The following is a 115,343-nucleotide window of genomic DNA, read 5'->3' on the forward strand; positions in this document are numbered from 1 at the left end:
CTGGTGCTGGGCTGCACCCACTACGAGCTCGTGGCCGACACCATCCGCGACGCGGTGGCCGCCGTCCAGGCGGAGGGCGCCGCGCCGGTCGAGCAGTACGGCTCGGCCGACGCCGTCGCCGCGCAGGCGCTGCGCCGCGCCGGCGTCGAGCCGGACCCGCGCGCCGCGGCCACCGGGCGCCTGACCGTGCTGCTCGGCGGGCGCGAGGCGGAGCTGCAGCCCGCGGCGCTCGCCTACCCCGAGGGCCGTACGCTCGTCCCGATCGGCGCCGCGCACGCGTAGGCCCTGCCCACGCCCAGGAGCGGCGCCCCGTAAGGGGCGCGGGGAACTGCGCGACAAGCCACGACGCGCCCGCGGACGGGGTGCCGTCCTTCGCCCGGCCTCTGCGTTCCCGTTTCGGGTCTGGCGGATCATGCCAGCCCCGTAAGGGGCGCGGGGAACTGCGCGACAAGCCACGACGTGCCTGCGGACGGGGTGTCGTCCATCGTCCGGCCCCTGCGCTCCGGTTTCGGGTCTGGCGGATCATGCCAGCCCCGTAAGGGGCGCGGGGAACTGCGCGACAAGCCACGACGTGCCCGCAGACGAAATGCCGTGCACGTCGGCCGCAGGCCACCGGTTGCCGATCGCGCCCACGCGGCAGCGGCAGCCGCAGCCGCAGATCGAACGCTGCCCCGCGCCCTTACGGCGCGCGCCGCATCCCGGCCGCGCGCACTCCTGCCGGCGGGTGCGAAGGTGAGTAGGCTGCCCGGTATGAGGGACCACTCCCAGGGGAGCGAGGGCCCGCAGGGCCCCGAGGACGGTGGGCGGGCGGAGGCGCCGCCGGCGCCGGCGCCGGCGGTGTGGACCGGCCGGGCGACCAACCGCGTCCAGTGGCTGCTGGCCGCCGCAGGGGCCGCCTGTCTGGCGCTCGGCATCGACCTCGCGGTCGACAGCGCCTGGACGTCCGGGCCCGCGCCCCTGGTGATGGCGGTTGTCGGCTGCGTCGCGGCCGGGCTGCTGATGCTCTACGGCACGATCGCCTTCGTCCATGTGGCCGTGCGGGTCGACAAGGACAACGTCGAGATCCGCTGCGGCCACATCGGCGTACCCCGCACGCGCATCCCGCTCACCCACGTGGTGGACGCCGACTTCGACCCTCGCGTCACCCCGCGGCAGTGGGGCGGCTGGGGTTACCGCTGGCGGCCGGGCAAGGGTACGGGAGTGGTCGTGCGGCGCGGCGAGGGCTTCGTGGTCCGGCTCGGCGACGGCCGTACGTACACGGTCACCGTGGACGACGCCGAGGCGGCCGTCCGGGTGATCCGCGCCCGCCTGCGGCTGCTGCGCGGTCGCTCGGCCGCGGCCTGATCCGCCTGCGCGGTCCTGCCGCGGACCATAGGCTGCGACCGTGCCGGTACCCGAGTACATCCGCGACCTGAGGACGGCCGTCGGCGGCCGTCTGCTGTGGCTGCCCGGAGTGAGCGCCATCGTCCTGAACGACGAGGGGCACGTGCTGCTCGGGCGCCGGGCCGACCTCGGCATGTGGTCGATCATCGGCGGCATCCCCGACCCGGGCGAGCAGCCGGCGGCGGCCGTCGTGCGGGAGGTGTACGAGGAGACCGCCGTGCACTGCGTCCCGGAGAAGGTCCTGCTCGTCGAGGCCCTGCACAAGGTGGTCTACCCCAACGGGGACATCTGCCAGTTCATGGACATCTGCTTCCGCTGCCGCGCGGTGGGCGGCCGGGCGCGGGTCAACGACGACGAGTCGCTGGAGGTCGGCTGGTTCGAGGCGGACGCGCTGCCCGACCTCGAACCGTTCGCGGTCGCGCGCATCAAGCAGGCCACCGAGGACGGGCCGACCTGGTTCGAGGGTCTGGGCGAGCCGTAGGTGAAGTGACGAGCCGTCAAGGAAAGACGACTGTTCGTCAAAGTCGCCCTGTCCGGGTGCAGTCGAAAGAGGTCGACTTCAAGGAGCTTGTGCTGACGTGCTGTTGGGCCGTCGGCGGCTCCGGCGGTCCGGGGCGGAGTGCAGGATCGTTCCGGCAGTCGTGGTCGCGGCGCGTCGCGGCGGATCCGCCCTCGTACTGACGGGGCCCCAAAAGTCCTTTCGCCAGTACGGCCGTTCCAGCGCTCGAAGAAACAGCCGGTCGCAATTCGGTGCCGTTCTTTCGATACCGAGGGTGCCGTCAGGCCTCTCACCGGCACTGTTGGGAAAGAGATTGCTTTGCTAAAGTGTCCTCTGCTCCTTCTTCCGAGAGCAGCCGGGGGTCAGTGAGGATGCACCGCAAAAGCATATGATCGACCGCCCTCTCCCAGTCAGCGAGTGCGGCCGTTCCTGCGAACGGACAAGCGGGTCGACGACGTGGACGCCGGAGCGAACTGACGCTCAGTCAGGGCTCTGATCAGGAAGAACCCTGAGGCCGCCCCGGATTCCCTCCCCGCCGCTTGGCGCACCGTCACACCCCCGGTCGCTTGGCGCGCCCTTGGATCAGGGCGTTCCCGCCTGCCCGGGCTGGATTCAGGAACGCTCATGAGAAAGTTTCGGGCGACGCGCGAGTTCCCTCTCGCATTGCGATTGCTATTGCTCAATCAGTTTGGGATCGACATTGGCTTCTATCTCCTGATGCCGTTTCTCGCGGCCTATCTGGAGCAGGGCCTGGGAATGTCGGCCGCCCTCGTCGGACTGGTCCTCGGGGCACGGACCCTCAGTCAGCAGGGTCTGTTCGTCCTCGGTGGATCGGCGGCGGACCGGCTCGGTCCCCGAGTAGTGATCATCGCCGGCTGCGCACTGCGGACCGTGGGCTTCGCCCTCTTCGCCTTCGGCAGCTCCCTGGGGCTGCTGATGTGCGCATCGGCCCTGACCGGCCTGGCCGCGGCGCTGTTCTACCCGGCCGTGCGCACCTACGTCGCGCTGGAGTCGGGGGACGGCAAGGCCGAGGCGTTCGCTCGCCTGAACGTCTACGCCACCATCGGTTCCCTGAGCGGGCTCCTGCTGGGCAGCGTGCTCTTCCTCGCCGACTTCCGGATGTGCGCGGTGGCCGTCGCGGCGGTCTTCGGCCTCCTGACCGTCGCCCAGGCCATGGTGCTGCCCACCCGCGGTGTCGCTCCCGTCCCCTCCGCCTCGGTGCTCGCCGACTGGCGCGAGGCGATGGCCAACCGCAGGTTCCTGCTCTTCTGCCTCGCCACCACCGGCATGTTCACCATGGAGAACCAGCTCTACCTCCTGCTGCCGGACGGCGCCCTGCGGGCGTCGGGCTGGAAGGCCGGGGGAGGGGTGCTCCTGGCGGCGGGCGCGCTCGCCAACATGGTCTTCCAGCTGCGCATCACCCGCGCACTGGAACGCAACGGCGGCGGCACCCGCTGGGTGAGCTCGGGCCTGGTCGTCATGGGCACGAGCTTCCTGCCCCCGCTGCTGGTCTGCTGCACCGAGCCGCCCGTGGGCACGACCGCGGCCGCCGCCCGGCTGGGCGTGATGGTGCTGAGCTCGGTCATGCTGTTCTTCGGCATCATGGTCGCCCACCCGACCGTGCTGGAGATGATCCCCGGCTTCGGCCGCGAGAGCCTGACCGGCACCTACTTCGGCCTCTTCTACGTCTTCTCCGGCATCGCCGCCACCGGCGGCAACGCCGTGGTGGGGCGGGCCATGGACATCGCCGAACAGGCCGGCTGGCCCTGGCTGCCGTGGGTGTGCTGCCTGTCCTTCGGACTCGCCTCCGCCGGCGCCGTGGCCATGCTCTACCGCGCCCGGATGCTGCCCGGGGCGGCGGTGGCCCCGGGGGAGCCGGCGGTCGCCGGCAACCCCGTGGTGACCGGGACGGCCGTCCTGCCCGGGGTGTCCGGCGGCGAGGAGCAACCGGCCGGCGGCAGCGCCCTGGTCAAGCGCGCCAGGGGTCCGGTCGTCCCCCGCGAACCGAGGGTCCCCCCGGCCCCGCCGGCCACCAACGGCTCACCGGTTGCCCGGGATGCGGCGCCGCCCGTGGGCGGCGGTCTCGGCCGGCAGGACCCGCCCCGGCTGCCGGGGCCCCTCGTCCCCGACGAGGAGCCCGCCGACCGGCCTCCGCGCTGACCGGCCTCCGCGCCGACCGGCCTCCGCGCCGACCGGCCGGGGGCCCGCGCGGCCCGCCCCGAAGCTGGCGTGAATGCTCCCTTGCCCGTGCCGTGGACCGCTCATAGATTCGAAGATCAGGAGGCATGTTTTCCCGGGACGGCGAGGGTGCCGCGCGCCGGGCACGTCCCCGGGGAGGCGTCGTTGACGGGCCCTGCCGAGGGGCACCCGGATCCGCCGGTCACGAGCGGGTCCCCGGTGCCGCGCACACCGGTCGTCGGCCTGGAGCTGTCCGTCCGCGGCCGCCCCGCCACCCTCTGGCTGAAGCTGGAGGCGTACGGCCCGTACGGCTCCGTCAAGGGGCGCACCGCCCTGGCCCTGTGGCAGGACGTGGCCTCCCGGGTGCATCCCGACGTCGGGATCATCGAGTCCACCTCCGGCAACCTCGGCCTCGCCCTCGCCGGTGTCGCCGCGGCCCACCGCGTCCCCTTCACCGCCGTCATGGACCCGCGCAGCAGTACCGCGCTCGTGGACGCCGTGGCCGCCCTCGGCGGCCGGGTGCTCACCGTCGACCGCCCCGACGGGGCCGGCGGATACCTCCTCAACCGGCTCGCCCGCCTCCACGAGCAGCTCGCCGCCGAACCCCGCCTGGTGTGGCCCGACCAGTACGCCAACCCCGCCAGCCCCGCCGCCCACACCCGCGAGACCGCACCCGAACTGCGCGCCCAGACGGGCGAGGAGACCACCAGCGTCCTGATCGCCGTCTCCACCGGCGGCACCCTCGCCGGCTTCCGTGCCTACCTCCACGCCGCCCGCCCCGCCTGGGAACTCGTCGGCGTCGACGTCACCGGCTCGGCCGCCCTCGGCGGCACCGCCGGCCCCCGCCTGCTCTCCGGCATCGGCGCCAGCCGCCGCTCCCTCTTCCTGCCGCACGGCCACACGCCGTCCGTCCGGGTCACACCCCAGGAGGCCGTCAGCGCCTGCCTGTGGCTCGCCGAGACCACCGGTGTGGCCGTCGGCGGCAGTTCCGGCGCCCTCGTCGCCGCCGCCCTGCACCTGCTGCGCACCACGGACCGGCGCCGGGCCGCCTGCCTGTGCCCCGACGGCGCCGACCGCTATCTGGAGAGCATCTACCGCCCCTCCTGGCGCCGCCGCCAGGGCCTGGCCCGCGCCGACGTCGGCCGGGGCGTCGAGGTGCGCGCCGTCGCCCACCTGCCGGCCGGCCCCGCATCGGCGCACCCCCGCGCCCGCGAACCGTCCGAGCCACGGAAGGAGCCGCCGTGACCGCCACCGGCCCCGGCCGCGACTGGTACGAGCGGGCCGGGGTGCGCAGCGACCCGCGCCGCGTCCTGGCCGGCGAACTCGACGAGGGACGTCTCTTCTTCCCGCCCGACCTCGTCCCCTGCCTCGCCCACCCCACCGTCGCCGCTCTGCCCCCCGAACGGCACACCGCACTGCTCGCCCGCCACCTCTACCACTACCTCGGCTTCACCGCCCAGTTCGAGACGAGGGTGGTCAACCGGGCCACGGACGCCATCGCCGGCGGCCGCAGCGGGCTGGACCTGCCGACCCCCACCCGGCTGGACGCCTACCGCATCTACGTCGACGAGGGCTACCACTCCCTGTACAGCCTCGATGTCGTCGACCAGATCTCCCGCGCCAGCGGCATCGCCCCCGCGCCGTACGACTTCGCCCCCTTCCTGCGCCGGCTCGACGACGCCGGCGCCCGCGCCCTGCCCGGCGAGGAGCGGCTCGCCCAGCTGCTGCAGGTGGTGGTCTTCGAAACCCTCATCACCGCCATCCTGTGCGACGTCCCCAAGGACGAGCGGGTGCTGACGCTGGTGCGCGACGTCGTGCGCGACCACGCCCGCGACGAGGGATGGCACCACGCCTTCTTCTCCCGCTTCTTCCGCGACCTGTGGGCCGGCCAGGACGTCGCCCGCCGCGGCCGCATCGCACGCTGCCTGCCGCAGCTGATCCGCTCCAGCCTGCTGCCGGACCTGCGCCCCGTGCGGGCGTCGCTGACCGCCGCCGGGCTGACGCCGCGGCAGGCCGAGGAGGTCGTCCACGACACCTACCCGGCCCACAAGGTCGACCGGGACGTCCGCACCGCCGCCCGGCACGCCGTCCGGCTCTTCACCGAGACCGGGGTGCTCGACGCCGACGGCGGCCGCGCGGCCTTCGCCGAGGCCCGCCTGGTCGACCCCTGACCGCCCCCCACCACCCGGTCCGCCCCCAGCCCGTCCAGCGCCCGCACCGCCCCCGCCGGCGGCGCGGGCCCGACCGCGCGAGAGGTCCAGGTCCCCATGGCCGAGCCCACCGTCCCCCCGCCGTACGCCCCCGCGCCCGAGCGCGGGCTGTTCTCGCTCGCCGAGCTGCCGGCACCGGTCCTGACCGGCCTGACCACCCGGTCGGTCGCACTCTTCCACGACGCCCGCGCCCACGACCGGCCGCTGGCGGACCGGGTGGCGGGGGTGCTCTTCACCAGGACCTCCACCCGCACCCGTACCGCCTTCACCGTCGCGACCGTCCGCCTCGGCGGCACCCCGATCGCCTACGGCCCCGACGACCTGCAGCTGAACACCGGCGAATCGGTGGCCGACACCGGCCGCGTGCTCGGTTCCATGCTCGACGTCCTCGTCGCCCGCACCGCCGGCCCCCTCCAGGAGCTGCGGCTGCTCTCCCGCCGGGGCCGCATCCCCGTCGTCAACGCCATGGCGGCCGAGGAACACCCCAGCCAGGGCGTGTGCGACCTGGCCACCCTCGCCCTGACCTTCGGCGACCTCACCGGCATATGCGTGGTGTACGTCGGCGAGGGCAACAACACCGCCGCCGCCCTGGCCCACGCCCTGGCCACCGTTCCCGGTGCCGACCTCACCCTCGTCACCCCGCCCGGCTACGGCCTGGACGCCGACACCCTGCGCACCGCCGCCCGGCGGGCGCGTGCCGCGGGTGCCGCCGTCCGGCAGATCCACGACCTCGCCGGGGCGCCCGGCGAGGCGGACGTGCTGTACACGACCCGCTGGCGGACCACCGGCACCACCAAGCCCGACCCCGACTGGCGGGAGGCCTTCCGGCCCTTCCACGTCGACGAGGCCCTCCTCGACCGCTGGCCGCGCGCCTTCTTCATGCACGACCTGCCCGCCCACCGCGGCGAGGAGGTCGCCGGCCGGGTCCTGGACGGACCCCGCTCCCTGGCCTGGACCCAGGCGGCCATGAAACTCTCCAGCGCGATGGCGATCCTGGAATGGACGGCCGTCGGCACCGCCACCGCCGAGGACTGACAGAGCGCCGCCCACCCGCCGCACCGCCACCGACCGACAGGGGATCGCCGTGCCGCACGTCACCCGCGTGAACAGCCACGTCCACCTGACCGGGGCGGACCTCACGCCGCCCGCATCGCCCCACATCTTTTTCGAGCCCGCCGACACCGAGACCGGCGTGTGGGTCGCCCACGACCTGATCGGCGACGGCTGCTCCGTGCTCGACCTCGGCTGCGGCAGCGGCGCCGCGGCCGCCGCCATCGCCCGCGCCGGCGCCGCCCGCGTCCACGGCGTCGACGCCTCGCCGGACTCCGTCGCCTGGGCCCGTGAGCACTACGCCCCGCACGACGCCGGGCCGGTCACCGTCGGCCACGGCGACTTCGCCGAACTGTCCACCAAGGACCTCCTCGCCACCGCGCCCGCCCCGCTGCCCCACCCGCTCGTCGTCACCAGCAACCCGCCGTACGTCCCGCTCACCGCCGCGGCCGGCGCCCGCCGGCGCTCCATCGGCGGCGGCGAGGACGGGCTGCGATGGGCGCCCGCCGTCATCGCCCACGGCCGGGCGCTCGGCAGCGACCTGGGCCTGACCATCGGCAGCTACTCCACGCCGCGCAAGGCCGTGCACCTGCTGGAGGAGGCCGGCTACCGGGTGCACGCGGTCACCCTGTGCCCACTGCCGCTCGGCGAGTTCACCCTGACCCACATGGAGCAGGTGCTCGCGCTGGAGGAGGCCGGGGAGGCCGTGCTGTGGCGCTCGGGACGGGCCGTGCCCGCGTACTTCATCGTGGGCCTGGCCTGCCGCAGGGCCGCGGCGCCGGGCGACGGCCGGCTGACCGGCGACGGGCTGCTGCACCTGCTGCGCACGGCCGCCCGCTCCCGCACCGGGCACCTGGAGACGCTGGACGAGGCCGGGCCCGCGGGCTGGGCCGGTCTCGTCCGCGTCCTGGACCTGCCACCCGCACCCGTGCGCCGGCACTGGTGAGACCGGCGGACGACCGGCACACCGCCCCGCGACCGGACCCGGGAACCGGGGGAGGGGGCCGGGGAAGAGGAGCCGGCTCCCCACAGGTCACGGGGCGGGAGCCGCTCGGTTTCCTTCCGCTCCCGGTGAGAAATCATCCGAGACGGAATTCAGCTTAGTGACGGCGCGGCGACCCGCTACCCGGGCCGGGCGACGCACGCCGGTTCGAGTGACGCGGCCGGCACCGTCCTGCCGACGCTGTCTTGCGCCGCCGTCCGCCGCGCCGCAGAGTCGAGGCATGCCCATCGCAACGGTGAACCCCGCGACCGGCGAGACCCTCAAGACCTTCCCGGAGCTGGGGCCGGAGGAGACCGAGCGGCGCCTGGCCGCCGCGGCCGCGGCCTTCCGCAGCCACCGCACCACCGGCTTCGCCGAACGCGCCCGGCTGCTGGGCGAGGCCGCCGACCTGCTCGACGACGACCGCGACGACATCGCCCGCACCATGACCACCGAAATGGGCAAACCGCTGGAGGCGGCGCGCGCCGAGGCCGCCAAGTGCGCCAAGGCAATGCGCTGGTACGCCCGCAACGCCGAGGCCCTGCTCGCCGACGAGGTGGCCCCGCCGGCGGAGGCCAAGGACGCGGGGGCCGCCCACGCCCGCGTCCACTACCGGCCGCTGGGCGTGATCCTCGCCGTCATGCCGTGGAACTTCCCGCTCTGGCAGGTCGTGCGCTTCGCCGCCCCCGCCCTGATGGCCGGCAACGTCGGGCTCCTCAAGCACGCCTCCAACGTGCCGCAGACCGCCCTCTACCTGGAGGATCTCTTCCTGCGCGCCGGATTCCCCGAGGGCTGCTTCCAGACCCTGCTCATCGGCTCCGGCGCCGTCGAGGCCGTCCTGCGCGACGAGCGGGTGGCCGCCGCCACCCTCACCGGCAGCGAACCGGCCGGCCGCGCCGTCGCGGCGGTCGCCGGCGACGAGATCAAGAAGACCGTCCTGGAACTCGGCGGCAGCGACCCGTACGTGGTCATGCCCTCCGCCGACCTCGCCCGCGCCGTACGCACCGCCGTCACGGCCCGTGTGCAGAACAACGGCCAGTCCTGCATCGCCGCCAAGCGCTTCATCGTCCACACCGACGTCTACGACGCCTTCGCCGAACGCTTCACCGCCCTCATGGAGGGCCTCACCGTGGGCGACCCCATGGCGGACACCACCGACGTCGGGCCCCTGGCCACCGAACGCGGCCGCGCCGACCTGGAGGAACTCGTCGACGACGCCCTGCACCGGGGCGCCACCGCCCTGTGCGGCGGCCGCCGCCCGGCCGGTCTGGAGCACGGCTGGTACTACGAGCCGACCGTCCTCGCCGGCATCACCCCCGCCATGCGCATCCATCGCGAGGAGACGTTCGGCCCCGTCGCCGGCCTCTACCGCATCGACGACCTCGACCAGGCCGTGGCCCTGGCCAACGACAGCCCCTTCGGGCTCAGTTCCAACGTCTGGACGCGCGACGAGGCCGAACAGCAGCGCTTCGTACGTGACATGGAGGCGGGCGGCGTCTACTTCAACGGCATGACCGCCTCCCATCCCGCCCTGCCCTTCGGCGGCGTCAAGCGCTCCGGCTACGGCCGGGAGCTGTCGGGCCACGGCATCCGCGAGTTCTGCAACGCCACGACCGTCTGGTACGGGGCCGACTAGGCCGTGTCCGGCGGATCTTCGCCACGCGCCACCACGGCTCCCCGTAGGGACGCGGGACAAAGATCCGCCGGACACGGCCTGGGCGCTCCTGCCGGCGCCCCTCCCCGCGCCCCTACGGGGCGCCCCCGTCAGCGCCCCCAGCGCAGCGCCGGGGTGGCGACGGGGGCGTCGTACAGCCGCAGCAGCTCGTCGTCCGCCTGGCACAGCGTCACCGAGGCGCCGGCCATGTCCAGCGACGTCACGTAGTTGCCCACCAGCGTCCGCGCGACCACCACCCCGCGTTCGCGCAGCACCCGGTGCACCTCCGCCGCGAACCCGTACAGCTCCAGCAGGGGAGTGCCCCCCGCTCCGTTCACCAGCACCAGCACCGGACCGGCCGGCCGCAGGTCGTCCAGTACCGCCTGCACCGCCACGTCGGCGATCTCCCCCGACGTCATCATCGCCCGCCGCTCCCGGCCGGGCTCCCCGTGAATGCCCACCCCCAGTTCCAGCTCACCGGCCGGCAGGTCGAACGTCGGCCCGCCCTTCGCCGGCGTCGTGCACGCCGCGAGCGCCACACCGAAGCTGCGCGAGCCCTCGTTCACGCGCCGGGCGATGGCCTCCACCCGCTCCAGCGGCGCACCCTCCTCGGCGGCCGCCCCGGCGATCTTCTCCACGAACAGTGTGGCCCCCGTACCGCGGCGCCCCGCCGTGTACAGACTGTCGGTCACGGCGACGTCGTCGTTGACCAGCACACTGGCGATCTGGATGCCCTCGTCCTCGGCGAGCTCGGCGGCCATGTTGAAGTTGAGCACGTCGCCCGTGTAGTTCTTCACGACGAACAGCACGCCCTTGCCGCTGTCCACCGCGGCCGCGGCCCGCACCATCTGGTCGGGCACCGGTGAGGTGAACACTTCCCCGGGACACGCCGCGTCCAGCATCCCCGGCCCCACGAACCCCGCATGCAACGGCTCGTGCCCCGACCCCCCACCCGACACCAGCCCCACCTTCCCCGCCACGGGCGCATCCCGCCGGACCACCACCCGCCGCTCCGGATCCACCAGCAACTCCGGATGCACGGCCGCCATCCCGCGCAACGCATCGGCCACGACGGTCTCGGGTACGTTGATGAGCATTTTCATTCGGGGCTCCTCGGATGTTGGGCAGATAGGCCGCTGACCTGTGTTTTCGCAGGTCAGCAGTGGTATGAGCGATAGTTGACCATGGCGGACTCCGGCGGCCTGTGGCGACCTCTGGCGGGTCTGATGCTGACCGAATGCTGACTTTGCTGACCGTCCGTCAGGTCTCCTGAACCGCGTGGCCGGACCAGGGAACAGTACCGAGACGGGGGGTGGATGCGGGAGCACCGGTAGATCACGCTCGCTGACCGCGTTGGCGCCCCGGGCGCATGGGCTGACGGGCTGCAGAGGGGCGTCTGACGCGCGTCGGCTGGCAGGAGAATGAGAATCATCTGTCAAGCGGGTTTGACGATGACGGTGAGGTCGTGCGCGTGCAGTCGGTTCGCCGACCTAATGCCTTCCCCAGTGATGAGGGGGATGACCTGAACTCCCTTCAACGGCTGGAGGGCGACTGTAGGCTCCAGCCATGCTGATCACTGAATACCGGGGCGAAACTGCGAACTTGAAGGTGCTCGTGCGGGAGATCGAGGCCGATCCGCACCTCGCCGGAAAGTGCTCGCTCGCCCTCACGCCCCTCCGCCAGGACAGGCGTGATTCCTTGCGTCACGCACAGTGGGCGGAGCTCGCTGTCTCTGTCGCCGCCGGGCTGGCTACGAACGCGCTGTACGACGCCCTCAAGGCCTTGGTCGAGCGGGCGCGTGACCGCGGACCTGTGGACGAGGTGGGCCCTCGCCCTGGAGACGTCAGTGAGGGTGCGGAAGGCGCGGACCAATGACTGTCCATTCTCCACGCCTGCGGAACTCCAGCGGCGCCGAGCTGAACCTGCGAAGCCAGATTCTCTTCCAGGACCCGACCCGTACTCGTGCCAAAGACCTCATAACCGCGTCGCCTCCTGGCATAAGACCTACGTCCATGAGAGTAGCCACTGGGCGCGATACCATGGATCGACCGTCGGCGTTCTACTGAGCCTGTTACGGCGCACGAGGGATCAACTAGCCGCGTACACGATCTCCCGCATAAGCCAACAGCAAACCGAGTTCCTCCGCGAGGGCCGGATCAATGGACTGCCCTTTCTCTCCTTTAAGCGCTATCCCCGGCACACAAGCGGAGAACTGAGATACAACGAGCTGGACTGGCTCAATCTCTACCATGCCTACTACGTTCTGCTGGACCCGGAGGGCCTGACGGAGCTCGATGCTACGTCCTGGGACACTCAGGCCGCGTTCGAGAACTCCTTGGAAGATGCGTGGCGCCAAAGCGCGGGCATGGAAATGATGGAGTGCCCTGAGGGCACATGCGTCAGCGTTGTGGGGCCCCTCAAGCTCGTGAACACCCCCGAAGGTCCGCTCAGCACTCGCACCTTGTTTGAGTGCGCGGCGGTGATCGATGAGCTCTTCCAGTTCGAGGGCGCCTTCGCGCGGATGGCTGCCCCGACGCTTCGGGAGTTCCTGCTCGAGGAGATGGGCGGTGAGTACGGGCTTCCGTGGCGTCTGGCGAGCGCTCTGGCAGGAAGGGATCTCGGTGGAAGTGTCGTCCTAGCCCTCATCGACTTCGCGCTGAACCCGGTTGTCCCGGGCCTGACCTCTGCCGACCTGTCCGTCAGCTGGAGAGAGCTGTACCCTCCCTACCGCTTTGCGGCGGCGGCAAAGGCGATAGCGGAGTGGAAAAGCGACCTGGAATTCCAGTACCCGAGTCATGAGGTGACGGTTCAATTCCAGCGCATGCTGGCCAAACGCAGTGGGCTCCGGATGGGACGTGTGGCATCCCGCCTGTCCGGATTTTCCACGCTGCGGGATGCCGCCACAGTACGCATGCACCTCGCCGAACGTACCCCGGCTGTTTCCTTCCTATGCGCATCACGCCTGTTCGATCTCCGCGAGGAGGACGCCTGCGCGCTCACTCACTACGGCGTCAATTTCCTGGACGACCGGGCGCTCAGGTTCATCGACCCCGACCGGGACATGTGGTGGCTGTTCCCCGTGTTCCAGGTGAGCCAGGGTGAGTGCCGGTGGCCGGCAGAGCATGTGAACCTCGACGAGGCCACTGATCTACTGATCAGCGCCGCGGTGGCGTCGGCCTACGACGACGTTCTGCATGGCACCGGGGCTCTCGCCTCTGATCACCTTCCCCGCGCGCTACTTGAGGACCACAAAGAGGCCGGAGCGCTGAACAAGATCCTCAAGGAGTCAACGGGCCTGGACATCGGCTGGCGTACAGATCTGAACCCTCAACACAGGTGACGACCAGACGTGCACGCAGCCGAGCGCACCTGTGCCTGCCGTGGCACTTCGCGTGCTTGCCGCCCCGTCTGCGATTGACCTGTCCAGCCGCGCCCTGTGGTTCCTGGTCAGGCACCTGGCCGCCCGCCGGAAGGAGGTCAGTACGCGGTGGCCTTGTATCCAGGCCAGCCGCCAGGCCTCCTGGCCCACCTGCAGTGCAGTGACGCCTAATGAGCTCGTACGTGGTTGGCCGTGGTCGTTTGGCGGAATCACTGCTGTGTGGTGGGGAATGAAGCGCGTGCGGTGATCGTCGGCAATAAGAGGATCACGGGGCTGTCGCCCCCAGTGGTCGGTGAACTCGTTGCGGAACTAGGTCTGTTGTGGCACGAGCCATCGGGCCAGACTCGTCTCCCGGGTCCGTATGCGGGCTGTGGGGGCGGGGGCCCGTTAAAAGCTGATCTTCGTCGACCGGCTGCTGGCCACCTTGGTTCATCTGCGGCACGGCACCACGCATGACGTGCTGGCCTGCTGGTTTGGCGTAGACCGCTCCACCATCACCAGGGCCATCAGCGAAGTGCGGCCTCTGCCGGCCGAGCGGGGCTGCACGGTCGCTCCCGGGCTCAGGCTGCGGACACTCGCCGATGTCGTCGGACATCTGGGCACGAGCAGGAAGACCGCGATCCTGGACGCCACCGAGATCCGAGTCCGCCGGCCTGCTCAGGGAACGGCCGGGCGGGGCCGTTTCATCTCGGGCAAGAGCAAGCAGAACGCGGTCAAGGTCATGGTGCTGACCGATGCCAAGGGCAGGCTGCTGTTCTGCGGCGAGGCCCGCCCCGGCGGCTGCCCCCGATATCACCCAGGCCCGCTACGCCGTGGACAGCCTCCGGGCCTCAGCCGTCGCACCCTTCCCGGACGGCACGTACACCCGGAACGTGACGGTCGTCCTCGGCAGTGCGCTGGTGACCGTCGTCCTGGGCGCTCTTGCCCAGCGGCGGACCCTGTGAGCCGCCCCGGCCGGCCATGTGTCCCAGTTCCCCGAACGCCTCGGCGCCCATCCAGAGGTTGCCGAGCAGCCACGGCAGGTTGGGAGCGTAGAAGATGAAGTAACCGTACGCGTCGTGCTCGGGCATGGCCGGGTATCCGGCGGCGTGCGCGTGCCAGAAGTACAGGACGACGGAGTAGGAGAGATAGGACGCCACCGTCAACTGCAACGGGTACCGCCAGCGGCTGCCGCGCAGCACGGCCCGGATCAGGGCCAGATTGAGAACCTGGGTGACACACACGTTCAGCGTCTCCAGGGCGAAGGGCAGATAGACGTCCCCTTCTCCGTAGTACGTCCGGTCACCGGCCCCGTAGAGGGCGAAGAGAGCGGCGAAGGGATCCTTCCGCGTCCGGATGGTGCGGAAGTGCAGGATGAAGTACAGCTCCAGGGAGAAGGCCAGGACGAGCGAGAAGCCGAGGAAGGAGAGGGTGAGGCGATCCTTCCGGGGCAGTCCCGGGCGGGACGCCGGGGCCGTCGTCCAGGCCCGCGCGGTCACGAGGGCTCCTTCCCTGTCGCCAGGCGGAGCCTTCCCAGGGCCCACAGCGGGAAGTAGGCGGCATAGAGGCGGTAGTCGAGCATGGCCGTGCCGAAGAAGACCCCGGCCGCCGTCTCCTGCCGCCAGGTCCCGTCCGGCGACTGGTGCGCGCACAGCCAGCGCACCCCCCTGCCGATCGAGCCGGCCGTCGGCGGGCGGATCTCCGAGAGCGCCAGCAGCGCCCAGGCCGTCTGGACCGGCTGGCTGCGCTCGCCCTCGACGTAGCGCTGCTCCAGACACCCGCGGTGATCCTCCGACCAGCCGCCGTCGGCTCGCTGGACGGACTCCATCCACCGGGCCGCCCGTGCCAACGCCGGATGCGAGGCAGGCACGCCCACGGCGCGCAGCCCCCGAACGGCGAACAGCGTGCCGTAGATCCGGTTGACGCCCCATGCCGCGGGCCACGAGCCGTCGGCCGACTGCGCGCGCAGCAGGAAGCGTACGGCGCGGCGGCGCGCTCCCGCGGACCGTCGGGCCGTCCGATCCGGCAGACGGGTGGCGAGTTCGGCCAGGGCGACCAGCGCCGAACCCGTGCACTCGATGTAGGAGTCCTCCACCACGCAGTGGGTGAACATCTCGGCAGGATTGAGACGTTCCAGCAGCCGGGGGCCGCGCCGGGGCTCGTAGGTGCCGAAGCCGCCGTCGCGGTTCTGCCTGCGCAGCAGGAACCGCGCCGCCTCGGTCAGCCGCTCCCGGTCGGGAACCGGTGCGCCAGGAACGGCTCGGGCGGCGTGCAGCAGCGCGGCGGCCGCTTCCGCCGTGCAGTCGCTGACCGGCCAGCGGTGGGCGCCGTCCGAGAAGCACCAGCCGCCCAGGGCGGGTTCCCTGGCCGTGACGTCCGGGTCGGAAACGTCCTCGGTCAGCTGTGCTCCGGTCAGGAACGCGCAGGCCGACCGGACGGCGGCCTGTCGCCGAGCCTCGTCGCCGCTTCCCCCGGGCGTCCCCGCCAGCATCGCCTCGACGGCGAACGCGGTGTCCCACGTGTGGGAGCGGGCTCCCGCGTACCGGATCCCGTAGGCAGCGTCGTGCCAGCGCCAGACCTCCACACCGGCGAGTGCCCGGTCGATCTCGTCCCGGTCCGCCCCCGCCGCGTGCAGCACGAGGATGTTGAGAAGGGAGCTGACCGGCGAGATGCCCGCCTGTCCGGTCACTTCCTGCTCGTGCCGGACACGTCGCAGGCAGCGGTCGAGGGCCCTTCGGCGGGGACCGGCCAGCGGTGCGCGCTCGTACACGCCGAGCACGGTGAAGACGGTGCGCAGGAGTCGTCCGGGCGGTACGAGCGCGTCGGTGCCCAGCCGGGTACGGTCCGCCGGGCGCGGCCAGTGATCGCCGTGCAGTTCCCGCCGCAGGGCCCGGCCCAGCTCGCCGAGGTCCGCCTGTACGCGCGCGCCGTACAGATATGCCATGGCCTGGTAGATGGTGCGGGTGTGGCAGTACAGGCGGTCGGGATGGAAGGGCGCTAGGCGGGGCAGCATGAAGATCTCGGGCGGTAGCGGGTTGACGGCGCGGTAGTCGTACAGGCCGGTCAGGGCCAGCCACAGTTTGCCCCAGGTCGGGATGGCCGCCACCCCGCCGGGCTGCGCGCGGAGCCAGGCGCTCGCCCGCGAGCACAGTGTCTCCTCGGCGCTGTGGCCGAGGAGACGCAGGGCGATGTAGGCAAGGGTGGTGCAGTAGAGGGAGGGGCCGGAGTCGGGATGCTGCCGCCAGCCGCCTTCGGGAGTGACCGTGGCGGCGTAGTGCCGCACGATGTCCGGACGCTCCGTCTTCGGCACCGGCCGGTCCACGAGCCGGCGGACGATGACGTACTGCGAGAGGATCATGCTGTTCCAGACCATTTCCCCTTCCCAGCTGCCGTCGTCCTGTTGACGGGAGCACAGGTGGTCAAGCGCGCGGCGATGCGCCTGCTGCGGGTCGGGAGCTGCCGTGGAGGGGCTCTCCGTCGAGGACGGCGATGCGGGAGGGGCGGGCTCGTTCGCGGTTCCGGTCAAGGAATTCCTGCCATTTGCGGATGGTGAGGTCCTGGAACAGGCCGACGGCGGGGTTGAGCTCGATGATCGCTTCGGTGTGGTGGAGCTCCCAGCCACGCTGTTCCGCCTCCACGGCGTCGCCGTCCTGGCGCAGCAGGGGCTCGACGGTGAGGGGCGCGGCCAGGCGCAGCAGGGTGCCCATGAGGGCGCGCGGCACCTTCCGGTGCGTGCCGGGGATCTTGAGCGCGTCGAAGTAGAAGAGGAAGAAGACCCGGGTGGTGCGCCGGTCCATGGGCAGTACGAAGCACCAGTGCTTGATGGAGCCGCCGGTGTCGGACCGCTGGTAGGGGTACTGGAAGGCCAGGTCGATGGAGGTGGTGTCGACGCGCCGGCGGTCGACGAACCGCCCGGAGACCGGTCCGCCGCCGATGCGGGTGTCGTAGGACAGGTGCACGGTGTCGCCGGCGGCTTCGAGCCGGGTCAGCTTCGCGTCCCAGAAGGGGCGGTACTTGCGGTGCAGGTAGGCGTGGCTGAAGTCGCTCACGTTGTCGATGACCATCGAGTGATGGGCGTTCCAGACGAAGGAGGCGTCCAGCCGGGACCACGGCCTGCTGCCGGTCAGTTCCGGGATGTCCGGAGGGGTGCGAGCGGCGGCCGAGGCGGGGTCGCCGGGAAAGATCCAGATGATGCCGTGGCGGCTGGTGACCGGATAGCTCGTGATCTTCACCTCGGGCTCGGCGCGGCCGAAGAGGTCGTGGGCGTAGTGGACGACCTTGCCGTCGCCGTCGTAGGTCCAGCCGTGATAAGTGCAGGTGAGGTGACACCCGTTGACCTCGCCGCCGGAGAGTTGGAGCTGGCGGTGGGCACAGCGGTCCTCCAGGGCGCGCAGGGTGCCGTCCGTGCCCCGGTAGACGACGATGGGCTGCCCCCAGAACCGCGTGGCCAGTGTCCTGCCCGGCTTCAGAGCCGCGTCGTACTCGACGGGGTACCAATAGTCCGGGTCCATCCCGGCGGCCCGTACCTTCGCCCGCTTGCCGCGGGCCTCGGCGAAGGCGGGCGGGCCACCGTGCCGGTGCGCGGGGACCTCATCGGTGCGGGAGCGATCACGGATCACGGGTGGTGTTCCCTGTCTCGGGAGGCAGTTTACGGTAGCGGACGGAGCGCGGCAGAGCCGGTGCGGCGACGAAGGTCGAGTAGTCGGGGCGGGGCTCGCCGCCCGTCGAGGTCAGTTCGACCCGGCGCAGCAGTACGCTCCAGACCGTCTTGACCTGTTGGTAGGCGAAGGCAAGGCCCACGCAGCGGCGCTTGCCGCCACCGAAGCCGATGAGGCTGTACGGCGGCCGGTGCTCACAGCGGGGCGGTAGATAGCGCGAGGGGTCGAAGCGGTCCGGCTCGCGGAAGACGTCGGGCATCCGGTGCGCCACGGCGGGGGACACCATGACGAGGCTGCCGGCCTTCACGGCGTGTCCGTCGAGCGTGAGGTCCCGCAGGGCCTTGCGCATCAGTACCGTCAGGGGCGGGTGCAGCCGCTCGGCCTCGCGCACGCAGCGCTCCAGCAGGTCCATGCGGTGCAGCGCCTGTGGTGTGACGTGCCCCTGCGCCCCGAGCACACCGAACTGTTCGGCCGTGACCGCGTCGAGATGGCGGGGATGGCGCAGCAGCAGCAGACCCGTCCACGTGGCGAGCACGGCGCTGGTGTGCTGGCCCGCGAAGATCATGGTGAGGAGAATGCCGGTCACCGTCTCGTCGGGCAGCCGTTTCCCCCGGTCGTCACTTGCCTGAAGGAGGGTGGCCAGCACGTCCTGGTGGCCGGTGGCCCGCCCGGGTGCCGCGCGCCGTTCGGCGATCACCTCGGCGATGGCGGAGGCGATGGCCGCTCGGGCGCGGTCGCGGCGCCGGAAGGCAGGCAGCGGTGCCTTGGGGCTGAGCACGCCGGCCAGCCGGATGCCGCTTTCGAGGTCGCGGTAGAGGGTGGCGAGTTGCGGTCCCATGCGCCGGTGGAACCCGTCACCGACCAGGCATCGCGCGGCGATGGAGACGGTGAGCCGGTTCAGCTCGGCGAGCAGGTCGATCTCGCCCGCGTCCGCCCAGCGGGCGACGTGCGCCTCGGACTCCTCCTCCATGACGCGTGCGTGTGCTTCCAGCCTGCGGGAGCCGAGCGCGGGCAGCAGATGCCCGATCTGCTGCTCCATCTCCGTCGGCTCGGCGTCGTAGGCGACGCCCTGCCCGAGGACCGGCGTCATGAAGCGGTAGGCCTCCCGGGCGCTGAGCACCGTCTCGTCCGCGCCGAAGAAGGCGGCGTGCGCCCGCGGCCCGCACGCGAAGTGCACCTCCTGTCCCAACAGCGGGAAGCGGAAGGCGTTTCCCACCCGCTCACGTGCGGCACTCAGGAGTCCCACGGGGTCGCGGCCGAAGGCGCGCACCGGGCCCAGCCATGGCAGGTGGCCACCGGGGAGCCGCGGGGCGTACGCCGGTACGGCGCCCGCGGCTTCGGTGGCGGTCATCGCGGGCTCCCGGTGCCGGCGGCGGCGTCCACGGCACTACGGGCCGCCGCCTTCGCCACGGGGTACAGGCGGCGGCGCCGCTCCACCAGGCCCCGGTCGACGAAGCAGCGGTAGGCGCGCTCGACCGCCTGGGCGATGCCGGTCGGCTGGTACCCCAGTTCGGCTCGGCTCAGGGAGCAGTCGGCGCGCCGGCGCGAACGGAGGAAACGGACCGCGGCCGGGGTGAAGCGCGCCTCGCGGTCCGGGGCCAACAGCCCCCGCGGGCCCTCCGCCAGCCTGGCGAGCACGGCCATGACGGGAGCGGGCAGACGCAACCGCGGCGTGGGCTGTCCGGTGACCTGGCTGTACAGGTCCATCATCTCGTCCACGGTGCGGAACTCCGTGGACAGCAGGTATTTGCGGCCCGGCCTGCCGCGCTCCATGGCCAGCAGATGTCCCTCCACGAGGTCCTGGACGGAGACGAACTCGAAACCGCCGGGCACGTAGGCCAGCAGCGTGCCGTGAGCGAAGTCCAGCAGCAGGCGGCCCATGCGGGAGGGACGGTAGTCGTGCGGGCCGATGATGGCCGTGGAGACGGCCACCACGACGTCGAGTCCCTGTGCGGCGGCCCGGTGGCACTCGTGCTCGACGAGCACCTTGCTGCGCGTGTACGGGGTGTGGTCCGCGAAGGGATAGTGGGGGTCCTCCTCGGTGCTCGGCCTGCCCGGCGGACCTCCCGTCGCGCTGAACGAGCCGGTGACCACCACCCGCCGCACCCCGGTCCGGCGCGCGGCGTCCAGCACATGACGGGTACCGACCACATTGACCCCGTAAATGCCGGGTGCCCCACGGGCCGAGGTGGAGATCCTCGCGGCGCAGTGGAAGATCCGGTCACAGCCGTCCACCGCCGCGGCTACGGCCCTTCGGTCCCGTAGGTCCCCCATGGCCCTCCGCACGGGGAGGCCCGCCAACGCCTTCGCGGCGGAGTGGGGGTCGTGCACCAGGACGCGGACCTGGTGGCCGTCGGCCACGAGGCGCCGGACAAGATTGGCACCGAGGTGTCCGCTGCCTCCCGTCACGAGGATCACGCCCTGCTCCTTCTCCCTGACCCGCGCCCCGGCCGAGGCGATGACATGCCGGCTCGCCGCGTGACGACCGAACCCCGTCACTCACCGTGCAGGCGATAGCACTTTATGAGTGCGCTCTGGTATGTCAAACGCCCCGTCCCGCACTCCAGAGAGGGAACGCAGGCTGATGAAGGTCGCAGACGCGGTGGTGGCCGGAGGCGGACCCGCCGGTTGCGCCGCTGCCCTGGCGCTTGTCCGGAACGGTGCCCACGTGCGGCTTCTCGAGCCGCGGGCCGACCGCCGCGGTCACTTCTCAGGAGAGTGGCTGCACCCTGCGGGCGCGGCGGCGCTGGAACGACTGGGCGTCAACCTGGATGGCCCCCGGTTCATCAGGAACGGCGGCTTCTTCCTGCACCCGGGTGACGGCGAGACACCGATCGAGCTGTCCTACGGGGCGGGCACCGCCGTCACCGCGCCACACCACCTGCTGGTCGGACACCTCCAGGCCCTGCTGCGGGACACCGCCGGGGCCGTACTGCTGCGCCGGCGCGTGCTGGGCGTGTCGGAGAAAGGAGAGGTCGTCAGCGACGCCGGCCGCATCGTCACGGGGTTGATCGTCGGTGCGGACGGACGCAGTTCGGCCGTCCGGCGGGCGATCTGTCCGGACGCCGATCCTCCCGTAACCCTCTCCCACACCGCGGGGCTCGTCCTCAGGGGCGTGGGCCTGCCGGCCGAGCACCGTGGGCACATCTTCCTCGGCGGGCCCGGGCCGGCGCTCGCCTACCGCATCGGCGACGACGAGGTCCGCCTGTGCTTGGACGTCCCCCTCGGGCGGCCCGGACCGGCCCGGGTCGGCGCCTACTTGGAGCGGGGTTACGCCCCGCACCTGCCAGGCGACCTGGCACGCTCCTTCCGAGGGCAACTGCGGGAGGGCAACATCCAATGGTCCGCCAGCCGGTTCCTCCGCAGGGACTTCTTCGGGCGGGGCCGCGTCGCGCTGGTCGGTGACGCCGCCGGCCACGGGCACCCCCTGGCGGCACAGGGGCTGACCTGTGCGCTCCTCGACGCGGAATGCCTCGGCGCGCACGCCGGTCCCGCCGACTACCGGCGCAGCCGCACCCTGCGGTCCCGCACCCCCGAGCGCGTGGCCGCCGCCGTGCACCGCGTACTGACCGGCACGGATCCCGCCACCCTCGCACTGCGCCGCTCGTTGCTCGGCCTGTGGCGCACCGACCCCCAGGGGCGCACCCGCACCATGAGACTGCTGGGACTGCAGGACCACCGCAGGAGCGCTTTGTGCCGCGTCGTGGCCGGCATCGCGGGCGACGCCGTGGTCTCCACTCTCCGAAGCCCCGGTGACGACATGCTCCGTCTGGCATCGACCATCGCGGGGCTCACGGCGTGGCTGCTGTGGATGAGCGGCTCCCATGTCGGCCTCCCCCCGCGGCGATCGGCACGCAGAGTGGCCCTCTTCGGCCCGCACGTATAGGTACCGCATGCGGGGGCCGGGAGAGAACCCGGAGAGAAGAGGTCAGTAGAGAAAGGGAATCATGCGGAACCGGGCCCGCCGGCAGTACTCCTCCCACAGCGGGCCGTACTTGGCGCGGCAACGCCGGTCGTCGCGGTGGGCCCGGTGCGCAAAGAGCATGGCAAGGAACAGCAGCACCGTATAGGGGACGACGGACTCGGTGCCGCACAGTGCTGTCCAGCTGACGTAGAGGAGGAACTCACCCGTGTAGTTGAGCTTTCTGCCGACCCCCCAGAACCCGGACACCAGCAGGCTCCCGCCGACCGTCTCCACCGGGCGTCCCCAGACGCTGCGCAGGCGACCTCTCCTGAACCGGTGTTTCTGCTCATTGGCCCCCCGGAACAGCCAGAACCCACCGAGGAAAAGCGCCGTACACGCCACGGCCGACCCGGGCGGAAGCGGCTCTCGCATCCCGGTCAGGGTGCGCCCCGGCAGGCTGTAGAAGAAAGGGACGAGGACATAGTCGCCCCAGACCAGCATCCACCCGAATCTCTCGGCGAGGATGTCCCAGGTGTGGAGCATTCCTCCCTCGAACTGGAAGTAGTTCGCGATGTAGAGGAAGAAGAACGCCTGGTAGAGCGCCATTCTGGCGGTGACCGAACCCTGGTCCAGGTACTGCGTGGCCAGGAACGAGACGTTGATGAGGAACAGGCCGATCAGTGAAGGGCGGTACGAGAACATCTTGAGGTCGACGCCCCACCACTGCGGGTTCAGTTCCACACCGCGGATGTAGTCGACGAGCCCCCTCAGCGGTCCCGCCCCGCGCGCGCCGGGGTGCCGGCGCCGGCCGTATACGTGGAGGACCGTCGCCAGGACGAAGGCGAAGGCGTTGGCGGCGACGAACAACTCGCCTGCATGGCGGGCGGGATAGGTCAGCGCCGTGGGGAACCGGATCCATGCCGCCGCGGCCGCCAGTGCGGCCGCGAGGAAGAGTCTCAGCCCGTTCAGGCGGTACCGTGCGCGGACGCCTCCGGCTCCTTCGGCTCCCTGCTCGACGGGGCCGGGAACCACCCGCGAAGCGACGAACAACAGGCCCACAAAGGCCACAACGACGACGACCGCCACGCGCACCTCGGTCACTACTGGACGCCACGAGCACACCTACGCGCCGGAAACCGTATCGAGGGGACGACCCGGGAGACTCCGCCGGCCACCGATGTAACCCTTGAGAGGGAAGGGCCGACTGCCGGGCCCCATGCGCCTGCGGCCGTCGGGGAAGACCCTGTACGGTTCCCCCGGTCACACGACGCAGGGCCCCTGCCGGGGCGGACGTCGCTCGTCGTGTGCCGGCCGAAGCGCGCCTCCCGTCACTCACCGAGAAGGAACGCCAGCCATGACGAGCGACTCCCAGCAGGTTTCCCGGCTCGCGGAACTAGCGGCCGATCGCGTCACCCGGGACGCCAACTTCGTGGAACTGGTGGCCACGTACTACGGGCTGGTGAACGACATCTACTGCGCCGGATGGGGCGAGTCCCACCACTTCCCGCCCTTCAACGGGGAGGCCACGCTCCAGGAGGCGCAGCGAGCGGTGGAACGCCGCCTGGCCGACCGTGCGGGCCTCCGCCCGGACATGACGGCGCTCGACGTGGGCAGCGGCGTGGGCGGACCCGCGCGGACGATCGCGGCCCACTCCGGCGCCCACGTCACGGGCCTGGACCTCAGTGCCCTGCGCGTCCGGCAGGCCCGTGAGAAGGCCGGGGAAGCCGGCCTGGCCGAGCGCACCACATTCGTCGAGGGCGACGCGAGGAACATGCCGTTCCCCGCCTCCACCTTCGATGTCGCCTACAGCTTCCAGGCGATCTGCCACGTACCGGACAAGACCCGGGTGCACACGGAGATCGCACGCGTCCTGAAACCCGGTGGGGTCTCCCTCGGCTACGACTGGCTGGCCCGGGAGGGCCTGTCGGCCGAGGAGACCAACCGCTTCATCGAGCCCATCTGCCGCTACCACGGCCTGTCGCACCTGTCCTCGCCCCGCGAACTGACCGACCAGCTGCGCACTGCCGGGTTCACCGGGGTACGGGTGAGCAACGCGGCCGGGGAAGGCGACCTGGAGCCCGTCTGGAAGATCCTGGACGAGGTGAACGCCATGGCCGGCAGTGAGGAGATCACTCCCCTCCTCCGCTTCATGCTCCGGGGCACTCTCGCCCTGTGCGAAGCGGCACGCGCCGGCCACTTCCTCATCGGCGTGTGGGAAGCGCGGAAGCCCACAGCCCTGCCGGAGCGCCGATGACCTTGCGGAAGGAGCCGCCCAGGACGTCCGCGGCCGCAGAGTCCAAGGAGAGCACCACCAATGCCCCGCTCGTCCCTCTGGTTTCCGGAGGGTTGCCGCGTCGCGCTCGACGGCCGTGACCCGCCCGGCCCCGAGTACGCGGGCGGCCAAGGCCGTTGAGTACCCCGGTCCGGCCCCCAGCTCCAGATAGGACAGGCCGGGCCGCAGGCGCAGGTCGTGCAGCATCTGGACCGTCATCGACAAGGGAGACTCCCCAGTTCTCCTCCCAGCCGTCCAGGTTGTGCGCGCAGTGGACAAGCGGTTCCAGCTCTTCGGGGTAGCCGAGGCCCTCAGCAATGTCGGCCCAGATGAGCCAGGTGCCCGAGGTGGGATCCAAGGTTCCGTCGGCGATCTGACCGGAGACCCAGTCGGCCATCGCCCACCTTGCCGCGCGAGGATCGGCGGGAGGATGGAACAACGAACTCCAACTCCTCCAGCACCTGGTCGAAGAGTGCTGGCGCGTCAGGCTCTTCGCTGCGGAGGAGACCGGCCAGCATGGCGAGAGAGGCTCTCAACCCCGGCAATCAGCGTGTCCAGCCCTGCCTGGATGAGCCGGTCTGACCCGACATGCCTGTCGTATGCCCTCTCCCGCGCGATGTGGCTGAGCTGCCTGAGAGCGTCATCCTGGGTCATCGGAGTCTTCTAGGCCGGAATCTGGGAGAAGAAGGCTTCGCACACCCGCCGACACGGCTGCACCGTGATTCCCTTCGAGAGCCGACTGCCCTGACGGACGATCTTCTCCGTGGACTGTCGCCCACGACCAGCGTGAGCACCCCTAAAACCGGTCATACCAGCCCTTTGACCTGCGACTTCAAGTTGGCGCAAGCTCACCGACAGGCCATGGCGGTCGGCGGCGGAGTGAGTCCCGGCGATCGTCGGTCGGCAGGGTTCCCCTGGTCAGGTCCGTTTGGTGATCGCTCGGGTCGCTTGCTGACTATTTGCTGACCAGTCGTGCCCCTTCTGCCTCCTGACCTGCAGATCCTCAGGCGTCCGGAACGTTGATGAGCATTTTCACGGGGCACTCCTCGGGGGTGGGCGGACTCGGCGTTGCCGGGTGTGCCGGCAGGCTGTGGCGGCCGGCCCCATGGCGGTGAGGTCGCGGACATGCCCATGGGCTACCCGATCAAGGCGGCTGAGTATGCCTCCTCTGCGGCACGAGGTCGCCGAGGGGGTGGGTCGTTGCACCGAATGGATGCGGAACATGTCGTCCGGGGGCTCTCCCCACCCCGTACGGGCCCGCTGGCCGGGCCTCGGACAGGCGCGCTGACCGGATGGGTCGGTTTCTCTCGATCGCGGAGGCTGGGCACGTCGAACATGCTCGTCCGATCGGAGAACCGATGTTCAACTTGAAGCCCTCGCGCTGCACGATGGTGCGCACCGCCGTGGTGACGCTGGCCGGAGCGGCTTGCGCCGCCATGATGACCGGCAGCGCCGAAGCCATCGTCAACGGGAGGGATTCCACGCAGCGTTACCCGTTCATGGTGTCGATCCCGGTGACGGGTGCGGAGGATCCTGCTTTCAAGGGTGTCTGCGGAGGATCGTTGATCGACTCGGAGTGGGTGCTCACAGCCGCCCACTGTGTGGACCCGACGCTTGTCACCCTGGACGGCACCGTCCGGATCGGCAGTGAGTGGAAGAACTCCGGGGGCACGGTCCGGTCCGTCGCGAGGACGGCGTCCCACCCGGGCTACAGGAACGGCGAGGGCACCGGCCCCAACCGCAACGACGTCGCTCTGATCCGCCTGAACCGCCCGGTGGCCGAGAAGCCCATCCGCATCGCCCGGCAGCCGGGGCGGCCCGGCACCCCGACCCGGCTCCTGGGCTTCGGCACCGTCGACGACGCACCGGACCCCGCGAAGTGGGACTTCCCCAACCGACTCCAGGAACTCGACGCGCGCAGGGGTGCGGTCTCCGAGTGCGCGCCGGGCTACGCGGACAGCACCCGCCTGTGCACGATCAGCCAGGTGCCCAAGGCCATGGCATGCCACGGCGACTCGGGCAGCCCCCAGCTCCAGCAGGACCGGCAGGGGCGCTGGGAACTCATCGGCGTCACCTCGGGCCCCGGCGCCCCAGGCGTGCGCTGCAGCGAAGGCCCGGGGCTCTACACCAGCGCACCCGCCTACGCAGGCTGGATCCACAAGACGACAGTCCGCAACGGCTGATCCGCGACGCCGGCGCCCTCTGCGCGACGCGACCCGGACGCGCTTGAACCGGACGAAGACGGCGCCGGCGAGAAGTGACCGGGTCGGATCCTGCGAGAGCATGGCGGGACGAGGCGTGCGTCGTCACGCACGAACCCTGAGGCCGTCCAGGACTAGGTCGAGCAGGCGCTCTGCCTGCTGTCGGTGTTCCGTGCCCGCCGACGTGAGGGCGATGCCCTCCAGCGCGGCGCTGATGTCGGTGGGGAGGATGTCGGCCCGGATCGTCCCGGCTGCCGCGCAAGCGTCCATGAGGGTGGTGACAGCAGCCTGGATCATCTCCCTGCTGTGCCCATAGGGGTTGCTTCCCGTTGCGGCGATGGCGCGCAAGGCGTCGATCATGCCGTATTTCGTGGTGACGTAGTCCAGGAAGAGACGCGTCCACGAGCGCAGGGCCTCGTCGGGCGACTTCTGCGCCAGTAGGGAAGAGACGGAATCGCACAACTGGGCCACCTCGTTACGGTAGACCGCCTCGACCAGGGCTTCCCGGGTGGGGAAGTTGCGGTACAGAGTCGCACTGCCCACGCCGGCTTCCTTGGCGATTCGGTCCATCTGCGCGTTCAGGCCCTCCGTGGTGAACACGCGTGCCGCAGCGGTGAGGATCCTGTCCCTGTTGCGCTGAGCGTCGGCGCGCAACGGGCGGTGCGCTTCGGCGGCCATCTTCTTGGCTGTCCTTCCCGGGGATGCCCCATTTGCCAAGGGGGGAGTTCCCCGCTTACCTTCGAATAAGTGGGGATGTCCCCACTTCACTGTAGGTCACGCGACGATCTGCACACACCCCTTGGAGGGAACCTGATCATGTCGACCATCCAAGGCAAGGTCATCGCGATCACGGGTGCCAGCAGCGGCATCGGTGAGGCGACCGCGAGCTTCCTGGCCGACAAGGGAGCCCTGCTCGTTCTCGGAGCCCGGCGGAAGGACCGCCTGACTGCCGTCGTGGACGGCATCACCGCCAAGGGAGGGACCGCCACCGGCGTCATCGTCGACGTCACACGCCGCGAAGACCTCCACCGCCTCACCGATACCGCCATCGAGCAGTACGGCCGCCTCGACGTTCTCGTCTCCAACGCGGGCACCATGGCCGTCTCCCCGTTCGACGAACTGCGCCAGGACGACTGGGATGCCATGGTCTCCACCCACATCACCGGACTGCTCAACGGCATCGCTGCGGCCCTCCCCGTCTTCCGCCGGCAGAACTCCGGCCACTTCGTCAATGTCAGCTCCACCGCGGCCTACGTCGTCAAATCCCCCCAAGCCGTCTACGCGGCCACCAAGGCGGCGGTGAACGTGATCTCCGAGGGCCTGCGCCAGGAATCGGGTCCTGACCTGAGCGTCACCGTCGTATCGCCCGGGTTCACCCACACGGAAGGTGTCGGCAAGGGAGCCACCCCCGAGGTCTCCTTCGCGATGACTCGGATGCGCGACGAGATCGCCATGCCGCCCTCCGCCATCGCCTCCGCCATCGGCTATGCGATCGAGCAGCCCGTCGGCGTCGACGTCAACGAGATCGTCGTCCGACCCACCATGCAAGCCTGACAACACCGCTGAACGCCGGGATCGCCCCGTCGCCGAACGACGGACTGTGCGCCGCCGAGGTCAAGAGCAGCAAGGGGCGGCGGGCGACGCCCCGGGTCAATCGTCGTTTTCGTGCGGCCGATCGCAACGAGAGAGATCCGTATCCGCCAGCGGCTCCCCCTTCGGTGTCATGTACGTGGCCCACAGCACCAGGGGAGTGGTTCCCTCGTTGCGCCCCTCGTGGACGTAGCCCTTGCCTTCGGTGATCGAGTCGCCCGTCCGGTACACATGGACCCCGCCGGGGTACACGGGCGCGTAGTGGGTGAGCGTGCCGGACTTCACGACGCCGACCAACTGGCCGTGATGGCAGTGCTTGCCCGTGGAACCGCCCGGCGGGATGGTGACTTCACGGAAATTGACCTGCACGGGGCCTAAGACCGCCACCTTCACCGGACCGGTCTGCGTGCCTTGCGCGATCTCCTCGATCCGGGGCGCCGGACCCGCGGTGTCCGAGGGCAGGCAGAAACCGACCGTCGCCACCAGAGCCGCTGCTGCGACCGTTGACTGCAGTGCGCGGGACAACCTCATGGGACAAGTCCCTTCCCTTGGATGCCGGTTACGTTCCTGATGCCGGCGGGGATGCCGGGACCGTCGAACCGGTACTGGGCGCAAGGGTAGAGGCGTCCGGTGCGGGGAACGAGAAGGGGCGTGGAGGGGACGTACCGCTTCGGGGGGAGCGCATGGGTGATCCGGCGAGAACCGAACCGGCCCTGACGGTCGCGCGCGAGCCGCACCCGTTCCGCCAGCGCGCCCTGCGGGTGCTGACGCCGGCGCTCGCCCTGCTCCTGACGGTGTCCGGAACGGCCGTACTGGCGACGGCAGGCCATCTGCTGCTGCCTTTCCAGCGACTGACCACCCTGGAGGGGCGGCTGGCATCGAAGGCCGGGTTCTTCGAGGACGAGCAGGTCACCCGGATCCTGCTGGAGCACGGCATCCGTGTACGCACCGTCAGCTCGGGCTCGCGCGAGGTGGCGACCGGCAGTCTGGACGGCTACGACTTCGTCTTCCCCTCCGGCGAGCCCGCCGGGGACCTCATCTCCAGTACCCGGCAGAAACAGCACCGGTACACCAACATCTACCGCCCGTTCGACAGTCCCCTGGTCCTGGCGACCTACCGCGAGTACGCCGAGACGCTGCGGGACGCGGGCGCGGCCCGTCCCCAGACCGGGTCCGGTACGGGCGAGCCGCTCTACTACTCCCTCGACATGAACCGGTTCCTCGCCCTCACCGAGCACAACCGGCGCTGGAACGACCTCGGCATCGGCAGGCACGGCTTGAGCAACGGCAACGTCGTGCTCGCCCAGACCTCCGACATCTGCGAGTCCAACTCGGCAGGCACCTACCTGGGCCTGGTCGCCTTCACCCGCAACGGGAACGACGTCCCGACGGACCTGCGGCGGGCCGACGAGATCGCCGCGAAGGTCAAGCCCCTGCTGATCCGCCAGGGCAGCCCCGGCGCGGATCTCTTCAAGTACTACGCCTCACCCAACGACCACCGGCTCGACCCCGTCGTCGTGGTCTACGAGCACCAGTTCCTCGCCTACCAGGCCGGGTACCGCACCAGACACCGCACGGTGGACACCGAACGCGTCCTGCTGTACCCCACGACCCGGATGCTGACCCAGCCGCAGTTCATCGCCCTCGACCGACGGGCCGACCGACTCGGCGAACTGCTCGAGCACAACCCGGAACTCCAGCGCCGCGCGACGGAACTCGGCTATCACGTCCTCGGTGCCGACGCGCTGACCGGACGCCTGCGGCAGCAGGGCGTACCGGCCCCGCCGGCGGCCGGCGGGGACGAGACCGCGGCACGGATGCCGGAACTGGAGATACTCGAGCGCATGATCGCCGCCGTCAAGAACTGCCCGGCGCCCGCGACGAACTGACGAGGTGACCCGTCGTGCCCGTATTCGGCGATCGTCCGTGGTGGGGCATCTGGTGGCCCTGGATGCTCCTGTGGCTGGTGACCGCGGTGAGCGCCGTTGCACTGGTGATCCTCACGATCGCCGCCCGACGGCGCGGCAGGCGCCCCTCGGAGCGTCTGGTGACCGACCGGACCTGCCTCTACCTGGACAACCGGACCATCATGGACCAGGCGCAGATGAACAGATACGCCGTGGCGCTCAGAAAAGAGGTCGAGCAGCGGACCATGCGCAGCTGGGCGGCCAAGCTCGCCGTGCAGATCCTGCCGTTCCTCAGCCCGGACTCCGGCGTCGAGGCGAGCAACGAGGTCGTCACCAAGTACATCGAGAAGGCCGAGGCCATCTCGGCGATCGGCGTCATCGTCGACGGCCTGGAGCGCAGCAACGCCATCGTCCACGCCGACCTGCGCCGGGGCACGGTGCGGCGGAACGCGGCGCTGGCGAAGGCGTACGCGGGACGGTTCCCCGAGGGTCCCGTGCCACTGAGCTGCACCGAGAAGCTGTTCGTCCTGCTCACCGGGGACTTCCGCAAGGACGATGCCGCCCCGGCCGAGAACCGGACCGTCCTCCTCGCCGATTACGGCAGACCCCCGCACACCGCGCGGGTCCGGGTGTCCTGCAACTCCCGGGGACTGCGCGGCGAGCTGGACTCCGACCGCTTCTCCGCCCTCTGCCTGGGCAAGGTGCAGAACTGGAAGGCCGAGGAGGGCGTCCTGGAGGTCCGCCCTCTGGCGATCTTCAGCTGACCCGGGACCGTCGGTGACCGGCCCGCTGTACGTCCTCGTCCTCGCCGGGGCCGTCGCGGCGAGCGTGGCGTGGCTGAGCACCAGCGAGCGACACGCTTCATCGGCATCCGCATCGGCCCAGGCGTAGGTGCAGGCGCCGGGCGGTATTCGGCGCGCGCCTGGTCACACGTCCCAGGTGACCGGGAGGCTCTTCACTCCGTGGATGTCCGCGGTCTCGGGGCGCAGCGCGACCTCTTCGGCCGGTACGGCCAGGCGCAGGGTGGGGAAGCGGTTGAGCAGTGCGGGGAGGGCCACCCGCATCTCGATGCGGGCCAGTTGCTGGCCCAGGCACTGGTGGATGCCGTGGCCGAAGGCCAGGTGGCCGGTGGTCTGCCTGCGGAGGTCGAGCACGTGGGGGTCGGTGAAGCGTTCGGGGTCGCGGTTGGCCGTGTTGTACGACAGGATCACCGTCGTGCCCGCCTCGATGGTGCGGCCGCCCACCTCGACGTCCTCCAGCGCCGTCCTCATGAACGTCTTGGCGACGCTCAGATACCGCAGCAGCTCCTCCACGGCACCGTCGGTGAGCGCGGGGTCGGCGCGCAGAGCGGCCAGTTGCTGCGGGTGCTGCAGCAGCGCGAAGGTGCCGAGGGCCAGCATGTTCGCGGTGGTGTCGAACCCTGCGGCCAGGAGAAGCAGACTGATCCCCTGCAGTTCCTCATCGGTCAGATCGCTGCCGGTGAGGTCGCTGAGCACGTCGTCGGTGGGGTTCGCGCGCTTGGCGGCCACCAGCTCCGCGAGGTAGTTCTGTGTCGCGGTGTAGGCCGCTATCAGCTCCTCCTCGCCCGTCTCCCCGCTCATGAACGTGTCGATCTGCTCCTGGAAGGAGCCCCGGTCCTCGTACGGCACGCCCAGCAGCTCACAGATGACGATGGTGGGGACGGGCTTGGCGAACGCGGTCACCAGGTCGGCCGGCGGTCCGGCCTTCTCCATGGCGTCCAGGCAGTCGGTGGTGATCTGCTCGACTCGCTCGGTGAGTTGCCGCATCCGGCGCACGGTGAACTTGCCCGCCAACGGCTTGCGGTAGCGGCGGTGCCGGGGGTCGTCCATGAGGAGGAACTCGCCGGGCGGCGCCGGCGGCACCTCGATGTCGCCGTAGTCGATGGTCGGATGGTGGCGCATGAGCTCCTTGCGCGAGCTGAACCGCGAGTCGGCCAGGACCGACTTGACCAGGTCGTACCCGGTGATCAGCCAGCCCTGGTGCCCATCGGGGAAGGGGTAGCGGCTGATCGGGCCGTGCTCACGGGCCTGGATCAGCTCCGCCGGCGGGTCGAAGGGGCAACCGCGCTGACGCGCCGTCGGCAGCGTGGTGACGGTGTGAAGGGACTCGCTCATGACCATTCCTCATCTCGCGACGGCAAGCGTTGAACATTGCTCGAAAGCTACGTTGCGTTCAGAGTTGCGTCAATCGGCCTAACTGTGGTTTGCCTGCTCAGAGTTGGTGAATTGATGCAATGGCGCTGAAGCCGAATGCAACGTTGCGTTGCAATGAATGACGGCGAAGGCAACCCGACCTGTTGTCGTCCTCCCACCTGTGCCGTCGCTCCCGCTATCCCGAGCCCCGGGTGTTGTCAGTCCGTAGCGTTCCGGATGTCCTCGTCGACCGGCCGTGGCTACCGTGCCGCTGGCCCATTCATCCGACCCGACGTGCCCTTCGAGGGGGGAGGAACGCCACGTGCTCCACGGTCTTCGCACCGGCGCGCTGCGCCTCGTTCTCGCGGCGACGTTCGCCGTACTGCCGTCGCTGGTGACCCCGTCATCGGCCTCCGCCGCACCACGGCTCGCCGGTTTCGCCGCGTCGTGCCCGACGTCCGGTTTCATCTCCGATGCCTACGGCGGAGCCCGCGACCACGACGGCATCGACATCGCCAACGCCCTCGGCACGCCGATCCACGCCGTGGGCGACGGGGAGGTCATCGACTCCGGCCCCGCCCAGGGCTACGGCCAGTGGATCCGCATCCTGCACCCCGACGGCACGGTGACCGAGTACGGGCACATGTACCAAAGGGATGTCGCCGTGGGAGAGCGGGTGACGGCAGGCCAACGCATCGCGCTCATGGGGGCCGAGGGCGAGGCCAGTGGTCCCCACCTCCATCTTCGGGTGCGGCGTGACACCAGCATGCGTCATGGCATCGACCCGATTCCCTACCTCGCGGACCGCGGCGTGACCGTACCGTGCACGCCGGGCCGGCGGCCCGGGCCTGCGCCGTTGGTGTATCCGGTGGAGTCGGGGCGGGTGGTCTCGGCGCGGTCGGCCGACGGTCGTCTGGAGGTGTTTGCTGCCGGGGCGGATGGTGTGCATCATGCCTGGCAGTCGCAGGTCAACGGTGGTTGGTCGGAGTGGGAGAAGCTGGGCGGCCCCGGGAATGCACAGCTCGCCATTGCGCCCAATGCGGACGGTCGTCTGGAGGCGTTCGCGATCAACGGTGATGTGGCCAAGCACCGTTATCAGCTTTCTCCCTCGGGTGCCTGGTCGGGCTGGGAGGACTTCGGCACCGGCGGCAGCAGCGCCGCTGCCGGGGTCAATGCCGACGGGCGGATCGAGGTGTTCGCCTCGGGGCCGACCGGGGTCTTCCACCGGTATCAGACGGCGCCCAACGGTGGCTGGTCGCCGTGGGAGTCGTCGGGCGGTGGCCCCGGCGGGAGCCGGGTGAAGATGGAGAAGTCGTCCGACGGGCGTCTTGAGGTGTTCGCGCTCAACGGGACCGTTTTCCAGCATCAGTACCAGACTTCCGTCAACGGCGGATGGTCGCAGTGGGAGGACTTCGGTGGTGGTGGTCATGACGTGACCGTCGACCACAATGCCGACGGTCGCCTGGAGGTCTTCGCCTCCGGTCCGGTGGGCGTCTTCCACCGGTACCAGACCGGTCCCACCGGCTGGTCGGGCTGGGAGCCCGTACGGGGCCCCGCCAATTCCCGGCTCACCAGCGACCGTACCGCCGACGGGCGCGTCGAGGTCTTCGCCATCAACGGTGACGTCGCCATGCACATCTGGCAGCAGGGCCTGAACGCTTCCTACAGCGACTGGGACACCTTCGGCACCGGCGGGAGCGACGTCACCGCCGCGACGAACGCCGATGGCCGGATCGAGGTCTTCGGCACCAGCAGGGACGGGGTCCACCACAAGTGGCAGACCGGCTTCAGCACCTGGTCCGAGTGGACCTGGGTCAACGGCACCTCCGGTCCCTCCGTCCCATGACCGACCACCCGAAGGGGCAGCAGGTGAGAAGAATGCAGCGCGTCCGGCGACGTGCCTTACCACGCATCGTTCTGTCGGTGCTCGCATCGCTGCTCGTGGCGGCGGGCATGGTGGGCGGCGCCTCACCGGCGCAGGCCGACCCGAGCGATCTGTGTGCCCAGGTCGGCTACAACGCCGGCTGGCGCGGCCAGGCCCTGGAGCTCGCCGTCGCCGTCGCGCTGGCCGAGTCCAGCTGCAATCCGTCCGCGTCCAACACGACGAACAACACCCCACCGTCGACCGACCGCGGGCTGTGGCAGATCAACAACTACTGGCACAAGGAAGTCGACGACGCCTGCGCCTACGAGCCCCAGTGCAATGCGAACGCGGCCTTCCGCATCTCCAACGAGGGGCGGAACTGGGAGCCCTGGTCCACGTATGTGATGGGTCACCACCTGCGGCACATGGGCGAGGCACGCGCCGCGGTGGCGCGTCTGGGAAGTCCCGGCACCGGGCCTGCGCCGTTGGTGTATCCGGTGGAGTCGGGGCGGGTGGTGTCGGCGCGGTCGGCCGACGGTCGTCTGGAGGTGTTTGCTGCCGGGGCGGATGGTGTGCATCATGCCTGGCAGTCGCAGGTCAACGGGGGTTGGTCGGAGTGGGAGAAGCTGGGCGGTCCCGGGAATGCACAGCTCGCCATTGCTCCGAATGCCGATGGCCGTCTGGAGGCGTTCGCGATCAATGGTGATGTGGCCAAGCATCGCTATCAGCTTTCTCCGTCCGGGGCCTGGTCGGGTTGGGAAGACTTCGGCACGGGCGGCAGCAGCGTCACCGCGGGCGTCAATGCCGACGGGCGGATCGAGGTATTCGCCTCCGGCCCGACCGGGGTCTTCCACCGGTACCAGAACGCTCCGAACAGCGGGTGGTCGAACTGGGAGTCGTCGGGCGGTGGTCCGGGTGGCAGCCGGGTGAAGATGGAGAAGTCGTCCGACGGGCGTCTTGAGGTCTTCGCGCTCAACGGGACCGTCTTCCAGCATCAGTACCAGACTTCTGCCAATGGCGGCTGGTCGCAGTGGGAGGACTTCGGTGGCGGTGGTCATGACGTGACCGTCGACCACAATGCCGACGGTCGCCTGGAGGTCTTCGCCTCCGGTCCGGTGGGCGTCTTCCACCGGTACCAGACGAGCCCGACGAGCTGGTCGGGCTGGGAGCCGACGCGCGGTCCGGCGAACGCCCGGCTCTCCAGCGACCGCAGCCCGGACGGGCGCGTGGAGGTCTTCGCCATCAACGGTGATGCCGCCCTGCACATCTGGCAGAAGGGCGTCAACGCCGCGTACGTCGACTGGGACACCTTCGGCACCGGCGGCACCGACATCGCCGCCGCGACGAACGCCGACGGCCGGATCGAGGTCTTCGGCACCGGCCGCGACGGGGTCCACCACAAGTGGCAGACCGGCTTCAGCACCTGGTCCGAGTGGACCTGGGTCAACAGCACCTCCGGCCCGCCCATCACCTGACCCGCCCCCCTCCCGCGGCCGGCCGTGGCGACGAGCCCGGCCGGCCGCGGCACACCACCCGGAGGACCCGTGCATCCGATCAGCAGACGCCGCCTGCTCCAGGGCTCCGCCGCGGCCGGTGCGCTGGCCCTGCTGGGTGCCGGCGGCGCCGTGTCCGCCGCCGCTGCTCCGCCCCCGCCCCACCGGTGGGTCGGCGCGGGGCCCTTCACCCACGTCCACGACCCGTCCACCCCCGGTGAGCGGCGCTATCTCAACGACCACACGCTGATCGAGGCGGGGGGCCGCTGGCACCTGTTCGGCATCGTCGGTGCCGCGGCGCCTGCCGGCCGGTCCCCCGACAGCGCGGCCGAGATCTCCTTCGCCCACGCCTCCGCGCCGCACCCCACCGGCCCGTGGACCGCGCACCCCGACGCGCTGACCGTCGACCGGTCCTACTTCGGGGAGGAACACCTGTGGGCGCCGCACGTCGTCGAGGTGGGTGGCACGTACTGGATGTTCTACGCGGCCGGGGGCCGCAACGGGGCCGCGATCAACCTCGCCACCTCGACCGACCTGTTCACCTGGACCCGTGTGCCGAGCGGCCCGCTCTTCCGGGGCCGCGCGGCACGCGACCCGATGGTGGTGCGGATCGGTGGCCGCTGGGTCATGTACTACACCGAGCTGTCCCCGGACGGCCGGCACGTGGTCGCCTTCCGGCGCTCCGACGACCTGGTGCACTGGAGCGAACCGGGCGTCGCCTTCACCGACGCGAGCACCGCCGCGACGGTGTCCGTCACCGAGTCGCCCTTCGTCGTCGAACGGGACGGCTGGTACTACCTGTTCATCGGCCCGCGCAACGGCTACGACGGCACCGATGTGCTCGCCTCCCGGGACCCTTTCCACTTCGTCCTGGACGGCTACGCGGGCCACGTGCCCGGGCACGCCGTCGAGGTGGTCACCGCCGCAGGGCAGTGGTACGCGACGGCCGCGGGCTGGTTCCACCAGGGGCTGTACGTGGCCCCGCTGGACTGGCGGGACGTCCCACCGCCCTGGCAGAGCCCGGACAACCCGGCCGCCGCACTGGACGTCGACGGCCGGCTGAACGTGTTCGCCCTGGACGCGGGCGACCGCTCGATGCTGCGTCGCGTCCAGCTCGACCCGCAGTCCGACACCTGGTCGCCGTGGGAGGCGTTCGGCGGGCCGGCCGGGGCGGTCCCCACCCTCGGCCGCAACGCCGACGGCCGGCTGGAGGTGTTCTCCCTCGCCCCGGACGGTGCCGCGCTGGACCACCGGGTGCAGCGCCCGGACGGCGGATGGGCCGGCTGGGAGCGGTTCGGCGGCCCGGCGGGCGCCGCCCCGGCCGTCGCCCGCAACGCCGACGGGCGGCTGGAGGTCTTCGCCCCGGCCCCGGGCGGCGCATCCCTCGCCCGGCGACGACAGCAGGCGCCCGGAGCGCCGGCGTGGGAGGAGTGGGACGCGGGCTTCGGCGGGCCCGCGGGCGCGCCGCCCGTCGTCGCCGTCAACGCCGACGGCAGGCTGGAGGTCTTCGCCCTCGCGCCCGGTGGGGCGGGCATCCTCCACCGGTGGCAGGAGGCGCCGAACGGCGGCTGGGCGCAGTGGAGTCCCTTCGGCACCGCGGCCGGCACCGCGCCGCGGGTGGCACGTGACGGCAGCGGCCGGCTCACCGTCGTCGCCACGGCCCCGTCCGGCCTGGCGACCTTCCACCGGCGCCAGTCGGTGCCCAGCGGCGGCTGGGACGACTGGCGGCCGATGACCGGCTGGACGGACGCGGCCCCCGCGCTCGTCCCCGACGCCGACGGCCGGCTGGAGGCCTTCGCCCTGCCGCCCGGAGGGGCGCCGCTCGCCCGCCTCCGGCAGGCCGCGCCCGGCGGGGCCTGGGACGCCGGCGGCGACTTCGGCGCGTCCGGCGTCCGGCTCGCCGCCACGCCCACGGCGGCGATCGACGCCACCGGACGGATCCACGTCCTCGCCGTCACCCCCGAGGGCCGGATGCTCACCCGCGTCCAGGACGCGCCCGGTGGCCCCTGGCGCCCGTGGACGGCCTTCGGCGACCGCACGATCGCGCCCCTCCGGACGGGCACCCCCGCCTTCTGACCCCTGCTCTTCTGACCCCGCCTTCTGACCCCGCCTTCTGACCCGCCATCTGACCCGCCTTCCGACCCGCCTTCTGGCGGGACGGCCGCCGGGTGGGGAGGATCGGCCGGGTGACGACGGATCAGGAACGCCCGGAACAACAACGCTCGGATCAAGAGCACCCCACCACTCACCGGATGCTCCGTACGAATCAGGAGAACTGGGACGCCCGTGCCCCCGTGCACGCGGCGAGCGCCTTCTACGGACTGGACGGCTCCCGGTCCGCCGAGGACTGGTTCGCGCCCTTCGAATGGAAGGACCTCGGCGACCTCCGCGACCGCGACGTGCTGCACCTGCAATGCCACCTGGGCACGGACACGCACGCGTTCGCCCGGCGCGGCGCGGCCCGCACCGTGGGCCTGGACTTCTCGGGGGAGTCGGTGACGCGGGCCCGGCGCATCGCGCGCGAGGCCGGAGTGGACGTCGAGTTCGTGCAGGCCGATGTCCACGAGGCGGTCGACGCCCTGCACGGACGGCGATTCGACGTGATCTACACCGGCAAGGGCGCCCTGTGCTACCTGCCGGACCTCCCGGCGTGGGCGGACGTCGTCCGTGCCCTCCTGCGCCCCGGCGGCATGCTGTACCTGGTCGAGTTCCACCCGCTCCTGAACGCTCTGGGTCCGGCCCCGGACCCCGGGCGGCAGACGCTCGAACTCACGGCCGACTACCTGGCCGGCCGCGGCGCGATCAGGAAGGACGCGCCGCACACGTACACGGACGGGCCGCCCCTGGAGGGCGCGACCACCTGTTTCGAGTGGCGGCACGGGCTGGGTGACGTCGTCACCGCCCTCGTCGGCGCGGGCCTGCGTGTGGAGCTGCTGCGGGAGACGGAGCTGCTCCCGTGGAAGCGCTTCGAGGCCATGGTCCCGGCCGGCGGGCTGTGGTGGCGCCTGCCGGACGAGGAACCGCGGATCCCCTTGCTGTTCGCCCTGCGTGCGGTCAGCGCCCAAGCCGAGCACTTCTCGTGACGTTATGGGTAATGTTCGGCCTGTGTAAGTACCGCTGACGGGGGGTGAGGAGAGGTCAGTGAGCGGGATAGTGGTTCATGTGCCACGGGGGAGCGGTGATCCTGCGGAGGCCGGCCGCGGTGGCGGGGACGGGGTGACGCTGCGGCTCGGACCCGGGGAGGTCGCGCGGTTCGGGCGCGGATCGGCGACCGTGCCCGTCGAGCTGCGCCTCGTCGACGAGGCGATCTCCCGCCTCGCGGGCGAGATCCGGGTGACCGACGACCACTGGCAGCTCAGCAACTTCAGCACGACCCAGAGCTACCTGGTGGAGAACCCGGAAGGGGCCGGGGAGTACCTGAGGGTGCCGCCGCGCCGGGCCGGGGCGCCCATCCCCTTCGAGTTCTCCCGGGTCGTGCTGCCCACCCGCGAGAACGCGGTCGCCTTCCAGGTCTTCGCGCCCGACCACGTCTACCTCGACCCCGACGCCGCGGGCGGGCCGTGGGGGACGCGCACGCTCACCGCGTACTCGCTGGACGAGACCGCCACGTACTTCCTCGTCCTCGTCGCCCTGTGCGAACCGCGCCTGCGCGACGAGTCGCCCGTCGCGGTACCGACGACCCCGCAGATCGTCGAGCGGCTGCGCGGACACGCCGCCTGCGACCGGCTGACCGCACGGGCCGTCAGCTCGCACATCGACTACCTGGCCGAGGAGAAGATCCGCGTCGGCCCACCGGCCGGAGGCGACGCGGGCCGGGGAGCCCGCCGCAACGGCAAGAGGGAGGCGATCGTCGGGGTCGCCCTGCGTTTCGGCCTCGTACGGGAGGAGCACCTGGCCCTGCTGCCGCCCCGGCCGGGCGCCGGCAGAACGGCGCGGGGGACGACCGGATGATCGGCGACGTCCGGCACGTGGACGGCACGTACGGTGCGCGGTCCCTGCGGACCGGCGGACGGTGACGGCCATGGAAGGGCTCACAGCCGGCTGCCGCCTCGGCGACTGGGAGGTCGGCGCACCGATCGGGACGGGCGGCTGGGCGACGGTCTACGCCGGGCGCCCGGCCGGCGAAGGTCCACGGGCGTCCGACGAGGAAGCGGACGTCGCGCTCAAGATCCTTTCCACCGAGGGACTGGCACCGCGCCAGGCCCGCGCCGTCGCGGAGGCCGCCCGGCGCGAGGTCGAGCTCGCCTCCCGCGCCCGCCACCCCCGGCTCGTCCGTTTCCTGGACTCCTTCACGCTCGGCCGGCCCGGCGACGCGCACCTGGACGGCGCCATCGTCCTGGTCATGGAGCGTGCGGCGGGCAGTCTGCGGGAGCGGCTCACCGCCGGCATCGGCCCGTCCGAGGGCGCCCGGCTCGTCACCGAGATCTGCGAGGGCCTGGCCCACCTGCACCGCAGCGGCTGGGTGCACGGCGACCTCAAACCGGACAACGTCCTGCTGATGGCCGACGGATCGGTCAGGCTCTCGGACTTCGGACTCGCCACCGAGCTGACGGCCACTCAAGGAACGCACGGCTATGCGCCCCCGATGGGCACCTTCGACTACCTCCCGCCCGAACGCTGGAAGGCCCCGCTGGGCGAGCACGGCGTCCGCGTGCGGCCCAGCGCCGACATCTGGGCCCTGGGCATCCTGGTCCACCAGGTGTTCGCCTCCGGAGCGACGCCGTTCCCCGGCGCCACACCGGTCTCGCGCGCCGCGGCGGTGCAGGAGTACGCCGAGGGACGCACCCCGCTGCGCATCGACACCGCGGTCCCGCCGTTCTGGCGCGAGCTGATCACCGACTGCCTGGCCCCGACCCACGCCGCGCGCGCCCCGCACACTGCCGAGACCCTGCTGGCGCGCATCGGGCGGCGGCCGGCCGAGGAGGGACGACCACAGCCCGGCCCGCCCCCCGCGGGCCCGCAGCCTGTCGGCCCGTCCCCGTCCCGGCACCGGAGCAAGGGCGTGCGGGTCGCGGCCGTGGCCGCCTCGGTGTGCGCGGTGGCGGTGGCGAGCTGGGCGTACGCCGAGCGCGGGGCCGGCCCCGAACCGCTGGGCGCGGACCGGATCCGGGTGTTCAACGAGGAGCGCAGCTGCCGGGAGCGCACCGACCGCGTCCCCGACTGCAGCCTCGGACTGGCGATCGACCCCCGCCGGAACTACACCACCGACAACGTCGTACCGACCCGCGTGTGGCACGGGGACGTCCTCGCCGTCGACTGCCGGCTGGCCCAGGGTGTGCCCATCGTCGACGAAGGCGGCACGTGGTCCCCCGAGTGGTTCCGCATCCGTCTGCCCGCCGGATCGCGCCCGGCCACCGCCTGGCTGCCCGCCGTGCGCACGAAGGACCGCCCCGCCGTTCCCGCCTGCCCGCATCCCGGCCCCACGCCGTCGCGCTGAGGCGGTCTCCGGGGTACCGCCCGGGGGTCTTTCTACCGGCAGCCCCCGAGCGCCGTCACTCCGGATCGTTCCGGGTGCCGTCCCGCGGCCGTCCGCGACTACGGTGCGGGCCTGTTTCCACCCGGGCCACCGGCAACTGTGTTTGTTCACCATCAGGAGGTCATCTTGAGCGAGTACCGACCCACGCGCCGCGGCATTCTCAAGGCCGTCGGCGGTCTGTCGGCGGCGGTGGCGGTGGCCGGCGGAGGCGTCCTCGCGGGCGCGTCGGCGGCGCACGCCGTCGGTGACGGTTTCGGGCTGCGCGTCGTCGAGCGCGGCGAGGCCGATCCCCGTATGTGGTACTACCGCTTCCAGACCGCCGAGATCGGCTGGAAGCCGGCCGTCAACGTGCTGCTGCCCGACGACTACCACACCAGCGGCCGCACCTACCCCGTCCTGTACATGCTGCACGGCGGCGGGGGCGACTTCATCGAGTTCGACCGCGCGGGGATCCGTGAGCTGACCGCCGGCAAGCCGATCATCGTCGTGATGCCCGACGGCGGGCGCACCGGCTGGTACTCCAACCCGGTCCACTCCAACGTCGGCCCGCGCAACTGGGAGAACTTCCACATCAACCAGCTGATCCCCTGGATCGACGCGAACTTCCGCACGTACGCCGAGTACGACGGCCGGGCCATCGGCGGCTTCTCGATGGGCGGCTTCGGTGCGCTGAAGTACACGGCCAAGTACTACGGCCACTTCGCCTCGGTGAGCTCCTACTCCGGCCCCGCCAGCCTGCGCCGCGACAGCGGCCTCGTCGTGCACTGGGCGAACGTCACCTCCGCCCTGGATCTCGGCGGCGGCACGGTGTACGGCGCGCCGTTCTGGGACCAGGCCAGGGTCACCGCCGACAACCCGGTCGAGCGCATCGAGAGCTACCGCAACAAGCGCATCTTCATGGTCGCGGGCACCAGCCCCGACCCGGTCAACCTCTTCGACCGGGCCAACGAGACCCAGGTCCTGGCCGGCCAGCGCGAGTTCCGCGGCCTGCTGGACCGCGCGGGCATCCCGTACGAGGCCCACGAGGACACGGGCGGTCACTACTTCCGCACCCAGTTCTTCCGCGACGACCTCAACGGCATCATCGACCGGCTCCGCAAGGCCTAGTGCCTGTCCGGCGGATCATGCAGGGCCCCGTAAGGGGCGCGGGGCGGTGTCGATCTGCGGTTGCCGCCGCGTGGGCGCGATCGGCCGGCGACGGCCCGCAGTCGACGCGCCGGGGGCGAAGCGCGGTACCCCCTCTGCGGGTACGTCGTGGCTTGTCGCGCAGTTCCCCGCGCCCCTGACGGGGCGCCGTGGTGCCGGGGCGACGTCGACGCGACGGGCGCAGGTGCAAACCTGCGCCCGTCGTGCCCCTACCGGGCGGGAATCGCTGTCGGGTCATTCCCAGTACTGGGCGTCGTTGTCCGCGTCGCACGGTGCGGTGTGGGCGCCTCCGGCCGCGTCACTCACCAGGCACATCTTCGTCGCCCAGTTCCTGAGGATCCACCCCTTGTCGTAGTGCCACTCGGACCAGCGCTGGTTCAGGTTGCCTTCGCACGGGCCCGTGTAGACAGTGCCGTACTTGTTGCTGTCGAGACAGTTGCCCCCGGGGCGGGGAGTGTCCTTCTCGATATAGCCACCCCCCACGTCCGGGCGCTCCTGGTCGTACCACTGAGAGCTCTGGCTGCTGCACGAACCCATGCGCACGTAGTACTGCGTTCCTCTGGCCAGGCAGTCGCCGTACTTCTTGCTCTTCCATTGGACCGCTTTGGGCTCCGGTAAGGATTCGCCTTGTGCCGATGCCGGGCCCGTCGTTGCGACGCCCACCGTGAGGGCGGCGAGCGACGCGATGGCGTAGCTGAGCAGAATCGGTTTCTTCATGAGGCTCATCCTGTCCGCGCCTCACGCGGGCGTCTTGACGGAATGCGCCGTTCCGTTCCGCTGTCCTCCGTGCTCGCTCCGGGCCTGTCGGCGGATCTCCCCGGGGGAGACTCCCGCGAGCTCCCGCACGTCGCGAGAGAGATGGGCCTGGTCCGAGTAGCCCGCCGCGGTGGCCACCAGGGCCAGGCTCTCGCCGCTGCAGATCAAACGGAAGGCTCTTCGGAACCGCAGAATCCGCGCAGCCTTCTTCGGCGAGCAGCCGACGTGTTGCTGGAACAACTTCTCCAGGGACCGTCTGGTCGTGCCGGAGCGGTTCGCCAGCGTGTCCACGCGCATGCGGCCGGACGTGTTCTCGAGCTCGCGCCAGGATCGGGTCACGGTGTCCGGCGGGGACCATGAGGACCTCAGCCTGCCGACGAGCAGTCCGTCCACCACGGCGAATCTCTCGGGCCACCCCCGCGTGTGGAACACGCGTTCCGGGACCGTGCTTCCCCGGTGCCCGAGCAGGTCCTGCGTGCTCGTCCAGCAATGCGCCAGTTCCCCCGGCGGCACTCCCAACAAGGCGCGGACGCCCGGCGGGGTGAAGAGGACGGCCACGCCCAGGTCGTGGCCGGCCAGCTCCATTTCACCGTAGGTGTCTATCAGGCCGAACAAGGGAGAGCCGCTGATCGCTGCGGTCTGCATTCCCTCACGCGGAAGGCGTCGGGTCGCGGATCCGCAATCCACCAGCATGAGCGGTGCGACTGTCGGGATGATGCGCCGGCGCACCGTCGGGAGGTGCTCGTCATATCCGATGTAGGCCGTCACGAGGCCGTCGAGCAGAGGGTGCGGTCGGGCCGTCGCGGCGCAATTGCTCTGTTTCGTCCAGTCTCCGTTGACCGTCATGACGCACCATGATTGCGATGCGTTCGCCCCTGGCGCCAGACGCGGATCGGCCGCTGATGCCGCCCGTGCCGTGCGAGGGCCGCAGTGGCGGTTTGCGGGGCGGGGCCGGCGGTTAGTGATCTCATCGGCATCCTCCCGCGGCGCCCCGCGCCCGGACGGCACGTCGGCTGAAGAGTGACGATGACCAGGACTTCGTCCGATAGCGAGCTCGGCAAAGGCACTCTCGCGCCTCACCCGCTGCGGCAGTACGCGCTGCTGGCCGACGGTGAGCGGGGTGTCCTCGTCGGGCCCCGGGGGGAGTACGCGTGGATGTGCGCCCCCCGGTGGGACTCGGACGCGGTCTTCTCGACCCTGGTCGGCGGGACGGGCGTGTACGTGGTCACGCCGGTGGCGCGGTGCGTGTGGGGCGGGTACTACGAGGACGGGACGCTCATCTGGCGCAGCCGCTGGGTCACCGACGACGGCATCGTCGAGTGCCGTGAGGCCCTCGCCTTTCCCGGTGACCCGCACCGGGCGGTGCTGCTGCGGCGCATCGTGGCCGTGCGCAACGCCGCGCGGATGTCCGTGGTCCTGGAGCCCTGCGCGGGCTTCGGCCGGTATCCGTTGCGGGGGTTCTCCCGCGAGGCCGGCGGGGTGTGGGCGGGGCGGGCCGGTCCCCTCGCGGTGCGCTGGTCCGGCTGCGCGGTCGCGCCGCGGCCGGTGGACCCCGGGGGGCGCCGGGTGGGGATGGAGCTGACGGTCGAGGCGGGGGACTGCCACGACCTGGTCCTGGAGATCAGCGACCGGTCCCTGACCGGGCGGCCTCCCGACCCCGGCGCACTGTGGCGGGCCACCGAGGAGGCGTGGCACGCGGCGGTGCCGCCGCTCGGCGGCACGGTCGCCCGGACCGACGCCCGGCGGGCGTACACGGTCCTGCGCGGGCTGACGGCGGCCTCGGGCGGCATGGTCGCCTCCGCGACCACGAGCCTGCCGGAGCGGGCGGAGGAGGGCCGCAACTACGACTACCGCTACGTGTGGATCCGCGACCAGTGCTACGCCGCCCAGGCGGCTGCCGCCGCCGGGGACACGGTGCTGCTGGACGAGGCCGTACGGTTCGTCACGGCCCGCCTGCACCAGGACGGGCCCCGCATGGCCCCCGCCTACACCGTGGAGGGGCGCACGGTCCCCGACGAGCGCGAGCTGGACCTGTCGGGCTACCCCGGCGGGTTCGACCGGGTGGGCAACAACATCAGCGGGCAGTTCCAGCTCGACGCGTTCGGCGAGGCCCTGCTCCTGCTCGGTACCGCGGCACGCCACGACCGGCTGGACGCCGACGGCTGGCGGGCGGCGGTCGTCGCCGCGCAGACCATCGCCCGCCGCCGCGACGAGGCGGACTCCGGCGTGTGGGAACTGCGCCCGCGGCTGTGGGCGCACAGCCGGCTCACGTGCGCCGCCGGCCTGCGCTGCGGCGCCGCCGCCGGCCCGCCCGGCGGGCGTACGGCCGAGTGGAGCGCGCTGGCCGACCGCCTGGTCGCGGACACCGCCGCCCGCTGCCTGCACCCCTCCGGGCGCTGGCAGCGCTCCCCCGAGGACCCCGGCCTGGACGGCGCCCTGCTGCTGCCCCCGCTGCGCGGGGCCCTCCCCGCCGACGACCCCCGGACGCAGGCCACGCTGCGCGCGTACGTCGAGGAGCTGACCGAGGACCACTTCGCCTACCGCTTCCGGCACGGTGACCAGCCGCTGGAGGCGAGCGAGGGCGCCTTCCTGCTGTGCGGGTTCGTCACCGCGCTGGCCGAGCACCAGCAGGGGCGGGAGGTGGCCGCGTTCCGCTGGTTCGAGCGCAACCGTGCCGCCTGCGGGCCGCCCGGGCTGTACTCGGAGGAGTACGACGTCGCGCAGCGGCAGTTGCGCGGCAACCTGCCGCAGGCGTTCGTGCACGCGCTGATGCTGGAGTGCGCGGCCCGGCTGGCCGGTCCCTGGCCGGGAACGCAGCGGCCGGGCGGGGGCGGGGCTTACGGCCCGAAGGGCTGACCGGTCAGGTCCGAGGGGCCGGCCGGATCAGAGGACGGCCTCCTGCGGGGCCGTCGCCCGGTGGCGCACTCCCGAGCGGACCGCCCAGAAGAAGACGGCCAGGGCGAAGGCGGCGACCGCCAGGGAGTCGTAGGGCGCGGGCAGCCGACCCGAGCCCTTGAACGTGCCCAGCCAGGACAGCAGCGTCAGCCCCGACAGGTAGCACAGCAGCCATGCGCCGTCGCGCAGTTCGCCGGCCAGCGGCCCGTCCTCGGCGGTACGCCGCATCCCGGCGTACAGCACCACGCCGGCCAGGACGACGGGCAGCGCCAGCCGCAGGTCGTGCCAGCCCGACCAGTACACGAACTCGCTGGAGACCACGAAGCTCAGCGGGGCGATCCAGCGCAGCCCCGGCACCCACCCGGCCATGCGGGTGCCCGGGTCGGCGCGGAAGACGGCGACCGCCACCGCCGAGGCCGCATAGATCAGCAGGTACATGTCGCCCATGATGCTGACGATGCGCTGCCATCCCCCGAAGGGCAGCAGGAAGAGCACGATCACGACGAAGTTCAGGGCCAGCGCCCGGTGCGGGATGCCCGAACGGGGGTCCACCTGCATCAAGGCCCGGGGCAGCGTGCGGTTCTTGGCCAGGGCGTAGGTGTGGCGGGCGTTGAGCGCCACGCCGACGTACGCCGAGCCGCCGGGGGAGAGCACCGCGTCGGCGTAGAGCAGGCTGGAGAGCCAGTGCAGGTTGAGGATCAGGGCCAGCTGGCCGAAGGGCGACTCGAAGTCGACGCCCTTCCAGCCGTCGCCGAGGAGGGAGTCGGGCACGGTGAAGAGGAAGGCGAACTGCAGCCCCAGGTACATCACCAGCGCCAGGCCGATGCCGGTGAGCACGGAGGCCGGGATGGTGCGGCGGGGGTTGCGGGTCTCGCCCGAGAAGTCCAGGGCCGCCTGGAAGCCGTTGACCGAGTAGACGATGCCGCCGCCGGCGAGGGCGGACAGGCAGGCGGCGTAGCCGTACGGGGCGAATCCCCCGTGGTCGGTCAGGCGGCCGGAGTGCCAGCCGGAGGCGAACAGGGCGACGACCGTGATCACGGGGACGGCTATTTTGAAGACCGAGACCAGGTTGTTCAGTCGGGCGAACGTGCGCACGGCGAACCAGTTCAGGACGGTCAGCAGCAGGCTGAGGCCCACCGCCAGCGCGAGGCCCGTCGGGGTGAGCACGTGGCCGTGGTAGAGGTCGGGCAGGTAGTGGTCGGCGTACTGCATGATCGCGCTGATCTCGGCCGCGGTGCCGCCCACCGACAGCAGGACCGACCAGCCCACCAGTGTGCCGACCAGGCGGCCCGAGGCGTACAGCGGCCAGCGCACCGTGCCGCCGCCCTCGGGCCGGGAGGCACCGAGTTCGATCATCACCAGGGCGACCAGGCCGCACAGCACGCCGGCACCCACCCAGGTCAGCAGGGATGCCGGGCCCGCCGTGCGGGCGGCGTACATCGCCGCGAACAGCCAGCCGGATCCGACGATGTTGGAGAACCCGATCGCCGTGAGCGCCCAGAACCCGAGGTCCCGCCGGAGCCTTTGCTCCTGGACGGCCGCCTCCGCCGCGCCGGTCTCCGGTGCGGCCCCACGATCCGCTGCCACGATCTGTCCCCCTGCCCGAGGCGCCTCGACGACGTGCTGCTGAATGGATCACTCAACCTTAGGTGACGGATGAACAATTCCCGCCGGTCCGCCGCCGGTGAGTCGGGGCGGCTCCATGGTGCCGGTGCGCGGCGCGGGCGGGGCGTCGCCGTGTGTTTTTTCGTATGCGGACCGTCACACCGCAAAAGCAGACATTCAGGAGTTTCCCGAGGGGGTCGGAAGGTGCGCACGGTGTCGTACCGGCCGGTGGGCAAAACGACCAAAACATGGTGACGGAGTGTCCGAAACTCCTCCCCGGTGTGACTGAAATCTATCGCTCTGGCGCGAACTTGCCCCGCTGACCAGGGGCGTTGGCAGGGCATCCGACCTTGATCGACAGCTGTAGACAGGTCGGATTCGGCCGCCCTAGGATCCAGGCTGGCCCGACCGGACAAGGTCGAGGAATTGGCCGATCAGGCGCTGGTTTCAGTCGTTGGCTTTTCGATATCGGGGGAATTCCCATGCCCAGCCCCACCGTCTGGAATGTCGTGCTCGACGCAGGAGCCGACACCGACATTGTGCTCGCCGCCGATTTCCCGGTGACGGGCCGGAACGAGGGCGGGTTCGCCGAACTGGCGCCAGGACTGCACCTCGACTGCGCCCTGTGGCAGACCGTCGCCCCCGTCCGCAACCCGGAGACCGACGCCCTGGGCGAGGAGTACCTGGAGCCCTGGCTGTCGGAGGTGGCCGCCAGCGGGCGCACGGTCCGCGCGGTGCTGGGCTACTGCGCGGGCTCGGTGTTCGCGGGCGTCCTCGCACAGAAGATCGCCGAGCGCCAGGGGACCGCTCCCCTCGTGGTCGTCTTCGACCCCGAGCTCGTCGACGTGCCGACCGTCCACCTGCAGTTCGGGCGCGTCATCGGCAACATGACCACCGTCCTGACGCCCGAGGAGATCGCCGAGCTGTCCGGCACCGCCGAGCAGCTCGCCGCGAAGCCCGGCATCGCGCCCGTCGACTTCGCGGCCGGGCTCTACGCCGCCTTCCGCCCCATCGGCACCGCGGCCCTGCGCCGGGCCGGGCTGGACGAGGACTACGCCGGGGAACTGGTGGCGCTGGTCGGCTCGTTCATGTCCTACCTCGCCACCGCCGCCGGCCTCGACCCGCGCCCCGGCTGGCAGCGCGCCACCGTGATCACCTCCGCCAGCGAGCGCAGCGGCCTGAACCGCATGCGCACCACGCCGGGCATCGCCCCCGTCGAGGTGGCCGACGAACGCCGCTTCGAGGTCGAGCACCGCGACCTGCTGCGCACGCCCGCGGTCGCCGACGCGGTTGCCGCCGTGCTGGCCGGCCGTCCGGAGGCCGGCGCGTGAGCTTCGACCTGCCGGCCGGCCACGTCCGCCCGTCCCGCAAGGAGAGCACCCTCTGGCTGCTCGACGAGCTCGTCCCGGACAGCGGCGCCAACAACCTCTCGCTCGCCATCCGGGTGCACGGCCGCCTGGATGCCGCCGCCACCGCGAAGGCCGTCCAGCTGCTGGTCGAGCGCTTCGAGGTGCTGCGCACCGTCTACCACCGCGACGAGGCGGGCCTGGCCCGATCCGTCGCCCCGACGCTCGCCGTCGCCCTGGAGGAGGCGGAGCACCAGCAGGACGAGGAGGGCGAACGAGCCCTGCTCACGGCCTTCGTGGCCCGGCCCTTCACCACCGACGGCAGCCCCCTGATCCGGGCGCTGCTGCTGCACGGCCCCGCCGCGGACGTGCTGTGCCTGGCCCTGCACCACGCCGTCTCCGACGTCCAGTCGACCGCGATCCTGCAGGCCGCCTTCGTCTCCCTGTACGAGGCGGTGCTCGCCGGCGAGCACCCGGCGCCCGCCGAGGTGCCCGCCTGGCACGAGCCCGAGGCGTCCGCCGAGAGCCGCCAGTACTGGCGCGAGCAGATGGCCGGTTTCCGCTCCTCCGGTCTCGAACTGTGGTGCGAGCAGCGCGAGCAGCCGGTGACCACCCTCAAGGGCGACGAGGTCACCCACACCCTGTCGCCCGAGGCCCACGCGGTCGTGCGCCGCCTCCAGCGCGAGCTGCGGGCGCCCGAGTCCGTCGTGCTGCTCGCCGCCTACGCCGTCCTGCTCGCCGCCCACGGCGCCGGCCCCGACCTGACCGTCGGCTCGCCGGTCAACACCCGTCCCCGCGAGGCCGTCGACGCGGTCGGCTACCACAGCAACCTCGTCACCCTGCGCCTGCTCCTCGACCGGGACGCGAGCTTCCGCGACCTGGCCGCCCTGACCCGGCGGACGTTCATGGAGGCGATGGCGCACAAGGACGTGCCCACCGACGACGTCCTCGACATGGTCGAGCGCGACGGCTCCACCTGGCGCAACACCCTCTTCAAGCACGTCTTCAACTACGTGCCCTTCGCCGAGGACCAGCGCACCTTCGCCGTCGCCGGCCACGACGCCGAACTCGTCGTCGTGGAGAACGGCTACAGCCAGTTCGACCTCGAGTTCTTCGTCTCCGCCAGCCGCGAGGCGGCCACCGTGCGCGCCGTGTTCTACACGGGCGTGCTGGAGCGCTCCGACGTGGAGCTGATGGTCCGCCGCTACGACGCCCTGCTGGTCGCCGTGGGGGAGGCGGTGGACGCCCCCGTCGCCTCGCTGCCCTTCTGGTCGCCGCAGGACCACGCCGTCATCGACGCGGCCAACGCGACCGACCGCACGATCGAACACCCCTCGGTCCTGGCCGGATTCGCCCGCCGCGCCGCCGCCGACCCCGCCGCCCCCGCCGTTCGCGACGGCGAGGCCACGATGACGTACGGCACGCTGTGGTCCGCCGCCGCCGACACCGCCGCCCGGCTGAGCGCGGCCGGCGTGCAGCGTGGCGACGTCGTCGCCCTGCTGCTGCCGCGCGGGGCGGCGCTGGCCGCCTCGGTGTTCGGCACCTGGCTCGCAGGCGCCGCCTACCTGCCCCTGGACCCCAACCACCCCGCGGAGCGGCTGGCGTACCAGCTCGACGACGCGGGCGCGAAGGTCGTCATCACCGGCGCGGGCATCGAGGCCCCCGGGGCACGCACGAGCGTCCCCGCCGCCGACTGGCAGGCCGTGCCCGAGGTGCCGGTGGACACCGCCGCAGCGGCGGCGGCCGGAGCCGACGACCTCGCCTACGTGATCTACACCTCCGGCTCGACCGGCAAGCCCAAGGGCATCCCGATCCGGCATCGCAGCCTGGTCAACCACATCGTCGACTACGCCGACCGGTTCGGTGTGGCCGGCTCGCAGCGCCCCACGGGCTGGCTCAGCACCTACAGCTTCGACACCTCCTCGCTCGAGATGATGATGCCGCTGCTCCACGGCGGGCACACCGTCGTCCTGCCGGACGAGGCGCGCACCGACGGCGCCCTGCTGGCGGCCGCGGTCACCGCCCACGACATCGGCCTGCTGCAGGCGACCCCCACCACCTGGCGGCTGGTCGCCCGCGAGGCCGGCGAGGTGCTGGCCGGCCGCACGATCCTCACCGGCGGCGAGCCCCTGCCCGCCGAACTGGCCGACACGCTGCTGGCCGCCGGCGCCGAGCTGTGGAACGTCTACGGCCCCACCGAGAGCACGATCTGGGCCACCGCCGGACGCATGGGCACCGACCGCGGCGGCCGCGTGGACGTCGGCTCGCCCGTCGCCAACACGCGTATCTTCATCGCCGACCCGCACGGCAGGCCCCTGCCCGTCGGGCTGCGCGGCGAGCTGTGCGTGGCCGGCGTCGGCGTCGCCTCCGGCTACCACGGGCGGCCCGAGCTGACGCAGGAGCGCTTCGGCGAGAACGCCGCGTACGGGCGCTTCCACCGCTCCGGCGACATCGCCTGCTGGCGGCCCGACGGCCGCATCGACCTCTTCGGCCGCGTCGACCGGCAGGTCAAACTGCGCGGCAACCGCATCGAGCTCGCGGAGGTCGAGGCGGTCCTGCTCGACCACCCCGACGTCGAGGCCGCGGCCGTCGTCGTGGTCGGCGACCCGGGCGGGGACGGCTACCTGGCCGCGTTCGTCCGGGTGCCCGCTCGCCCCGAGGCCGTCGACGAGCTGTGGGACCACGCGCACCGGCAACTGCCGCGCTCCGTGGTGCCGCACCAGTTCCTCGCAGTGGACACCTTCCCCCGGACCGGCAGCGACAAGGTCGACTACCTCGCCCTCGCCGAGCAGGCGGCCCACCAGCGCGGCCCGGCCGTCGGCGGCGGCGCCACCGGCAACGGCACCGACGACGACCTCACCACCACCCTCGTCGGCCTCTTCGGCGAACTGCTGGAGCGGCCGGACCTGGACGCAGGCTCCCACTTCTTCGCCAACGGCGGACACTCGCTGCTGGCCGCCACGCTCGCCCAGCGGATCAAGGGCATCACCGGCGTGCGGCTCGCGCTGTCCGACGTCTTCGAGACGCCGACCCCCGCCGCGCTGGCCGACCGGCTGCGCCGGCTCGTGTGACGGGACCCGAAAGGCAGAAATCCCATGGAAATCCTCAAGCTGGCCGTCAGCGGCTGGTTCGCCCGGGCACTGGCGGTCGCCGCCCGGCTGGAGATAGCGGACATCCTCGACGGCGGCTCGATGTCGTCGCAGGAACTCGCCGAGCGCACCGGCAGCGACCCGGAGGTCCTGCACCGCCTGCTGCAGATGCTCACCGTGCCCGGCGTGCTGGAGCGCGACGGGGAGAAGTTCAAGCTGACCGAGGCCTACGCGCCGCTGCGCGCCGACCACCCCTTCACCCAGCGCCACTTCGCCATCCTCGCCGCCGAACTGTACGACGACGCGTTCGCCGGCCTGATGCACACCGTCAAGACCGGGAAGTCCGGCTTCCAGGAGGTCTTCGGGCAGTCGCTGTACGCCTACCTGGAGAACAACCCCGAGACGGCCGAGCTGTTCGACAAGGGCATGGTCGACCTCGCGACGCCGGTCGCCCACTGCCTGCTGCAGCAGCACGACTTCGGCGACGTCAAGAGCATCGTCGACGTCGGCGGCGGCAGCGGCGGCCTGCTGCCCGGCATCCTCGCCGCCCACCCCGGCATCCACGGCACCGTGGCCGACCGGGCCAGCGTCTGCGCCCGTGGCCCCGAGGGCCTGGGCCGGGTCACCGACGCGAGCGTCCTGGAACGCATCACCTTCGCACCCAGCGACTTCTTCGCCGAGGTGCCCGCCGGTGCCGACCGCTACCTGCTGAAGAACGTGCTGCACGACTGGACGTACGACAACTGCGTCCGCATCCTGCGCACCGTCGCCACCGCGATGGCCACCAGCGCCGAGGGCGCCCGGCTGCTCGTGGTGGAACCGCTGGTGGAGAACGACATCGACGGCTGGCGGGCCATGTTCCAGGCCGTGGCCTGCGACGAGGGCACGCTCGGCCTGGACGAGCCCGGCATGCGCCGCGCCCTCGAGGAGGCCGGGTTCACGGTGGAGTCCGTGGTCCAGCTGCCCACCGGGCACAAGGTCCTCGCGTCCGCCCTGCGTGCCGCCTGATGCTCACGCCCGTCTTCCTGTTCGCGGGCCAGGGCTCGCAGTACCACGGGATGGGCAAGTGGCTCCACGGGGCCGACCCCGTCTTCCGTGAGACCCTCGACTCCCTCGACGCCGTCGTCCGTGAGGTGCGCGGCGACTCGGTGATCGAGGCGATCCACGGCGACGGACACGGCCCCGAGCGCCCGATGACGCGCTTCGCGGTCACCCAGCCGGCGATCTTCATGGTCGAGTACGCCCTGGCGCGCATGCTCAAGGGACACGGGTTCGAGCCCGGCGCCGTGCTCGGCGCCAGCCTCGGCGAGGTCGCCGCGGCGGCCGTCGCCGGGGTCGTCGACCCCCATGCGTGCCTGCGCTCCCTGCTGCGCCAGGTCGACCTCTTCGAGGCCGAGTGCCCCCGCGGGGGCATGCTCGCCGTCCTCGCCGACGTCGGCCTGGCCCGGCGCGACCCCGTCCTGGCCCCGGCCCACGTGGCCGCGGTCAACTCGCCGGAGAACTTCGTCCTGGCCGGGCGGGCCGAGGACCTGGACCGCATCGAACGGCACCTGGTCGCCACCGGCACGCTCTGCCAGCGGCTGCCCGTGCTCTTCCCCTTCCACTCGCCGCTGATGGACCCGGTGGAAGGCGCGTTCAAGGACCTGATCGGGGACCTGGCCACCGGGCCCGCCACGATCCCGCTCATCTCCGGTACCACCGGCCGGGCCGTGCACGTACCCGACCCGGCCCACCTGTGGCAGGTGCTCAGGCAGCCGTTCGACCTGACCAAGGCCCTCGCCCCGCTGCTGGCGCGGGACGACCTGCTCTTCCTCGACCTCGGCCCCTCCGGGTCCATGGCCAACCTGGTACGGGCCGCCCTGCCGCCCGGCAGCCGGTCCAAGGTGCTGCCGCTGCTGTCCCCTTACGCCCGCGACGAGGTGCTCTACCGGGCCGTGCTCGACACCCGCCCCCTCCTCGCCGCCCCCGCACCCCGAACCGAGGTGACCCCCGTGAGCACTCCCGTGGCGACGCAGGCCCGTCCCGCCGCCGCCGGGAAGACCCTCGACGTCCACGTCTTCCCCGGACAGGGCGCCCAGGCCAAGGGCATGGGCCGGGACGTGTTCGACCGCTTCCCCGACCTCGTCGCCCGCGCCGACGCCGTGCTCGGCTACTCCGTGCGCGAGCTGTGCCTCGAAGACCCCGGCCGCAACCTGCGCGACACCCGCTACACCCAGCCCGCCCTCTACGTCGTGGAGTCCCTGACCTGGCTGGCCACCCTCGCCGAGGGCGGCCGGCTGCCGGACTACGTCCTCGGCCACAGCCTCGGCGAGTTCGCCGCGCTCTTCGCCGCCGGCGTCTTCGACTTCGAGACCGGCCTGCGCCTGGTCGCCGAGCGCGGCCGGCTCATGGGGCAGGTCGCCGGCGGCACCATGGCCGCCGCCTCGGCCGTCGACGCCGCCCTCGTCGAGCGGGTCCTGGCCGACGCCGGCCTCGACGACATCGACATCGCCAACTACAACGCCCCCACCCAGACGGTGATCGCCGGCCCCGCGGAGTCGGTGAACCGGGCTCTGCCCCTGCTGAAGGAGGCCGGCGCCCGCTGCGCGCCGCTGAACGTCAGCGCCCCCTTCCACAGCCGCTACATGGCCGCGGCCGCCGAGGAGTTCGGACGGCTGCTGGACGCCACCGACTTCGCCGCCCCGAAGATCCCGGTGATCAGCAACGTCCACGCCCGGCCGTACGAGGCGGACGAGGTGGCCGCCACCCTGCGCCGCCAGATCGCCTCCCCGGTGCGCTGGACCGACAGCGTCCGGTACCTGATGGGGCTCGGCGACTTCCGGGTGCGCGAGCTCGGCCCGGGCCAGGTCCTGACCAAACTCGTCGACCGGATCCGCACCGAGGCGATCCCGCCCGTGGCGGCACCGGCCGTCACCCCGGCTGTCGTGCCGGCCACGCCCACCGTGCGTACCCGCGCGACCGCCGAGTCGCTGGGCTCGCAGGCCTTCCGCCGGCACCACGGCGTCCGCCTGGCCTACGCCGCCGGCAGCATGCGCCGCGGCATCGGCTCGGTCGAGCTCGTCGCCCGGATGGCCCGGGCCGGCCTGCTGTCCTACTTCGGCGCCTCGGGCCTGGCCCCCGCCGAGGTGGCCGCCGCCATCGGCCGGATCCGCGAGAGCGCCGGCGCCGACGCGCCGTTCGGGGTCGGCGTCACGCACGACCCCTTCGACCCGCGCGCCGAGGACGAGCTGGTGGACGTCCTGATCCGGCACGACGTCCGGCGCGTGGAGGCCGCCACCCACGTGGAGGTCACCCCCGCCCTCGTACGCCACCGCCTGACCGGCGCCCGGGTGCTCGCCGACGGCACGGTGCACGCGCCCCGCACGATCCTGGCGAAGGTCACCCGGCCGGACGCCGCCCGGCTCTTCCTGGCGCCCCCGCCCGCCGCCCTGGTGCGGCAGCTGGTGGGCCAGGGGCTGCTGACCGAGCAGGAGGCGGCGGCCGGACAGCACGTCGCGCTGGCGGACGACGTGTGCGCGGTCGGGGACTGCGGCGACCACTCCGACCTCGGAACCCTGTGGGCGCTGCTGCCCGCGCTGCGCCGGCTGCGCGCCGAACTCGGCGGCGTCGCCGAGGCGGTGCGCATCGGCGCCGGCGGCGGCATCGGCGCCCCCGAGTCGGCCGCGGCCTGCTTCGTGCTGGGCGCCGACTTCGTCCTGACCGGCTCGGTCAACCTGTGCACGGCCGAGAGCGGGATGAGCGTCGTGGCCAAGGACCTGCTGCAGGAGACCGACGTGCACGACACCGCCCTCGCCCCCTACGGCGAGCTGTTCGAACTGGGCGGCCGGGCGCGCGTCCTGCGCAAGGGCGTCCTCTTCCACGCCCGCGCCGGCAAGCTGCACGACCTGTGGCGCAACTACGACTCCTGGGACGCGGTGCCCGCCGCGGTGCGCTCGAAGGTGGAGCGCGACTACCTCGGCGCCCCCTTCGACGAGGTCTTCGCCCGCCTCGGCCGCCGTGGCGAGGAGGCCGCGGACCCCAAGCGGCGCATGGCGCTGGTCTTCCGCTGGTACTGCGCTCAGGCGAGCACCTGGGCGATCGAGGGCACCGCCGGCCGCGTCGCCGACTACCAGGTGCCCTGCGGCCCGGCGCTCGGGGCCTGCAACCGGTGGCTGGCCGGTACGCCGCTGCACGCCTGGCGGGACCGGCACGCCGACGAGATCGCCGACCGCCTGCTGACCGAGGCCGCCGCGCTCGTCGGCCCGGCGGCCTGACATCACATCCGAGCAAGAAGCGAGGCCGACCGAATGACCGATACCTGCCCCCGGGCGCTGACCACCCTCGCGGACGAGCCGGCCAGTGAGTTCGACCTGTCCGACCCGGCGTTCATCACCGACCCGGCGGCCGGCGAGCGCTGGACCGGCGGCCCCCGGCCGGTCTGCCGCGGCAGGTTCGCCGACGGCACCGACATCTGGGTGGCCACCGCGTACGAGGACGTCAGGAAGGTGCTGGGCGAGCCCACCCTGCGCAGCCGGCCGCCGGGCGACTCCCACCGGGCGTCCATGCTCAGCCGCGGCATCCCCGAGGACATCGTCGACATGTTCGACTCGACCCTGCTGACCATGGACGGCGCCGACCACATGCGCGTACGCCGCCTGGTCACCCGGGCGCTGTCCGCCCGCCGGATGCAGGCCCTGACGCCCGCGATCACCCGCGTGGCGCACCGGCTGCTCGACGACCTCGCCGGCAAGCCCGAGCCCGACCTCATCGCCGACTACGCCCACCCGCTGGCCATCATCGTCATCTGCGAGATGCTCGGCGTCGACGAGCACTACCGCGAGCAGTGGCGCGAGTGGAGCGAGACCCTCGCCCAGGCCCTGCGCCCCAACCCCGAGCAGTTCGCCCCGGCGGTGCGCGGCATGGCCCGGATGACGAAGGAGATCATCGAGGCCCGCCAGGCCGAGCCCCGGGACGACCTGATCTCCGAACTGGTGCAGGTGCACGAGGAGGACAGCGACCGGCTCACCGACGACGAGCTGGTGGCGCTCGCCATGGTGCTCGTCCAGGCCGGCCACGAGACCGTGCGCAACCTCATCGCGCTGGGCGTGTTCACCCTGCTCCAGCACCCCGAGCAGCTCCAGCAGTTCAAGGACGACCCGTCCCTCGCCGCCAAGGCGGTCGCCGAACTCGTCCGCCACACCGCGCCCGTCAAGCACACCTTCCGGCGCTTCGCCACCGAGCCGGTCGAGATCGGCGCGGTGACGGTGCAGCCCGGCGAGGCGATCCAGGTGGTGCTGGCCGCCGCCAACCGCGACCCCGAGGAGTTCGAGCAGCCGCAGGAGCTGGACCTCACGCGCGAGCACAACCCCCACCTGGGCTTCGGCCGCGGCGCCCACTACTGCCTCGGCGCCAGCCTCGCCCTGATCGAGGGCGAGGTGGCCCTGACCGCGCTCTTCGAGCGGTTCCCCGACCTGCAGCTGGCCGTCGACCCGGCCGAGATCGCCCCGCGCTACCTGCTCGCAATGCAGCGTCTTCCCGTCCACCTCACGCCCCGGAAGGGGGAGGAATGACCCGGACCGCCCTGCCCACCACCGACGGTCTGCCGATGACCCGCGGCCGGTGCCCGTTCGACCCGGCTCCCGGGCTCACCGCGCTGCGCGAACAGGGCCCGGTGGCCCGTATGGTCTTCCCCGACGGTCACCTCGGCTGGCTGGTCACCGGCTACGAGACGGTGCGCGGGCTGCTGGCCGACGGGCGGCTGAGCTCGCGCGGCGACGCCCTGCGCTCGCCCATCCCGCTGCCCATGGCCGACGACCGCACCGAGGTCGCCCCGGGCATGTTCACGGCCATGGACCCGCCGGAGCACACCCGTTACCGGCGCAAGGTGGCCGCCTGGTTCTCCGCGCGCCGCACCCGCACCCTCGAACCCCTGCTGACCGCGCTCGCCGAGCGGCACCTGGACGCCATGACGGCCAAGGCCGCCGGTGGAGAGCCCGTCGACCTGCTGACGGAGTTCGCCGAGCCCATGGCCGCGTCCGCGATCTGCGAACTGCTGGGCGTACCCGTGGCCGAGCGCGAGCACTTCGCCGACTGCGTCAAGAGCCTGTTCTCCGTGCACTCCAGCGCCGAGGACGCCATCGGCGGCTGGCAGACCATCGGCGGGCTGCTGCACGGCCTGATCCGGGCCAAGAAGGCCGAGCCCACCGACGACCTGCTGGGCACCCTGGTGGCCGAGGGCGACCTCGACGACGCCGAACTCGTCACCGTGGGCACCGTCCTGCTGATCGCCGGCTACGACACCAGCGCGAACATGATCACGCTGGGCACGTTCGCCCTGCTGCAGCACCCCGAGCAGCTTGCCGCGCTCGTCGCCGACCCCGCCCTCGCGCCGAACGCCGTCGAGGAGCTCCTGCGCTACCTGACCATCGTGCACGCGGGCTCCATCCGCGCGGCCGGCGAGGACATGGAGATCGCCGGGCACCGGGTCGCGGCCGGCGACGCGATCTCGCTCTCCCTCGCCGCGGCCAACCGCGACCCCGCCCTGTGCGCCGACCCCGACCGGCTCGACATCACGCGCGAGCCCGTGGCCCACCTGGCCTTCGGACACGGCATCCACCAGTGCGTGGGCCAGCAACTGGCCCGGCTGGAGCTGCGGATCGCCTTCGAGACCCTGCTGCGCCGGCTGCCCGGGCTGCGCCTGGCCGTCCCGGCCGACGAGATCCGCACCCGCGCGGAAATGATCATCTACGGCGTGCACGAGCTGCCGGTGACCTGGTGAACGGAGAGAGCGTGCTGTACCGAGAGATGTTCAAGTCCAAGATCCACCGGGCCAGGGTGACCCAGGCGGACCTGCACTACGTGGGGTCCGTCACCATCGACGCCACCTTGATGGCCGCCGCCGACCTGCTGCCCGGCGAGAAGGTCGACATCGTCGACATCGACAACGGCGCCCGGCTGAGCACCTATGTCATCGAGGGGGAGGCCGGCAGCGGGATCATCGGCATCAACGGCGCCGCCGCCCGCCTCATCAGCCCCGGCGACCTCGTCATCATCATCTCCTACGCCTCGATGAGCGACGAGCACGCACGCTCCTTCGAGCCCAGCGTGGTGTTCGTCGACGCGGACAACCGGCCCGTGCAGGTCGGCTCCGACCCCGCCGACGTGCCCGACGGCTTCGGCCTGCGCCGCGGCGACACCGTCGACGCCTGACCCGCCCCACCCCGTCGATCGTGGAGTAACGCCTTGAGTGCCACCCCTGACGTCATGACCGCCTTCACCAGCGGTCTCGCCGACATCAACCTCACCGAGTCCGCAGCTCCCCGCAGCGGGGAGAAGGCCGCCGGCATGAAGTCCGCCAGCGCCACCATCTACGACATGGCCGCCACCCTCTCCGGCAAGGGCGACCTGTGGAACTGGGGCATGTACGACCGCGACATCGCCGAGGAGATCCGGGCCCGCGTGCCCGGCTTCGGCGAGCCCTGGACCGACGGCTTCAGCGAGCAGCTGTACTTCCTCGCCCTGCGCGACCTGCCGATCGACCTCGACGACTACGCCGGCCGTACCGTCCTGGAGGTCGGCTGCGGCATGGGCGAGGGCCTGAACTTCCTGTCCAGGATCGTCCCCGGGGCCCAGCTGACCGGCCTCGACCTCTCGCCCAAGGCCGTCGCGCGGGCGAGCGCCACCCTGGCGCGCGGCGAGAGCCTGCGCTTCGTCCACGGCGACGCGGAGGACCTGCCGTTCGAGGACGGCTCGGTCGACGTGCTCGTCAACATCGAGAGCTCGCACACCTACCCCGACCTCGGCAAGTTCCTGCGCGAGGCCGCGCGCGTACTGCGCCCCGGCGGTCACCTCAGCCACATCGACGTCTTCACCCGGCAGCGCACCGCCACCATGCGGCAGGCCGCCGAGGAGACCGAGGGCCTGGAGTGGGTCGCCGACAACGACATCTCCGACCGGGTCCGCGCGGCGGTGCGCCGCCGGATGGCGCAGGGCAGCCACTTCCGCACCATGCTGGGCAAGCAGCGGATGAATCCGTTGATGCGGCAGGTCGTCGCGCACAGCCAGATCCTGATGTTCGGCGGCATGTTCGCCGGCTACCAGCCGCCGTCCACCATCAAGGTGCTCAGCAAGCTGGGCATCGTGCCGTGGATGAGCGGCCTGCCGATGGAGAGCTACCGCCACCAGATCGCGGTCCGCCGGTGAACGGCCCGGACACCGGGGCGGGGAGCCCACGGCTCTTCGCCGTCGCCGCCGACTCCGAGGAGCTCCTCACCGCCCTGCTGTACGCGCACCTGGACCGCATCCGCGCCGGGCGGTCGCTGCCGTCGCTCGCCCGGTACTGCCACGACGCCGCCACCGGCACGGCCGGCACGCACCGCGTCGCCTTCGCCGTCGCCTCCTACGCGGAGCTGGCGCAGCAGCTGCAGGCGGTGTGCGCGGGGGAGAGCGAGCGCGTTCCCGCGGAGGTCGCGGCCCGCCGGCCCCGCCTGGTGTTCGTCTTCGCCGGGCAGGGCGCGCAGTGGTACGGCATGGGCAGGGAACTCCTGGCCGCCGAGCCGGTGTTCCGGCAGACCCTGCACCAGTGCGACGCGTTCGTACGCGAGTTCGCCCGCTTCTCCGCCGTCGAGCAGCTGGGGCTGCCCGAGGAGACGGCCCGGCTCGGCGAACTCGACGTCCTGCAGCCGACGATGGTGTCCCTGCAGATCGCCCTCACGGCCCTGTGGCGCAGCTGGGGCGTGACGCCGGACGCGGTGGTCGGCCACAGCATGGGCGAGATCGCCGCCGCGCACACCGCCGGCGCGCTGACCCTGCGCGACGCCATGATGATCGCCTGCCGGCGCAGTGCACTGCTGCGCCGGATCGCCGGCAAGGGGGCGCTCGCCGTCACCGAACTCCCGCCCGCCGAGGCCCGCGCGGTGGCCGAGGCCAGCGGCGGCACGATCAGCGTGGCCGGGGAGAACAGCCCCCGCTCCACCGTGCTCGCCGGGGACGCGCGCTCGCTCGCCGAGCTCGTCGGCGAACTGGAGCGGCGGGACGTCTACTGCCGGGTCATCAAGGGAACGGTCGCCTCGCACAGCCACTACGTCGAGGAACTGCGCGAGGACCTGCGCACCGCCCTGCAGTCCCTGCACCCGACCGCCACCGACGTGCCGATGTACTCGACGGTGACGGCCGAGCCGGTGCCGGGCACCGGGCTGGGACCCGCGTACTGGATGCGCAACCTGCGCGAGCCCGTACGGCTCGCCGCCGCGACGCAGAACCTGGCCGCCGCGGGCCACGAGGTGTTCGTCGAGGTCAGCGCCCATCCCGTGCTGCTCAGCCCGCTGCGGCAGACCCTCGAGCACGGCGAGCGGCCGGGGTGGCTGCTGCCCTCCGGCCGGCGCCGGGAGGAGCACCGCTCGATGCTGTCCTCGCTCGGCGCGCTGTACGCCTGCGGCCGCGAGCCGGACTGGGCCGTCCTGTACCCGGGCGGTCCCGCCGCCTCGCTGACGCCGTACCAGGCCGCGGTGATCGAGGCCGCACGCCGGCCCAGACCGGTGCCCACCGCCGCACTGGCGTGACAGACCTGAGGCCCCGCGTCCGGCACGGACGCGGGGCCTCAGGGCGTACAGGGCTCGTGAAACGTCAGCGGCCCTTGCGCTTGATCTTGATGCTGGCCATGTCCGTCGACACCGAGCGCAGGTCGCGGCAGCCCGCCCCCAGGCCCCGGACGGCGGCCGTGGCCAGCTCCTCGGCCCTCGCGTGCACGACGGCCTCGGTGTCCTCCTCCTCGGCGGGGACCAGCACGCGGAAGGTGAACCCGCGCAGATGCCGCTCGTAGGTGACGGTGCCCTCCTCGGTGAACCGGGCGCTGAACACGTCGTGCTCGCCGGCCTTCGCCACCAGCGCGGCGCGCCGGGCGTCGTCGAGGTCCGCGAACCGGCCCTGCGTGAGGACCTGATAGGTGGTGCTGCTCATAACGCTCGCTCTCCCTATGTACTTCGTCAGCGCCCCGCAGGGGCGCGGGGAACTGCGCGACAAGCCACGACGTGCCCGCACCCTGGAGTGGCGCGTCGACTGCGGGCCGACGGTGGTCGATCGCGCAGTTCCCCGCACCCCTACGGGGCGCGCCTAGACCGCCGCCTCCTGCTTGCGCACCCGGTGGTGCGGCAGCAGGAACAGCAGACCGGTCACCGGTATCAGGCCGGCGGCCGTCCAGTACAGCGTCTCGCTGTACGTGGTCTGGAACGTCCGCCCGCGGATGTCGCCGAGCGCACCCGTGATCGCCTCCCGGCCGCCGGCGTCCGCGCCGTCGAGGAGCACGGTGCAGCTGCGCGGCACCTTGGCCAGGTCGTCCTGGCCGAGCGAGTCGGTCGCACACGTCCGTACGGCCGTCACGTGCTGCGGTGCCACCGCGCGGTGCTCGGGCAGCGCCCGGTCGGCCTGCGGGCCGGCGTTGGCGCCCAGGGCGGAGAAGAAGACGCCGCCGATGATCGCCACGCCGAGGGCGGCACCGAGCTGCCCGGTCGCGTTGATGATGCCGGACGCGGCACCGGCCTCCTGCGGGGTGACCTCCCGCAGCACCAGCGCGGTCAGCGGGGGCATGAGCAGGCCCATGCCCGAGCCGAGCAGGATCATGGACGGGACGGCGTGCCAGGAGGTGATGTCGGCTCCCGCACGGTCGGCCGCCCAGGCGTACGAGGCGATGCCCGCCAGCATCATCAGCGCACCCGCCAGCAGGCAGTACCGTCCGTAGCGCGGGGAGAGCCGGCGCACGGCGAAGCTGCCGACGAGCGGGACGCACACCGAGAACGGCACGGCGGTCAGACCGGTGTGCAGGGCCGACCAGCCCAGGCCGCCCTGCAGGTAGAGCGTCCAGCTGAGGAAGAAACCCGCGGGCACGGCGCTGAAGAGCAGCTGCACGCCGATGCCCGCCCCGAACGCGCGGACCTTGAACAGCGACAGCGTCACCAGCGGCGAGCCGTCCTTGCGGGTCTTGTGGCGCTCGTAGAGAACGAACGCCACCCCGACGGGAGCCGCTGCCACGAGCGAGACGATGCTCCAGGCGGGCCAGCCGAGCTCCCGGCCCAGCGTCAGGGGCAGCATCAGCAGCAGCAACCCGCCGATCGCCAGCAGCATGCCGACGATGTCCAGCCGCTTGGCGTGCGGGGAGTTCGACTCGCGCATCCACCGCCAGGCGCCCACCAGGGCCGCGACGCCGACCGGGAGGTTGACCACGAAGATGCTGCGCCAGCCGAGGTCGAGGGGGCTCCAGTCGACCAGGGCGCCGCCGATGACCGGGCCGCAGACGATGGCCAGGCCGATCATGCTGGCGTACAGGCTGACGACGCGCCCCACCTCCTGCGGCGCGAAGGTGACGTGGATGAGCGCCAGTACCTGGGGCACCATGACGGCCGCGGCCAGGCCCTGCAGCACCCGGGAGGCGACGAGCATCTCGGTGCTCTGTGCCGCGGCGCACAGTGCGGAGGCGACGACGAAGCCGGCGACGCCGGTGAGGAACATCCGCTTGCGGCCGAAGATGTCGCCGAGCCGGCCGCCGGTGATCAGTAACACGGCGAAGCTCAGCGTGTAACCGGCGGTCATCGCCTGGACGGCGACCGCGGAGGCCCCCAGGTCGCGTTGGATGGCGGGGATCGCCACGGTGATGATGTTGGCGTCCAGCAGGTCCATGAAGGTGGCGACCAGCAGGACGGCGAGGGCGAGCCAGCGTTTGGGGTCCGGCTCGGGCGCTTCGGGGGTGACGGGTGGTCCGGCGGTGGCCGGCTGCTCCGCCTGTCCTGCCTTGCTCATGGGTTCCTCTCCACGGTGTCGGGTGCACGGGACTCGGTGGTGCGTGCGAGCGCGGTCCAGGACTTCATCAGGAGTTCCACCACGTCCACGACCGTGTCGGTGGTGCTGTCGGCGGGCGAGAGCGCGCGCTGGACGGACAGGCCGTCGTCGAGGGCGTGCACGACCAGGGCGAGCAGTGCGACGGGCGCCGGGGGAGTGACGCCGCGTGCGGCGAAGCCCTGCTCCAGCGCGCCCGCGATGGCCGCCCGGGAGCGGCGTTCGCGGTCCGCGAGCAGGGGCAGCAGTTCGGGGTCCCGCAGGCCGTACAGCCACAGTTCGGTGCGCAGGGCGAGCCAGCTGGTGAGATTGCCGTCCCGCCGGCGGTGCCAGGAGCGCAGGTGCTCGATCATCTCGTCGAACGTCCCGGCGCTGCTGGTCATCTCCTGGATCTCCGCCAGCTCGCGCTGGGAGCGCTGTTCGAGCAGGGCCAGGACGAGCTCGTGCTTGCCGTCGAAGTTGCCGTAGAACGCGCCGCGCGTGTAGCCGGCGTTCTCCACGATCTGCTCGACGGACGTTCCGCTGACCCCCTGCTCGGCGAAGAGCTCGGCCGCCGACCGCAGGAGCTGTTCCCGGGTGAGTTCCCGGCTCTGCTGCCGGGTGAGCCGCCTGGTGATGGCGATCGCCTCCTTCAAGGACCGTTCGGATACAGGACTGTATCCCAATACAGATCTGTATCCGGCCCGCATCCGACGGCTGCCTGACGGTCAATCAAAAGGGCAGGCAAAAAGAGCCGGTCACCCCGCCGGAGGGCGGGGTGACCGGCTCGTGGCGAGGGTGCCTCAGCGGCCTGCGGCCGGGACCACGACGGCAGTTGCGACGTATCGGATGCCGTTGCGGACGGCCGTGCACCAGCGGCCGGTGAAGGTGTCGATTTGCCGGCCGCCGACCACCGGACCGGGCACCTTCAGCTCACAACGCAAGGTGCCCTGCTCGGGATCGGGGGTGATGACGCAGTCCCCGAAATCCAGCCAGCGGCCGGTCAGCGGGAACCATGTCTTGTATGTGCTCTCCTTGGCGCTGAAAAGCAGCCGGTCCCACGCCACGTCCGGATGTGAGGCGGTGAGCCGGTCCAGGATGCGCCGTTCCTCGGGCAGCGCCACCAGCTTCTCCACACCCGCGGGCAGCGGGGCGTGCGGCTCGGCGTCGATCCCGACCGAGGCCACCCGGGTCCTTCGGGCGACCGCCGCCGCACGGTAGCCGTCACAGTGGGTCATGCTGCCCACGACGCCGTCGGGCCAGATGGGAGCGCCTTTGGGGCCCGGCAGGATCGGGCTCGGGGTCACCCCCAGCTCCGCCAGCGCGGAGCGGGCGCACAGCCGGACGGTGGTGAACTCCCGTACCCGCTTGTCCACCGCGCGCGCCACCACGGCGGCCTCCTGCGGATGCAGGTGGACGCCCGGGGGATCGGAGAACAGTTCCACGGTGACAATATCCGGCAACAGCCCTCTGAGCAGGTCGGTTCCGGCGGGGAAGGGGGCCGTGGCCGCGTGTGATGTCCGTATCGGACCGTTTGGGCAGCAATCCGTCTGCTGATTCCCCGTCATGAACGGAAGCGTACCTTGCAGAAGCGTTCATGATCGGCCAAGATGCGTGCTGTCGACGCGTGATTTCCAGCCTGGGCAGGGGAGGTTGGACCCGCACGCCGAAACCCGAACTTCCGGGCCCTGCCGCCACGGCTGACCGCCGCACCGCCAAGGGCCCCCACAGGGCAATGCATCGCACGTGGGGGATGTGATGATTCAGCACTGCCGCAGGCCAGGGCTCTCTCGGGACCGGGGCTCCTGCACGTTCACGCCGGGCCTCCGGCTCATGTCCGCGACCGTATGCTGACCCGCCCGGTCGTCCTGGGTCTGCCCGCCCTGTCCATCGGCGGTCTGTCCGAGAACTGGCTGTTGCGCGAAGCCGGCGACATCCACTGGGCGCTCATCGGGGAGCATTTCGGACTGCCCGTCGCACAGCTCACCGACGCCGACGGCGTCCGGCTGCTGCCCGCCTTCGTCCGCGCCGCCGTCACCGCCGGCGACTCCCTGAAATCCTTCGCCGAGCACGACGAGGGCGAACTGAGCGGCACCCTGAGCCGCCTCGACGAGCACACCTTCGTCGGCGACATCCGTTTCGCCACGGCGACCGCACACGTCGACGTCCGGCTGCTGACCTCCTTCGTCCGCCGGGGCACCGGCAACTGGCTGGTCCCCGCGACGCCGCGGCACCCGGGCGGCACCGCGGCCGCCGAGCCGGACGCCGGCCACCTGCGCTTCCACGAGGAGTTCCTCGCCCAGCGGTCGCTCGCCCCCGAGGGCGCGGGCCTGTACAGCGACACCTACGAACTCAACCCGTTCGCGGACGTGAACGCCGCCGGCCTGCTGTACTTCGCGTCGTACCCGCACATCAACGACCGCGGCGAGCGCAAGTTCGCGCAGTCGCGCGTGCCCGGCGCGGAATGGGCCACCGGGGCCGCGACCCTCTCCCGCGACATCGTCTACCTCGGCAACTGCGGCCTCGACGAGGCGGTGCGCTACCGCCTGGACGACTGCCGGCCCGCAGGGGACGACCGCATCGTCCTGACGTCGTCGTTACTGCGCGAGCGCGACGGCAGGCCGCTCGCCCGCATACGGACCGTCAAGGCCCTCACCGGCCCCGGCGACTACGCGCCGCTGTGGAACGGGAGCACGGCCGTGGCCGCGCCCTGCCCCCAGGCGCCCCGCGGGACGGCGCCCGTGCCCGACGACGTCGAAGCCCTGCTCCTGCCGGTGATGGAGCGTGTGCTGGAGCAACCGGCCGGTTCGCTGACCGTCGACGACGACCTGCGACCGCACGGGCTCGACAGCCTCGCGCTGTCGGAGGCCGCCGTCCGGGCCGCCGACGAGGCCGGGCTGGAGATCGACCCCAGCACCATGTTCCAGGCCTTCACCGTCGCCGCCATGGCCCGGGTGCTGCGCGGCGAACGCCCCGCACCGGCCCCCGCCCCCCTCCCGGCCGCACCCGCCTCCGGCGCCGGCGCACCGATCGCCGTCATCGGCATGGCCGGCCGCTTCCCCGGCGCGCCCAGCGTGCCCGAGCTGTGGGAACTGCTGGGCCGCGACGAGGACGCCGTCCGCGACATCCCCGCCGACCGCTGGGACGCCACCGCGCACCCCGGCCTCATCGGCCGGGCCGCCCTGCTCGACGACATCCGCCGCTTCGACCACGAGTTCTTCTCCATCAGCCCCCGCGAGGCCGCCCTCATGGACCCCCAGCAGCGGCTGCTGCTGGAGGTCGCCTGGGCGACCGCCGAGGACGCCGGAGTGGACCCCGCAGCCCTCGCCGGCACCCGTACCGGCGTCTACGCGGGCGTATGCCACTCCGACTACGCCGCCGTCCTCGCCGAACACGCCGGCCACGACGAGCCCCACCTCAGCGTCGCCGTCTCCCCCTCCCTCGTCGCCAACCGCGTCTCCTACGCCCTCGGACTGCGCGGACCGAGCGTCGCCGTCGACACCCTGTGCTCCTCCTCCCTGGTGGCCGTCGCCCAGGCCGTCGCCGCCCTGCGCGCCGGCGAGTGCGACCAGGCCTTCGCCGGCGGCGTCAACGTCCTCGCCGACCCCGCCCGGCAGCGCGCCTACCAGCGCACCGGCGTCCTCAGCCCGCGCGGCCGCTGCCACACCTTCGACGACGACGCCGACGGCTACGTCCGCGGCGAGGGCGTGGCCGCGCTGCTGCTCAAGCCCCTCGACCGTGCCCTCGCCGACGGCGACCGCGTCCACGCCGTGATCCGCGGCGCCGCCGTCAACCACGGCGGCCAGGCGCAGTCCTTCACCGCACCCAACCCCGACGCGCAGGCCGACCTGCTCGTGACCGCCTACAACGAGGCCGGCGTCGACCCCGCGACCATCGGCTACCTCGAGGCCCACGGCACCGGCACCCGGCTCGGCGACCCCGTCGAGATCTCCGGCATGGTCGCCGCGTTCGAGCGGCTCTACGACCAGTGGGGCCACCCGCGCCCCGCCGCACCCCACTGCGGCGTCGGCTCCGTCAAGACCAGCATCGGGCACCTGGAATCGGCCGCGGGCGTCGCCGGCATGATCAAGGTGATCCTGGCCATGCGCCACCGGACCCTGCCCGCCAGCCGCAACGTCCGCCGGCCCAACCGCATGATCAAGACCGAGGGCACGCCCCTGCGCCTGCAACTCTCCCGCGAGACATGGCAGGCCCCCGCCGGCGGCGCCCCGCGCCGCGCCGGCGTCAGCTCCTTCGGCATGGGCGGCACCAACGCCCACGTCGTCCTGGAGGAGGCCCCCATCACGCCGGCCGCAGCCGACACCGGCGCCCCGGTGGTCGTGCCCGTCTCCGCCCGCACCCCGCAGGCCCTGCGGCAGGCCGTGGCCGCCCTGCTGGACGTCGTCCGCTCCACCGACGCCCCACCGCTCGCCTCGATCGCCCGGACCATGCGGACCGGCCGCGCGAACCTGCCCTGCCGCATCGCCGTCGAAGCCGCCGACCTCGGCGAACTCGCCGCCGGACTCGCCGCGGTGCTCGACGGAACCGCACCGCGGACCGACATCGACCCCGACAGCCACCCCGTGCCCGACGCCCCGCCCGTGTCGCTGCCCACCTACCCCTTCGCCCGCAACCAGCACTGGGCCGCGCCCGTGCCCGGCGCCGCGCTCCTCACCACCACCTGGCAGGACGCGCCCGCACCCGGCACCACCCACGACGGCCGGCTCCTGGTCGTCACCACCGACCCGCATCTCGCCCGCACCGTGCTCGGCGAACGCGCCGTCGCCCACGCACCCGGCGACCCGCTGCCCGACCTGCACGGACTCACCGGCATCGTCGACCTGGTCGACTGGACCGCACCCGGCACCCTGGTCGCCGAACGCGTCCTCCTGCTGCAGCAGGTGCTCGCCGCCGTCCCCCGCACCGGGCTGCGATGCGTGCACGTCAGCGGTGCCCGGCGCTCCGAAGTCGCCGGCTTCTACCGCTCCCTGTCCGGCGAGTTCACCACCGTCCACGGGCGCACCGTCCGCGTCGACGGCGGCACCGCCGACCTCGCCGCCGCCGTCCGCGCCGAGACCGCGGCGACCGACCGCGAGACCGAGATCCGCTACGAGGGCCCCCGGCGCCACCGCCCCGTGGCCGCCTTCGCCCCCGCACCGGCCGGCGACGACCTCCTCGCCGGCATCGACCGGGGCGCCGTCCTCATCACCGGCGGCCTCGGCGGCATCGGCCTGCGCCTGGCCGCCCACCTCGCCGACCGCGGCGCCCGGCACATCGTGCTCGTCGGCCGCTCCCGCATGCCCGTACGCAACCAGTGGGCCGCCCTCGCCACCGACCCCGCGACCGACCCCGCCCTGCGCGAACGCCTCACCGCCCTGCTCGCCCTCGTCGAACGCGGCGTCACGCTCACCGTGCGCACCGACGCGCTCGACGACGTCACCTCCCTGCGCCGGCTCATCGGCCGGGTCAGGAAGCAGGCCGGCGGCCTCCACGCCGTCTTCCACTGCGCCGGCGTGATGGACCGCCCCACCTCCTTCCTCTCCCGCACCCCCGACGACATCGCCCAGGTGCTGCGGCCCAAGACCGACGGCCTGCGCGTACTGTGGTCCGCCTTCGGTCAGCAACCGCCGCGCCTCATGGTGCTGTTCTCCTCGGTGGCCGCCGCCGCACCGCGCCTCGGCGCGGGCTACCTCGACTACGCGGCCGCCAACACTGTCCTCGACGACTTCGCCACCGACCACGGCGACGCACCTGGCTGCACCGTGCGCTCCCTGCGCTGGCCGCTGTGGCGCGGCGTGGGCATGGGCACCGACCGCACCAGCGCCGCCGCCGCCCTCGGCATCCCGGACCTGACCCCGGACGACGCCCTGGAACTCCTCGACCTCGCCCTGCGCACGCCCGGCGAACCGGTGTTGCTGCCGTGCCGCGTGGAGCGGTCGGCGGTGGCGACGGACGAGCTGTACCTGGCGCCGGGATGCCCGGCACCGGCCGCCGCGGCCGGCGGCGCCGGCCCCCTTGCGCCGGGCGGCGCGTCTGCCGACCACGTGCTGCCGGCGCTGTCCGCCGGCGGCCACGCCGGCCCGGCGCAGCCGGTGGCATCCGCCGGTGCCGGCCACTCGGTGGCGCCGGCCGCCGCGTCCGGCGGGGCCGGTCACCCTGTGCAGGGCGTCGAGTCGGGCGACTCGGTGCAGTCCTTTGCGCCCGTCGGCGCCGGGCAGTTCACCTCGGGCGTCGCGCCCGTCGACTCGTCGTGGTCCGTCCCGTCCACCGGCGGCGGCCACGCCGTGCCGTCCCCCGGTGAGGGACACCCCGCCCCGGCCGTGGCCGCGGCCGTCGGATTCGACCGGCTGGTTGCCGTCGTCGCCCGTACGACCAGGGTCGACGCGGCCCTGCTGGGCCCCGACACCGTGCTCGGTGACGTCGGTGTGGACTCGCTGCTGATGGCCGAACTCGTCCGGGAGCTGGAGGTCGAGCTCGGGCATCCGGTCGACCCGAGCCTGCTCCAGGACCACCCGACCCTGGCCGGTCTCGCCGCCGCCCTCGGCGCCTCGGCGCCGGGGCTCGCTGCCCCGGCCCCCGACCTCACCGCGGCCCTCGGCGCGTCCGCCACCAACCCGGCTCCCGGGCCGGGCACCCCGGCCGCCGGGCCGGATGCCGCGCCCGCCACCGCTCCGGTTACGGCCCCCGGGGCCGTCGCGGCCCCCCGGCCGACCGGGCCCGCCGCAGCCCCCGCGCAAGCGCTCGCCGCGTCCGGTGGGAAGCCCGTGCCCATCGCCGTCATCGGCATGGGGTGCCGTCTGCCCGGTGCCGCCGATCCCGCCGCGTTGTGGGAGGTGTTGCTGGCAGGGCGTGACGTGGTCACCGAGGTGCCTGCCGATCGTTGGGACGTCGGGGCTCTCTACAGCCCCGACGACGCGCCCGGCCGCAGCCGCAGCCGGTGGGGCGGGTTCCTGGAGGACGCGGCCCTGTTCGACCCGGAGTTCTTCGGTTTCGACGACGAGGGCGCACGTCACCTCGACCCGCTGGCGCGCAAGGCGCTGGAGGTCTCCGTCGAGTGCCTGCGCGACGCCGGGTACCGCGAGGACGAGCTGCGCGGTCGCCCGGTGGGTGTCTTCGTCGGTACGCGCACGGGCAACCACCGCGCGCACCTGCAGCCGCCCACGCGCGCGTACATCGCCGGTGTCAACCAGAACTTCGTCGCCGCGCACATCTCGCACTTCCTCGACCTCACCGGTCCCAATCTCGTCGTCGACAGCGCCTGTTCCTCGTCGCTGGTGAGCATTCACCTCGCGGCGCAGAGCCTGGCGACGGGCGAGTCGGCCATGGCGCTGGCCGGGGGAGTGGACCTGCTGTTCGACGAGGAGCCCTACCTCATGCTCAGCGCCGGCAAGGCGCTGTCGCCCAGCGGCCGGTGCCGTACCTTCGACGAGGCCGCCGACGGTCTCGTCCCCGGCGAGGGTGCCGGGATGGTGCTGCTCAAGCGGCTGGAGGATGCCCTGCGCGACGGCGACCGCGTCCTGGCCGTCGTCGAGGCGTCCGGCGTCAACAACGACGGCCGGACCATGGGGCACACCACGCCCAGCGGCGCCGCCCAGCGTGCCCTGGTCGCGGGGACGCTCGCCCGCGGCGGGATCGACGCGCGGTCCATCGGGTACGTCGAGGCGCACGGCACCGGCACGATGATCGGCGACCCGATCGAGCTGCAGGCCCTGACGGCCGTCCACCGCACGTACACGGACGACCGGGGCTACTGCGGCATCGGCAGTGTCAAGAGCACGATGGGACACCTGTTGAGCGCGGCCGGCGTGGCCGGGTTCATCAAGGCCGTGCAGATGCTGCGGCACGGCCGGCTCGTGCCCACCCTGCACTGCCGGCGCCCGAACCCGCGCTTCGCGTTCGAGGAGTCGCCGTTCTTCCCGGTCACGCAGGTCGCGGACCTGCCGGCCGGCAGCCGGGTGGCCGTCAGCGCCTTCGGCTTCGGCGGCACCAACGCCCATGTCGTCCTCGGGCCCGGCACGCCGGGCGAGCCGGGCAGGGCGCCGCTGGATCCGCCCGTCTACCGCCGCAGACGGTTCTGGCGCCTGCCCGCCGCGCCCGGCCCCGACGCGGCACCGCCGGTCCGTTCGGCCCGGCTCGACCTGAGTTTCACCTGACCTTCGCCTGACTCCAGCCTCCAGCTTCACCCCCGACCCGGTGCGCCCGGGCCGCTTCACGCTCCGTCGCATCGCCGATCACCGGGAGAGAACACGTGGACCGTCGGTCCGTTCGATGTGCCCTACACCTGAAACGGGACAACCCGATCGTCGACGACCACCGGGTGCACGGTGTGCGCACCCTGCCCGGGGTCACCTTCCTCGACATCGTCCACCGGCTGCTCGCCGCGCGCGACGTCCCGCTGGACCGCACCGGGCTGAGCGACGTGCTGTTCGTCGAGCCGGTGGTCACCACCGAGTCCTTCGACCGCGAACTGACCGTCGAGCTGGTGCCCGACGGTCCGGTCTTCCGGGTGACGGCGACCAGCCGCCGCATGCAGGACGGCGTCCCCGCCGACGACGCGGTGACCACCCACCTGCAGGCGACCCTGCGCACCGACCTGCCCCCGCTCACCGGCACGCTGGAGCCCGCACCCGCCGGCGGTACCGCGGCCGACGTCGCCGCGGTGTACGCGACGGGGCGGTCGGCCGGCATCGAGCACCGGGCGTTCATGCGGTGCCTGGGCACCCTGCGGGCGACCGCGGACCGGGTACGCGCCGAGATCGCGCTCGGCGACGAGGCCCGGGCCACGGTGGCGGACTTCCTCCTGCACCCCGCCCTGCTCGACGGTTCGACCATGCAGTCGTACGCGCTCGCCTTCGACGGCGCGGACGCGGACGGGCGCCCGCTCATCCCCCTGCACATCGCCGCCTTCCGCGCGGCCCGCCCGCTCGGCGATGCCTGCACCGTCGACCTGCGCCTGAAGAGGGCCGGGGACGGCGCGGCCCGGGACGTCGTCAAGGCGGACATCGACCTGTACGACCGCTCGGGCGCGCTCGCCGCGCAGTTCACCGGGCTGACCTTCAAGCGGGTCCGCTCCGCCGCGTCGATCACCCGGCTCACGACGGCCACGACCACGCCGTCCGCCGCACTTCCCGTTACCGCGCCACCGGCCGCCGTACCACCGGCCGTCACGCTTCCGGCCGCCACCAGCGGCGAACCGGGCGACCTGCGGACGGAGATCGTCGACCTGGTCCGCGGGACCGTAGGCGACCCCGGGCTCGTCGTGGACACCGACCGCGGCTTCTACGACCTGGGGCTGGAGTCCACCCAGCTCCTGGCGCTGGTACGCGCTCTGGAGGAACGTTTCGACGTCCCGCTCTACCCCACCCTGCTGTTCGAGTACCCGACGGTCGACGCCGTCGCGGACCACCTCGCCGGACTGCTGCCCGACGACTGGCACACCCGCACCCCCGCCACCCCGGCCCCCGACGCACCGCAGACGGATGCCCCCGCACGCACCGGCTGTCTGACCGGCGTGTGGCAGGAGGCCCCCAGGCCTGCCGGGCGCGCCCCCGAACCACTGCTCGTGATCGGCGACCTGACGGTCCGCCCGGACCAGATCACCGTCCGGCGCGGCCCGGCCTTCCGCCGCATCGCCGCCGACGCCTACGAACTGCGCCCCGCCGAGACCGCGGACCTGCAGCTGCTGCTCGCCGACCTCGGCACCCGGCCCGGCGCGATCCTGCACGTGGCCGAGGACGGCGGCGCCGACCTCCCCACCGCCGTGCGGTCGGCCTGCGGCGAGGTGCTCGCCCTGGCCCAGGTCCTCGCGACCGGTCCGGCCCCGGTCGTGCACGTGGGACCGGCGCCGGTGGCCGCCGCGGTGGCCGGCCTCGCCCGTACCGTGCGCCTGGAACAGCCGAGCCTGGCGATCACCGCCGTCGCGTGCGACGGCCCCGCCGAAACGGACGCGCTGCTGGCGGAGTTCGGTGACCTCTCCGAGCCCTGGGTGCGGCACACCCCCGGGCGCCGGTACGTCCGTCGCTACCGTGACGCCGAGCCCGTGCCCGGGGCCGCGTCCGCGCTGCGCCCCGGCGGCGTCTACCTGATCACCGGCGGGGCGGGCGGCATCGGCCGGGAGCTCGCCGCTCGGATCACCGAGCGCGGCGCCACCGCCGTCCTGGCCGGACGCAGCCCGCAGCCGCAGCCGGTGACCGGGCACTACGTGCGGGCCGACGTCACCGTCGCCTCCGAGGTGGCGGCCCTGGTCTCCGGCGTCCTGGAGCGGTTCGGCCGGCTCGACGGCGTCGTCCACGCGGCCGGGGTGCTGCGCGACGGCCTGTTCACCGCCAAGTCGGCCGCGGACCTCGCGGCCGTCCTGGAGCCCAAGGTCCGCGGCACGGTCCTGCTGGAGGCGGCCACCCGCCACCTGGACCTCGACTTCTTCGCCGTGTTCTCCTCCGTGACCGGTGTCGCCGGCAATGCGGGCCAGAGCGACTACGCCGCCGCCAACGCCTTCCTCGACGCCTACGCCCGCGAGCGCGGGCTCGTCTCCTTCGCCTGGCCGCTGTGGGCCGAGGGCGGCATGCGCACGGACGCGGCCGCCGAGGCGCTCTTCCGCCGCCAGGGGCAGGTCCCCCTGCCGACGGCGGCCGGCCTGGACGTCTTCGAGCAGGCGCTCGCCCTGTCCGGCACCGAGGTCGTCGTGCTCCACGGCGACCCCGAGCGGGCCCGTACGGCGCTCGGCCTGCCCGCCGCCGAGGCCGCCCACCAGGACAGCACCCCCGAGCCCGTACGCCGCACATCGCGGCCGGCCGCCCTCGCGGACCGGAGCGGCACCGACCAGGACATCGCGGTCATCGGCGTCGCCGGCCGCTACCCCATGGCCGAGGACCTCGACCAGTTCTGGACCAACCTGCGCACCGGGCGCGACTGCGTCACCGGGATCCCCGCCGAGCGGTGGGCGACGGACGGCTTCTACGAGCCCGGGCGCGCCGCCGGGCGCTCGTCCAGCAAGTGGGGCGGATTCCTGCAGGACATCGACGCGTTCGATCCCGCCTTCTTCCGCATCACCCCGCGCGAGGCCGAGGGCATGGACCCGCAGGAGCGGCTGTTCCTGCAGACCACCTGGCACGCCCTGGAGGACGCCGGCCTGACCCGCGCCGACGTCGCCGGGCGCGCGGTGGGCGTCTTCGCCGGAGTGATGTTCACCCAGTACCAGATGCTCGGCCTGGGCGCCGAGGACCGGCTGCCCGTGCTGCCCACCTCCTTCTCCTCGGCCGTGGCCAACCGCGTCTCCGCCTTCCTCGACCTGCGCGGCCCCAGCCTGGCGCTGGACACGATGTGCTCCTCGTCCCTGACCGCCCTGCACCTGGCCTGCCAGAGCCTCACGTCCGGCGAGAGCGAACTCGCGCTCGCCGGCGGCGTGAACCTCATGGTCCACCCCTACAAGTACCTGCACCTGAGCCAGGTCGGCTTCGTCTCCTCCGACGGCCGCTGCCGCGCCTTCGGCGCCGGCGGGGACGGCTACGTGCCCGGCGAGGGCGTCGGCGTCGTCGTGCTCAAGCCGCTGGCCCGCGCCCTGGAGGACGGCGACCGGGTCCTCGGCGTCATCAAGGGCAGCGCCGTCAACCACGGCGGACGGGCCGGCGGCTTCTTCGTGCCCAACCCCGCCGCCCAGACCGACGTGATCCGAGCCGCCCTGCGCCGGGCCGGCACCGACCCCGCGTCCATCGGCTACGTCGAGGCGCACGGCACCGGCACCGCGCTCGGCGACCCGATCGAGATCACCGCCCTGGCCCGGGCCTACGGCGACGCACGGACCCGGATCGGGTCGGTGAAGTCCGGCATCGGACACCTGGAGCCGGCCGCCGGGATCGCCGGCCTGACGAAGGTCCTGCTGCAGCTGCGCCACCGCACCCTGGTGCCGTCCCTGCACGCCGACCCGGCCAACCCCGACATCGACTGGGACTCCCTGGGCCTGCGCGTGCAGCGCACGGCGGAGCCGTGGCCCGCCGGCGAGGGCACCCCGCGCCGGGCCGCCGTCAGCGCCTTCGGCGCGGGCGGCGCCAACGCCCATGTCGTCGTCGAGGAGTACCCGCAGGCGCCGTCCTCGGACGCCGGCGCCGTCGGACCGCAGGCCGTCCTGCTCTCCGCCCGCACGCCCGAGGCCCTGCGCGAACTGGCGCAGCGCTACCTGGACCTGCCCGCGGCCGACCGCCTCGCCCAGGTCGCCGAGCTCGCCGGCCTCGCCGGCGCCGACCCCGAGGCCGAACTCGACGAACTCGGCCTGGACGCCGACGACCTGCGCCGGCTGGCCCGCGCCCTGGAAGAGCGCTTCCCCGGCCGGGCCCCGCACGTCGACGCCCGCTCCACCCTGGCCGGCCTGGCCGCCGGCCTGCCGGGCGGCGGCGCGACGGACGTCCCGCTGGCCGACATCGCCTACACCACCCAGACCGGCCGGGAGGCCATGGCCGAGCGCCTCGCCGTCGTCGCCTCCGACACGGAGGAACTGCGTTCCGCGCTGCGGGCCTTCCTGGACGGCTCGCCGACGGCCGGCCACCGCGGCACCGTCACGACGGCGGCCGGCGTCGCCGCCCCCGACTCCACCGACCCCCACGTCCTCGCGCGCAGCTGGGCGGCGGGCGCCGCCCCCGACTGGCGCGCCCTGCACCGCGACCGCAAGGCCCGCAAGGTGGCGCTGCCGCTCTACCCGTTCGCCCGCGTCCGGTGCTGGGTCGACGTCGACCGCCCGGCCCCGGCCGCACAGGCGCCCGGCGCGCCCACGGCTGCCGCGCACACGCCGGCTGCCGTGGCCGAAGCGCCGACCGCTGCGGCCCCCGCCGTGGTGACCGCCCCGGCGCGCGCCACCGTGGCCGCCGCCCCCGCACCGCAGCCGGCCGCGCCGGCCCCCGTCACCCCCGAGCCCGAGGCGCTCCCGCTGGACGTCCCCTCCTGGGAGCCCTGTCCCGCCCCCGGCCCGCTCCCGGCGCCGGACGGCCCCGTCGTGGTGCTGTACGCCCCCGGGCGCGAGCGCCTCGCCCGTGACCTGACCGCCCGTCATCCGGGCGCGCACCTGGTGGAGCTCGGCGCACCCGTGCCCGTACAGCCGCGCCTGGTCTACCTGCTGACCGGCACCACCACCGCGCACACCACCGCGAGCGAGCAGGAGCGGGTCGCGCACGCCGAGGCCACCGGCGTCCATGCCCTGGCCCACCACGCGCGCCAGTGGTCGCGCCTGCCCGCCCTCGACTGGGTCGTCGTCACCACCGGCGCCGCCGCCGCGCCCGGCCGCGGGGTCGACGACCCCTATGCCGCCGGCGTCATCGGCTTCGCCCGCGTCCTGGAGAACGAGCACCCCGGCTGGACGGTCGCCACCGTCGACCTCGACCCCGCCCGCGCGTCCGCGGACCTGGTGGCGCCGGCCGCCCGCGGCAGCCGCCTGGCCTGCACCGGGGACGTCCACCACACCCAGGTCCTGCACCCGGCCCCCGCCGCCGACGGTCCACTGCCCCTGCGCCGCGGCGGCACGTACGTCGTCATCGGCGGCGCCCGCGGCATCGGGGCGGCGATCGCCCGCCGGCTCGTCGCGGAATGGGACGCCCGCGCCGTCCTGGTCGGCCGCAGCGAGCTGCCCGCCGGCACCGACCTGGGCGCCGGAATCCGCTACCTGCAGTGCGACGCGACCGACAGCGCCCGCCTGGCCGCCCTCCTCGACGAGGCCGGCCCCGTGCACGGCATCGTGCACGCCGCCCTCGTCCAGCGCGACCGGCTGGTGCGCAACATGTCCGAGGCTGACCTCACCGAGAGCCTCGCCGCCAAGTCCGGTGTCGCGGCCGCCCTGGCCGACGCGCTGCGCGGACGCGCGCTCGACTTCCTGGTGTTCTTCTCCTCCGCGCAGTCCTTCCTCGGCGACCCGGGACTGGCCAACTACGCGGCCGGCTCCACCTTCCTGGACGCCTACGCCCACGCCCTCGACGCCCGCCTGCCGTACCCGGTGCGCGCCGTCGACTGGGGCTTTTGGGGCACGGTCGGCGCGGTGGCCGACGACACCCACCGGGACGGCCTCACCGCGGCCGGCTTCCACTCCATCACGCCCGAGGCGGGATTCGCCGCGCTCGTACGGGCCCTGCGGCAGCCGGCACCCCAGGCCGTCGCCGTGCCCGGCACCGCGGCCCTGCGCGGGCGGATGGGAGCGACGAGAACGGAGACCACGGACGTGACCGGCACCGGCGGGCACCCGAGCACCGCGACCCAGCGCGTGGTGGACGACTTCCACGCGCTCGACCGGCAGATGACGGCCCTCGCCCAGGGCGCCCTGCTCGCCCTGCTCGACGGCATGGGCGCCTTCGAGGGACCCGCCGCGGACGCGGCCGAGGTCGCCCGCCGCGTCGGGGTCACCCCCCGCTACGAGCGGCTGCTGCACACCCTGCTCGACATGCTCGCCCGGGCCGGCCTGACCGACACCGCGGACGGCCGCCACCGCCCCGCCCCCGCCGCCCTGGCCGAGGCCCGCGCCGGCGGCCACCTGCGGCGGCTCGCCGAACTGGCCGACACCCACCCCGAGTCGGCGGTCTTCGTCCGGCTGCTGGCCCTGTGCCTGGAGCGCTACCCCGAGCTGCTGCGCGGCGAGCTGCTCGCCACCGACCTGCTCTTCCCCCGGTCCGGCACCTCGCTCATGGAGAGCATCTACAAGGGCAATCCCATCAGCGACCTCTACAACGACCTGCTCACCGAGCACCTCGTCGGGCACGTCCGGCGGCGCCTGGCCGAGCTGCCGGCCGGCACCCCGGTGCGCATCCTGGAGGTCGGCTCCGGCACCGGCGGCACCTCCGCCGGACTGCTGCGCGCCCTGCGCCCGTACGGCGAGCGCGTGGAGTACTGGTACACCGACCTGTCGGTCACCTTCCTCGCCCACGGCAAGCGGGAGTTCGGCGCCCAGTACCCCTTCCTGAAGTTCAAGCGCCTGGACCTGGACACCGACCCCGTCGCCCAGGGCTTCCCGGCGCAGGGCTTCGACCTCGCCGTCGCCGCGAACGTCCTGCACGCCACCTCCGACGTGGGCCGTGCCGTGCGCCACCTGCGCGGCGTGCTGCGCACCGGGGGCGAGTTGCTGTTCAACGAGCTGACCACGGTCACCCTGCCCGCCACCGTCACCTACGGGCTCTTCGACGGCTGGTGGGCCCACGGCGACACCACCCTGCGCCTGCCCGGCTCGCCGCTGCTGGACGTCCCCGGCTGGACCCGGCTGCTCGCCGGGGAGGGCTACGAGGTCACCGCCGCCCTGCCGGACTCCGCCGAGACCACCCGCAACTTCCAGCACGTCGTCGTGGCCCGGGCCGCCGAGGCCGCCCCGGCCGCCGGCGCCTCCTTCACCGACGCGCTCCTGGCCCTGACGTCGGACGCCTCCGGCATCCCGCTCGGCGACCTCGACCTCGACCGCGCCATCGGCGACTACGGCTTCGACTCGGTCAGCTACAGCCTCCTCGCCGGACGGCTCAACGACGACTTCGGCCTGGACGTGACCCCCGCGCTGTTCTACGAGACGCCCACCCTGCGCTCCCTGGCCGAGCGCCTCGTACGCGACAACCCCGCGCTGGCGCAGGCAACCGCCCCTGTGGCCGTCGAGGCGGAGCAGCAGCCGGAACCGGCCGCCGCCCCGGCCCCGGCGGCACCCGCCCCCGCGCCGCCCGCCGAGCCCGAGGCGATCGCCGTCGTCGGCATGGCCGGGCGGATGCCCGGCAGCCGCGACCTGGACGCGTTCTGGCAGCACCTGGTGGCCGGCGACGACCTGGTCGCCGACGTGCCCGCCGACCGCTGGGACTGGCGCGCCCTCCCCGACGGCGTGCACGCCCGCCGCGGCGGCTTCGTCCACGACGTGGAGATGTTCGACCCGCTCTTCTTCGGCATCTCGCCGCACGAGGCCGCCGGCATGGACCCGCAGCAGCGACTGGTCCTGCAGGGCGTGTGGAGCGCCCTGGAGGACGCGGGCCTGGCACCGGGCGCCCTCGCGGGCTCGAACACCGGCCTGTTCATCGGTGCCGGATCCAGCGACTACGAGGAGGTCCGCAGGGCCGCGGGCATCCCCGTCGACGCCCACGCCGCCACCGCCACCACGCACTCCATCCTCGTCAACCGCGTCTCCTACCTGCTCGACCTGCACGGCCCCAGCGAACCGGTCAACACCGGCTGCTCCAGCTCCCTGGTGGCCATCCACCGCGCCGCCGAGGCCATCCGGGCGGGGGAGTGCGACATCGCCGTGGCCGGCGGCGTCAACCTCCTGCTCTCGCCCCACAACCACGTCCTGCTCAGCAGCACCGGCATGCTCGGCCCGGACGGCCGCTGCCGCACCTTCGACGCCCGCGCCAACGGCTTCGTACGCGGCGAGGGCTACGGCCTCGTCGTCCTGACCCGGGCCGGCCGCGCCGCCCGCCACCGCGTACGGGCCTGGCTGCGCGGCACCGCCGTCAACCACGGCGGCCGCGCCCGGTCGCTGACCGCGCCCAACCCGGCCGCCCAGGCGGCGATGATCGTACGGGCGCACGAGCGCGCCGGCACCGACCCCACCACCGTCGGCTACCTCGAGACCCACGGCACCGGCACCGAACTCGGCGACCCCGTCGAGATCAACGGCCTGCGCCTGGCCTTCGACGAACTGCACGCCCGCCGGGGCCGCCCGGCACCGGCCGAGCCCTACTGCGCCCTGGGAGCGGTCAAGGCCAACATCGGCCACCTGGAGTCCGCCGCCGGCGCCGCCGGCGTCATCAAGGTGCTCCTCGCCCTGGAGCACGGCGTGCTGCCGCCCGTGGCCGGCCTCGGCGAGCAGAACCCGCACCTGCGCCTGTCCGGCAGCCCCTTCCACCTGCCGCGCACCGCGCAGCCCTGGCCGCGCCCGGCCGGCGCCCCGCGCCGCGCGGGCGTGAGCTCCTTCGGCTACGGCGGGGTCAACGCCCACGTCGTCCTGGAGGAGGCCCGGCCCGCGCAGGAGCCGCAACGGCCGCGCGGCCCCTGGGTGTTCCCGCTGTCCGCGCGGACGCCCGAGGCCCTGAGCCGGTACGCGACGGCGCTGCTCGACGCCCTGGACCGGGCCCCGGAGCTCGCCGACGTGGCGTACACCCTCCAGCACGGGCGGGACGCCATGGACGTACGCCTGGCCGTCACCGCCGGCGACCGGCAGACCCTGGCCGCCGCGCTCGCGGCCGCCGCCCGCGGCGCCGACCACCCCGCGCTGGCCCGGCCCCAGGGCACCGCGCCCGCCGATCGCTGGGTGGCCGGCGAGCAGGTCGCCTGGCCCGGGGACGGCGTCCTGATCCCGCTGCCCACCTACCCGTTCGAACGCCGCCGCTGCTGGGTGGACACCCAGGAGCCGCAGGAGCCGCAGGAGACGCAGGAGTCGCGGCAGCCCGAGCAGCAGCCTGCCGCCGCGGCCCCGGCGGGCCTGTACGCACCGCGCTGGCAGCCCGTCGCCGACCCGACCACCCACGCCCGGCCCACCGGCCCCGTCTGGGTGCTCGGCCACGACGGCTCCCCGGCCGCCGGCGTCCACCGCATCGGCGGCGCGCCCCTGGACACGCTGCCGACCCCCGTGGCGGTCCACGCCGTGGTCACCGGCGAGGCCGGCGTCCTGGAGCTGTTCCGCGTCGTCAAGCACCTGCAGGCACGCCCGGCCGCGGCCGGCGACCTCGCGCTGACGGTCGTCACCCGCGGCGCCGCCGCGGTGGACGGCGCGCCCGCCGACCCGCTCGCCGCCGCCGTGCCGGGCCTGGCCCGCTCGGTGCGGCACGAGTGCGAGCGCTGGCACGTCACCACCGTCGACCTCGCCGCGGACACCCCCGCCGCACCCTTGACCACCGCCCCCTTCACCACCGCCCCCGGCGACTACGCGCTGCGCGCCGGCCGCTGGTACCGGCAGGTGCTCGTGCCCGTCGACGGCCCGGCGCCGGCCGCCCCGGTGCTGCGCGAGGGCGGGACGTACGTGATCGTCGGCGGCACCGGCGACATCGGGCTGGACGTCGCGGAGCAGTTGGTGCAGCGGTACCGCGCCAGGGTCGTCCTCGTCGGGCGCTCGGCGCCGGACGCGGCCAAGGCCGCCCGCATCCGGGCCGTCGACCCGTCCGGCACCGCGCTGGAGGTCCTCCGGGCCGACGCCGCCGATCCGGAGCAGCTGCGCGCGGTGTTCGACCGCGTGGGCGTCGTGCACGGAGTCGTGCACACGGTGACCGTGCCCAGCGACCGGTCGCTGGCGGCCATGGACGAGGAGTGGTTCCTGCGCGGGCTGGCCGCCAAGAGCCGTACCACCGCCGCGCTCGCCGAGGCGCTGGGCGAGCGCCGACTGGACTTCCTCGCAGTGTTCTCCTCCGTCCAGTCCTTCCTCGGCAACCCCGGCCAGGCGGCCTACGCGGCCGGCTGCACCGCCCAGGACGCCGTCGCCCACGCGCTCGCCGCGCGGCTGCCGTACCCCGTGCGGGTCGTGAACTGGGGGGCCTGGGCGGGCTCCGCGCTCACCGAGCGCCACCGCGACCGGCTGGTCGCCGCGGGTGTCCACCCGCTCTCACCGCAGGCGGGATTCGAGGCGCTGGGCCAGGTGCTCGGCCGGCAGGAGGTACAGGTGGCAGTGGTCTCCGCAACGGACGCATTCCTCGGCCGCATCGGCGTCACCACGGGCGAGGCCCCGGCCCCTGCCCCGGCGGCGGCCCCGGCCCCGATGCCCGCTGTTGCGGCAGCTCCCGCCGAGGGGGCGTGGCGCAAGGCCGTGGCCGGCGAACTGCTGGGCCTGCTCTGCGAGGTGGCCGGCATCCGGCCGGGCGAGCTCGCCCCCGACGACCTGCTCAGCCGCTTCGGCTTCGACTCCATCATGTACACGCGCCTGAGCCACCTGGTGAACGTGCGCTGGGACCTCGACCTCACGCCCGCCGCGTTCTTCGGCGTGGCCACGGCCGACGACCTCGTCGACAAGATCCTGCGGGACCACGGCAGCGACCTGGCCGCGGCCGTGCGTCCGGCCGTGCCCGCCCCGGAGCAGGCGCCCGCACCGCGTCCGGCCGTCGTGACGGCGCCTGCCGCGCCGGCGCCCGTACCCGCGCCCGTGACCGCCCCGGCGTCCTTCGCCGGTGAGCCCGGCGAGCCCGTCGCCGTCGCCATCGTGGGCATGGCGGGCGTGCTGCCGGACTCCGACGACCTGGACGAGTTCTGGCAGCACCTGACCGCGGGCGACGACCTCGTCCGCGAGATCCCGGAGGACCGCTGGGACTGGCGGCGCCTGCACGGCGACCCGGAGCCCGGGCAGTTCCGCACGACGGCGAAGTGGGGCGGCTTCCTGCGCCGGGTCGACCTGTTCGACCCGCAGTTCTTCGGCATCTCGCCGCACGAGGCCGTGGCCATGGACCCGCAGCACCGGCTCGTCCTGGAGGCCTCCTGGAGCGCGCTCGAGGACGCCGGCATCCGGCCGTCCGCGCTCTCCGGCACCGACACGGGCGTCTTCATCGGCAGCGGCACCTACGACTACTTCGAGCTGCAGCACGCTCTCGGCGTCCCGCTCGACGGCTACAGCACCGTCGGCCGGGCCCACGCGATCATGTCCAACCGGGTGTCCTACCTGCTGAACCTGCGCGGGCCCAGCGAGACCCTCGACACCGCCTGCTCCTCCTCCCTCGTCGCCGTGCACCGCGCGGCCGAGGCCATCCGGCACGGTGACTGCGACGTCGCGCTGGCCGGCGGCGTCAACGTCATCGCCTCGCCCACGCTGTTCGTCGACATGAGCCAGGCCGACATGCTCAGCCCCGACGGCCGCTGCCGCACCTTCGACGCCCGCGCCAACGGCATCGTGCGCGCCGAGGGCGTCGGCGTGGTGGTCCTCAAGCGCCTGGACGCGGCGATCGCGGACGGCGACGTCATCCACGCCGTCCTGCGCGGCAGCGCCGTGGGCCACGGCGGCCGCACCAACTCGCTGACCGCCCCCAACCCGGACGCGCAGGCCGCCTGCATCCTCAAGGCGCACCGCCGCGCCGGCGTCGACCCGCGCACCGTCACCTACGTCGAGACCCACGGCACCGGCACCGAACTCGGCGACCCCGTCGAGGTCGAGGGCCTGAAGGCGGCCTTCGCCCAGCTCTACGCCGACCACGGCGCCGAGTGCACGGAGGCCCACGTGGCGCTGGGGGCGGTGAAGACCAACACCGGCCACCTGGAGGCGGCCGCCGGTGTCACCGGCCTGATCAAGGCCCTGCTCGCCATGCGGCACCGGGAGATCCCCGGCAACCTGCACCTGGAGACCCCCAACCCGCACCTGCGCCTGGACGGCAGCCCGCTGCGCGTGGTGACCGGGCGCGAACCGTGGCAGCGCGTGCGCACGCCCGACGGCGCCGAGGCACCCCTGCGCGCCGGGGTGAGCTCCTTCGGCCTGGGCGGCGTCAACGCCCACCTGGTGGTCGAGGAGTACCGCGAGGAGCCGGTCGCCGCCGCCCCGGCGGGCCCGCAGTTGTTCGTCCTGTCCGCCAAGGACCCGGAGCGGCTGCGCGGTTACGCCCAGCGCGTGGCCCGCTGGGCCGCGGAGCACGACGACGTCGCGCCGGCCGCCCTCGCCCGTACGCTGCAGACCGGCCGCGAGGCCTTCGGCGAGCGCCTCGCCGTCGTCGCCGACTCGCTGCGCGCGCTGGTGGGGGCGCTGGAGTCCTGGCTGGCCGACGGCAGCGCCCCCGGGGTGTTCACCGGCGACGGCAAGGACACCACCACCGCCCTGCTGCTGGAGGGCCCGGAGGGCCACCGGTACCTGAAGTCCGTGGTCGACGCCGGCCGGCTGGACAAGGTCGCCCGGCTGTGGGCCGGCGGCGCCCCGATCGACTGGGCCGAGCTGTGGCCGTCGGGAGCCCCCCGGCGGGTGCCCGCGCCGACGTACCCCTTCGCACGGGAGAGCTACTGGCTCACCCCCGGCCCGCGGTTCGACGCCGTCCAGGCCGCGGAGGCCGGCCTGGTGGCCGGCGGCGAGGACGACGGCGAGGACGACGGCACGGCGCCGGAGACAGCCGCACCCGAACCGACCCCACCCGCCGCTCCTGCCCTGCCCGCCGCTCCTGCCCCGGCCGTCCCGGACGCCGGTGACGACCCGGAGGCCGCCGTCCGCGAGCACGTGCGCGGACTCCTGGCCGCGCACCTGGGGATGCGGCCCGACCGGCTGCCCCTGGACCGGGTGCTGTCCGACGCGGGCGTGGACTCCCTCGGCCTGCGCCGGCTGAGCCGCCGCCTGGGCGCCGACTACGGCGTGGACATCCCCGCGCGGACGTTCGGCGTGGGGCAGACGGTGCGTGCGATGGCCCGGGCCGTGTTCGAGGCGTACGGGCCGCTGCCCGCGGCCGGGAAGGCCGCACCGGAGGCCCAGGCGGCCCCCGAACCGGCCCCCGAACCGGCCCCGGAACCGGCCGTGGACAAGGTCACGGCGCTGCTGGCGGGGCTGCGCAACGGCACCGTCCGCGTGGACGACGCACTGGCCGCACTGAAGGGAGGGACGAACCGATGAGCACCGAACTGCGCGACCTGCTGGCGGCGATCGCCGCCGGCGAGGTGTCCGACGAGGTGGCCGAGCTCCTGCTGCGGGGCCTGGTCGAGGCGGCACCCGCACCCGAGCCCGCACCCGCGCCCGTACGCGCGGTGGAGCCCGCGCCCGAGCCCGGCCCGTACCCGCTCAGCCGGGGACAGGCGGCGCTGTGGGCGATCCACGCCACCAACCCGCAGGCGACCTCCTACAATCTCCCGCTGGGCCTGTGGCTCGGCGACGACGTCGACCCCGGCCTGCTGGCCGAGGCGCTGGACGCCGTCGTGCGGCGCCACCCGGGCCTGCGCATCGCCGTCCGGCTGGACGCCGACGGGCCGGTGCAGGAGGTCACCGACCGCCCCGCGGACGTCACCCGGCTCGACCTGGGCCACGTCACCGACGGCGAGTTCGCCGCCCGCGTCCGCACCCTGGTGCGCCGCCCCTTCGACCTCGCCCACGACCCGCTGCACCGCATGTGGCTGATCACCGCGCCCGGCGGTGGCACGCTGCTGCTCCTGGTCTTCCACCACCTGATCACCGACGGCGTCTCCAGCCACCTCCTGCTGCGCGACATCGTCGCCTGCCACGACGCGCTGGCCGCCGGCCGCGAGCTCCCGCCGGTCGAACCGGCCGCGCCGTACGCGCAGTTCGTGCGCTGGCAGCGGGAGATGCTCGCCGGCCCCGAGGCCGAGGAGCACCGCCGCTGGTGGCTGGAGCGCCTCACCGGCGCCTCCAGCGCCCCGGTGACCGGTGCGCTCGCCGACCGCCGCCGGACCGCCCCGGCCTCGCACGCCGAGGGCGCGATGGTGCAGCTGCGGCTTCCCGAGGCCACCTGGAGTGCGGTGCGCGACACCGCCCGCGCGGCCCGGCTCACCCCGTTCGCCGTCGTCCTCGGTGCCTTCGCCGCCCTGCTGCACCGCCACTCCGGGCAGCGCGACATCAGCGTCATGGTGCCGACCGACGGCCGTCCCTCGCAGCGCTTCGACCGCACCGTCGGCTACCTCATCAACCCGGTGGTCCTGCGCCTGGACTGCGCCGGCGACACGCGCTTCACCGAGCTCATGGCCGCCGTCCAGGAACGGATGGCGGAGGCCGAGGACCACAGCGCCTACCCGTTCGCGTCCGTCGTCGACGACCTGCGCCGCACCTCGGACGCCGAGGCCGACTTCGGCATCGGCTTCTACATGCAGCAGGGCGTCGGCGGCGATCAGGACATGGCGGCCGGGCAGACCGTCTTCAAGGACGCCCTCGACCTGACCCAGGAGGGCGAGAACGACCTCGTCGTCGAGGTGGTCGTGCGCGGCGCCGGGGCCCACGTGTACGTCAAGTACGACCCCGCCCTCTTCGAGCGCGCCACGATCGAGCGGCTGGCCGAGCACTACCGGCTGCTGCTGGAAGCGGTGACGGCCGACCCCGACCGCCGCGTCCGCGACGTCGCCCTCGCCACCGAGGCCGAACGCGCCCTCGTCGCACGCGTCAACGCCACCCGCGCCGAGCGGCCCCGCGACGTCACCGCCGCGAGCCTCGTGCTCGACCAGGCCCGGCGCACCCCCGGGCGTACCGCCGTCGTCGACACCGAGGGACCGCTCACCTACGCCGGGCTCGCCGGACAGGTGCACGCCCTCACCCGGCTCCTCGCCGACCGCGGCGTGCGCCCCGGCGACCTGGTGGGCGTCCTCGTCGGCCGGCGGGCCGCGCTGATCACGGCCCTGCTCGCCGTCCAGGCCGCGGGGGCCGCCTACGTCCCCCTCGACCCGGACTTCCCCGCCGCCCGGCTCACCCACATCGCCACGGACGCGGGCCTGGCGGCCGTCGTCCTCGACGCGGACCTCGCCGACCGGCTGCCCGAGGACACCCCGGGCGTGCGCATCCCCCTGACCGCCCTGGAGCCGGCCGCGCCGGCGGAGCCGGTCGCCCGCCGCGACACCGACCTCGCGTACGTGCTCTACACCTCCGGGTCGACCGGGGCGCCCAAGGGCGTCGAGGTCACCCACGGCAACCTCGTCAACCTGCTCACCTCCATGGCCGAGCGCCCCGGCTGCGCCGAGGACGACACGCTGCTGGCCGTGACCACCGCCGGGTTCGACATCTCGGGCCTGGAGCTGCTGCTCCCGCTGACCCGCGGCGCCACCGTGCACGTCGCCCCCGCCGACGCCGTACGGGACGCCTTCGCGCTGGGCGAGCTCATCGGCACCTCGGGCGCCACGCTCGTCCAGGCCACGCCGGCCACCTGGGAGATGCTCCTGCACGCCGGCTGGACGGGCCGGGTGGCCAGGATCCTGTGCGGCGGGGAGGCCCTGACCCCCGAGCTCGCCGAGCGGCTGCTGGCCCGGTGCGACGAGCTGTGGAACATGTACGGCCCGACCGAGACGACCATCTGGTCCTCCACGCAGCGCGTACGCCGCCACCACCCCGTCACCGTCGGCACACCGATCGCCAACACCACCTTCCGCACGGCCGGCCCCGACGGCACACCCGTGCCGTTCGGCGCCGTCGGCGAACTGCTCATCGGCGGCGACGGCGTCGCCCGCGGCTACCGCGGCCGGCCCGAGCTGACGGCCGAGCGCTTCGTCGAGGACGCCACCACCGGCGAGCGGCTGTACCGCACCGGCGACCTGGCGCGCTGGTCGGCCGACGGCGAGATGGTGCTGCTCGGGCGGGCCGACCGGCAGGTGAAGCTGCGCGGCCACCGCATCGAGCTCGGCGAGATCGAGGCCGCGATCCGGCGCACCGGCGAGGTCGGCGACGTCCGCGTCGTCGTCCGCGAGGACCTCGCCGGGCACCCGCAGCTCGTGGCGTTCGTGACCGCCTCGGCGCAGGCCGGCGAGGCCGCCGCCCGCCGCATCGCCGCGTGGCTGCCCGCGTACATGCTGCCCTCGCGCACCGTGGCCCTGGCCCGGTTCCCGATGACCCCCAACGCCAAGGTCGACGCCGGCCCGCTCGCCGCGCTTCCCCTCGACGACCTGCTGCGCCGCTTCGGCCACGGCGACGAGCCGGCCGCGGCCGCCCGGCCCGAGCCGGCCGCGCGCCCCACGGCAGGTGCCGGCGACCTCGTGGCACTGCTGCGCCGGGCGGCGGCGGACGTGGCCGGGCTGACGGCGCAGCAGATCCCCGTCGACCGGCCGCTCGGCGAGGCGGGCTTCGACTCGATCGGCTTCACCCGGCTGGCGGTCGCCCTGCGCGAACGCTTCGGCATCACGGTGCGGCCGACCGTCTTCTATGCCCGCCCCGACCTCACCTCCCTCGCCGCATTCCTCGCCGACGCCCACCCGGGCGCCTTCACCCCGGCCGCCGCGGCACCCGTCGCGGCCGCTGCCGCACCCGCCGCCGCGCCGGCCGGCTACCCGCCGGTGGCGATCATCGGGATCGGCGGGCGGCTGCCCTCCTCCGCCACCCTGGAGGAGTTCTGGGGGCACCTCGCCGCCGGCCGCGACCTGACCCGGCCGTACCCGATGGAACGCGGCTTCTCCGCACGGGTGTTCCCCGAGGCCTTCCGGGGCTCCTACATCGACGACGTCGACGCCTTCGACGCGGCGCTGTTCCGCATCTCGCCCCGGGAAGCGGCACAGATGGATCCGCAGCAGCGGCTGCTGCTGCACGCCGCGCACGAGGCCGTCCTGGACTCCGGGCAGGTCCCCGCCGCGCTGGCGGGCAGCCGCACCGGGGTGTTCGTGGGCCTCAGCGGCGCCGACTACCTGAGCCTGCTCGGCCCCGGTTCGGCGGAGATGGGCGACCACTTCCTCATCGGCAACGTCGCCTCGATCGCGGCCAACCGCATCTCGTACGTCTTCGACCTGCACGGCCCCAGCGCCGTCTTCGACACGGCCTGCTCCAGCTCGCTGGTGGCGATCCACCGGGCGGCGCGCGCGCTCCAGCTCGGCGACTGCGAACTCGCCCTGGCCGGCGGCGCCAACCTCCTGCTCTCGCCGCACGGCTTCACCGGCCTGCGCCGCGCCGGGATGCTCAGCCCCGACGGACGCTGCAAGACCTTCGACGAACGCGCGGACGGCTACGGCAGGGGCGAGGGCGTGGTGCTCCTCGCGCTCAAGCTGCTCGACCGGGCGCTGGCCGACGGCGATCCGGTGCACGGCGTGCTGATCGGCTCCGCGGAGAACCACGGCGGGCACACCCACTCGCTCACCGTGCCCAACCCGCAGGCGCAGGCCGACGTCGTCCTCGCCGCGCACCGGGCGGCCGGGGTCGCACCGGACACGATCGGCTACATCGAGGCCCACGGCACCGGGACGCCGCTGGGCGACCCGATCGAGATCGACGCGCTCAAGGACGCGTTCGGCCGGCTGTACGCGGAGCAGGGGCTCCCCCTCGCCGCGGGGCGCACCGGCATCGGGTCGGTCAAGACGAACATCGGCCACCTGGAGGCCGCCGCCGGCGTCGCCGGCATCGTGAAGGTCCTGCTGGCGATGCGGCACCGCACGCTCCCCGGCCTGGTGGACCTGCGGGTGCCCAACCCGGTGATCGACCTCGCGGACAGCCCGTTCCGGATCCAGTCCGCAGCGCAGGCATGGGAAACACCCGACGGCGCGCCGGCCCGGGCCGGCGTCAGCTCGTTCGGCATGGGAGGCAGCAACGTGCACGTGGTAGTCGAAGAGGCGGGGAAGCGTTGATGAGCGGCAACACCGAGAAGACGACCGCTGCGGTCGTCGTGCTGTCGGCCGACGGCCCCGAACAGCTCGACCGCTACCGGGCGGAGCTGGTGGCCTGGCTGCAGGCCCACCCGACGGCCTCCTTCGAGGCCGTCGTGCACACGCTGCGGACCGGCCGCGAGGAGCTGCGCGAGCGGCTCGCCGTGGTCGCCACGGGTGTCGCGGAACTGACGACGCGCCTGCGTGACGGCGACGGCGTGGTGTGCGGCACCGCGGCCGCCGACGCCCGCGGCGACGCCGTGCGCACGGACGATGCGGACGAGGCCGCCCGGCTGTGGGTCGCCGGGCAGGCCGTCGCCTGGCCGCAGCCGTCCGGTGGCCGCCCCGCCCGGCTCTCCCTGCCCCACCCGCCCCGGCCGACCCGCCGCTACTGGATCAACCCGCCCGCCTCCCTCGCCGGCACCCCCGCCGAACGGCTGCTGACGGGCGAGGAGTTCTATCTGCGCGACCACGCCCTGGGCCCGGTGCGGATCCTGCCCGCGGTGGCCGCCCTGGAGTTCGCCGTGGCCGCTGCCGCCGCGCAGGGCCACGGCCGCGCCACCGGCATCGTCAACGTCCTGTGGGCCCGCCCCGTGCTCGTCGAGGACGAGCCCGTGCGCGTCCGCCTGCACCTCGAGCCGGGCGCCGACGGCGTGGCCTACGAGGTGCGGCGGGTCGACGGCACGGCCGACGGCGCGCTGTGCTCCACCGGCACCCTGCGCTTCGACGCCCCTGCCGAGGCCCCGCGCCTGGACCTGGACGCCGTCCGTTCCCGGCTGCCGCGCACGGCGACGGCCGAGGAGTGCTACGCCGTCTTCACCGCCCTCGGCGGCGGCTACGGCCCCAGCCTGCAGGGACTGCGCTCGGTGCGCTCCGCGCCCGGTGAGGCCCTGGCCCACGTCGCCGTGCCGCAGGCCGCCGACGTGCCCTTCTCCGACTTCACCCTGCACCCCTCCCTGCTCGACGCGATGCTCCAGGCGTGCCTGTGGACCGACGAGGACCCCTCGGCCCCCCGCGCCCGCCGACTGCCGTTCTCCCTCGACGCCGTCGAGATCCTCGGCCCGCTGCCCGAGCAGGGCCACGTGCACGCGCTCGCCACCCCGGCCGGCCACGACGTGACCCTCACGGACGAGCAGGGCCGCGTGTGCGTCCGCCTGCGCGCCGTCGTCACCCGCGCCGTCGACGGCGCCGCCGCCCTCGACGGCACCGTCGCCGCCCACCTGCTCGTCCAGCGCTGGCAGGACGCCCCCGCACCCTCGGCGGAGCCCCGCGCGGCGCGCGTGGTCGCCCTCGGCGAGGAGATACCGGCCGGCGCCGAACGCGTCGTCGAGGACGCGCTCTTCCCGTGCGACGAGGAGCTCCTGGTCGTCCGCGCGCTCCGCGCCCAGGACGGCGACCCGCTGCCCGGCCTGCTGCGGCTGTTCCGCTCCTGGGCGGCGCAGCCGGCCCGCAGGCCGGTACGGGTGCTGTACGCGTTCCGCCCGACCGGCGGGGCCGAGGACGCGCGGGTGCACGCCCTGGACGGGTTCGCGCGCGCCCTCGCCAACGAACACCCCGACTTCCGCGTCGCCGTCGTCGACACCGGCGCCGCCGGCCTGGAGGCCGCCCTCGCCACCGAGGCGTGCAGCGCGCACGAGTTCCGGGTCCGCCACCCGGCCGCCGGGCGCCGCCAGGTGCTGCGCTGGGAGAGCGTCGAGGCCGACCCCGCGCCGCTCGCCCCGCGCGGCACCGTGCTCGTCACCGGGGGCGCCGGCGCCATCGGCCGCCACCTCGTGGCCCACCTGGGCGGCTCCGCCCGCTACGTCCTGACGGGCCGTTCGCCGCAGGCCGACCTCGCCGACCTGCGTGCCGCCGGCCTCGACGTGCACTACCTGCAGGCCGACCTCGGCGCCCCGGGCGCCGCCGCGGACCTGGTTGCGCGCATCCACGCCGCGCACGGGCCCCTCCACGGCGTGCTGCACCTGGCCGGCGTCACCCGCGACGCCCTGCTGATCCGCAAGAGCGACGAGGAGAGCGCGGCCGTCCTCGGACCGAAGGTCCGCGGCACCCTGGAGCTGGACGCGGCCACCGCCGGCGACCCCCTCGACTTCTTCGTCGCCTTCTCCTCCATGTCCGGTGCCGCCGGCAGCCCCGGCCAGACCGACTACGCCTACGCCAACCGCTTCCTCGACGCGTTCACGGCGTGGCGGCGCGTGAGCGACCGGCCCGGCCGCAGCCTGTCCGTGCTGTGGTCGCTGTGGGCCGACGGCGGCATCCGCGTGGACGCCGACGACGCCACCTCCGCCCGCATGGCCCGCCAGGTCGGCCTGGTGGCCATGCCGACGCAGGCGGCGCTGGACGCCTTCGACCGGGCCCTGGGCCACGACGGCGACCACGTCATGGTCGCGCACGGCAACCTCGCCCGGCTGCGCGAGGTGCTCAACGCCCCCGCGCCGGAGCCCGCCGCCGCGCCCGCCCCGGCGGGCGCGCAGCGGCCGGCCGCCGCCCTCGCCGAGGACTTCCTGCGCGAGGTCCTCGCCGAGGTCTTCGAGTTCCCCGCCGAGGACATCGAGCCCGGCACGGCCTTCGAGCAGTACGGCATCGACTCGCTGCTCATCATGGACCTGACCCGCAGGCTGGAGGAGGATTTCGGGTCGCTGCCCAAGACACTGTTCTTCGAGTACCAGAACCTGCGCGACCTCGCCGGCTGGTTCACCGAGCAGCACGGCGCCCGCCTCACGGAACTCGCCGCACCGGCGGCCGAGGAGGCACCGGCGGCACCTGCGGCACCGGCGGCCGCACCCGAGCCCGTACGCGCACCCGCACCCGCACCCGCCCCGGTGACGCCCCCGCCCGCCCCGGTTCCGTCCGGCCCGATGCCCATCGCCATCGTGGGCGTCGCGGCACGGTTCGCCGAGTCGGACACCCTGGAGGAGTTCTGGGACAACCTCCGGGCGGGCCGCGACCTGGTCACCGAGATCCCGGCCGACCGCTGGAACTGGCGCGACTACGACCAGGCCACCCCCGCCGACCGGGACGCCCGCTACAGCCGCTGGGGCAGCTTCCTGCGCGGCATCGACACCTTCGACCCGCTCTTCTTCGGCATCTCGCCCCGCGAGGCGGAGATCATCGACCCGCAGGAGCGGCTGTTCCTGCAGAGCGCCTGGCACGCCGTGGAGAACGCCGGGCGCACCCGCGCCGACCTGCGCACCCGTCGCGTCGGCGTCTACGTGGGCGCCATGTACGGGCTGTACCAGCTGCACGAGGCCGAGGACGGCCGGATCGGCGCCTCCTCGCACGCCTCCATCGCCAACCGCGTCTCCTACACCCTGGGCCTGACCGGCCCCAGCCTGGGCGTGGACACCATGTGCTCCTCCTCGCTCACCGCCATCCACCTGGCCGTGCGCGACCTGCGCGCCGGTGACGCCGACATGGCCCTCGCCGGCGGCGTCAACCTGCACGTCCACCCGTACAAGTACCGCTTCCTCGGCCAGGGCGGCTTCACCTCCAGCGACGGCCGGTGCCGCAGCTTCGGTGCCGACGGCGACGGCTACGTGCCCGGCGAGGGCGTCGGCGCGGTGCTGCTGCGGCCGCTCGCCGACGCCGTCCGCGACGGCGACCACATCCACGGCGTCATCCTCGGCACCAGCGTCAACCACGGCGGGCGCACCAACGGCTTCACCGTGCCCAACCCCGTCGCCCAGGGCGACCTGGTCAGCCGGGCGCTGGCCGAGGCCGGTGCCGACCCCGCCTCGCTCGGCTACCTGGAGGCCCACGGCACCGGAACCGCCCTGGGCGACCCGGTGGAGATCCGCGGCCTCGCCCGTGCCCTGGGCACGGCCGGCATGGCCCCGCACAGCCTGCCCATCGGCTCGGTCAAGTCCAACGTCGGACACCTGGAGTCCGCCTCCGGCATGGCGGGGCTGTGCAAGGTGCTGCTGCAGATGCAGCACGGCGAGCTCGTGCCGTCCCTGCACGCCGACCCCCTCAACCCCAACATCGACTTCGACTCCACCCCGCTGCGCGTCCAGCGCGACCTCGCCCCCTGGCCCCGGCCCGCCGGCGCGCCCCGCCGGGCCGGCATCAGCTCCTTCGGCGCCGGCGGCGCCAACGCCCACCTCGTCGTCGAGGAACACGTCGAGAAGCACGCCGCCCCGGCGCCGCACCAGGAGCAGGCGGGCCCGTGGCTGTTCCCGCTCTCGACCCGGGCGCCCGAGCGGCTGCCCGTCCTGGCCGGCCTGCTCGCCGACGCCCTGGAGCGCGCGCCGCACCGCCTCGCGGACGTGGCCTTCACCCTGCAGCACGGCCGCGAGGAATGGGCGGACCGCATGGTCGTCCTGGCCTCCACCACCACCGAACTCGTCGCCCGCCTGCGGGGCCTGGACACCGACGGCGTCTGGACCGGCAGCGTGCGCGGCCGGGCGGCCTCCAAGGCCGCCGCGCCCGCGAGCGACGCCCCCGCCCACCTCGCGGCGGCCTGGGCCGCCGGCGCGGCGATCGACTGGCCGCAGAACGAGGGACGGCGCGTGCCCCTGCCGGGCTACCCCTTCGAGGAACTGCGCTGCTGGCTCACCGACACCATCTGGTCGCCGCCCGCCCGCACCGCCTCCACCCCCGCACACCCGCTGCTCGGCACGATCGACCCCGCCGAGAGCCTCGACGGCCTCACCCACCGGGCCGCCTTCGGCCCCGAGCACCCCTACATCGACGGCCACCGCGTCGGCGACCTGCGCCTGCTGCCCGCCGCGGCCGTCCTGGAGATGGCGCGCGCGGCCGCCGAGGCGGCCGGCGCGGGGGAGCAGCTGAGGCTCTCCGGCGTGCGGTGGCTGCGGCCCTTCGTGGTCGACGGCACCGAGCGCTCGGCCAGGACGCGGCTGCGCCGCGGCGAGGCCGGCCTCGCGTTCGACCTGCGGGACGACGAGGGCCAGGTGCTCGCCGAGGGCCGCATCGGCACCCTCGACGCCCCGGCCCCCGACAGCCTCCCCGTCGAGGCCCTGCAGGCCCGCCTGACCGACCGTCACGAGGGCGTGCGGCTGTACGCGGACCTCGCCGCCGCCGGTCTGGTCTACGGCCCCGCCCTGCAGGCCGTCGAATGGATCGCCGCGGGCGACGGGGAGGCGCTGGTGCGCCTGCGCATCCCCGCCGAGGCCGCCCCCTTCGCCGGCTGCGCCCTGCACCCTTCGGTGGTCGACGGCGCCCTGCACGCCTTCGCGGTGCTGCGCGACCGCACCGCAGGCCCCGCCATGGTGCCCTACGCCCTGGCCGCCGCCGAGGTCCTCGCCCCGGTGACCGGGCTCGGCTACGCCCACGTACGGACCGTCGGCACCGACCGCTACGACCTCACCCTCACCGACGACACCGGACGGGTGTGCGCACGCCTGCGCGACCTGTCCCTGCGCCCGGCCCCCGGCAGCGCGGTGTCCGCACCCGCACCCGCGGTCACGGCCGGCGCGGTGTCCGCCGACGAGCTGATGTTCACCCCGCGCTGGTCCGCGACGGCCGACCGCGACCCGGCCCCGGCCGGCGGCACCACGTGGCTCGTCCGCGGCCCCGAGCACGAGCGCCTCGCCGCCGTGCTGACGCGGCGTCTGGGCGGCACCGTCGTCGAGCTGGACCCCGACCGCATCGCCGCCGGCACCGACCTGCCCGGCCGCCCCGACCACGTTGTCCTGCTCGGCCCCGCCGCCACGGGCCGCACCGACGACACCGACGCCCTCGAAGCCGCGCAGGAGCGCGGCGTGCTCACCCTCTTCCGGCTCGCCAAGGCCCTGCAGAAGCTGGGCTCGGCGGTCCGCCTCACCGTCGTCACCGAGGACGCGATCACCACGGGCGGCGAGTCGCCGGCCAACCCGTACGCGGCCAGCCTGCACGGCCTCGCGCTCTCCCTGGCCCAGGAACACCCCCGCTGGCGGGTGGCCGTCGTCGACCGGTGGTCCGCCGAGGCGCCGACCGCCGACGTCCTCGACGTCCCCGCGGGCGGCCCGTACGCGCTGCGCGGCGGCGCCCTGCACCACCGCCGGCTCGTCCCCGTCCCCGCCGTGCCCCCCGCGGAGCGGATCCGCGAGGAGGGCACGTACCTGATCCTCGGCGGCGCCGGCGGCATCGGCCTGGAGCTGACCGCCTGGCTCCTGCGCACCTACCGGGCGAAGGTCGTCCTGATCGGCCGCAGCGAGCTCGACGAGGCGCGGCGCGAGCGCCTGCGCACCCTCGACCCCGGCGGCACCCGCGTCACCTACCGGCGGGCCGACGCCACCGACCCCGCGGCGCTGCGCGACGCCGTCGCCTGGACCCGCGCCACCCATGGCGCCCTGCACGGCGTCTTCCACGCCACGATCGTCCTGCGGGACCAGAGTGTCGCAACGATGACGCAGGAGACCTTCCGGTCCGTCCTGGAGGCCAAGACCCGCACCTCGGTCGCGCTGTACGCCGCGCTCGCCGGGGCCACCGACGTGGACTTCGTGCTGTTCTTCTCCTCCGCCGTGGCGCTCGGCGGCAGCGCCGGCCAGGGCAACTACGCGGCCGGATCCACCTTCGAGGACGCCTTCGCCCACCACCTCGACGGCGCCCTGCCCGCCCGCGTCGCCGTCATCAACTGGGGCTACTGGGGGACCGTCGGCATCGTCGCCGACGAGCGCCACCGCAGCCGGCTCGCCGCAGCCGGAATCCACTCGATCACCCCGGAGGAGGGGATGACCGCCGTGCACGCCGTGCTCGGACGCGGCGACCGGCAGGTCGTCGTGGTCAAGGCCGACGACTCCGCCCTCGCCGCCGTCGGCGTCGAACGCCACCGCGAGGACACGGACGACACGGCGCCGCCGAACGACACCGCGCTGGTGCCGTCACTGGCCGCACTGCCGCCCGTCGCCCGACTGCTCACTGAGGCCGACGACGCCCGCCTGACCGAGGTCATGTGCGACTGGCTGTGGACCCTCTTCCGCGCCGAAGGCGTCTTCCTCGACCCCGCCGAGACCTGGACCGTCGAGACGCTCACCGCGCACCTGCGCGTCGTCCCCGCCCAGGGCCGGCTCTTCGCCGAGATCCTGCGGCAGCTGACCGGCAGCGGACACCTGCGCGAGCACGGCGGGCACCTCGCCCCCACCGGCCGCCCGGCCGCCGCCGACCCCGAGGCCGAACTCGTCGCCCTGTGCGAGCAGAAGCCGGCCCTCAACCGCTTCGACCGGCTGCTGCGCCCGTGCCTGCACAGTCTCTTCGGCGTGCTGCGCGGCACCGTCCGCGCCACCGACGTGATGTTCCCCGGGGGCTCGACCACCCTCGTCGAAGGCGCCTACCGGGGCAGCCCGGTGGTCGACCGCGCCAACGAACTCGTCGTCGGCGCCGTCCTCGACCACGTCTGCGCCCACGACGGCCCCCTGACCGTCGTCGAGATCGGCGCCGGCACCGGCGGCACCACTGCCGGCGTGCTGCCCGCTCTCGCCGCCTCGGGCGCGGACGTCGACTACGTCTACACCGACATCTCCCGCGCCTTCCTGCAGCACGGCCGGCAGCGGTTCGCCGCCGAGCACCCCTTCGTCCGCTTCCAGCAGCTCGACGTCTCCGGCGACCCGGCCGCCCAGGGCTTCACGCCCGGCAGCGCCGACCTCGTCGTGGCCGCCAACGTCCTGCACGCCACCCCCGACCTGCTCGCCACCCTGCGCGCCGTCGCCTGGCTGCTCAAGCCCGGCGGACGCCTGGTGCTCAACGAGGCCAGCAGCAACGTCCTCACCGCCACCCTCACTTTCGGCCTGCTCGACGGCTGGTGGCTGCACCGCGACGCCGAACTGCGCCTGCCCGGCTCGCCGCTGCTGTCCGCGCCCGGCTGGCGCAAGGCCCTCGCCCTCGCCGGCTTCGCCCGCAGCCGCGCCCTGCCCGCCGACGAGGGACTGACCCAGCACGTGGTGGTCGCCCACACGGCGGCGGACGGCGACGCGCCCGCCCCCGCCGCAGTCGCGCCCGAGCGGGCCGTCCCGGCCCCGGCCCCCGTGGCCGCGCCCGTACCGTCCGGCAGCGGCAACACCGACGCGCTGACCGGGGCCGCCCACGCCTACGTCAAGGACGCCTTCGCCGAGATCCTCCAGGTGCCGCACGAGCGCCTCTGGCTGGACGAGACGTACGAGAACTTCGGCGTCGACTCGCTGACCGTGCCGCAGATCGTCGACGTCCTCTCCCGGCGCATGGGCGAGCTGCCGGCGACGCTGCTCTTCGAGTACCCGACGATCCGCGAGATCGCCGACTACCTGCTGCAGCGGCACGCCGACAAGGTGCGCGCCCTGCTCCCCGAGGCCCCGGCCACCCCGGCCCCCGCGGCTGCCCCGGCTTCCCCGGCCGTCCGGGGTGCGACCGAACCCGCCCCTGCCCCCCGCGCCGGCGCGGACCAGCGCATCGCCGTCATCGGCGTCGCCGGCCGCTACCCCCTGGCCGACGACACCGACGCCTTCTGGGCGAACCTGCGCGCCGGCCGCGACTGCGTGCGCGAGGTGCCGGCCGACCGCTGGGACCACCGCGCGCAGGCACCCGCCGACGGCCAGCAGCTCAGCCGCTGGGGTGGATTCCTCGACGGCATCGACGAGTTCGACCCCCGCTTCTTCCAGATGTCGCTGCGCGAGGCCGAGCTCACCGACCCGCAGGAACGTCTCTTCCTGCAGACCTCCTGGCACGCCCTGGAGGACGCCGGCTACACCCGTGCCCGCCTGCGCGGCAGCCGTGTCGGGGTGTACGTGGGCGTCATGTACGGCCACTACCAGCTGTTCGAGGACGAGCGCGGACTCGCCGGCGGCATGGGCTACGCCTCCATCGCCAACCGGGTCTCCTACGTCCTCGACCTCCACGGCCCGAGCCTGGCGATCGACACCATGTGCTCCTCCTCGCTGACGGCCATCCACCTCGCCTGCGAGGCCCTGGCGTCCGGGCAGGCCGAGTACGCGCTCGCCGGCGGCGTCAACCTCGCCCCGCACCCGCGCAAGTACCGCCAGCTCGCGGCCGGTGGCTTCACCGGCGCGAGCGGGCGCTGCCGCAGCTTCGCCGACGGCGGCGACGGCATGGTGCCCGGCGAGGGCGTCGGCGCCGTCCTGCTCAAGCCGCTGGCCGCCGCCGAACGAGACGGCGACCGGATCCTCGGCGTCATCCTCGGCAGCGCCGTCAACCACGGGGGCAAGACCGGCGGGTACGCCGTGCCGAGCCCGTCCGCCCAGGGCGAGGTCATCGCCCAGGCGCTGCAGCGGGCCGGCGTCGAGCCGGCGAGCGTGTCGTACGTGGAGGCCCACGGCACCGGCACCGCGCTCGGCGACCCGGCCGAGGTCGCCGGACTCGACCGGGCCTTCGGCAAGCTGCCGGCCGGCACGGTCGCCCTGGGCTCGGTGAAGTCCAACGTCGGCCACCTGGAGTCCGCCGCGGGCGTCGCCGCCCTGACCAAGGTCCTGCTGCAGATGCGGGCCCGCGAACTGGCCCCCTCGCTGCACGCCGACACCCTCAACCCGGCCGTCGACTGGGCCGCCTCGCCCTTCCGGGTCCAGCGGGAACTCGCCCCCTGGACGGGCACCGGGCCGCTGCGCGCGGGCATCAGCGCCTTCGGCGCGGGCGGCTCCAACGCCCACCTCGTCGTCGAGGAGTACCGCGACGACGCACCCACGGCCCCCCTCACCGGGCCGGCCGTCTTCCCGTTCTCGGCACGCGACGCCGAGGGACTGCGCCGCGTGGCCGAAACGATGCTGCAGCGGCTGCGCGCCACGATCCCCGCTGCGGGCGGCAAGGACGTGGCGGAGATAGCCGCCGCCGTCGGCGTACCCGTCACGGCGGTCGACGAACCCCTCGACGACCTGGGCCTCGACCCGGCGACCATGGTGCGCCTGATCGGCCTCGGCGACGCCGCCCGTCCCGGCGCCGTGCACGGCGGCACCACCCTGCGCGAACTGGCCGCCCGCACCGGCTCCGCCGCCGGCGCGATCGACCTCGCCCGCGTGGCCCACACCCTGCAGACCGGCCGCGAGCCCATGGCCCACCGGTTCGCCGTCGTCGCACGCTCCGCGGGCGAACTCGCCGACGCGCTCGATGCGTTCCTCGCCGGCCGGCCCGGCGGGTACCGCGGCGTGGTCACCGCCGAGCCGGGAGCCGCCACCGTGCCCTCCCCGGCCGACCCCGAGGGCGTCGCCCGCCGCTGGGCCGCCGGTGAGGTCTTCGACTGGGCCGCCGCCCACGAGCACCCGGTGCGCCCGCTGTCCCTGCCCGGCTACCCGTTCGCACGGACCCGCTGCTGGATCGACGCCGTGACCCCCGCCGCCGCACCGGCGCACGCCGAGCGGCAGGACGGCCGTGTCCTGGAGACCGTGCTGCGCCTGCTGGGCACCGTCAGTGGCTACCCCGTCGCCGACCTCGATGCGGCCGGCTCCTTCCACGAGCACGGCCTGGACTCCCTCAGCCTGATCCGGCTCGCCGACGAGGTCTCCGGCACCTTCGGCGTCTCCGTCGGCCCCGACCAGCTGCTCGCCACCCCCACGCCGGCGGCACTCGCCGCCTGGCTGGAGGCCGAACACCCCGACGCCGCAGGCGTGCCCGCCGCGGACGCGATCGCGGCCGCGCCGGCCCCCGCCGCCGACGACCCCGTCGTGATCGTCGGCATGGCCGGTACGCTGCCGGGCGCACACGACCTGGAGGAGTTCTGGACCGCCCTGCAGAAGGGCGGCGACCTGTTCACCGAGGTGCCCGCCGACCGCTGGGACACCGCCGCGCACTACGGCGACCCGGCCCACCACCCCGACCGCACCCGCATCACCCGCGGCGGGTTCATGCCCGACATCGACCGCTTCGACCCGCTGTTCTTCGGCATCTCGCCGCGCGAGGCCCGGTGGATGGACCCCAGACAGCGGCTGCTGCTGCGCACCGTGTGGGCGGCACTGGAGGACGCCGGCATCGACCCGGCCCGCCTCGCCGGCACCGACACCGGCCTCTTCGTCGGCGTCGGCTCCTCCGAGTACGCCGAGCTGGTGCAGCGCTCCGGCACCGCCACCGACGCGTACTCCTCGACCGGCCTGACCCCCTCCATGCTGGCCAACCGCATCTCCTACCACCTCGACCTGCGCGGCCCCAGCGAACCGGTCGACACCGCCTGCTCCAGCTCGCTCGTCGCCCTGCACCGCGCCGCCGAGGCCCTGCGGCTCGGCCACTGCGACACCGTCGTCGCCGGCGGCGTCAGCCTCATGCTCTCGCCCCTGACCTTCGCCTCCCTCGAACGCGCCGGCATGCTCAGCCCCGACGGCGTGGGCCGCGCCTTCGACAAGGACGCCGCCGGATACGTGCGCGGCGAGGGCGTCGGCGCCGTCGTCCTCAAGCGGCTCAGCCGGGCCCTGGCCGACGGCAACCCGGTCCTCGCCGTCCTGCGCGGCACCGCCGTCAACCACGGCGGGCGCTCCAACTCGCTCACCGCCCCCAACCCGCGCGCCCAGGCCGAGGTCGTCGTGCGCGCCCACCGCGAGGCCGGCATCGACCCCGCAACCGTCGGCTACATCGAGACCCACGGCACCGGCACCGTCATCGGCGACCCCGCCGAGACCAACGGCCTGCGGCAGGCCTTCACCGAGCTCTACCGCGACTGGGGCCACCCGGCGCCCGCAGCGCCGCACTGCGCCCTGGGCGCACTGAAGAACACCATCGGCCACCTGGAGCCCGCGGCGGGCATCGCCGCCGTGCTGCGCGTGCTGCTGTCCCTGCGGCACGGCCGCATCACCGGCGACCCCCACGGGCCCGAGCTCAACCCCCACCTGGCCCTGGACGGCACCCCGTTCGAGATCGCGACGACCGGCCGCGACTGGGCACCCCCGGCGCCGGGCGTGCCCCGGCGCGCCGGGGTGAGCTCCTTCGGCTACGGCGGGGTCAACGCCCACGTCGTCCTGGAGGAGTACCCGACGAACGAGCCGGCGCCGTCCGTCGACCGGGCCGTCGTCGTCCTCTCCGCCCGCGACCCGCAGCGACTGCGCGCCTCCGCGCAGGCACTGCTGGACGCCCGCGACTCCTGGTCCCACGACCTCGCCGGTACCGCACGCACGCTCCAGACCGGCCGCGCCGAACACGCCGAACGCCTCGCGTTCGTCGCCGCCTCCGGCGACCAGGCGGTGGCCGCACTGCGCCGCTTCCTCGCCGGCGACCCGACCGGCCTGCACACCGGCCACGTCGACCGCCACGCCGACCGCACACCGTTCGACGGCCACGACGACGAGGCCACGGCGGCCGCATGGGTACGCGGCGCAACGGTCGACTGGGCGGCTCGCTGGACGACCCTCCCGAAGCTCCGCTCCCTGCCGACGTACCCCTTCGCATCGGAACGCCACTGGTTCACGGACGGCACGGTGACGCCTGCGGCTGAGCCGGGAACGACGGGCGCCGCCTCGGTGGCGCCCACGGCGCCGACGGTGCCGACGGCAGGAACCGCGCCCGCGGCCGTCGCCCCGGCCGGGGGCGCCCCGGTCGGCGGCCCCGCGGCCGCCCCCGTCAGTCTCTTCGGTGCCGAGTGGGTGGCCGAGGGCGTGCCCGGGGCCGGGGTCGGTGCCGGGCGGGTGCTGGTCTTCGGTGATCTGGCCGTTCCCGGGGCCGTGCACGTGCGGGTCGGTGACGCGTACGTCGACAACGGGGCCACCGTCACCATCCGGCCCGGCGCGAGCGAGGACTACGCCCGGCTGCTCGCCACCCCCGCCGAGCGGATCGTGCACCAGTGGCCGCTCCTGCACCCCGACCGCCAGGACCTCGGTATCGAGTCCGTGTTCCTGCTCGTACAGGCCATGACGGCCGCCCCCTCCCGCGCCGCGGCGCGGATCCAGGTGCTGGTGCCCGAGGGCGCCATGGCCGAGGCGTGGGGCGGGTTCGACGCCTCGCTGCGCGCCGCGCTCCCCGGCACCGCCTTCGGTGTCGTGCGCGTCGCCGGCCGGGTCGAGCCGGCCGCCCTGCTCGCCGAGGTGACCGCCGAGCGGCTCTCCGCGGCCGCGGTCCGCCTCGCGGCCACCGGCCGCAGCGTGCGCGTGCTCGCCGAGGTCCCCGCCCGCCCCGTCACCGCGTCGCCGCTGCGCGCGGACGGCGTCCACCTGGTGACCGGTGGCGCCGGCGGGCTCGGGCTGCTGCTGGCCCGTACGCTGCTGGCGCGCGGGGCCCGCGTCGCCCTGACCGGCCGGTCGTCCGCCGCGGACCGCGCACGTGAGCTCGCCGAGTTGAGCGCGCTCGGGGACGTGGCGTACTTCCAGGCCTCCGTGGACGATCCCGCCGCCATGGCCCGGGTCGTGGCGGACGTCAAGGACAGGTGGGGTGCGCTGCACGGCGTCTTCCACCTCGCCGCGACCGCCTCGCGCACGCCGCTGCCGGGCAAGGACGTCGCCGAGTTCCGTACCCACCTGCGGGCCCGCTTCGAGGGAACGCGCGTGCTGGACGAGGTGACCCGCGACGAACCGCTGGAGCTGTTCGTCCTGTACTCCTCCCTCGCCGGCCAGCTCGGCGACTACGGCCTCGTCGACTACGCGGTCGGCGCCCGCTTCCTCGACGGCTTCGCCGAGGAGCGCGAGACGCTGCGCCGGGCGGGCCGCCGCAGCGGGCGCACGGTCTCCGTCGACTGGCCCATGTGGCGCGCCGGAGGCATGCACGTGGACGCCGACGACGAGCAGCGCTACCTCGCCGACACCGGCTTCCGCTACCTGGAGGCCGACGAGGGCGAGCGCCTGCTGGGCCTGGTCCTGCGGCTGGACCGCCCCCAGGTCGCCGTCCTGCCCGGGGAGCCCGAGCGGATGCGCGGGCACGTCGAGGCGATGCGGGTGCGGGAGACCGCACCGGCCCCCGCTCCCGTCGCCGCCCCCGCGGCACCCGGTGAACTGGCCGGTGAGCTGCGCACGATGGTCGCCGAGCTCCTCGGCCTGGCGCCGCAGGCGCTCGACCCGGAGGCCGGTTTCGGCGAGTACGGCCTGGATTCCTTCGGGCTGCAGTCGCTGTCCGTCTCCCTGGAGGAGCGCTACGGCGTGAGCGTGCCGACGACGACGCTGTTCGGCGCCAACACGATCGACAAGCTCGCCCGTCACCTGCTGGCGGAGCACCCCGCCCTGGCGCAGCGGGCCCCGGCGCCCGCACCCGTGCCCGTACCGGAGCCCGCGCCCGCACCCGTGGCCGACGACGCCGTCGCCATCGTCGGCATGGCCGGGCGCTTCCCCGGCTCGCCCGACCTGGAGGCGTTCTGGGCCAACCTCGCCGACGGGCGGGACCTGATCACCGAGACGCCCGCCGACCGGTGGGACTGGCAGGAGATCTCCCGCCGCTTCGGCGGCACCGCCCGCTGGGGCGGCTTCCTGAGTGACGTCGACCGGTTCGACGCGCGGTTCTTCAAGCTCTCGCCCGCCGAGGCCGAGGTGATGGACCCGCAGCACCGGCTCTTCCTCGAACACACATGGGCGGCGCTGGAGGACGCCGGCTGCCGGCCGGACCGGCTCGCGGGCCGCCGCGTCTGCGTGTTCGCGGGCGTGCAGTTCAACGACTACGAGACGATGGTCCTGCAGGGCGAGCAGGTCAACGCCCACGCCGGCACCGGGCTGGCGCGCACCATGCTGGCCAACCGCATCTCGTACCTGCTGGACCTCAGGGGTCCCAGCGAGAGCATCGACACCGCCTGCTCCAGCTCCCTGGTGGCCCTGCACCGCGCCGTGCGCGCACTGCGCAGCGGGGAGAGCGAGCTGGCCATCGCCGGCGGTGTGAGCCTGGTGCTCTCGCCGCAGACCGTCGTCGCCGGCAACCAGCTGGGCGTACTCTCGCCCGACGGCCGCTGCAAGGCGCTGGACGCGCGGGCCGACGGGTATGTCAAGGGCGAGGGCGTCGGCGTCGTCGTGCTCAAGCCGCTCGCCCGCGCCCTCGCCGACGGCGACCGCGTGCACGCGGTGATCCGCGGCAGCGCGGTCAACCACGGCGGCCACGCCTCCTCGCTGACCGCCCCCAACCCCCTCGCCCAGGCCGACCTGCTCGTCGACGCCTACCGCGACGCCCGGGTGCCCGTCGAGACGCTCTCCTACGTCGAACTCCACGGCACCGGCACCGCACTCGGCGACCCCGTCGAGATCGACGGCCTGATCCGGGCGCACCGCACCCTGGCCGGCGGCCCGGCGACCGCCTGCGGCATCGGAACCGTCAAGAGCAACATCGGCCACCTGGAGCCGGCCGCGGGCATCGCGGGCGTCATCAAGGTGGTGCTGGCCATGCGGCACCGGACCCTGCCGCCCACGCTGCACCTGCAGCGGCTCAACCCGCTGATCGACCTCACCGGAACGCCGTTCCTGCCCGTGCAGGAGGCCACCGAGTGGGCACCGGCGGACGCCGCCGGAACGCCCCTGCCGCTGCGCGCCGGCGTCAGCTCCTTCGGCTTCGGCGGCGTCAACGCCCACGTCGTCCTGGAGGAGGCGCCCACCACGGCGCCGCCCGCCGCCGCGCCGCAGGGCGCGGCGCAGGAGGCGTTCCTGCTCTCCGCCCGCGACGAGGACGCCCTGCGCCGCTACGCCGCGGCCTTCGTGGAGTTCCTCGACGGTGAGACGGTGCCGCCGCTGGCCTCGCTCGCGTACACCTCCCAGGCCGGGCGCGTGCCCATGGCGGCACGCCTCGCGGTGGTCGCCGCCACGACCGGTGAACTGCGCGCACAGCTGGCCGCTTTCCTCGACGGCGGGCACGCCCGCGGCGAGGGCTCCGGCGCGGACCTGGCGTGGCTTTCCGAGCCGGAAGGCGCGAGCTACCTGGAGCGCTTGGTGCGCGAGGGACGACTGGAGCGCGTCGCCCGGCTGTGGGAGGACGGCGCCGACATCGACTGGAACGCCCTGCGCGGCGACCGGCCGGCGCCGGTGTCCATGCCCACGTACCCGTTCGCGCGCGAGCGCCACTGGCTCACCGCCGAGGACGACTCCTCACTGCTGCTGGTCAAGCACTGGGAGCCCGCACCGCTGCCGCACGGCGAGCTGCCGGGCAGGGTCCTGGTGCTCGTCGGCGCCGAGACCGAGCCGCTGGCCGTCGAGGTGTTCGGCGCCGGCGCCACCGTCGTGCGGGCCGACGCCCTCGACGACGGCGACGAGGCCGGCCGCGCCCGAATCGTCGAGTCGGCCGCCGGCATGGACGCGGTCGTCGACCTGGTGGACGTCTCCGCCACGCCGGACGCCGCACTGCGCACCGACTGGGGCCGCATCGCACTGCTGCGCGACCTGGTCAGCGCGCACCGCACCCGCGGCCTCGCCTACCTGCACCTGACCCACGGCCTTGCGACCTTCCGCACCGAGCACCCCACGCTGCGCGGCGCCACGTTCGCGGGCCTGGTCAGGATGCTCACGGCCGAGTACCGCGGGGTGTTCGCCCGCACCCTGGACCTGGACACCCTCGACCCGGCCGCCGTGCGCTCCGCCCTCGCCGCCGAACTCGCCGCCACCGACCCGGTGACCGAGGCCTGCGTACGCGACGGAGTACGGCACCGGCCGGCACTGCGCCCGGCCGACCCGGCCGCGGCCTCCGCGGCGTCCGCGGACTGGGCGACCGACCTGGCCGGCCGCACGGTCGTGATCACCGGTGGCACCGGGGCGCTGGGCCGGCTGGTCGCCGCCCGGCTCGTCGAGCGCGGCGCCGACCGGCTCCTCCTGCTCGGCCGCACCCCGCTGCCCGCCCGCGACCAGTGGCCCGCCCTCCTCGCCGACCCCGGCACCGACCCGGCCCTCGCGGCACGCCTGCGCGACCTCACCGCCCTCGAACGCCCCGGCGTGCGGGTCGAGTTCGCGGCCGCGCCGGCACCCGACGCCCTCGCCGAGGCGCTCGACGGCGCCCGGCGCGCCCTGGGCCCGATCGCGGGCATCGTGCACTGCGCCGGGCTCGGCGTGATGCGCGACCCGGCCTTCATCGGCAAGCGGATCGAGGACGTCCGGCGGGTGCTGGAGCCGAAGACGGCAGGGCTGCAGGCCCTGCTGGAGGCGTGCGCGGACGATCCACTGCGGTTCGTCGTGCTGTACTCCTCCGTCGCGGGGCAGGTGCCCGCACTGGCCGTCGGCATGAGCGACTACGCGCTGGCCAACTCCGTCCTGGACCGCGTCGCCGAACACCGGGCCGCCACCGGCGGACCCGTCGTCGTCAAGTCGCTGCAGTGGCCCAGCTGGCGCTCGGCCGGCATGCCGGAGGTCGACACCCCCGCCTACCGGGACCTGGGCCTGCGCACCCTCGACCCCGAGACCGGCCTCGCCCTCCTGGACCGGGCCATGGCCACGCCCGACCCGGTCGTCCTGCCGTGCGCCGCGGACCCGGCGCACTTCGACGCGACCGCCCTGCTGACCGTCCCGGCACCGGCCCGTACGACCGGCATGACCGGTACGGCCGCTGCGGCGGCGACGCCGCGCACTGCCGCCCCGGCGACGGCGAAGGGCTCTGTCCACCGCCTGACGCAGGTCATCGCCGCAACGCTGCGCATGGACCCGGCACACATCGGCCCGGACGACGACTTCGCCGACCTGGGCGTGGACTCCATCATGGTGGCCCAGATCCTGGCGGCCCTGGAACGCGAACTCGGCATCGTCGCCGAACCGTCGGCGGTCATCGAGAACCCGACGGTCACGCTCCTGGCGAAGGCCCTGGCGGACCAGTTCCCGCCGGAGGCGGCGCCGCCCGCCGGACCGGCGGGCCCGGCCGCTGCGGAGGGCACTGTCGTGCCCGCGCCGGCTGCTCGTGTCGCGGCGGAGCTGTCGGCTTCCGTGCCGGTCGCTGTGGCGGGTGCAGCTGGTGCTGCCCCCGCACTGCCGGGGGTCGGCATCGAGCCGGCCGGTGCCGCGTCGGAGCCGACGGCCCCGTCGCCGGTCACCGGCGGCGCGTCGGCCGCTGCGGCCGGTATCGCCCCCGCGCCGGCACCCGCATCCGCCCCCGCCCCGGCCGGAGCTCCGGCACCCGCAACCGCCCCCGTCGGCGCGGGCGCCGGCGACGAGCACGCCGTCGCCGTCGTCGGGATCGCCGCGCACTTCCCCGGCGCGCCCGACCACCACGCCTTCTGGCGCAACCTGATCTCCGGAACGGACTCCGTCACCGAGGTGCCGGCCTCCCGTTGGGACGCCGACCGGCTCTGGCCGCAGGCCACCGTCAGCAAGTGGGGCGGCTTCCTCGACGGGATCGAGGACTTCGACCCCGAGTACTTCCGGCTCGACCCTGCCGCGGCGTCCCACATCGACCCCCTGGTGCGGCAGGTGCTGGAGACCGGTGCCGAGTGCCTGGCCGACGCCGGGCTCACGCCCGGTGAGGTCGCCGGACGGCGCGTCGGGGTGTTCGCCGGCGCCCGCAGCGCGAACTTCGGGGCGCACCACGGCACCGCCGGCCCGCACGCGATCAGCGGCGTGGCGCAGAACTTCATCGCCGCGCAGCTGTCCCACTTCCTCGACCTGCGCGGTCCGGCCGTCGTCGTCGACACGGCCTGCTCCAGCGCGCTGGTCGCGGTGCACATGGCCGCGCGCAGCCTGCGGGCGGGGGAGTCCGACCTCGCCTTCGCGGCCGGGGTGGACATCCTCCTCGACGAGGTGCCGTTCGTCGGCATGAGCGGGGCGGGCGCCCTGTCGCCGACCGGCCGCTGCCGTACGTTCGACGAGCGGGCCGACGGCATCGTGCTCGGCGAGGGCGCCGGCATGCTGCTGCTCAAGCGGCTGTCCGACGCGCTGCGCGACGGTGACCGCATCTACGCCGTGATCGAGGGCAGTGCCGTGAACAACGACGGCCGCACCATGGGCATCACGACGCCGAACCCCCGCGCGCAGCGCGAGGTGATCGAGGCGTCCTGGGCGGACGCCGCCGTGTCCCCCGAGCAGATCGGGTACGTGGAGGCGCACGGCACCGGCACCATGATCGGCGACCCGATGGAGCTGAAGGCGCTCACGGAGGCGTTCCGCGGGGTCACCGATGCCATCGGGTTCTGCGGCGTGGGCAGCGTGAAGACCAACATCGGGCACACGCTCAGCGCCGCCGGCATGGCCGGCCTGATCAAGGTCGTGCTGGCGGTGCACCACGCCCAGCTGCCGCCGACGCTGCACTGCGAGACCCTCAACCGGCGCTTCCGGTTCGAGGAGTCGCCGCTGTTCCCGGTGCGGGAGCTGCGGGAGTTCGCCGGCTCGGGCGGCGAGCGCCGCGGGGCCGTCAGTTCCTTCGGGTTCGGCGGCACCAACGCGCACATGGTGGTGCGCCAGGCGCCCGGCGGCCACGTGCCCTCGCGCACTGCGCTGGAAGCGCCCCGCTATCAGCGCCGGCGGTTCTGGTTCGACACCCCTGCCGCACCCGCACCCGCACCCGCACCCGCGGCCGAAGCACCCGCGGCCGAAGCGCCCGCGCCGTTCTTCGAGCTCGACTTCTCCAGCACGTTCAGCACGTCCAGCACGCCGGAAGGAAAGAAATGACAGCGTTGGATGGCCTGACCTGCACCGTGGTCGTGCGCGGCACCGACCCGGTGCTGCGGGACCACCGGGTGCACGGCACGCGCATCCTGCCCGGTGTGTCGTTCCTCGACATGATCTACCGGATCCTGCGGGCCCGGGGCATCGACACCGCCCGGGCGGAGCTGCGCCGCGTGCTGTTCCGCAACCCCGTCGCCGCCGGCGCGGACTTCGACACCGAGCTGCGCCTGCAGTTCACGGCGGACGGCGACGGCGGCGACTACCGGGTGTCGGTGACCGGCACCCGGCGCCCGTCGGGCGAGACGGAGCCGGTGCTGGACTGCCGGCTGCGCCTGGACGTGCCGTTCCCGGCGCGCACCGTCGACGTGGCCGCGCTGCGGGCGGCGCCGTCGACCGCCGACATGGCGGATCTGTACGCGCTGGTGCGCAGCACCGGCATCGCGCACGGGGACTTCATGCAGGCCCGCGGCACCCTGCACGTCGGGGACGGCGAGCTGCTCGCGGACCTGTCCCTGAGCCCGCAGGCCGCGGCCTACGCCGACTACTTCCATCTGCATCCGGCCGCACTGGACTCCTCGACGCTGCTGCCGACCCAGTTCGCCACGGCGGGGGCGGGCGCGGCGGCGCGGCCGTACATCCCGATGCTCATCGAGTCGTTCCGGGCCCGGGGCCCGGTCGGGGCGAGCACCCTGGTGCACGCCGTCCCGCCGCGCCCGGCCGGCCCGGACGGCGACCTGACCACGTGCGACCTGCGCTTCCTCGATCCGGACGGCAATGTCGTGCTGTGGTTCGAGGGCCTGACCTCGAAGCGGGTGCGGGCCGAGGACGCCATCACCCGGCTGGAGGGCGCCCCGCGGCCGCAGCAGACGGCCGAGAGCGCCGAGACCGTCGTACGGGGTCTGCTCGCCGAGCGCCTGGAGCAGGCGGAGTTCGACGAGGAGGCGGGCTTCTACGAGCTGGGTCTGGACTCCACGGCGCTGCTGGGCATCGCCGCCGACCTGGAGCGCGCGTACGGCACGGACTTCTCGCCGACCCTGCTGTTCGAGCACAACACCTTCGCGTCCCTGGTCGAGCACCTGGGGGAGTACGAGCTGCCCGCCACCGCGGAAGCGCGGCCTCTCGTCGCGGCAGCCCCCGAGGAACTGCCCTCGGAGGTCGTCTGGTTCGAGTCGCAGTGGCGGCCCGCACCGCTTCCGGCGCAGCCGGCCCCGGCCCGGGTCCTGACCGTCGACGCGGCGACCTCGCGCGACTGGGCCGCCCTGCTCGCGTCGAGCGACGCCTGCGACGTGCTGTGGATCCCGGCCGACCCGCAGGACGTCGAGCACGAGGCGGTCGACCTGACCGCCTTCGCGGCGGCCCTTCTCCGTACCCGCCGCAGTCCCGTCCGTATCGCCTGTCATCTTCCGGCCGATGCCCCGCCCGCCGTGGCCGCCGCGATCGTGGGCCTCTTCCGCACCCTGCGCATCGAACAGCCCGGCGTGCACGCCGCCGTGGTGCGCTCGGCGCACGCGGCCGACGCGCTGGCGGAGCTCGCCGCGGGCGCGCCCGACGTGGACGTGCACTACGCGGCAGGGGAGCGGCGGGTGCGTGACGTACGGCCCGTGCCCGTCCCGGAGACCCCCGCGAGCCTGCGCGAGCGGGGCGTGTACCTGATCACCGGCGGACTCGGCGGCGTCGGCCTGGCCCTGGCCCGGCACCTGGCGCGGACCGTGCGCGCCCGGCTCGTCCTGTGCGGGCGCACGGCGGCCGAGTCCTCCGTGACCGCCGAACTGACCGCTCTGGGCGCCGAGGTCGCCGTCGTCGCGGCGGACGTCTCCCGCGCCGAGGACGTACGCCGCGCCGTCGAGACCGCCGTGTCGCGGTTCGGTGCGCTGCACGGCGTCGTGCACGCGGCCGGTGTCCTGCGCGACGGACTGATCGCCGGCAAGAGTGCCGAGGACGTCCGCGCGGTGCTCGCGCCGAAGGCCGCCGGGGCCCGCCACCTGTACGAGGCCACCCGGCACCTGGGCCCGGACTTCCTCGTGCTCTGCTCCTCCACGGCCGCCGCCTGGGGCAACCGGGGCCAGGCCGACTACGCCTGCGCCAACGGCTTCCTCGACGGGTTCGCGGAAGCGCGGCCGGGGGTCGTCTCGATCGGATGGCCCGGCTGGGCGGACGGCGGCATGCCGCTGGACGCGGGCGCCCTGCGCAGCATGGGCCTGACGGCCATGGACACCTCGACCGCCGTGGACATCATGCTGCGCGCCGTCGGCAGCGGCCGGCCGCACGCGGTGGCCCTGGTGGGGGACGCGGCGCGGATCACCGAGCAGTTCACGCCGGCGACGCCGGAGCCCACTGTGCCCGTACAGCCCGAGCCCGAGCCGGCGCCTGCTCCTGTGCCCGCACCGGAAGCGGACGACGACGCCATCGCCGTCGTCGGCATCAGCGGGCGCTACCCCCGGGCCCGCACGCTCGACGAGTTCTGGGCCAACCTGCGCGAGGGCCGGGACTGCATCACCGAGGTGCCCGCCGACCGCTGGGACCACTCGGCGATCCACAGTGACACCAAGGGCGTCCCGGGCCGTTCGTACGGCCGGTGGGGCGGCTTCGTCGACGGCGTCGACGAGTTCGACGCCGCGTTCTTCCACATCTCGCCCAACGAGGCCGCCGTGCTCGACCCGCAGGAGCGGCTGTTCCTGCAGGAGGCGTGGCACGCCTTCGAGGAGGCGGGGCACGCGCCGTCGTCCTGGCGCGGGCGCGCCGTCGGTGTGTTCGCGGGCGTGATGTACAACCAGTACCAGTTGCACGGCGTCCGCGAGGAGCCCGGCTTCGTGCCGTCCTCCTTCAGCGCCTCGATCGCCAACCGCGTCTCGTACTTCCTCGACCTGAAGGGGCCGAGCATCGCGCTCGACACCATGTGCTCGTCGTCGCTGACGGCGATCCACCTCGCGGTCGAGGCGATCCGGCGCGGGGAGTGCGAGGCGGCGCTGGCGGGCGGCGTCAACCTGCACGTGCACCCCAACAAGTACTTGTTGCTCAGCCAGGCGTCCTTCCTGTCCACCGACGGCCGCTGCCGGGCCTTCGGCGCGGGCGGCGACGGCTACGTGCCGGGCGAGGGCGTCGGCGTGGTGCTGCTGCGGCCGCTGCGCGACGCGCTGCGCGACGGCGACCACGTGCACGCCGTCATCCGGGGCACGATGCTGAACCACGGCGGGCACACCGGCGGCTTCTCCGTGCCCAGCCCGGTCTCGCAGGCCGAGCTCGTCGGCGCGTCGCTGGCGGCCTCCGGCGTCGACGTGGCCGACGTCGGCTACATCGAGGCGCACGGCACCGGGACGAGCCTGGGCGACCCGATCGAGATCACCGCGCTGGAACGGGCCTTCGACGATGCCGGTGCCGGCCGCGGCCCCTGGCCGGTCGGCTCCGTGAAGTCCAACATCGGGCACCTGGAGTCCGCGGCGGGCATCGCCGCCCTGACCAAGGTCGTCCTGCAGATGCGTCACGGCGAGCTCGTGCCGTCCCTGCACGCCGATCCCCTCAACCCCGCCGTGGACTGGGAGGCCTCGCGCTTCCGCGTCCAGCGTGCCACCGAGCCCTGGACCGCGCGGGAGGGCGCCCCGCTGACCGCCGCGATCAGCTCCTTCGGCGCCGGCGGCGCCAACGCCCATGTGGTGCTGGCCGCAGGACCCGCCGCCGAGGCCGCCGCCCCCGAGGCGCCCCGGCCGCGGCTGTTCGTACTCTCCGCCAAGGACACCGCCCGGCTGGAGGAGCAGGTCGCGCAGCTGCTTGCCCACCTGGAGCGCCCGGCCGGTACGGACGTGGCCGCCGCCCTGGAGAAGGTCCTGACCGAGGTCGTGGGCTTCCCCGCCGACTCCCGCGAACCGCTGGCCGAACTCGGCCTCGACTACCCGCGGCTGACCGCACTCGCCCACCGCATCGAGGAGGTCTTCGGCGTCCGGCTGCCCGTCGACGCCGGCACGACTCCCGCCGCCCTGGCCGAGCGGCTCGCGCAGACCGCCTCCACGGTCCCGGCCGTGGACCCGGCCGCCCTCGCCTTCACCCTGTGGGCCGGGCGCGACCACCTCGACGAGCGCCTCGCCGTCGTGGCCACCACGGCCGCCGAGCTGGCCGAGGCCCTGCGCACCGGCAAGGGCGTGTACCGCGGCCGGCGGCGCCGTACGGCCGCGCCGGCCGCCGGGGAGGACCTGCATGCCCTGGCCCGCGCCTGGGTCGAGGGCGCCGGGATCACCGTCCCCGCGCCCGCGTCCCCGCGCCGGCTCTCGCTGCCCGGCTACCCGTTCGCCCGCGACCGGCACTGGATCGAGACCGCCCCGGCCGTTCCGACAGGCACTACGGATGATCTCGCCGAGCTCGTCGAACTGCCCGACCGGCACGTCTTCGCCACCCGGATCTCCGCCGCCGCCCAGCCGTGGCTGGCCGACCACACCGTGGACGGCACCGTGCTCGTGCCCGGCACCTTCTTCGTCGACCTCGCCCTGCACGCCGGTGCGCGGCTCGGCTGTCCCCGCGTCGGCGAGCTCGTCACCCACACCCCGCTGCCCGCGCAGGACGCCGAACTGCGCCTCGTCGCCGCCCCGCCCGGGCCCGGCGGGCAGCGGTCCTTCGAGATCCACGCCCTGGTCGACGGCACCTGGACCGGCCATGTGACCGGCACCCTCGCCCCCGACGACGCGGCCGCCCCGCACACGCCGCCGCTGCCCGACGACGCCGAAGAGGTCGACGTCACGCGGCTGTACGAGACCCTGACCGGCTACGGTCCGGCCTTCCAGGGCCTGCGCCGCGCCTGGCGCACCGCCGACGCCGTCCACGCCGACGTCGTCGTCCCCCGGGGCGACGCCGGGCCGCACGGGCTGCACCCGGTGCTGCTGGACGCCGCCCTGCACACCGTGGCGCTGGCCGCGACGCTCGACGGCGACCGCCCGTACCTGCCCTTCGCCTGGTCCGGCGTGCGCGTGCACGCCCCCGGTGCGACCGCCGCCCGCGTACGGATGGTGCACCTGCGCCCCGACGCGGTCGAGGTGCGGCTCACCGACGACGCCGGCGCACCCGTGGCGAGTGTCGACTCGGTGCTCCTGCGCCGTGCCGGCGCCCCCGCCGACCCGCTGCACCGCATCACCTGGGTGCCGGTGGAGGTGCCCGAGCCGCGGCCGGACGTCCGCTACGCGGTGCTCGGCCCGGACCCCGACGGTGCCGGCGACGCCCTGGAGGCGTCCGGCGCCGAGGTGCTGCGGGCATCGCAGCCGTCCGCACTGACGGAGGTTCCGCCGGTCGTCGTCGTGCCCGTCGTCCCCGACGGGACCGCACCCGCCGCTGTCCGCGCCCTCACCGGCCGGGTCCTGGGCCTGCTGCAGGAGTGGCTGGGCGACGAGCGGTACGCGGCCTCCCGCCTCGTCCTCGTCGCCACCCGGCCCGACGTCGCCACGGCCGCGGCCTGGGGTCTGGTGCGCTCGGCCCAGTCCGAGCACCCCGGGCGGTTCACGCTCGTCGAGGCCGGCGACCTGGCGGCGCTGCCCCGCGCCCTGGGCTCCGACGAACCCCAACTCTCGCTGCAGGACGGGCGCGTCCTGGGCGCCCGCCTGGTGCGCACCCCCGCCGCCGCGGCCCCGGCCGCGCCGCGCCGCCACGGCACGGTGCTGGTCACCGGTGCCAGTGGTGCGCTCGCGGTACCGGTGGTCCGCCACCTCGTCGAGCAGTACGGCGTGCGCGACGTGCTGCTGGCCAGCCGCAGCGGACGGCTCCCGGCCGGCCTGGCCGGCCTGGACGCCCGCATCGAGGCCGCGGCCTGCGACGTGGCCGACCGCACGGCTCTGGCCGCCCTGCTGGCGGGCCGGCAGGTGACCCTGGCCGTCCACGCCGCCGGCGTCCTGGACGACGGGGTCGTCACCGCCCTCGACGCCGAGCGCCTGGAGCGCGTGCTGCGCCCCAAGGTCGACGGCGCCACCCACCTGCACGACCTGCTGCCCGACGCCGAACTGGTGCTGTTCTCCTCCGTCGCGGGCGTGCTGGGCGGCCCCGGCCAGGGCAACTACGCCGCGGCCAACGCCTACCTCGACGCCCTCGCCGGCGAGCGCGTCGCCGCGGGCGGCCGGGCCGTCTCCGTGGCCTGGGGGCCGTGGGCGCTGGAGGACGGCATGGCCGCCGACCGCGACCGGCTCGCGCGCGGCGGCATCGCCCCGCTGCCCGCCGACGCCGCCCTGCGTCTGCTGGACGCCGCCCTCGCCGCGGAGCACCCGGCCGTCACCGCCGTACGGCTCGTGCCCGGCCCTGCTGCCGTCGTCCCGCACGTCCTGCGCGAGCTGGTGCCGTCGGCGCCGGCGCAGGCCGCCCCCGCGGCCGGCACCGGCCCGGCCGATCTCGCCCGTCTCGCCCCCGGCGAGC

56 protein-coding genes and 2 pseudogenes (2 of these 58 only partly in view) are annotated in these 115,343 nt (G+C 73.7%); 40 read left to right on the forward strand and 18 right to left on the reverse strand.

Features of this window, described 5'->3' with window-relative positions; all coding sequences use genetic code 11:
• The 9 genes from AB0K17_RS06605 to AB0K17_RS06645 form a co-directional block, all read left to right on the forward strand.
• Window positions 1–282 carry the 3' end of an aspartate/glutamate racemase family protein gene (locus tag AB0K17_RS06605; RefSeq protein WP_365964687.1) on the forward strand. The gene continues 516 nt to the left of window position 1, outside the view, so only the last 282 of its 798 coding nucleotides appear in the window; its start codon lies off the left edge, out of view; its stop codon occupies window positions 280–282.
• 468 nt (window positions 283–750) lie between these two features.
• Window positions 751–1,344 carry a hypothetical protein gene (locus AB0K17_RS06610; RefSeq protein WP_365982305.1) on the forward strand — a complete coding sequence of 198 codons (594 nt, stop codon included), beginning with the start codon at window positions 751–753 and terminating at the stop codon, window positions 1,342–1,344.
• 40 nt (window positions 1,345–1,384) lie between these two features.
• Window positions 1,385–1,864 (forward strand): NUDIX domain-containing protein, encoded by a 480-nt coding sequence (locus AB0K17_RS06615; RefSeq protein WP_365964685.1) that lies wholly within the window; start codon window positions 1,385–1,387, stop codon window positions 1,862–1,864.
• A gap of 642 nt (window positions 1,865–2,506) precedes the next feature.
• Window positions 2,507–4,042: an MFS transporter gene (locus tag AB0K17_RS06620; RefSeq protein WP_365982306.1), complete on the forward strand. Its 1,536-nt coding sequence runs from the start codon at window positions 2,507–2,509 to the stop codon at window positions 4,040–4,042.
• A gap of 237 nt (window positions 4,043–4,279) precedes the next feature.
• Window positions 4,280–5,305, forward strand: a complete 1,026-nt coding sequence (locus AB0K17_RS06625; RefSeq protein ID WP_365982307.1) for a pyridoxal-phosphate dependent enzyme — start codon at window positions 4,280–4,282, stop codon at window positions 5,303–5,305.
• Window positions 5,302–6,231, forward strand: a complete 930-nt coding sequence (locus tag AB0K17_RS06630; protein ID WP_365964682.1) for a diiron oxygenase — start codon at window positions 5,302–5,304, stop codon at window positions 6,229–6,231. Before AB0K17_RS06625 ends, AB0K17_RS06630 begins: the two co-directional genes overlap by 4 nt.
• A 96-nt stretch (window positions 6,232–6,327) precedes the next feature.
• On the forward strand, window positions 6,328–7,305 hold the full coding sequence (locus AB0K17_RS06635; RefSeq protein WP_365964681.1) for an ornithine carbamoyltransferase: 978 nt from the start codon (window positions 6,328–6,330) through the stop codon (window positions 7,303–7,305).
• 49 nt (window positions 7,306–7,354) lie between these two features.
• Window positions 7,355–8,266 carry a methyltransferase domain-containing protein gene (locus AB0K17_RS06640; RefSeq protein ID WP_365964680.1) on the forward strand — a complete coding sequence of 304 codons (912 nt, stop codon included), beginning with the start codon at window positions 7,355–7,357 and terminating at the stop codon, window positions 8,264–8,266.
• 277 nt (window positions 8,267–8,543) lie between these two features.
• Window positions 8,544–9,938 (forward strand): NADP-dependent succinic semialdehyde dehydrogenase, encoded by a 1,395-nt coding sequence (locus AB0K17_RS06645; RefSeq protein WP_365964679.1) that lies wholly within the window; start codon window positions 8,544–8,546, stop codon window positions 9,936–9,938.
• Between the two features lie 128 nt (window positions 9,939–10,066).
• On the opposite strand, the gene dhaK is transcribed toward AB0K17_RS06645, so the two are convergent.
• Entirely contained in the window at window positions 10,067–11,059 is a 993-nt protein-coding gene (gene dhaK, locus AB0K17_RS06650) for a dihydroxyacetone kinase subunit DhaK (protein WP_365982308.1), read from the reverse strand.
• A 463-nt stretch (window positions 11,060–11,522) separates the two neighbouring features.
• On the opposite strand from dhaK, the gene AB0K17_RS06655 reads away from it, so the two are divergent.
• The 3 genes and pseudogenes from AB0K17_RS06655 to AB0K17_RS06665 all read left to right on the forward strand — a co-directional run.
• Window positions 11,523–11,831 carry a hypothetical protein gene (locus AB0K17_RS06655; protein ID WP_365964677.1) on the forward strand — a complete coding sequence of 103 codons (309 nt, stop codon included), beginning with the start codon at window positions 11,523–11,525 and terminating at the stop codon, window positions 11,829–11,831.
• A gap of 550 nt (window positions 11,832–12,381) precedes the next feature.
• On the forward strand, window positions 12,382–13,296 hold the full coding sequence (locus tag AB0K17_RS06660) for a hypothetical protein (protein ID WP_365964676.1): 915 nt from the start codon (window positions 12,382–12,384) through the stop codon (window positions 13,294–13,296).
• A 463-nt stretch (window positions 13,297–13,759) separates the two neighbouring features.
• A pseudogene (locus AB0K17_RS06665) lies at window positions 13,760–13,819 on the forward strand (transposase family protein); the annotation flags it as partial.
• 346 nt (window positions 13,820–14,165) lie between these two features.
• Here AB0K17_RS06665 and AB0K17_RS06670 read toward each other — a convergent pair.
• From AB0K17_RS06670 to AB0K17_RS06690, 5 genes are read right to left on the reverse strand one after another with little or no spacing between them, the layout of a single operon-like run.
• Window positions 14,166–14,813, reverse strand: a complete 648-nt coding sequence (locus AB0K17_RS06670) for an emopamil-binding family protein (RefSeq protein ID WP_365964675.1) — start codon at window positions 14,811–14,813, stop codon at window positions 14,166–14,168.
• Window positions 14,810–16,687, reverse strand: coding sequence for a prenyltransferase/squalene oxidase repeat-containing protein (locus AB0K17_RS06675; RefSeq protein WP_365964674.1), 1,878 nt, complete (start codon window positions 16,685–16,687; stop codon window positions 14,810–14,812). The genes AB0K17_RS06670 and AB0K17_RS06675 overlap by 4 nt, the downstream gene beginning before the upstream one ends.
• A 46-nt stretch (window positions 16,688–16,733) precedes the next feature.
• Entirely contained in the window at window positions 16,734–17,933 is a 1,200-nt protein-coding gene (locus tag AB0K17_RS06680) for an aromatic ring-hydroxylating dioxygenase subunit alpha (RefSeq protein ID WP_365964673.1), read from the reverse strand.
• Entirely contained in the window at window positions 17,923–19,323 is a 1,401-nt protein-coding gene (locus AB0K17_RS06685; RefSeq protein WP_365982310.1) for a cytochrome P450, read from the reverse strand. The genes AB0K17_RS06680 and AB0K17_RS06685 overlap by 11 nt, the downstream gene beginning before the upstream one ends.
• Complete coding sequence (locus AB0K17_RS06690) at window positions 19,320–20,390, reverse strand: NAD-dependent epimerase/dehydratase family protein (RefSeq protein ID WP_365964671.1); 1,071 nt, start codon at window positions 20,388–20,390, stop codon at window positions 19,320–19,322. The genes AB0K17_RS06685 and AB0K17_RS06690 overlap by 4 nt, the downstream gene beginning before the upstream one ends.
• 166 nt (window positions 20,391–20,556) lie before the next feature.
• Here AB0K17_RS06690 and AB0K17_RS06695 point away from each other — a divergent pair, with 166 nt between their 5' ends.
• Window positions 20,557–21,858, forward strand: a complete 1,302-nt coding sequence (locus tag AB0K17_RS06695; protein ID WP_365982312.1) for an FAD-dependent monooxygenase — start codon at window positions 20,557–20,559, stop codon at window positions 21,856–21,858.
• A gap of 42 nt (window positions 21,859–21,900) precedes the next feature.
• Here the strand turns inward: AB0K17_RS06695 and AB0K17_RS06700 are convergent, their stop codons facing one another.
• Window positions 21,901–22,977: a hypothetical protein gene (locus AB0K17_RS06700; RefSeq protein ID WP_365982313.1), complete on the reverse strand. Its 1,077-nt coding sequence runs from the start codon at window positions 22,975–22,977 to the stop codon at window positions 21,901–21,903.
• A gap of 253 nt (window positions 22,978–23,230) precedes the next feature.
• Here AB0K17_RS06700 and AB0K17_RS06705 point away from each other — a divergent pair, with 253 nt between their 5' ends.
• A complete protein-coding gene (locus tag AB0K17_RS06705) occupies window positions 23,231–24,130 on the forward strand; it encodes a methyltransferase domain-containing protein (RefSeq protein ID WP_365964668.1) in 900 nt (299 codons plus the stop codon).
• A 156-nt stretch (window positions 24,131–24,286) separates the two neighbouring features.
• Here the strand turns inward: AB0K17_RS06705 and AB0K17_RS06710 are convergent.
• Window positions 24,287–24,367, reverse strand: a pseudogene (locus AB0K17_RS06710) (hypothetical protein); the annotation flags it as partial.
• 1,139 nt (window positions 24,368–25,506) lie between these two features.
• On the opposite strand from AB0K17_RS06710, the gene AB0K17_RS06715 reads away from it, so the two are divergent.
• The gene (locus AB0K17_RS06715) at window positions 25,507–26,331 is read left to right on the forward strand and encodes a serine protease (RefSeq protein WP_365982315.1); all 825 of its coding nucleotides are present in this window, start codon (window positions 25,507–25,509) and stop codon (window positions 26,329–26,331) included.
• A gap of 123 nt (window positions 26,332–26,454) precedes the next feature.
• Here the strand turns inward: AB0K17_RS06715 and AB0K17_RS06720 are convergent, their stop codons facing one another.
• Window positions 26,455–27,027, reverse strand: coding sequence for a helix-turn-helix domain-containing protein (locus AB0K17_RS06720; RefSeq protein WP_365982316.1), 573 nt, complete (start codon window positions 27,025–27,027; stop codon window positions 26,455–26,457).
• 138 nt (window positions 27,028–27,165) lie between these two features.
• Between AB0K17_RS06720 and AB0K17_RS06725 the strand changes: the two genes are divergently transcribed.
• Window positions 27,166–27,903, forward strand: a complete 738-nt coding sequence (locus AB0K17_RS06725) for an SDR family oxidoreductase (protein WP_365982317.1) — start codon at window positions 27,166–27,168, stop codon at window positions 27,901–27,903.
• 96 nt (window positions 27,904–27,999) lie between these two features.
• Here the strand turns inward: AB0K17_RS06725 and AB0K17_RS06730 are convergent, their stop codons facing one another.
• The gene (locus AB0K17_RS06730) at window positions 28,000–28,470 is read right to left on the reverse strand and encodes a cupin domain-containing protein (RefSeq protein WP_365982318.1); all 471 of its coding nucleotides are present in this window, start codon (window positions 28,468–28,470) and stop codon (window positions 28,000–28,002) included.
• A 152-nt stretch (window positions 28,471–28,622) separates the two neighbouring features.
• Here AB0K17_RS06730 and AB0K17_RS06735 point away from each other — a divergent pair, with 152 nt between their 5' ends.
• Window positions 28,623–29,828, forward strand: coding sequence for a hypothetical protein (locus AB0K17_RS06735; protein ID WP_365982319.1), 1,206 nt, complete (start codon window positions 28,623–28,625; stop codon window positions 29,826–29,828).
• 14 nt (window positions 29,829–29,842) lie between these two features.
• Window positions 29,843–30,610, forward strand: coding sequence for a hypothetical protein (locus AB0K17_RS06740; RefSeq protein WP_365982321.1), 768 nt, complete (start codon window positions 29,843–29,845; stop codon window positions 30,608–30,610).
• A 162-nt stretch (window positions 30,611–30,772) separates the two neighbouring features.
• Here AB0K17_RS06740 and AB0K17_RS06745 read toward each other — a convergent pair whose 3' ends face one another.
• Window positions 30,773–31,981 carry a cytochrome P450 gene (locus AB0K17_RS06745; RefSeq protein WP_365964660.1) on the reverse strand — a complete coding sequence of 403 codons (1,209 nt, stop codon included), beginning with the start codon at window positions 31,979–31,981 and terminating at the stop codon, window positions 30,773–30,775.
• A gap of 340 nt (window positions 31,982–32,321) precedes the next feature.
• On the opposite strand from AB0K17_RS06745, the gene AB0K17_RS06750 reads away from it, so the two are divergent.
• From AB0K17_RS06750 to AB0K17_RS06780, 7 genes are all read left to right on the forward strand, one after another.
• Window positions 32,322–33,845: a peptidoglycan DD-metalloendopeptidase family protein gene (locus AB0K17_RS06750; RefSeq protein ID WP_365982322.1), complete on the forward strand. Its 1,524-nt coding sequence runs from the start codon at window positions 32,322–32,324 to the stop codon at window positions 33,843–33,845.
• Window positions 33,842–35,338, forward strand: a complete 1,497-nt coding sequence (locus AB0K17_RS06755) for a transglycosylase SLT domain-containing protein (protein ID WP_365982323.1) — start codon at window positions 33,842–33,844, stop codon at window positions 35,336–35,338. Before AB0K17_RS06750 ends, AB0K17_RS06755 begins: the two co-directional genes overlap by 4 nt.
• A 69-nt stretch (window positions 35,339–35,407) precedes the next feature.
• A complete protein-coding gene (locus tag AB0K17_RS06760; RefSeq protein ID WP_365982324.1) occupies window positions 35,408–37,432 on the forward strand; it encodes a family 43 glycosylhydrolase in 2,025 nt (674 codons plus the stop codon).
• A 176-nt stretch (window positions 37,433–37,608) separates the two neighbouring features.
• Window positions 37,609–38,439, forward strand: a complete 831-nt coding sequence (locus AB0K17_RS06765; RefSeq protein WP_365964656.1) for a class I SAM-dependent methyltransferase — start codon at window positions 37,609–37,611, stop codon at window positions 38,437–38,439.
• 58 nt (window positions 38,440–38,497) lie between these two features.
• Window positions 38,498–39,307 carry a serine/threonine protein kinase gene (locus tag AB0K17_RS06770; protein ID WP_365964655.1) on the forward strand — a complete coding sequence of 270 codons (810 nt, stop codon included), beginning with the start codon at window positions 38,498–38,500 and terminating at the stop codon, window positions 39,305–39,307.
• A gap of 70 nt (window positions 39,308–39,377) precedes the next feature.
• A complete protein-coding gene (locus tag AB0K17_RS06775; RefSeq protein WP_365964654.1) occupies window positions 39,378–40,793 on the forward strand; it encodes a serine/threonine-protein kinase in 1,416 nt (471 codons plus the stop codon).
• A gap of 165 nt (window positions 40,794–40,958) precedes the next feature.
• A complete protein-coding gene (locus tag AB0K17_RS06780; RefSeq protein WP_365964653.1) occupies window positions 40,959–41,939 on the forward strand; it encodes an esterase family protein in 981 nt (326 codons plus the stop codon).
• Window positions 41,940–42,212: 273 nt separating this feature from the next.
• Here the strand turns inward: AB0K17_RS06780 and AB0K17_RS06785 are convergent, their stop codons facing one another.
• Both AB0K17_RS06785 and AB0K17_RS06790 read right to left on the reverse strand, forming a co-directional pair.
• Window positions 42,213–42,695, reverse strand: a complete 483-nt coding sequence (locus tag AB0K17_RS06785) for a hypothetical protein (RefSeq protein WP_365964652.1) — start codon at window positions 42,693–42,695, stop codon at window positions 42,213–42,215.
• Window positions 42,696–42,716: 21 nt separating this feature from the next.
• Window positions 42,717–43,580: a helix-turn-helix domain-containing protein gene (locus AB0K17_RS06790; protein WP_365964651.1), complete on the reverse strand. Its 864-nt coding sequence runs from the start codon at window positions 43,578–43,580 to the stop codon at window positions 42,717–42,719.
• Between the two features lie 180 nt (window positions 43,581–43,760).
• Here AB0K17_RS06790 and AB0K17_RS06795 point away from each other — a divergent pair, with 180 nt between their 5' ends.
• On the forward strand, window positions 43,761–45,590 hold the full coding sequence (locus tag AB0K17_RS06795; protein WP_365982326.1) for a glycoside hydrolase family 15 protein: 1,830 nt from the start codon (window positions 43,761–43,763) through the stop codon (window positions 45,588–45,590).
• A 27-nt stretch (window positions 45,591–45,617) separates the two neighbouring features.
• Here AB0K17_RS06795 and AB0K17_RS06800 read toward each other — a convergent pair whose 3' ends face one another.
• Window positions 45,618–47,216, reverse strand: a complete 1,599-nt coding sequence (locus tag AB0K17_RS06800) for an APC family permease (RefSeq protein WP_365982327.1) — start codon at window positions 47,214–47,216, stop codon at window positions 45,618–45,620.
• 500 nt (window positions 47,217–47,716) lie between these two features.
• On the opposite strand from AB0K17_RS06800, the gene AB0K17_RS06805 reads away from it, so the two are divergent.
• From AB0K17_RS06805 to AB0K17_RS06845, 9 genes are read left to right on the forward strand one after another with little or no spacing between them, the layout of a single operon-like run.
• On the forward strand, window positions 47,717–48,565 hold the full coding sequence (locus AB0K17_RS06805) for a hypothetical protein (protein WP_365964648.1): 849 nt from the start codon (window positions 47,717–47,719) through the stop codon (window positions 48,563–48,565).
• A complete protein-coding gene (locus AB0K17_RS06810) occupies window positions 48,562–51,651 on the forward strand; it encodes an amino acid adenylation domain-containing protein (RefSeq protein ID WP_365982328.1) in 3,090 nt (1,029 codons plus the stop codon). Before AB0K17_RS06805 ends, AB0K17_RS06810 begins: the two co-directional genes overlap by 4 nt.
• Before the next feature lie 24 nt (window positions 51,652–51,675).
• Window positions 51,676–52,677, forward strand: a complete 1,002-nt coding sequence (locus tag AB0K17_RS06815; RefSeq protein WP_365964646.1) for a methyltransferase — start codon at window positions 51,676–51,678, stop codon at window positions 52,675–52,677.
• Entirely contained in the window at window positions 52,677–55,922 is a 3,246-nt protein-coding gene (gene fabD / locus AB0K17_RS06820) for an ACP S-malonyltransferase (RefSeq protein WP_365982329.1), read from the forward strand. Before AB0K17_RS06815 ends, fabD begins: the two co-directional genes overlap by 1 nt.
• A gap of 33 nt (window positions 55,923–55,955) precedes the next feature.
• Window positions 55,956–57,218, forward strand: a complete 1,263-nt coding sequence (locus AB0K17_RS06825; RefSeq protein ID WP_365982330.1) for a cytochrome P450 — start codon at window positions 55,956–55,958, stop codon at window positions 57,216–57,218.
• Window positions 57,215–58,426: a cytochrome P450 gene (locus AB0K17_RS06830; protein ID WP_365982331.1), complete on the forward strand. Its 1,212-nt coding sequence runs from the start codon at window positions 57,215–57,217 to the stop codon at window positions 58,424–58,426. Before AB0K17_RS06825 ends, AB0K17_RS06830 begins: the two co-directional genes overlap by 4 nt.
• 14 nt (window positions 58,427–58,440) lie before the next feature.
• Window positions 58,441–58,857 (forward strand): aspartate 1-decarboxylase, encoded by a 417-nt coding sequence (gene panD, locus AB0K17_RS06835; protein ID WP_365964710.1) that lies wholly within the window; start codon window positions 58,441–58,443, stop codon window positions 58,855–58,857.
• Window positions 58,858–58,890: 33 nt separating this feature from the next.
• Window positions 58,891–59,850: a methyltransferase domain-containing protein gene (locus tag AB0K17_RS06840; protein WP_365982333.1), complete on the forward strand. Its 960-nt coding sequence runs from the start codon at window positions 58,891–58,893 to the stop codon at window positions 59,848–59,850.
• Window positions 59,847–61,208, forward strand: coding sequence for an acyltransferase domain-containing protein (locus tag AB0K17_RS06845; protein ID WP_365982335.1), 1,362 nt, complete (start codon window positions 59,847–59,849; stop codon window positions 61,206–61,208). Before AB0K17_RS06840 ends, AB0K17_RS06845 begins: the two co-directional genes overlap by 4 nt.
• Window positions 61,209–61,272: 64 nt before the next feature.
• Here AB0K17_RS06845 and AB0K17_RS06850 read toward each other — a convergent pair whose 3' ends face one another.
• The 4 genes from AB0K17_RS06850 to AB0K17_RS06865 all read right to left on the reverse strand — a co-directional run bounded on the left by AB0K17_RS06850 (window position 61,273) and on the right by AB0K17_RS06865 (window position 64,931).
• Window positions 61,273–61,605, reverse strand: a complete 333-nt coding sequence (locus AB0K17_RS06850) for a DUF6204 family protein (protein ID WP_365964640.1) — start codon at window positions 61,603–61,605, stop codon at window positions 61,273–61,275.
• A gap of 153 nt (window positions 61,606–61,758) precedes the next feature.
• Entirely contained in the window at window positions 61,759–63,438 is a 1,680-nt protein-coding gene (locus AB0K17_RS06855) for an MFS transporter (RefSeq protein WP_365964639.1), read from the reverse strand.
• Complete coding sequence (locus AB0K17_RS06860; protein WP_365964638.1) at window positions 63,435–64,109, reverse strand: TetR/AcrR family transcriptional regulator; 675 nt, start codon at window positions 64,107–64,109, stop codon at window positions 63,435–63,437. Before AB0K17_RS06860 ends, AB0K17_RS06855 begins: the two co-directional genes overlap by 4 nt.
• Window positions 64,110–64,256: 147 nt before the next feature.
• Window positions 64,257–64,931, reverse strand: coding sequence for a 4'-phosphopantetheinyl transferase superfamily protein (locus AB0K17_RS06865; protein ID WP_365964709.1), 675 nt, complete (start codon window positions 64,929–64,931; stop codon window positions 64,257–64,259).
• A gap of 369 nt (window positions 64,932–65,300) precedes the next feature.
• Here AB0K17_RS06865 and AB0K17_RS06870 point away from each other — a divergent pair, with 369 nt between their 5' ends.
• From AB0K17_RS06870 to AB0K17_RS06890, 5 genes are all read left to right on the forward strand, one after another.
• Complete coding sequence (locus AB0K17_RS06870) at window positions 65,301–71,606, forward strand: beta-ketoacyl synthase N-terminal-like domain-containing protein (RefSeq protein WP_365982336.1); 6,306 nt, start codon at window positions 65,301–65,303, stop codon at window positions 71,604–71,606.
• A 95-nt stretch (window positions 71,607–71,701) separates the two neighbouring features.
• On the forward strand, window positions 71,702–84,940 hold the full coding sequence (locus AB0K17_RS06875) for an SDR family NAD(P)-dependent oxidoreductase (RefSeq protein ID WP_365982337.1): 13,239 nt from the start codon (window positions 71,702–71,704) through the stop codon (window positions 84,938–84,940).
• A complete protein-coding gene (locus AB0K17_RS06880) occupies window positions 84,937–89,580 on the forward strand; it encodes an amino acid adenylation domain-containing protein (RefSeq protein WP_365982339.1) in 4,644 nt (1,547 codons plus the stop codon). Before AB0K17_RS06875 ends, AB0K17_RS06880 begins: the two co-directional genes overlap by 4 nt.
• Window positions 89,580–108,968, forward strand: coding sequence for an SDR family NAD(P)-dependent oxidoreductase (locus AB0K17_RS06885; RefSeq protein WP_365982341.1), 19,389 nt, complete (start codon window positions 89,580–89,582; stop codon window positions 108,966–108,968). Before AB0K17_RS06880 ends, AB0K17_RS06885 begins: the two co-directional genes overlap by 1 nt.
• Window positions 108,965–115,343 carry the 5' portion of an SDR family NAD(P)-dependent oxidoreductase gene (locus tag AB0K17_RS06890; RefSeq protein ID WP_365982342.1) on the forward strand. 524 nt of this gene lie beyond the right edge of the window, so the window shows 6,379 of its 6,903 coding nt (coding positions 1–6,379); the start codon lies at window positions 108,965–108,967; its stop codon lies off the right edge, out of view. Before AB0K17_RS06885 ends, AB0K17_RS06890 begins: the two co-directional genes overlap by 4 nt.

It is taken from the genome of Streptomyces sp. NPDC049585 (genome assembly GCF_040675615.1).
GTDB classification, from domain to species: Bacteria; Actinomycetota; Actinomycetes; order Streptomycetales; family Streptomycetaceae; genus Streptomyces; species Streptomyces luteosporeus.

Coding starts and splice junctions, on each gene's coding strand:
- AB0K17_RS06610 (WP_365982305.1), top strand. CDS start 751: ATGAGGGACCACTCCCAGGGGAGCGAGGGCCCGCAGGGCCCCGAGGAC.
- AB0K17_RS06620 (WP_365982306.1), top strand. CDS start 2,507: ATGAGAAAGTTTCGGGCGACGCGCGAGTTCCCTCTCGCATTGCGATTG.
- AB0K17_RS06635 (WP_365964681.1), top strand. CDS start 6,328: ATGGCCGAGCCCACCGTCCCCCCGCCGTACGCCCCCGCGCCCGAGCGC.
- AB0K17_RS06645 (WP_365964679.1), top strand. CDS start 8,544: ATGCCCATCGCAACGGTGAACCCCGCGACCGGCGAGACCCTCAAGACC.
- dhaK (WP_365982308.1), bottom strand. CDS start 11,059: ATGAAAATGCTCATCAACGTACCCGAGACCGTCGTGGCCGATGCGTTG.
- AB0K17_RS06655 (WP_365964677.1), top strand. CDS start 11,523: ATGCTGATCACTGAATACCGGGGCGAAACTGCGAACTTGAAGGTGCTC.
- AB0K17_RS06675 (WP_365964674.1), bottom strand. CDS start 16,687: ATGGTCTGGAACAGCATGATCCTCTCGCAGTACGTCATCGTCCGCCGG.
- AB0K17_RS06685 (WP_365982310.1), bottom strand. CDS start 19,323: ATGACCGCCACCGAAGCCGCGGGCGCCGTACCGGCGTACGCCCCGCGG.
- AB0K17_RS06695 (WP_365982312.1), top strand. CDS start 20,557: ATGAAGGTCGCAGACGCGGTGGTGGCCGGAGGCGGACCCGCCGGTTGC.
- AB0K17_RS06705 (WP_365964668.1), top strand. CDS start 23,231: ATGACGAGCGACTCCCAGCAGGTTTCCCGGCTCGCGGAACTAGCGGCC.
- AB0K17_RS06715 (WP_365982315.1), top strand. CDS start 25,507: ATGTTCAACTTGAAGCCCTCGCGCTGCACGATGGTGCGCACCGCCGTG.
- AB0K17_RS06720 (WP_365982316.1), bottom strand. CDS start 27,027: ATGGCCGCCGAAGCGCACCGCCCGTTGCGCGCCGACGCTCAGCGCAAC.
- AB0K17_RS06725 (WP_365982317.1), top strand. CDS start 27,166: ATGTCGACCATCCAAGGCAAGGTCATCGCGATCACGGGTGCCAGCAGC.
- AB0K17_RS06730 (WP_365982318.1), bottom strand. CDS start 28,470: ATGAGGTTGTCCCGCGCACTGCAGTCAACGGTCGCAGCAGCGGCTCTG.
- AB0K17_RS06735 (WP_365982319.1), top strand. CDS start 28,623: ATGGGTGATCCGGCGAGAACCGAACCGGCCCTGACGGTCGCGCGCGAG.
- AB0K17_RS06745 (WP_365964660.1), bottom strand. CDS start 31,981: ATGAGCGAGTCCCTTCACACCGTCACCACGCTGCCGACGGCGCGTCAG.
- AB0K17_RS06755 (WP_365982323.1), top strand. CDS start 33,842: ATGACCGACCACCCGAAGGGGCAGCAGGTGAGAAGAATGCAGCGCGTC.
- AB0K17_RS06765 (WP_365964656.1), top strand. CDS start 37,609: ATGCTCCGTACGAATCAGGAGAACTGGGACGCCCGTGCCCCCGTGCAC.
- AB0K17_RS06775 (WP_365964654.1), top strand. CDS start 39,378: ATGGAAGGGCTCACAGCCGGCTGCCGCCTCGGCGACTGGGAGGTCGGC.
- AB0K17_RS06785 (WP_365964652.1), bottom strand. CDS start 42,695: ATGAAGAAACCGATTCTGCTCAGCTACGCCATCGCGTCGCTCGCCGCC.
- AB0K17_RS06790 (WP_365964651.1), bottom strand. CDS start 43,580: ATGACGGTCAACGGAGACTGGACGAAACAGAGCAATTGCGCCGCGACG.
- AB0K17_RS06795 (WP_365982326.1), top strand. CDS start 43,761: ATGACCAGGACTTCGTCCGATAGCGAGCTCGGCAAAGGCACTCTCGCG.
- AB0K17_RS06805 (WP_365964648.1), top strand. CDS start 47,717: ATGCCCAGCCCCACCGTCTGGAATGTCGTGCTCGACGCAGGAGCCGAC.
- AB0K17_RS06815 (WP_365964646.1), top strand. CDS start 51,676: ATGGAAATCCTCAAGCTGGCCGTCAGCGGCTGGTTCGCCCGGGCACTG.
- fabD (WP_365982329.1), top strand. CDS start 52,677: ATGCTCACGCCCGTCTTCCTGTTCGCGGGCCAGGGCTCGCAGTACCAC.
- AB0K17_RS06825 (WP_365982330.1), top strand. CDS start 55,956: ATGACCGATACCTGCCCCCGGGCGCTGACCACCCTCGCGGACGAGCCG.
- AB0K17_RS06830 (WP_365982331.1), top strand. CDS start 57,215: ATGACCCGGACCGCCCTGCCCACCACCGACGGTCTGCCGATGACCCGC.
- AB0K17_RS06850 (WP_365964640.1), bottom strand. CDS start 61,605: ATGAGCAGCACCACCTATCAGGTCCTCACGCAGGGCCGGTTCGCGGAC.
- AB0K17_RS06855 (WP_365964639.1), bottom strand. CDS start 63,438: ATGAGCAAGGCAGGACAGGCGGAGCAGCCGGCCACCGCCGGACCACCC.
- AB0K17_RS06870 (WP_365982336.1), top strand. CDS start 65,301: ATGCTGACCCGCCCGGTCGTCCTGGGTCTGCCCGCCCTGTCCATCGGC.
- AB0K17_RS06880 (WP_365982339.1), top strand. CDS start 84,937: ATGAGCACCGAACTGCGCGACCTGCTGGCGGCGATCGCCGCCGGCGAG.
- AB0K17_RS06885 (WP_365982341.1), top strand. CDS start 89,580: ATGAGCGGCAACACCGAGAAGACGACCGCTGCGGTCGTCGTGCTGTCG.